Source organism: Mucilaginibacter sp. SG564 (assembly GCF_013149275.1).
Classification (GTDB): Bacteria; Bacteroidota; Bacteroidia; order Sphingobacteriales; family Sphingobacteriaceae; genus Mucilaginibacter.
This window is the reverse complement of the sequence record NZ_JABGNA010000005.1, coordinates 1-115343: the sequence shown is the minus strand read 5'-3', so window position 1 is coordinate 115343 and position 115343 is coordinate 1. Positions and strand designations below refer to the sequence as shown.

Below are 115343 nucleotides of genomic sequence, written 5' to 3'. Positions count from 1 at the left end.
TGAGATTGAAAGCATATCAACAACTGAAAGCGCAAAGGCAGGTGAAGGCCCGCATCGTAGGATGCGACGTGAGTAATCCCGAAAATATTTACCGGCAGAAATGAATTAGCGGGGTCGTTACCCGCTGCCGGTACATGGAAATCAATCCTTTTTAACTTGAAGTTATAGCGGAAGTCGCAGCTCAGCTCGGCGTACTAACCGCATCGATTAAAACTCTATCTCAATAAAAGCGAAGCTTTTAAAATGTTCGGACAGACTAAATTTGAAAGTTGGGTCAATGATGGTTTGATCACGATTAGAAAGGACGTTGATCAATCCGCACCCTGGAGAATTGACCGGCTCCAAATTGAGCCGCTCGCTAAATCTGCCGTCATTTTCAAATTTTCCTGATACAGGACTTTCCGCAGAATTAACCTTTAATTTTTAAAAATATGTCAGTAGTACTTACAGCAAAAGAGCTGAAGGATCAGGCTTCATTAGTTGATTTTTTAGCACGGCTGGGATACCAGCCGGTCAAAAAATATGGGCGCGAAAGATTATACCTCAGCATGCTGCGTGAAAACGACACCAAACCTTCGCTTAGTGTAAATGATGAATTAGGCGTGTGGTTTGATCATGGCACGCGCAAAGGAGGAAATATTGTTGATCTCGGACTTGCCATGTGGGGCAATTTGTCCTTCGGCGAGGTGATCCAAAAGATCCAGAATGTTTGTAATGTCTCCTTATCCGAGAAAAAACCACCACGTCCCCGTATCGCAGTAAAGATTCCGAATTATATTATAGTTGAAACAAAGCCGATTGGTACGCACCCGGCAATTACAGAATACTTAAAAAGTAGGCAAATCTTTGAGCAGGCTAAAGATTGGTTATTTGAGATCTATTATTACGTACAGGATCACAAGGGGGAAAGAAAACATTTTTACGCTGCCGGATGGAAAAATGAAAAGAATGCCTGGGAGGTGCGAAATAAATATTTTAAGGGTTGCCTTGGAAATAAAGCAATCAGTTTTATAGAAGGACATTCCAAAAAGGCAGTTGTGTTCGAAGGGTTTATCAATTACCTCAGCTGGAAAGCTGAGAATGAAACGGCAGACCATAGCGTTATCGTTTTAAACACAATAGCTTTATTATCGGAAGGAATTGAAAAGGCCAAGTCTTATTCCCTCCTGGACATTTATTTCGACCGTGATCAATCAGGTTTGGCAGCATCGAAAGAGTTTATAAGAGCGCTGCCTTATGCCAGCGACCGTTCAGGCGCTTTCGAGGGCTTCAATGACTACAATGATAAATTGGTAGCCACCGCTAAAGTGGTGGAACAGAAAACCAGTGAAGTCATTATTCCCAAACAGGGTGTTTTAAATCGCCGTTAGGCGGGAAAATTCGGAATTTGATATCCGGGAAAATCTTTGATTTTCCTACGGCAAGATGTCTTTTTGTCCGACAAAAAGAATCTTGCCCTCCGGGAGAACTGAAAACTTCGCGACTCGTTTTTTATGAATAAGTATAATGGCAAAAGGAAGACCTTTATTGGAAAGCGGGAAGCGAACCAAGAAAATAGACGCGCGATTTACCGAAGATGAATATAATTTGATCCTGTCCCTGGAAAAATCATTAGGGATCAGCAAAACCGAACTGTTAAGAAGGCGTGTTCTGAATAATGGTGGTTCTATCGTAATCAATGCTAAGCACTTGATTCAAAGCCTGGACGACATTTTTGCCGAAATGGGACGCATTGGAAATAATATCAACCAGTTGGCTAGACATGCCAACACGCTAAATCTTCGGGGCGCGCTTTCTCCACTTATAGCAGAACAATTTAATGTCCATTTTCAGAAGTATTTGCAGTTGCAAACTAAACTGGATATCAGCCTGCGAAAAGTAATCAGGCTCGCCGGCAAATCATAAAGCATTTTTAGGAAATACGTTATTAAGTTCTACCGCTATAAAGTTCATTACCTATAAAATTACATAGTTATAAAGAAATTTAGCTATTCCGTTACTCAGGTACGAAGCTACTTGGATGCGCAGCTATATAGGTATACATTTCCACCGATATGCAGGGACACCGATTTAAAGTTCAATGGTTACAGCGCGGTTCAGCAACAGCGGCATATCGTTATAAAGAGATACCGTTACCAGGTTATTAAGTTACTCTGCTATAAAGAAATATAGCTATTCCGGTACGCCGTTCCATAGTTACCTATATGATCGTCAAAATCCTTTCCTCATCGGCAAAGTTTAGTGGTGTAGTTTACAACACCAACAAAATTGACCGGAATAAAGGCGAATTAATGCGTGTAGCCAATTTTGGTGCGCTACAAGGACTAAGCCGGTTGCGCCCGCAGGATTACATCAATTACTTGCAAATGGTTGCTTCACAAAACATGCGTATCAAAAAACCGCAGTTTCATGCCGTGCTTTCTGCAAAAGGCCGGACTTATTCAAGTAAGGAACTGACTGAAATTGCGGTTGCCTGGCTCGATAAGATGGGTTATGGCAAGCAGCCATATCTGATTGTTTATCATAAAGACACGGATAACAATCACGTTCATGCCATCTCCGTCAGGGTAGATAAGCAAGGCAAAAAGATCAATAGCGCATATGAAAGGCTTCGCGCAATTGGTAATCTCAAAGAAGTGCTCGGCATCGAAAAAGCTCTTACCTACAACTTTAGTACAAGGGCCCAATTCTTTATGGTCATGGAAAACCTGGGCTTACCGAGCAAGGATGCCGATGAAAAAACTATAAATAGTAAGATCAATAAGTATGAGCGGCCGTTACGGCGTATTGCCGAACTGCGCGACATCTTCAGGGAACTTAAACATCGCACTGATTTAAAAGAATACTTATTAGCCAACTACCAAATTGAATTACTGTTCCACTCGGCGGAAGGAAAGCAACCCTATGGATACTCTATTATTGACCATAACCAAAAACTGGTTTTAAAGGGTAGTGAAGTATTGCCATTAAAAGAATTAAAGGCAGCAGATGTCAATCCTGAGCCTATCATTTTGATGGAAACAGTGTCCGAAGAAATTCAAACTGTAGTTGCTTCAACCATTCGCCCGGTTTGGATAGCGGATGATGTGGATGACCAACAAATACATGGTATGCGCCGCCGGAGACAGAAAAAAGCAAGAACCAACACTCGTTAAAAAATAAAATCATGACCATAATTATTGGAAACCAAAAAGGCGGCGCGGGTAAAAGTACCATGACGCTTGTGCTGGCCAACTATCTTACCTCAGCAAAAAAATGCCCTGTAACCGTTATTGACATGGATTATCAGCAGTCCATTTCACAGAAATATGAGAAGGCAAAAATATTAGAAAATAAGGAGCCTTACGAGGTGCTTTCAGCGACCCTCGAAACATTTCCGGTTCTCAAAGAAGTATTGATGAAAAACAGCAAAGACGTCGTACTGATCGATCTGCCGGGTAAGCTTGATGACGACGGTTTACTTGCAGTCTTTAATGCCGCCGACCTTTTTATCTGTCCATTCGCGTACGATGAGTTCACCTTTGAATCAACCATGCTTTTCACAGTGGTGCTGCGAAGGGTTAATCCTAAGATTAAAATGGTGTTCATTCCTAACAGGATAAAAGCGAACGCCAAGTTTGAGATCATGCAGGAGGTTAATGCGCAGCTTTGCAAGTTCGGTGTAATAACCGACGTGCTGCCTGATCGTGTCGATTTCCAGCGTACCAATACTTTCCAAACCCCAATGTCCCTATACCCGGTAATCATCCCCGTTTTTGAAAAAATTTATGCTGATCATTTATATGGAAAACATGAAATCGCTAGCTGACCAGCTGAGGCAGGAACTAACAAAGCCCACAGATAAACAAGTCAAAAAGCAACGCAAAGCAGAAAAAAAGTTTGAAGCTGCCATATTAAACGCCATTCTGGAATTTGACACCAGCCTTAACAAAAGTATGGTGCATGTCCGGTTTGACGAAAAAACCGTGCGGACGATGAATCAATTCAAGATGGCTACCAGCGTGGATGTTTCCAAATTGGTAGCCTTTGCAGTCAAACATTTGCTTGATTCTCAACCCGAAATAAAAACAATAATTAAACACTTTATTCAAAACAATGATTTATGAACTGGTTTAGATTTATTCTATGGCTTGGCGGGTTATACTCCGTCTATTATTTACTCCTGATTGCGTGGGATTTCCTCCGAATTCGACGAATTAACGTCGATAATGATACCAACGAATTGTCCTTTGGAGAAGAGGTTAACGCGGTTGCGCTTACGCCTGAATTAACAAGCGCCGACATCGCTTCTCCTATATACGCAAGCGGCGGCGTATCCCTTAAAAACATGTTTAATCTTTGCCGTGATGAAGCGGTAGAGTATATTAACCAGGTAAGCTATTGAGGAAAACCCTAATAATTCTGGCTTGTTGTTTCGCCGTCTGTTCAGTTTCCGCCCAGCCGGGAATTGCTGAAATGCAACAGGCACAGCAAGATTTAAAATCTACATTTTTCTCAGCTTTTGATTTGTCCCTTATCGTTGCCGGGCTCTTTGGCATCGTAGGCGGACTGCGTATCTATAAAAACGCGCAAATGGGTAAGGATAGATTCACCGCGGATGTCGCCGCGTGGTTTTTCGCCGCCCTTTTTATGACGCTAGCAGGAGTTTTTCTCCGCGCCATTTTTGGCATTTAAAAGCCGGCGTCTTTTCATCCCTTCTAAATTGGGTGTACCACTTAGGGCGTATTTCGTGATCTGAACGCCTGTTATTATACCTGGCCATCTTCTCCATCTGGCTTTTAAAAGATCTCCGCTTCGATATTTTTTTCTCCTTTTTAATGTTTAACAAAACAAAAAAACTGTGGGCATCAGCCATGCTGATCGCCCTGTCTGTGCCTGTATTTGCACAAAGTGGAGTTAATGGTTTAAATACCGCTACTTCAACCCTCAAAACTTATGTCGCACCGGTAACCAACATCACCCTTGTCATTGGCGGTATCGTTGGCATTGTTGGTGCGATCCGCGTGTACTCCAAATGGAACTCCGGTGATCAAGACATCAATAAAGAATTAATGGGCTGGGGCGGCAGCTGTGTCTTTCTCGTAGTTTCCGCATTGGTCATCAAAGCATTCTTCGGATTGTAAGATGGCCAGGAAATTCGCTGTTTACAAGGGGCTGCAAAAGCCCCTTGCTTTCAAAGGCTTCAAAGGCAAGTTCATTTACTGGGGCCTGGCCTCCTTACTTACCGGACTCGTTGCCGGTGCTTTGGTAATGTCATTGATCAATATGTGGCTCGGCGCATTTGTACTTATTGGCTGTATCGTCGGCGGTTTACTCTATACCGCCTCCAGGCAAAAAGGTGGGCTTCACGCCAAAAGCCGAAACATCAACATTTTAATTCTGAATCATTATGTCCGCAAAAAGCTTGTTTAACATCCCCTATGCGGGTATCGATAAAGCTGGTAATTATGACCTGCTTATCGGTTTAACGGGAGAATATTCCATAATTATCGAGATCAATAATCCCGTTATCCGCTATTCGGCTGACCCTTCGGGTTATGAAGAATACCATCACCTGCTGATTAATATCGTTAAGATACTGGGTGAAGGACATTTAATGCAAAAACATGATATTATCAGCCGGTATGCTTTTCATGCTCAAAAAGCAGAGGAATATTTGCAGCAACATTACAATGCACATTTTGAGGGCCGCGAACGCCTTCGCGTGGCTACATACCTGACGGTAACCAAGCAGGTAAAGAAAGGTGCTTTTTACAACTACGATCCGAAGGGACTTCGTGACTTTTTGCAGTCTGTAGGCAAGGTGCTCGATGTATTGCCTTCAGCAAAGGTCATGAATGAGGCGGCTATAAACCATTTGGTCCTGCAAATGCTGAGCATGAATTTTAAAAGCGGCAGCATTAATTTAAACAACCTGTCACCAACGGAAACGGAGGTTAACCTTGGCGAGCGGGCAATTCGGAGCATCAGCCTGATCAACATCGACACTATCGACTTGCCTCCTGAAGTTTCAACCCATATCGAGTTGAATGAAAGGGAAAGCACACGTGGATTCCCGATCGATTTTTTGTCTTTCCTCTTTAAAGTGCCGGGTTGCGATGCCGTAGTTTATAACCAGGTGGTAGAAATTCCCAATCAGGTAATGACGCTTCGAAAGTTGGAGCAGAAGAAAAAGCGCCACGCCGGGATTCCGGACCCTGCTAACCAGTTATGTGTTGATGATATTGATCTGCTGCTCACCGATGTTGCCCGGGAAAATCAGTTGCTGGTCAATGCGCATTATAACATCCTAATCTGCACCCAAAAAGAAGCATTGGACAAAGCCACCAATTTTGTGGAAAGCTCCCTTTTTCAGTTAGGGATCATCCCCAGTAAAAACGCTTATAACCAACTCGAACTTTTTCGGACGGCCTTGCCGGGAAATGGTGGCGAATTGAAAGTGTACGACTGGTTTCTGACCACCTGTGATGCGGCGATGTGCTTCTTTTTTAAAGAATCGCTGCCAAAAGATGAGCCTTCAGATTTTCTGCTTCGATTTACCGACAGGCAGGGAATCCCGATAGGAATCGATCCGGCTGATCTGCCGATGCGAACAGGCCGCATCAACAACCGTAACAAGTTCGTCTTAGGTCCCAGCGGTTCCGGAAAAAGCTTTTTTATGAATGCTTTGATAGAGCAGTATATGCTTTACAACATGGATGTCGTGATCGTCGATACCGGTCATTCTTACTCAGGCTTGTGTGCGTATTACAAAGGAAAATACGTCACCTACACGGATAAGTCCCCGATAACGATGAACCCGTTCAGAATGACGCATGAAGAGTATAATATCGAAAAGAAAGATTTTCTGTGCACTTTGATCGGCGTCGTCTGGAAAGGTGCCGAAGGGATTCTTACGCCGGTTGAGCGTGATGTCATTTCCAATGTTATCTCTGCTTATTACGCTACCAATTTCCCGGTAAACGGCGAGTTAAAGTTTGATACCTTCTATGATTTTGCATTGCAGAAAATCCCCGAAATAAAGCAGGAAGAAAGAATTGTTTTTGATTTCGACGAGTTTCGATACGTACTTAAGAAGTTCTATAAGGGGGGCGAATTCGCCACGATGCTCAATAAAGAAACGGACAAAAGTCTTTTTACGGAGCGGTTCATAGTCTATGAAATTGACGCAATTAAGGAGCATAAAATTTTATTTCCGCTCGTTACGCTGTCGATAATGGACGTATTTATTCAAAAAATGCGGCACCGTTCCGACCGCAGAAAAACCCTCATTGTTGAGGAGGCCTGGAAGGCAATTGCGAGCCCACTGATGGCTGGATATTTACTCTACATGTATAAAACCGTTCGCAAGTTTTGGGGTGAAGCCATTGTGGTTACCCAGGAACTTGGTGATATCATTGGCAATAGCATAGTTAAAGATAGTATCATCAATAATTCGGATACGATCTGCCTGCTGGACCAAACCAAGTTTCGTGATAACTATAATGAAATAGCCGCATTGCTTTCCATCAGTGAAATTGAGCGCCGGAAGATTTTTACCATTAATCAACTCGATAATTCAGAAAACCGCGGACGCTTTAAAGAGGTGTACATACGGCGTGGTGCTATCGGTGAGGTTTATGGTGTAGAAGTGTCTTTGCACCAGTATTTGACCTATACCACCGAAAAGCCGGAAAAATCAGCCGTAGAAAAATATATCAAAAATTTCGGTGACTACGCTGCAGGACTCGATGCTTTTGTAAGCGACTTCCATGCAAGCGGTAAAACATTACCATCATTTATTACACAAGTTAATCAATCTTAAATATGAAAAATTTCACCATAACATTGATCGGCTGTTTTCTTTTTGCGGCAGCCTGGGCACAGAAAATTGTGATTGACCCAGCCGTTTCCTCGGCTATTGCTGTAAATGCCTCGACAATCAACGGGCAGCTAAATACAACCAACAATAAGTTAGACCTGATCCAAAAAGGCCAGCTCGCCGTCACTGGTCAACTGGTCGTGGTTAATAATTTGCAGAACAAAATATATCAGGGACTTAGTCAGGTCGCGTCTGTCATCAGCAACCTTACCACCATAAAAGAAATTGCGGAATGCGGGGCCGATATTGTTACGGACGTCCAAAGCGCTGTAAAAATTGCACAATCTGATCCAGCACTATTGCTATTTGCCGAACAGGGTGCCCGCGATTTTCAAACGCGTGCGACTACATTGGCAGCTGACGTTAGTGTATTCGTATTGAAAGGCGGTACTAACAACCTGATGGATTCCGGAGAACGCGGAAAACTCCTTAACCACATAGCGACAGAAATGCGCATCCTCCGCGGAATTGCTTACGGGATGAACCGGGCTATGTACTGGGCGAAGATAGATGGCATTTTCCGCTCTCTCAACCCCTGGGCGGAATGGCAAAACCAGGATGTGCGCATAGCGAATGATGTTTTAACAAATGCTAAATACTTGAAACAATGAAACAGTTATTATTTTTTTCCTTAGCCCTTTTATTAAATATCGCAGCTTTCGGCCAGCAAAAAACATTAGACATTGTGGGTATTCATCAGCTCGTTTCAGAATCTCAATCTGAACATAAACTCCAGGTTACCGCCCGGAATGAACAGGCAACTGTCAATGCTAATGAGAAGGCTAATCTGACTTTGCTGGCTAAGATTAAAACCACTTACCGAGACTTACAACAACGTTATAATACTTTAGGTACTGTGATAAATTTGGCAGATATCGGCATTTATGCCAGTCCAATGGTTAGCCGAATTATCAGCGATCAGGCACAAATCGTACAACTGGTGCAAAAGAATCCCGCATTGATGGCCATCGGCTACCAATCCGAATTGCAATTTTCACTTCAGGCAAAAGACCTGATGGAATATGTTACGGGGCTCAGCTTATCGTTAGGTGATGTTAACCAAATGAAGGCTTCAGATCGAAAGATCCTTTTCGATTATGTCCTTTCCGAGCTAAGCAGCATCCAAAACCTTTCCGGCAATATGCTGGGCCTGATGCAATATTCAACCCTGACCTCATTATTGAAAGCTGCCAACCCCTTTCAAAATTTCGTTGATGCAGATATAAATATTGGAAAGGATATCATTCAAAACGCCAAATACCTCAAATGAAACAGTGGTTGTTTTTCCTGCTGCTATACAGCGGTATAGCTCAGGCTCAGCAATATGTAGTCGATCCCTGGCATCTTACTGCAGTTACAGAAAATGCTGTAGTCCGAAGCAGTGCTGAAGCCACACATGCCCAGTATCTTGGCAAAATCAATAACAATCTTACCGACCTCAATACGAATGTTGGCTCGGTAGTCTTGGCGCAAACGATTATTTATGAATCTCTTTCAAACGTCAACTCCGCTTTAAAAGACGGACTTGCTGTAAAGAACATGGCAGTTATCATAGCAGATATAAGCAGCTATGTGCAACAGGCGCTATCGTTGGCTAAATCCGATCCAGCGCTTTTACTGGTTGCTAGCGGCATTACATCTCAAATGCGAACAAGGGCGACCCTGCTGGTCAGCGATGTCTCAGGTTACATTCTCAAAGATGGCGATAACGTATTGGCCAACTATAATGCGAGAGACGAACTGTTCCACAAGGTTACTCAACAGCTTCAAATCCTCGATGGAATGGCATACGGTGCCTGGCGAGCTATGTTTTGGGCTAAAGAGCACGGGATTATCAGTAAGCTCAATCCATTTGCAGGCTATATCAACCAAGACAAAAACTTTGTCGCCCAGATCATTCAAAACGCTAAATATTTAAGACAATGAAAAGTATTATTTTATTGCCGCTGCTCCTTTTACATTGGGTCGGCGGATGTTTTGCGCAATCCGTTGTGCAAGACCAGAGTATCCGTTATCAGCAGGAACGAATGGTTTACCTGCAATGGGATCAAAACAAATTTACGCCAAAGGCAGGGTTCTTAAGTCTGAATCCATATTACTGGCTTACATGGGGGCTCTTTTATCCTAATTATCACAAAACGGACCAGCGGCCCCTGAGTGGTTCAGGACCGCAAACCCAGCGGCTCACTTTGGTTGGGGCCTTAAATACGACTGATAATAAATACAAGCTGCAGTCAGATACAGTAAGAAATACGGCCTTGTCGGAAATAGCAAACCAATCCGGCCTATTAAGTGATTCGGATCCATTATGGTTGCTTTATTATAAAAACCAGCTTTCGCCGGTAATCAATAACTCAGCCGCCTCCATACTTTCGGGCCTTTCCCCGCAGGTTTCTGCAAAACTTGTTTCCGAAGGTCTTTACAGTTGGTACAAAAATGAACTGGATATGCTTAAACAGCGTATTGAAGCGGCCCATTCAACTGATATGGATCGCGGTGCTCGCATTCTTGCTTACCATAGATATCTTCTGGAATACAGACGACTTTCCGGTGTGTGGGCGATCCGAACATCTTCGGCGCAATCAACCCTCACCATGGCAGCCCAACAGCAACGGCTAAAAACCAATCAGGTAGGCGTGCCGGACTGGACGCCACATGCTGATATCCAAATCGCAAACAAAGTTTTACAACATGTGCAATGAAAAAGAAACTTTCACTTATCCTACTGCTTTGCCTGTTAGCGCCGGCAGTATTCGCCCAAACTACGACAACCGATAATACTAAAACCCTTGAATTTTTACAGGGTGATGGCGTGTATGAATACGGTGTAATGGTGTTTTTAAAAGGCTTAAAAAATTCCGTATGGACTCATTTCGATCTTTTTATTACGGATGCGAAAGCTCTCTCTGCCATTTTTATGATCATCTTTTTCGCTATAAAAAGCTATGAGATGATGGTTGGCGATAAGCAATTGGAGATTATGCCATTGATGAGGCCCTTTGGCCTGGCAATGGTGATTCTCTGGTGGGGAACATTTGTCAAAGTGATTGCATTTCCAACCGACGTAGTTGCCAATCAGACAGAGCAAATGTTCAATAGTGAGCAAACTACCGTCGATAATCTTCGTCTCAATCGGGCTAACCTCATGCTGGCAGTTGCCAATTCCCTTTATACCTATCAGGCGCAAACACAAGTGGCGGAGAAAGAGAGCGACACTTGGTACGGTCAGGCTTGGGATTCGGTGACCAGCACGGTTAAGCAAGGCATAAGCACTGTAGTCTCTCCATTACTCGAATTGAAAAACAGGTTAGAAGTTGGAATGCAGTTGTTAATTACGCAAATGCTTGAATTAATCGGCATTTGGATCTTGCGGATCGCCGTCTACGTGATCTTTATGATCCAAATCATCTATTCGACAATTTTGATTATTCTCGGTCCTTTTGCGGTTGCCGTCAGTATCCTTCCGGCATTCCGCGATAGTTTCAGCACCTGGATTGCTCGATTCATTTCCGTAAATCTTTACAACGGTATTGCCTATTTAATCATGTATTTAACCGGCTTAATGCAGGAATATGCGCTCACCTCCGAAATTAGTAAATACCAGGAGCTTGTCGGAAAAGACGGTCTGAACGCCAATTTAGAGAAAATGGCCCTGTTTGCCGGTAATGGTCTACTGTCTTTCGGAACGGTGATCATCGTTTTTTTGATCGGTGCGATCTGTATGTTTACCGTGCCCAGCATTTCTACCTGGATCATATCTACATCAGGAATCAGTTCAGCCACTTCAACTTTCGGCAGAAGCGCAGGAACCGTATGGGCAGTTGTGCGCCGGGTTTCCGGTAGCTTTATTTAATCAACCCAATGTTCACGTCAGGGGCCGCTTAAAACAAGCGGCCTTTTTTATTTCCATAAATCATGATTATAAAAAACATCGAAGCCAAGATTAGGCTTGCGACGATCATCGCTGTTGGAAGCCTCGTTACTTCATTATTAGTCGTTGGGATGAACTTCCTCTATACTTATAAGATGGTTACCAACGCGCAAAAAAGTATCTATCTGCTGGATAACAACGTGCCCCTCCTTGCCCGTCAAACCGATATGCAAATGAACAGGCCGGCTGAATACCGTGCCCATATCGATCTCTTTCATTCTCTTTTTTTCTCGTTAACGCCGGATGACAATTACATGGAATATCAAATGAAAAAAGCCATGTACCTGGTGGATGAATCAGGGATGCAGCAATATAATAACCTCAAAGAGAATGGTTTCTTCAATTCAATTCTCTCATCCAGTTCCGTGCTTACACTTCAAACGGACTCCATTGTACTGGACATGCCCAAAAAGTATTTCAGGTACTATGGTAAGTTAAAAATAGACCGGCGCAGCTCAACCGTAGTTCGTTCGCTGATCACGGAAGGTTGCCTGAAAGATATTCCGCGCAGCGATAATAATCCTCATGGCGTGCTGATCACCAATTGGAAGACTCTCGAAAATAAAGATTTACAAGATGTGGAGAAAAATACATTCTAACCGCGATCCCAAGGATACGCTGTATTCGGAAATACGCAAAGAGTTCGGCACTTACTTTAACATCGCAGGTAATCATTCAAAGCGATTGCTCACGACCTACCCCAAAATCTTCTTTGGATTGATGATCGTACTGATGCTCACATCTGCCGCATTGTCGTTTACGGTCTTCCGTCATCCTGAGGCCAAAGTAACACCGGTCGCAAAAAAGGTCAACCCGGTTGGCGACGAATTTTCAAAAATCATGGAAACAGCCACGAGAATCAAAGAAGGCTTGCAGCTCAAAAAACTGATTGACAGTCTGAGCACCAGGAAGCAACTCTCATCGGCCGACAGTGTATTGCTTGAAAATGCGCTTGACAGCCTGCAACAAATTCAACATTAAAATCATGAAAATCAACTTCAAACAACCCAAGTATATCCTGCCTTTGGTGTTGCTGCCGTTTTTCTGTCTGTTTTATTATGCCTGGCAAAGCAGCTTCGATAAGCCAAAGCACGAAACAGCCCCTAAAGCAGGGCTAAATCCAAGCGTAGGTAATGTATCATCTGATATACGAAAACGGCAACTTGCTGACAAACTTGACGCCTTCAGAAATACTTACAAAGAAGCCGATGGTAATTCCGCCGTTGGTGTTATTCCAAGGGAATCAACGAGCAATGCCGCTTACAACAATGATTACTCGGACAAGCAAAAGAAAATGCTGGATTCCATTGCCGCCAGGGCAAAGTTACATGAGCTGGAAAGCACAGATATCAACCGGCAAAGGCAATTAGCCAAAATAATTAACGCCAAATCCCTGCCTGCAGAACAACCTGTTCCGGCACCTGTGCAGCGTGAAAAAGACCCAATGGAAATTTTCAAGCAACAGATGTCCTTAATGGATAGCATCAATAAAGCCAACGATCCGGCATATAAAGCAGAAAAGCAAAAAAAGGATGCTGCGGAAAAATTAGCTAAAGAAAAAGCGTCGCAGATCAGATTCACGGTAACTAAAGGCAATCAAACATCAGGAGATTTCAACACTGTTCTTCCGGATAAGCAACAGGACTTCATCAGTGCTGTGATCGATGAAAATATAACTGGTTACGCGGGTTCGCGTCTGCGGCTCAAATTATTAGAAGATGTTAAAGCCGGAGAAACCCTTATTCAAAAAGGTACTTATTTGTTTGCGCAGATCAGTGGCTTTTCGGAACAACGGGTTACGCTGTCGATTACCTCCATAATTTATGGCAGCAAAATATTACCTGTAAAATTGGAGGTGTATGACCTTGACGGTTTGCCGGGCCTGTATGTCCCGTCGTCGTCCTTCCGCGAGTTCACCAAGGATTTGGGGAGCAATACTGTTCAGGGGGTTACCATTGATGGTAGTTCAAACGGCAGCCAATTTCTGATGAGTTCAGTAGATAAGATATTCCAATCTACGTCTTCAGCCATTGCCGACCTGATCCGAAAAAACAAAGCTAAGCTAAAATACAATTCATACATCTATCTCATTGATACGGATGCTTTACAAAACGCTCAAAAAAAATATTAATATGAAAAAGCTATTGTCATACCTCTTCCTCCTGTTAGCGGCTGTCGCTCATGCTCAGGAAAAAATACCGGTAGTATACCTTCCGGAAAATCTGACCATTCATTTTATTTCGCCTGAACCTGTTCAATATGTAGACATTTCTGATAAAAGTTTAATTGGTGACCTGCCGCTAAAAAATGTCTTGCGTATCAAATTGAAAGATTCCCTTAAAGCTTTCACAGGTTCAGTGATCACCATAGCGGGAGAAAAATTCATTGCCCAATACCAGCTGTTGCCGGGCTATCCCGGAGTTCCGACAAAAATCAATATCAACCCCGCCGATACTCGTCCATTGGATATTTCCGGAATCGGGCTATCGCAAAATCAGCTTAAACTCCTTTGCCTGAAACTTTATACGACAGGCGCGGAAAAAAAACTGGATAAGATAAAGGCTTTTGGTCTCATAGGGCTGGTCAATCACATCGCCACCTTAGGAGATTACGTATTCCTGGACATCGCTTTCCGAAATAAAACAAACCTCAAATATGATATCGAAGATTTCAGCTTTAAGATTGATGATAAAAAGGTTACAAAGGCAAGCAACATTCAGTCCGTCGAAATCAGCCCCGTATTTGTGCTTTCGGGAGTGTCCTCATTCTCAAAATATTATCGCAATATCTTTGTGTTTAAGAAAATGACATTTCCAAGTAATAAGGTGCTGCATGCCGAACTTAGCGAGAAGCAGCTATCAGGACGTGTTGTTACGCTAAGCATTAATTATAAAGATTTGCTGGAAGCTGATAACATTGATTTTTAAATGCGATGGTTATACAACTTATCAAATGTCCATTGCATCGCTATACGTTTTCAGTAAAACCAATCCGGAATTGGGTTGAGCAAGTTTGTAGTGGTAACGTTTTAAACTTATTCGCAGGCAAAACCATACTTGACTTAAAAGAATGCCGGAACGACCTTGATCCCGATATGCCCGCTGATTATCACGTTGATGCACTTGCCTTTTTGAATGAATGGAAAGGTAATCAGTTTGATACGATCTTATTAGACCCACCATATGCTTACCGGAAAAGCATGGAACTGTATAAAGGCATTATCTGTAGTCCATTCCGGAAGTTAAAGGATGCAATCCCAAATTGCCTTTCACCAGGGGGGAAGGTCGTTACTTTCGGATACCATTCTATTGTTATGGGAAATAATAGAAAGTTTAAAGTCGAGCGATTGGCAATCTTCAGCCACGGAGGCGCAATACACGACACCATAGCCAGCGTAGAAGTATATTGCCCTAATTCATAATATAACTTTCACACTTAACGTAAGAGATAATAAGGTATCCTTCCGTTGCAAACATTTAATTTATGGAAGAAACCCGTGAGCAGCAGAAGTTGCATGGGTTCATGCAAACTGCTATTTATCTGTCCGTCCTGCTTGAAGTCGCCATCTTCGTTTATCGTAAAGCCCCGATCTGGGGCTTTTTTTATGCCCCATTGGATAAGATCGCTCAGGTAGTTATCTACAGCAACCTGGCTTACAGCAAGCTCACAACCCTGACATTGATGTGTTTGGTCAGCATAGGTACCTTGGCCAAGAAAGAAAAAGACCTCAACCCTAAAAAGCACATTGTTTATCCGCTCAGCTTAGGTCTTTTTCTGTTTTTCGGCAGTGCCATATTTCAAGGGCGACCGTCTTCATTGGCATTTACTTATACCTCATGGTATAACCTGTTCTACATCATTTCTTCATTCATTGGTGCTTTGATGACCAGCTTGGCGATGGATAATATCTCTAAACTGATCAAGTCAGGCCTTGGTAAAGATCAATGGAATACGGAAGCAGAAAGCTTCATGCAGCCTATGAAAAAGCTGGAAACGGCGTATTCGGTGAATATCCCCATGCTCTTTTATTACAAGGGAAAAGTCAGAAATGGCTGGATCAATATCGTCAACGTTTTCCGCGGTACCATAGTCATCGGCACTCCGGGTTCTGGTAAGTCCTTTTCGGTGGTTAACCCGTTTATTCGGCAGCTCATTGCCAAAGAGTTTACCGTCTGCCTCTATGATTTCAAGTACCCAGACCTTGGGCATATCGCTTACTATCATTACTTATTGGCTAAGCAAAGTGGGAAACTAAAGGGATTCACCTTTCATGTACTCAATCTCAACGAGGTGGAGAAAAGCAGGCGAATCAATCCCTGGCGCGCTGATTATATCCGATCATTGGCCGATGCAGCCGAAACAGCAGAGGCGCTTGTGGAAGCGCTCAAAAAAGGCGACCGGTCCGGCGGCAGCGATCAGTTCTTCACGCAATCCGCAATTAACTTTTTAGCCTCCTGCATTTATTTTTTGAGCAAGCACGCAGGCGGTAGGTTATCCAGTTTTCCGCATGTATTAGCCTTACTCAACCGTTCATATGAAGAAATATTCAATGCCCTGGTATCCGAGCAGGAGCTAAGATCGCTTTTATCGCCATTCATGAGCGCTTATAATGCGAAAGCCTTCGACCAACTGGAAGGCCAGGTCGGTACGCTTAAGATATTTATAAGCAGGCTCGCCACAAAGGAAACGTTTTGGGTGTTTTCAGGTAATGATTTCGACCTTAAGATATCAGCCAAAGAAAAGCCTGGCATTTTAGTGCTGGCTAATGATCCCAACACTCAAAATATCAATTCAGCCTGCTATTCGATCATCACCAACCGGTTAACCAAATTGATTAATACCAAGGGTAACCTGCCCTCGGCTTTAATTGTCGATGAGGTGCCAACGCTGTTTTTACATAAGGTGGAAAACCTGATCGCCACGGCCAGAAGCAATAAGGTGGCCGTACTTATGGGATTGCAGGAACTGCCACAGTTCAGTCAGCAATACGGGAAAGATACCGCAGCGACGATTACAGCGGTTGTCGGAAATGTTTTATCAGGTTCCGTAAGAAATAAAGAAACCCTGGAATGGCTTGAACGGTTATTCGGCAAATCTAAACAGCTTGGCGAGGGATTGTCCATTGACAGAAATAAAACGTCTACCTCGCTCAACGAAAAGCTGGAAGCACTGATTCCAGCCGGTAAGATCGCTTCATTAAATGCCGGAGAAATGGTCGGCGTCATAGCAGCGGATGCCCGGGAAACCTATACGGGCCAGTTCGAAACCTCCGCCGTGAACTGCCGGGTATCGCTCGATCTTAAAGAAATTGCAAAAGAGGAAAAGGGTTACAAACCCTTGCCCACTTATTACAATTTCGGCGACAAAAAAGACGAAATACTCCGCCAGAACTTTTCAAGGATCAGCTTGGAGATACAGGAAATGGTCAGCCAATTCCGTGCGGCACCGGCTCAATAATCATCAAATCTTAAAATCATGAACAATGAAAGCTTAAACGGTACGCTCGTTCTCGTGCGGCCGGACTTAACTGTAGACCCCGCTAATGGCCAGGGGAAAGTTGCCATCGTAACCTATGATCGGGAGCAATCTAAAGAGGTGTATGTAGCCTTTAACAACGGTAAAGAAGCCATTTATCCACCGGAATTTTTACTCAAGCTAAAAGACAAGAACAACATACTCCGTGACCTGATGGCTAATGGCGCGTCTATGCCGCTTGACAACTTCAAGGATCTATATAAGATTAGCCTGCTCCTGGACAGGGGAACCAATACGGCACGCTGGCAGGCTTTAGAAGTGGCCGCACATAATCCGGCAATATGGGATAAAGCCTTACAACCTGCAAAAACAGCAGAAAAACAGGTGCTCGAAAAATCTTACAGCCGGTGAAAGCCTTTTTCGCAGCCTGTATCGTTTGCCTACCGCTGAAATCAATGGTCATCACCTCACCCTATGGTTATCGCGTCCACCCGATATCGGGTAAAATAGAATACCATAATGGAGTCGACCTCAGAGCCAGGCAGGATACAGTTTACGCTGTGCTGAGCGGTGTTGTCCGCAAAGTCTGCCATACTTTCAGCCTTGGAATAGCGGTCAACCTGCAACATGGGGAAATCAATACCATTTACGGCCATTTGAGCAAAGCGTTGGTCAATCCCCAGGATTCGGTTCTTGCAGGACAGGCAATCGCGATCAGCGGTGGGACTGGACAGGTCACTGCGCCGCACCTGCACTTCAGCGTCCGCTATCAACAGCGGTATATCAACCCATTGAATTTTTTATACGAAATATTGAAAACTACAAATCATGAGTAAAAACTTTAAACCCTTGCATGAGCAAATCGCTAACAAGCTCATTGCCGAATTGAAAGAAGGCACGTCGCCGTTTCAAAAACCGTGGAATGATTCTGATGCCCCGGCATTCACCATTCCGGTAAACCCGACTACTAACAAAAACTACCGCGGCATGAACGCCTTATGGTTATCCATGCAGGGCTACCAGGACCCGCGTTGGATGACACTGAAACAGGCGGATTATGCAGGTTTCACCGTTGAAAAAGGCGCGAAAGCAACATTGATCAACTTTGTCAAAACTTCCAACATGGAAGCCATGCGTGATGTTAATGGCGATAAGATCAAGGACGAGAATGGACAGACGCAGACCCGTGTCACCACTTTAGACAAACCGATCATCACAAACGCCTGGGTGTTTAATGCAGAGCAAATCAAGGGCGTACCGCCATTGGCTGATTACCTTGCTCAAAACCGCGCAGAACAGAAATGGACACCCATTGAAAAAGCGGAAAGTTTACTGGCAGCCAGCCAGGCCAAAATTAATCACGGCGGTAATGAGGCTTATTACAATAAAACAAAAGACGTTATACAACTGCCATTCAAAGAACAATTTGATAACGAAACGAAGTATTATGCCGTCGCTCTGCATGAATTAGGACACTGGACGGGCCACGAAAGCCGCCTGAACCGCCCGATGGAAGGCCGTTTCGGTTCCGAGCAATATGCCCGCGAAGAATTGCGCGCTGAGATTGCTTCATTAATGATCGGCAGCGAGCTTCAAATCGGCCATAATTTTGGCCAGCATGCCGCATATGTGAGTAGCTGGGTGAAAATATTAAAGGATGAACCATTTGAGTTATTCCGTGCGTCTGCAGATGCACAAAAAATCTATGACTTTGTGCTCGAACTTGGTGAAAAGCGTGATTTGAAACAGGACAATGGCGCTGATCAACATGCTATCGCAGCGAAATCCGGGGGAACCAATACACTGGCTAAGGGTGACGAAATCGCCTACAATAACAACGTTTACAAAGTACTCGATCTGAAAGGTAAGACTTTCAAGATGGAGGATTTCGAAGGAAATAAGTTTAACCTAAAACAAACGGACGGTCTTTTCAAGTCGCTTCTCGGCGCAAAAAACAATCCGGCTGAACGGCAAATAGTGGTTGAGGAAGTAGTTGAAGAAGTAACCGTTACTCGTAATAAAATTGGACGATAAGATGGATGTCATACACTATAACGAAAAGATGCTTCCGATGCAAGACTTGGAAACCGTAGGCCTTGCATCAGGAGGGCAATTGCTGCTGAATGTAGCCGATTTAAAAGCCTTACTTTCAGGCCGCCGAACAGCATTGATGCAGCTGCAAAACCTGGAGGCGGAGAATATCAAAATCAAATCAATGGATGCAAAGGTTTCCCTAAAGCCGGACGCCAATGGAAAGATCAACCTGTTGATCCACCCGGTTTATAAAAAACCAGCCACGCCGTCCTTCCTGGATGATAATGAGGCGCAAAAACTTGAAAAGGGAGAAGTCGCGAATTATCTGAAAACCACCCTTGATGACCAGGGCAATAAAAAAGAGCTATTGGTGGAATATGATGCGGAAACGCGTGAGTTTATCATTTCGGATACCGAAAAGATCCTGGCACCAGATATGGTCAATCTCCAGTTTTTGACCTCAGCCCAAAAAGAAAATTACCGGAGAGGCAAAGAAGTAACCTTGCCGGATAAAACCACATTTGGGTTTTCGGCAACCGATACACATGGCATTAGGGCAAATAAATTAGCTTTGGTTGCCTCCATTCTGATAGATGGCGGGCTAACCTATGTAGTTTACAAGGGGCTGAATATGCTGTTCAACCAAAAACGGAATGAAGTGGAAGCGGCCAAGTTGAGTCCCGGCTACTACAACGCTGTTCAAGACGCGGCTGAGCAACAAAATGGTCATGTGCCAAATCAAATCAACCGTACTTACACCCGCAGTGGGTCACGCTGATGGATGCTTATTTAACAAAACTTGGCGTTCCTCCAAAAATCCAGCAATTTTTTGCTGTGGAGGAACCCATTTTTGATTTCGGCAATGAAAGGGAATATTTTAGCGAGAACGTGCATCGCGTACCAGCCAGCAATAATTTATGGATGGCGGGAGATCAGTTGGCAAGGCAGGTCGTCATTACGTTTTCCGCAATGGAGGCCATCGCTTTCCTTACACTTAATCAAACAACTTTTCAAAATTTCAACGATCTGCTTTTTATCGCAACTGGTACACGGTTAAGTAATGGGCAAATTAACTGGCTTCGAATTAACCTGAAAGGCCGTGAATTGACATTGGCATTTGGAAACGAGTTGATTGGTAGAATAACCGACATCAAGGTTGCCACAGCGATCAGGAATAAAGCCGTAAGACTAAGGTTTCAGGAAGGCAAAGTGATTGCCTGGCTGAAAGAAAAAAAAGTAACCTTTGAAGAAGATAAACTAAGCCTTTATGCATTTGAAACCGCGCTTGGAGTTCGCACAAAGATTCGAACCTGCAAACCGCTCGATCAACTAACTTTTTTAGATGAATTAAAATATGACAAATCAAGACGACATTATACTTAAGCCTTCGGTGCTTTTTGCATTTTTAAAAATATTGCCATTACTGACACTGGCGCTGATGTTTCTTTTTTTAGCCTGGAAACTGTCCCCATATTTCATCGTGTTTGGAATCGCTATGGCCGGATTTGCCTGGTACAGGCTACTGTTTATAAGAAATTGCGAATACCTCGTAGGCAAGGAGTATATCAGGATAAGCCGTGGTATATTTTTTAAGCGTATCGATCAGGTGGAAATGTACAGGGTAGAAGATTACATTATTACGCAATCTTTTCTCTTGCAAATGTTCCGGATAATGGAAATAACGCTTAAAAGTACTGATCCTGAAAATCCGGTGATATGGTTACGAGGAATCCCTTTATCTGACCTGATCGAAACGATCAGGGAGCGTGTACAGAAAGCAAGGAAAGAGAACAGAATTGTCGAACTAAATTAATTTAGGTGATGTCTCATTTTTTCAAAAATTGGAATTTTAACTTTACTTTAAAAGGTCCAATAATAATTGTCCACCGTATCAAAAAAGCAAAATAAATTTGATTTAAACTAACTTTCTTAGTAAATTTAATCGTCATTTTTAACACAATGGGAGCTATCGTACGAAATGTTTTATTGGCTTGTTTGATCTCTACTTTTGCATTTTTTGGTGCGTTGGGAGATGGCGCTACACATCATAAAGCAGACCGAAAATTAACGCCGCAGCAAATTGCCATAAAAGATGCTGAGCGAAGTAAAGAAAGTTTAACTTGTTTAGGTGTCGCAGGTTTAGCCTGGGTATTGTGCTTTTGGCGTTGCGGAGTGATCAATCGCCGGATCAACACTGAGCGTATATACCAGCAACGCTTTAATGAATACATGCGTAACTCTGCGTTTACCAGGCATTATTGATTAGACACCAAAGTGATTTAATTATTATTAATTTGCAAACTCAATATGCCGGCAATCTGCCGGTTAATTGTGATAAGGTTTAGGTTGAAAGGTCCCAGCGGCGAGCGCTCCGGGACTTTTCTGTTTTTTAACCTTTTTGTTTACGGCATATAGCTTCCAAGCTTATGGGCTTACTCTAAAATTAATCACAATTCTATACTCATTGAACTACATCCAGTTTGGTTCGAACGGGCAATTTTTGATTTCCGCCTTCTTCAGGTAAAGCCCCTAATATCGATTTGCCAGCCTCTATTTATCCTTGACCGGCGAATCGACAATAACCGGAAGAAATATAAAAAACGGACCGACAACTGGGACACCCGACCAGTAAAAAGAGGCAGATAGCTTGCCATTTATCCAATAGACTTATACTTCAATACCTTTTTTTTTATGAAAACCAGCTTATTAAATAAAGACTTGGCGCTTGATGAGCGGCAGTTTAACGAGGCAGTGACCAATGACTTTATTGGCACAAATTTTATGGACCGACTCGAATGGGCAATGCTGATGATACAGCAAAACTTTCAACAAATGCGGCTCGCGGAATACCTGCCTTCTGTAACACGCAACCACTTTGATAAAGCGTACCTGATTGCGGGTGGGGAAGACGCTTTGAACAATCAGGTAAAATTCTTCAGGCCTTTCACCGATCTGCAGGCGTCCCCGGACATATTCCCGGACCTCAATATTAAGGTCATGACATTCGAGGAAACAATCCAGCTAAATAAGATCAGGCAACTCGATATGCGAACCAAGCAAGCTTTAAGATCTAAGTTGCATTATGCCTATGAAATTTCTACTGCATTTTATAATAAAAAAACGGAGGCGTTTTATGGATTTAAAAGCGGTTACGAACTTAATAGAGGTTTTTTCGAGTTGGGTACTAAATTCGATCAAGTGGCTAAAGTTAACTTTGCAGAGCTGCCAAACCCGATCTCACTTCATCCAAATTATAGCGTGCCCAGAAATGCCATCACGATGTTGACAAAAGAACAGGTGGTTGATGTCATGCGACTGATCGCAATGTCATACCAAGTTGCAATGTCCATGTATTATGAATGGTCTATTTATATTAAGGAGTATGATAATATAGGCTTGATTGTTCCCGTCGAACCACAAATACTCTCAGAGCTGTACAAAACCTCATTGATGAAGTTTGAAAACAAGCGGCAAATGGTTCATTTTGTAAAGGAGCACTATCGCAGGAAGATCGCGTCACCAGGGGAAAATTATAGCATTTTTGTTAACCGATATCTGCGCGGGGAACATCGGTTCAACTACCGCGGATTTTATGCAGAAGTTATTCCGCCCAAATATGACCTGCTGCGCGCCAAAACAAAAAAGAAATTTGTTGACGGTTCAAAATAAGATTTACGTTTTGTCAGATAAAACCACGCCTAATTATCGCGTCGGGCAGTCGCCAATGACGCGTCCAAATTTATCAACTTATCATCATGACAATTGAAGTTATCACTAAAGACGACCTCGAGGCATTTCGTCGCGCGCTATTAAATGATATCCGCGCCTTGCTATCCAATGATAAACCTGAAACGAAGGAATGGCTAAGATGTGCCGATGTCCGAAAAATACTTAAAGTTTCGACAGGGACTGTCCAAAATCTAAGAATAACCGGAAAACTTAAGTCTCAAAAGGTAGGCGGTATTCATTTTTACAAATTATCCGACATTGAAAACATGGTCAGTGGAAAAAATAACAAATTACTATGACACCGAAAACTCCCATTATTTTATCCCTGTATAGCAAGATTGCTGCAGACGAACGAGTGAATGTTTGGCATATCAGTTTATATACATTTATACTGTTACTATGGCAAAAAAACGGTTACCAAAATCATTTAAATGTATCGCGACGACAGTTAATGGTCGGCGCTCATTTTCGAAGTAAAAGTACCTACCATAAATGTATAAGTCAGCTAAAAGACCTTGAATATATCGCGTACATGCCGACTTATGATTCTTACCAACGCAGTAGTATAGAAGTTCTTTACTAATATACATTTGGTTACTCATAGATTAAAGCCGGAAGTTCAAAATCTGCTTCCATTGTTTCTTTCTGGTCCAACTTGCTTTTCTCGAATAAATTCTCATCTAACAGGAGCATATCTTTGCTCACTTTATAGTCTTGCATCTTTGCATAATGTTGGGTCTGCTTAATATCTGCATGGCCTAACATTTTCGACACTGTCTCAATCGGAACACCGTTATTCAATGTAACCGTTGTCGCAAACGTATGTCTGGCTATGTGGAATGTCAATTCAGTTTTAATTCCACAGCATCCCGCAATCTCCTTTAGTAGGCTAGGCCAACAGCGCTTTGCCACCTTGCGGTGGTAAGTTTCTGCTAACCCGCCCCCGAACCGTACGTACATGTCTCCATGTATACGGCTCTCCATTGTCAACATAACTTTACTTGTCATAGCTTTTATGAATCTTTGCTATGTTCGCATAAAGCGTTTAATACTTGCTCTGGATCTCTCATACGTCTCACACGTTTTCCTTGGTTTGTATTAAGTTGACAACTGCTTCCCTTCGCCATGTACAGGGTGTTACCCTGCTCGGACTACTACGGAAGCTCCGTTTCCATATCGGGTATTCAGTATCTTCATACATAGCCCCTGTTTTCATGGGCATCCCGACTTAGGAAATCCCCGTTTAGTTTCGTAATGACTGTTAGCGCGACAGACTGTCGGATGCGACTTTCGTTCTTTTCTCCGCTTATTGCGGTTGTGCCGTAGCGGTGTTCTATGCTCTCAAAGGCTACCTAACGAATGAGAGAGCTACGGTGTGACAATACAACTGCCTTTCGTCACAGGGTCAACGCGCCCCACTGAACTATCGTTCAACCAGTATAGGCTTCATCCTTATGTCTGTCTTTCTCCCCAGCGCTGCACTCGCCTTTGGCAATTATAGCGGCCATGCTGTAACCGACATGCTACACTCCTCCTTGGGTTTCCCCTCCGGATAAGTCGGTCGGGAGTAGACTTAAAACCTAGTCTAGTCTCTTGCTAAAGAGACATTCATTACGCAACCTTTACGGGCGCACAATAAGTATTCATGCATTGATTGGTAAGTACCGGCAATGCCATACCTGTGTTCGAACATTTTGGGTTGTCACGATATTTGACAAGTATGTCCTGTGCTGGCAAAAGCAATGGAATTCTTGAGGGTGCGTTGGTTTTTTGTCTTCCAACAAAAAGCCAAAACTTCTTGTCTTGCCCATATCTGATGTCTGACCTTTTCAATTTTTGAACATCCACGTAGGCCAAACCGGTATAGCAAGAAAAAACGAAAATATCCCTCACTGCATCTAGTCTCTGGTTGTCGAAAACTTTCCTTTGTATTTTACTAAGTTCAGCTTCTGTTAAGGCTGTTCGTTCAACCACCTTTTTGGTCATTTTAAACCTAGCAAATGGATCAGTCGCCAACCATCCGTTTTTAACGCAAATCAGCACAATCTTTTTAAAATTCGCTAAGTATTTGACAGTTGAGTTATGATTGCACTTTCTTACTGTTTTTAACCAAAATGAATATTGAGAAATAAATTCGTAATCCAATTTTTTGATGTCCATATCTTCATCGGTACCGTACATCCATTTCATGAAGGCCTTAGTATGTCCAAGTGAGATTTCATAACGGCCAACGGTTCCTCGAGCGTAATCAATCCCTTCCAATGCCTTCATTTGTTCATTATGTTGCTTAAATATTTCCAAAATGTTTCTACGTTGGTCGTAATTGCCTGTGAGAATATCTTTTATCGCTTGAGCAGAAATGTCATTTCCAGATTCCATCAATCGCTTTTTTGCCTGGTAAACTTGCTGCTCCAGTTCATGAAGAATTCCGTTTAAGATTTTGACAGACTCCTTATTACCTATTGCCCGGCCTGTATTTGTATTCCAATTGGACGCCTCCCATTTTCTCTTTGTTGACAATTCTTTCGACTGGCCATCTACGGTAATCTTCAAATAGATGAATCTTTCATCTTTCCGATTTTGGGACTTTTTTAGAAAAAAAAGAAGTCCGAAACTTTTCTCTACCATAACACTAATTTAAAAGTTAAAGAAAAATACCAATTTGCGATTCGCCGCACAAGATGTCCGGGCCATGAACTGGTTGTATATCAGTATTTTGCAGTATTTTCATTGCGTGTTTTTTGATCTTCAAATCACGCAATGAATCACGCAATAGATTTATGCGTTTTTATGTGATTTTTAGTAGAGTGGAAAATAGAAAAAGCCCTTTAAGATACAATTAAAGGGCTTTTTGTGACTTTTGTTGACGTTATCAGCGAAGAGGAAATTTATTGAACACAAATTCAACCAAGGTCAAGAATTTTCAAATGTCTATAACCTTTAATCACTTGCCCATTCAAAATAATTCGGTAAATGAAAAACTACAGATCATCCTTAAAGCGGATTTCAATACTGCATTGATGATTTCTATAGTAGGTGGGGGAATAGGAAGTATATCTTTTAAAATAATTACTAAAATGAGCCTGGTCGGCAAATTTTGGAATGTTGGCTATTTCCTTTATGGAATAATCGGTAAAAGATAACAGATATTTGCAGTAGTAATATTCTTTTCGATTATCCATCTGTCAATTGCTTTACCGATTGAACTCTTTACGATATTATTCAGGTAATTCGAATGTAACTGTTGGGCGGCAGCATAGTCCCGGATACGAAAAATCTTTTTGACCTTTCCGTTTATCATATTTGAATGATGCTGATCAAGTTCGCTCTTAAACTTTATAACAATGATAGAAGAACGGATTTTATTTTTTGAAAGCACGGTTCGGGTTTTCCATACATTGGAAAATATAATGCCATAACCTAATTTATTGATTTAGAGATGTGTGTGTAAAATGTATAAAAAACAAAACATCGACATGTCGCTATTTAAAAATGTGATTTTTTATCTCGTTATGGCTGATTATCAATCAAGTACTTTATTGTAGTACAGAATTTCGATTTGTAAAACATTGCTCCCGCGGCATTGATTTGACCGCAGGAGCAGCAAGGTTTTATTTTTTTACGGTATATGAACTCGCGCCGACTCCGGCAAGCTTACCACCTTTGGTAACCAGATAAACATCTCGGATTGGCTTTCCTTCAAAGAAGCACTCCAGGATTTCACGTGTGCCTGCTGCATATCTTGCCTGACCTGGCAATGAGGATCCGGAAATATGCGGAGTCATGGCATTAAATGGCATCGATCTCCAGGGATGGTCTGCAGATGGCGGCTGTGGAAACCAAACATCCCCGGCATAACCAGCCAGCTGGCCACTTTCTAAAGCGCGGACTATCGCATCTCTATCACAAATTTTTGCTCTGGCCGTATTTACAATATAAGAGCCTTTCTTCATCTTTCCGATTAACGCGTCGTTAAACAAACCTTCTGTTTCCGGATGTAATGGGGCATGAATGCTCACAACATCGCAATTTACAGCCAATGACTCTACATTTTCATGATATGTAAGATCCAATTCCTTTTCTATTTCTTCCGGAAGGCGATGGCGTTCGCTGTAATGCAGCTTAACACCAAATGGCTTTAATCTTCTCAACACGCCGAGGCCAATTCTTCCCGCCGCAAGCACGCCAATATTCATCCCCTCGGCATCATAGGAACGTTCAACACAATCAGCTATATTCCAACCGCCATTCTTGGCGATTTCATGCGATGGAATAAAGTTTCTTACCAAAGCGAGAATACTCATCACCGTATGTTCCATCACACTGGTACTGTTAGACCAGGTAACTTCTGCAACCGTGATCTCATGTTCGATGGCAGATTCAAGATCAACATGGTCAGAGCCAATTCCGGCAGTGATTGCCAGCTTTAGATTTTTCGCTTTCGCAATACGTTCTTTAGTCAGATAAGCGGGCCAGAACGGCTGTGAAATTACAACATCTGCATCCGGAAGTTCTTTTTCAAATTCTGAATCCGGCCCGTCCTTATCCGTAGTTACGACAAAGGTATGTCCCAAACCTTCCAGGAATTTTCTTAAACCTAACTCCCCGGTTTTGCATCCCAAAAGCTCTCCCGGTATAAAATCAATAGCGTGGGGGTTAGGAACAGTCTGGCCGTCGGGATAATTTTTAATTGCTGGAATGTCCGCACGGGCATAAGTTTTCGGATAGCCGTTTATCGGATCAGGATAAAGTACACATAGAACTTTCATTTTTGTTAATTTTAATTGTTTATGATTATTTGAATTATTTAAAGGGTAAAGGGAGCGCCAACACCACATTGTGGCGCGTTTTGAACCGACAACCAGTTCGCTTCATTATCATTCAGGATGAGTTTAATAGAAACATTCCCCCGCAACCTGAAGGAATAATCATTATGCATTCGAGAGTTCTTCCGCTACTCTTGCCCTGTCGCTATAGCCTTTTAAACAGCGATATATCGCTATAAAAACATGACCAAAATCATATTAAGTAACTGAACTTCAATTATTTAATTAATGGCATTTGTCTTGAAATAGCATAAGGGCGAAGCAATCTTTATTGCGCTTACTAATCTGACACGGCATGAGGTAGGCATAGCTTTCTATTTCGCCACCACAGTGGTAAAAAATTAAAGCCGCAGTATAAAATGTTGAAACAGCTTGAATCAAAATTATCTTTTACTATTTGTCCCAAAATCGATGAAGCCCTTCCAGGAACAGACTTATCTTCCCGTTATGTTACTGTGAGGTCAGTTTTTCGCCTTAAGATTGATGACCTTAAAATTTCAATAAAGTGTTTAGTTGCGCTATTAATGCTGCTTTTTATAGCGCTGTCCGGCAATGCGCAGCAGAAAAACCGTCGGGATGTAATTTATCCGATTTCTCTTGACCAGGCTATCATGCTTTCAAAAAGCCAGAATAAAGATGTGCAGGCAGCCAAATTGGAAGAAACTGCGGTAAGGTCCGATCAAATTGCCACTAAAGTTCTTGCAATGCCTGATATTGAGCTACAGGGAAATTATCAGCGCTATACTAAACTTACTTTGTTTAATGATTTTCTTTATCACGCCAATTCGGTAAGTGTTTTCCCAAGCCCTAACGCAGGTATGGCGGGTGCTGTTACCACTTTTAACCTGTACGCCGGTGGCAGGCAAAAGACCGCGAATGCTGCGCAAAGTTACAAGGTTTTGCTCGCAGGCTTAAATGTTATGGATCGCGGTGGCGATGTCAGCTTACATGTTGCAACCGATTACCTTGAATTGGAAGCCTTAAATGATCAGCTACGATATATTAAAGAGCAGATTGTTAGAGCCGAAACCAGGGTTCGAAATATCAATTCTCTTTATGTAAACCAAAAGGTTACCCGTAGTGATGTACTTCGTGCACAGTTAAATTTATCGTCGGTTAATCTTGACCTTGAAAGAACGCAGAATGACATCAAAATTGCGAGTAAAAAGCTAGTCGTTCTTCTTGATCTTCCGGACAATTCTGTAATTAACCCGACTGACTCCGCCAACATGCAACGGGTCAGTCCAAAGAAAATTCATTCCTTATTTCCAGGAATTGCCGATGATTCTTACAGCGTAAGGAAAGCAGTTTTAGCAATTAAACTTCAAACGGAAGAGGTGAATGCAATCAAAAGCAACAACCGTCCTGCTATTACGTTAATCAGCACCTATTCTTTGAATTACCCGAATGCGTTGGTCTACCCACATGTAGACCAGGCCTATGCCTTGGGTTATGCAGGCCTGAATATCAGCTACAGCCTTTCGTCAATTTATAAAAATAAGCTCGCTCTCGCTGCTGCAAGGATACGGAGCGAAGAACTACTCTTACAAAAGCAATCGGCAAGCGATAGTTTCAACCAGGAGTTCAGCAGTCTCTTAATAAAATATCAGGAGGCTCTTGATCGCATAAAAGTTAATGAACAATCTATCGAACAAGCACGAGTGAATTATAGGATCGTCAACACAAAGTACCTGAATCAGCTCGCATTACTGACGGATCTGCTCGACGCGGATAATCTTCTTCAGGAAGTCCGCTATAACCTTGTTGAGGCGCAAACTAATGCGCAGCTATTTTATTTCAGACTTCTTTACCTATCCGGCAAGCTATAATTGAATACATGGAAACGAAAAATAAACACCACCGAAAACAACATCCAGGCAATATTGCCCTCGCTATTGCGGCTGCCGTTATTTTGCTTACTGTCTTATTTTATTTGATTAACTATCTCGTAGGCAAAAATTATTACATAGAAACCAACGATGCTCAGGTAGAATCTTTCATAAATCCTGTTTCAGCCCGGATCAGCGGCTATATTAAGCAGGTAAACTTCGATGAACACCAGCCCGTAGTTAAGGGCGACACATTAGTTCTGATCGATGATCGCGAATACAAAGAAAAGTTTGCCGAAGCTCAGGCCGATGTCGATGATGCAAAAGCCAGAATAGAAGTGCTTGCTGCTAGCATCCGATCCGCCGAATCAGGAACTGAGGTGAACAAAAATGATATTGAAGCTGCTAAGGCGCGACTTTACGAACAAACAAGAGATTTTGCCAGGTATAAAAACCTTGTTAAAGATGAAGCGGCTACAGGTTCAGACCTTGACCTGGCGCAATCGAAATATAACGTTTCATTAAGCGAATTTAATGCGTCCAAAAACATGCTTAAAACTAATTACGCGAAGATTAACGAGCTTAAAACCCAGCAAAAATTACTAACGGCAAACCTCGAACAAAAAAGGGCGGTTCTCGAGTTGGCCAAAATTAATCTCGTCTACACCGTCATACGTGCTCCTTACACAGGCATATTGGGACGAAAAGCAATCCTTGAAGGTCAACAGGTACAGGTCGGTCAGCCGCTGGTTTCTATTGTTAATGAAAAATATAAATGGGTAACCGCAAACTTTAAGGAAACCCAGGTTGATGGTATGTATCCGGGTCAGCCAGTGGACATAGAGGTGGATGCGATCACTAATAAAGTTTTTCATGGGCAAATAGAAGCTATTGCAGCATCCACAGGTGCAAAATTTTCCCTCTTGCCACCGGATAACGCTACCGGGAATTTTGTGAAGATCATCCAGCGGATTCCCGTGAAAATAAAGTTTACCAGTACGGATATACAGGGTATAAAAGCAGGTATGAACGTATTTGTAAAGGTCAAAAAGAAATCTAAATGAGAAACCCTGTTTATTTTAAAGATTGGATCGCCAACTGGGGATTAGGCATTCGGATACTGCTCTTTTTGATCCTGCTATCTGCGATCATGCAATTCGGCAGCTTCACCTTAAGCCAGAATTATATCATGGCTTATCTTGGTGCTCAACCCGAAGATATTTCTTTCGCTATTCAGATCACCTATGTTGGGATTCTTATAAACGTACCACTAGCGTTTCGCTTTTTACGGTATTTCGAAATGCGAAACTACCTCCTTACCAATATGATCCTGGGCATAATTCTTAACGTCTGTTGTTTGCATACCAGCGACATTTATATATTTTTCATATTACGCTTCTTTCAGGGAATTTGCATTAATGCAGTTTGTATAGGTGCGCTAATTATGATTACGGGTGTGCTTAATCCTGCAATCAGACAAGTTTTGGGCCCATCGGTATTTTTTGGTACGGTGTTTAGCAGCACCGTTTTCATCGGCATTATTGCCGCCAATGCAACCGTCAACTCACAGATCATCAATATTTACATATACACGATAATTTTCCAGGGCGTTGTTCTTGCCTTGATCCTTTGTTCGCTTCGTGCTAAGACAAGATTTAGAAAATACCCGCCTTTTCGTATTGACTGGCCGGGACTCTTGTTTTACGCGGTTGGCGGCATTTGCCTAGCATACACGCTGCTTTATGGAACAAAATATTACTGGTTTTCTGATCCTCGGATCGTCATTTCGTCCGCCCTTGTTATCCTTTCTAGCCTCATGTTCTTTGGTCGCCAGTTGTTAGCCACCCGTCCTTTGATTGACGTAACTGTTTTCAAATACAAGAACTTTATTGCCGGTCTGTTGGTATTAGGTTTGTACTACGGTATGAAAGAGAGTATAAATATTCTTTATGGCTATACTGCCTTCGTACTGAAATGGAGCCCGACTCAAACGATTAATCTTGGCCTTTGTAATATCCTTAGTCTGATCTTTTTTATGATAATAACGGCTCGGCTATTAATTAACCACAAAAAAGGAATTATTCCATTTTTACTTGTTGGGTTTTCAATGTTGCTGGCTTATCATTTTTGGGTTTATTATAACTTAACACCCGACCTCTCTTTCAGCGATCTGGTGGTACCGGTTATCTTTCAGGGGGCCGCATCAGGAATACTTTTTGTTCCCATCACTGTGTTTGTAATTACTTCTGTACCCAAATCGACAGGCGTAGCTCCGCTTTTCTTAGCAGCCAATACCAGATTTATTTCGTTGTTGAATGCCAATGCCGGATTTTATAACCTCCAGATTTATTTCAACCAGATTTACCGCGAAAGCTTAATCAATCATCTTTCTCCGGAAGATCTCAATGCCATGGACTTTTTATCCCGATTAACAAAAAGCTTTCTGACCAATGGCTTACCGGAAGTTTCTGCGCAACAGGCTGCAAATTCCTCCTTACAGTCTGTTTTGGAAACTCAAAGTCAATTATTGGCAGACAGGGCGATCTTCAGCGTGATTTCTTTAGCTATAATCGGCATTTTATTAACAATCCTTATGTTTAAAGTCCTATCAGGGATCGTTACTGCTTTGAGGAAAAATCAGACCTGACGAAAAAGATTTCTCGTTACGACATACTCCGCCGGATAATTACTATTCGTAATTATCTGGCTTGCGGTATTTGCTAAAAACAGCTTTAATAGGACAATACGAGGTAAATGCAGTAACTTCTAAGTAAAACGCCACCGGAACAATTACCGCTACCGTATGCGTGTGATAAGTCCAGTCAATCCCCGACAGCATCGGTAAAAGTATCACGCACGCCGCCCGAATAGCTATTTCTTTACCGGTAAGGTTTTCAGCTGTTTCCGGTATTGGAAACTTTTCTTCTTTTGCCGGTTCCATTTCTTCTTCCGGTAATTTTCCGCTAAGTTCGCTCACTGCCTGAACGGATACTGGCTTAAAGGTTCCCTTCCTTTTCATCTTTTTATTGTCCTCAGGGAAAGCGGGTAATTCTAATGTTTCCATAGTAATTATTGGTTTCAAAGATTATGTTGGAATTAGTTGCTAATACTCATAGCCTGCAAGTGATGCATAAAGGAATTTATCCATCACTCAAATTGCCGGGAAATCACGCTCATAACGCCGTTGAAAGAGGCGCAATCTTGATTTGCGCCATACCTGCGTTTCGATTTTAAATTCAATCATCTTCAGTATAGGAAATTACCTATAGACGTTGATTTTTACGGATGCTTCTGTAGTGAACATATGGCATGGAGCCGATTGTTTCGCATACTATCCTATTTGGATTTCGCGGCAGATCTAGCCGGGACTGCACCCGTCCGATTTTTGGCCTCATCGGGAACCGTACCGTGATAAACACGGCCATTCATAATGATATATGAAAAGACCATGCCATTGAATTAATATATTGTTATTCAGTTATTTAAACGAGTTTTATGGGGCTGGTTTTAATCGGTATATCGCTATTTAAATGCCTGTAACGATATAGCACCTGGCGCAATAAATCACCAAGAGTATTGAAATTAAAGAATTCTTTAGATGGGGCCTCTCCGTTTTAAAATCACTCATTAGATACGTGATCCATCGGTTGCTTCTGAAGAAATTGCTTCCTTATAGTTCTTGTGGATGATGTAGAAATATCCGGTGAATAAAAGGCGAAAGTCGTTGAAAACTGATACCGCAATGGCGAAATATCGACCTTGCCCAGGATAGGGTTAAGAGATATCAAAGGCAGGCAATCCTGGTGTCGTCCAGATTGCCTGCCATGTGAAATTAGTTCTTTGCAGGTGCTGCTTCCGCCCACTCTTTTCTTGTGGTTGGATGCGCATCGCCAATTCCTTCAATAATTTCTTTTTGCTTCCTTAAGGTCGTTTCTAAACCTTTTGGACCTTCCCATGGACGGCCTCCTATGTGCCATCCATCCGGATGTAGTTCTTCAATTAATACCCATACGGTTTCGCGAAAAGCCTCAGAGCCTTCGAACTTAACCATTACATCAGTCAACGCTGCTGCCAGGGCATGTTTTTCTTCAGGTGTAAAGACACCTTCTACTAGTTTTACATTTACAAACGGCATAAATTTTAAGTTTTGATTTAAACAATATTTTAGGGTTATTGGCGCCAAACCCGTTGGCACTTATGTAACAACCGTGCCATTTGAATAAGTCATTGTATTTCAGGATATTGACTTAGAAAACTCATTGGTAGATTCATTCTTATTTCGCTATTTGAAACCTGCTAACGATATGAAAATGACGAATCGGGCCTATTCATTTTTTACTTACACTACTAATTAGCGATATGCTCTTTCCTGATATTTAACCGCTTCATTTTTGAATTAAGCGTGCTGGCAGGTACACCAAGTAAATCTGCCGCTCCGGTCTTTCCATTGATTTTTCCATTACAGAATTTTAAAGCACCCATTATATGCATGCGTTCGTTTTCATCGATGGTATAAGGAATAAAGTCGCTTTCAATAATTTTGGCCACAGACTCTGCTGATCTTTGCACCGCAATTTCCTTTAATATTTCTCCATTGGTTAACAATACACTTCTTTCTATCGTGTGTTCCAACTCCCGGATATTACCAGGCCAGTCGTATTTTTTTAATTCGTAGAGGGCTTTATTTCCAAGTCCAGTGATTTTCTTGTTGTTTTTCAAAGAATACCGGTTGATGAAATGCAAGGCAAGTAGCGGGATATCATCTCTCCGTGCTCTTAATGGCGGTAATTCTATGGGAAAAATATTAAGCCGATAATAAAGATCCCGGCGGAAACGCCCATCCTCGACTTCTTTTTGAAGATCCCTGTTGGTTGCCGCAACAATCCTGACATCCACTTTGATCGTATTCTTTCCACCCACCCGTTCGATCTCTTTCTCCTGTAAGGCACGCAACAGTTTAACCTGCAATTCAAGTGGCATTTCTCCGATTTCATCTAGAAACAGTGTCCCGTGATTTGCCAGTTCGAATTTTCCAAGTCGCCTTTCCGTAGCTCCGGTAAATGCACCCTTCTCATGACCAAATAGTTCACTTTCTATCAGATTCGCAGGTAGCGCGGCACAATTGATCTTAATCATTTGCCTGGATGACCGAGGGGATTGATCATGAATTGCACGGGCGACGAGTTCCTTTCCTGTTCCTGTCTCGCCTAATATTAAAACAGTACTATCGCTTTTGACAACACGCTTAAGTAATCCGAAAACCTTTTGCATGCCATCGCTATTGCCGACGATTTCCGAACTTGGTTCTTGAGCCGCTAATTCTTCAGTCAAGAATACTTTATCGTTTTCAATCTGCACCTTATACTGAGCAATTTCACTTCGCTGCAACTCTATGATTTCATTGGAGATCAGACAGGATACAATGCTGCCGACTTGCAGGAAAATACCATTAGCAATGACTCCCTGTGCATCTGCAAACTGGCTGTCTTTATGCCAGAATAACATAACACCTACAGGATCGTTGCCCGGTCTTAAGAAATATCCCGTTATACCATTGAATCCATTTCGCTTGGTAAAACCAACAAGTTCCGGCCATTCCAATTCATCCTTAGCGTTATTAAGGTCGAAGGAAACAAGACCTGAATTTTGCAAAATGACCGGAAAGATACTCTTATTGATCGGACACGAATTCGTAAATGGAAAATCCTGATGTTCCTGCACGCCCGGGTCGAAATGACTCACATAAGGGCTTAATGTAGTCTTGTCAGCGTCTATTCTGAAAATCACAAAACCGGCGATCTCGAAAAGCTCACGAAGTTGTTCGGCTAATATCCTTGCCAATACATGTTTATCGTTTACTTCCGCCAAATGGCTGGCAAAGGCTATGAGCCTTGACTTTTCGAAATCACGGATATACGCATGATCATTCGCAATAATATTGATTTGCGCGGCGGCAATCTGGTTGGCCATCCCTTTAACGAAATCAAGTCTCGATTTTTCTACCCCGTTTTTACCCTTATAAAGCAAAAACCACAACCTTGTTGCTCCCTTTCCAACCGAAAGCTTTGCAATGACAACGTGCGTGATGCCTGATTCGTAATTCACCAGAAGGTAAGGCGGCAGGACTTGCGTGCGTTTCAGTTCGTCCAGCTCTATTAATACCGGCTCGTCCGCCTCGTAAGCCACATCAAGCACACCATCGGTAAGTGAATGCCTCATGTTTAAGATCGTGCCGAAATCAGGATGTGAGCGCGCATATGAATCCGGATCAACAAGCATGATCTTTGACGACTGGTTAACAACGTCAACATCCGCAATACAGGTATGTGTAAACTGTAAGAGGGGTTTTATATGATGATTGATAGCGCCAAGAAGCTCTACGTCACTTTTTACGGCTGAAATACTTATCGCTAATGCCAGCAACAAATCACGCTCATCTTCTCGTTTTTTAATTTCTTCTCCTGCCAGTATATTGCTAACCGCAAAGGAAAGCTGATAGCCAATTGACCTAACCAACCGGATTATATCGTTTTTGCAAGAATTTTTCCTGGCGAAATGAATAGCCAGAATCGCATTGCGGCCATCATCCAAAAGAATATTGACAATAATCTTCTCCCTGATACCACGGATCACTTCTTTTCTTAACACTTCGGACGCATCCATTTTTAAAGCAAGCTCGTCCATCCCCTGCGTAACCCATGCTTCACCATGCTGTTTAGCGTAGGCGAGGCTGATGCAACATCGATCTATCGCACTGTCTAATTTCGATCCGAATCCGGTAGTTAAAAATTGACTTTCATTTCCCTTGTTACCTGTCAGAACAATAAACAATTCTTCGAACTCCAATAGGTCGGGCAGGTTATTATGAATAGCAAGTTCCAGGTCTTCTTTTTTATGGACATTGCTAAGGTCAAAATTGAGTTGCAGCAGCTTTTCGGCTTCCAACTCTCGGGCCTGAATCAATTCATTTGCCCGTATATTATCTACAGCAATTGAAAAGGACGTGGATATGGTCTTCATCAGCTCCAGTTGCTTGCCGGACAGACCATGTTCCTCAACATGGGTTGCAATCCAAAATCCGATGGTTTTAGCACGAATCTGAAGGGAACAAATAGATACCTTCCGAACACCGCAATCAAACTTGAACTGCAGGTATTCCGGCAGTTTGCCCTTATGCTGTAATTCGAAGAGATCAAACACCAAAGGGTCCCGCGATAATAAAACCTTATTGTAAACGCCGTCCAATATCGGATAACTTCCATTCATTACCAGCTGAAAATTCGGATGGTTTCGCGCCCGCGGATCGGAATCGCGTAGAAAAGCGCTTACCGTAGTGTCATCCTCATTAATAAGTATTACCTGGCTGTAATTAAAGTTCAGCAGTTTAGCCAGCTTAAGATTAATAATATCCAATAAGTCTTTCTTGTTCCGCGCGGAGGAAAAATCGAGATTCAAAGACCTGATGATATCCTTTTCCTGATCTACTTGCTGCAACCTTTCGTTAGTTAAGATCTGGGTGATAGTTTGGGTGAGCGCGTTTGCGACAACCACCATAGCACCTTCGTTAGCCTGCCTGAAAGCGTTTTCATCTGGAAAAAATATCACCCATTTACATTCTGCATCAATTCCGCCATATAAATTGTAGATAATGGCGTTATTCGTTTTATCTTCCTCCATTGCTAAAGAAGGGTGTGCAGATGCAGTTTGATCAAACTGTTCGAATCTCACAGATTTTTTGATACCCCTTCCTTCGTGTGCGTGACGAGGCGGCCATTTTTTGACCACAAAAGCGCTGACAAAGCTATTACCGGATGCCAGGTCCTGCTCCTGTGTCAGGAAGTTCGTAATGTTATTGGTTTCATTCTCCAAAATGAGAATTGTAGAATAAGAGTATGTGAGCATGGCCTGGAGACTCCTGTCAAACAGCTCCATTAATTGCTTGCGGCTTTTGATAAAGGCCAGTTCACGGGAGAAATCAAGTAATTCAGGCGACAATCTGGTTGTAACACAATCTTCCGGAAGACTTTCCAATAAAAGGGCTAGTTCAGATCTTACCTCATCTAGCCGTGACACAGATGACAGCATGCCCTCATTAAAATATAAGCATAAAACGCCCGTCAGCTGATTTTTTAGAGCAATCGGTATATATATATAATGGGCATACGACATGGATCGCAGGTGACTTTCGGCGGGAAACACCCTACTGGCCTGTAACTTGTCGATCTGCCGTATTTCGATATTAATATTCAATGACTCAACCTCGGATTTGTGCTTTGTGGCAATAGTATGGTTGATGTCCTGAAGCGAAGAAAAAGTATAACAATTTCTGAAGGTGCCACCTTGCAGCGGACAAATCAGTAATTGTAAAAAATCTGCTTGGAGGCGGTCCAGGTAGGGGTGGATAGCAATGGACAGCAGGTCCTGTTTATCAACTCCATATACCCAGTTTTTATAAATGTGATTCATAGAATTAATTGATGGAGCGTTAAAAGAAATACGTTATGACTTCGCTTTACTGCGAGAGGACGCATCAGGCAAAGACAATGATTGTACCATTATTAACTAATTGATAGATAGGTAAATGGAAAATGATTTTCTGAAACAACCATGAAATATCATGATTTCAACAAGTGAAAACGCTAATAAGGATGAAGAGCGTTTATAAATGTTCAAAACAGACCGACTGGATTTGTGAATTTTAATTGTAATAATATGTGTTTTCAGCTTTGGGAAGCCTGTATTTTAGCAATCAATCTGTTGAATTAGTTATATTTGTATATGCACAAAGAAAGCTTATACCAGCCGTTTGAAATAGTTTATAAAAAGCTTGAAGTATGTCCTAAGTCAGCGCACAAGCATAACTTTTTTGAGCTCGTATACATTTTAAGTGGTAATGGAATACAGTGCATCAACGAAAATAATTTTGACTATACCGCCGGGCATATGTTTCTGATCACGCCCGAAGATTGCCATTCCTTTAATATCACGCAACCGACTGAATTCGTTTTTATACGCTTTAACGACATATACGTTAAATCCCAAAAGAATGTGGAAGCAAGGGACATGGAGTGGATTAAGAAGCTGGAATATATATTACATAATGCTACCCATCAGCCAGGGTGTATCCTTTGCAATGCTCCGGATAAGATACTGGTTAAGGCAATGATCGATTCCATACTCGGTGAGCTGGTTAATGAGCAGCTGTATTCGCATGAAATTATCGCCCAGATTGTAAATACCATTATCGCCGTAGTTGCACGCAACATAGGCATGATTATGCCAACCAAAGTTTGTGAAAGTACCGGAAATACGATGGTCAATATTCTTAATTATATCCAGGAAAATATTTATAACACCAATAAACTGCGCTTGGATGTTATTGCTGATCACTTTGGATTTGCAGATGGTTATTTAGGGAGATACTTCAAAAAGCATACTGGGGAAACTATACAGCAATATATCATTAATTATAAGCTTAAACTGGTCGAAACCCGTTTACAGCATAGCGACATGCGCATCAATGAAATTGTAAATGAACTTGGATTTACGGACGAAAGCCATTTAAACAGGCTTTTTAAAAAGTATAAGGGGTTAAATCCAACCGCCTACAGGAAACAGCAACAGCCATTGACTATTCAAATGGCTGGCTGATCTCATCAAGTATTATTATAACTACAGCAGGGACACCACCGCCCGGCCTTCCATTTCACCGTGCAGTATCTTGCCTATCGCGTCAGGCAGTTCTTCGAGCGAAATTTCATGGGCTAAGCTATCTATATTGTCCGGACGCCATTCTGTTCCAAGTTTTTCCCAAACGGGCAAACGATATTCCATTGGCAGTTCCACGGAATCAATACCAATCAACTTGACACCCCTCAATATAAACGGGAAGACAGTTAACGGGAGATCTCCGCCATTAACCATTCCGCAGGTAGTCACTGTACCACCATATTTAAGCGATTTGATTATGGTGGCCAACACCCGTCCACCCACTGTATCGACTGCGGCAGAAAAACGTGGCGTCAAAAGAATTTTTGCTCCTGCATCTTCTACCTCATTTCTTGGGATTATCGACGCCGCACCGATCTTTCGTAAAAACGCCTGTGCCGACTCCTTGGAACTTACGGCTATAGCTTCATAACCTAGTTTGGAAAGGATAGCTATCGTAACAGATCCTACGCCACCGGTAGCTCCTGTTACAGCTATTGGCCCGGCGTCAGGCCGGATATTTTCATGAATCAACGCCGCTACAGAAAGCCCCGCGGTAAAACCTGCGGTTCCATAGATCATTGAATGCTTTAATGTCAATCCCTGGGGTAACTTTACAACCCATTTTGCAGGTACACGGATATATTCTCCAAAACCGCCGCTGGTATTCATACCAAGATCAAAACCGGTTACCACTACCTGGTCACCAGCTTTCCATTCTTCTGTAGTAGATGACGCCACGATACCTGCTGCATCGATGCCAGGAATGTGCGGATAATTGTGTGTTACCGCCTTATTACCTGTTGATGATAAGCCGTCTTTATAGTTCAGTGAACTATAATGTACCCGGATCAACACTTCCCCGTCAGGAAGATCACTGATGTATCTTTCGGTAATCTCGTGCTGAAATCCGCCATACGGCTTTTGGCTTACAAGAAATGCCTTGAATTTCTTACTATCTGTATTCATATTTTAGCTTAAAATAGTTAATGGTTTTCGTGAATTATCAATAGCGACAAACGTGAAAGTACCACAAATTGCCTTTTCTCTTTTGAATTCATACATTTCTTCCACGACGATTTCAACCTGAACCTTTAAACTCGTATTGCCGACCTGAATTACTTTACCGATTAGTTCAATGATAGTCCCTGCTGCTATAGGTCGCTTAAACTCAATTTTATCAACGGCCACAGTCACCATTTTTTTCCTCGAAAAACGGGTTGCCGTTATAAAAGCCACCTCGTCCATAAGGTTCATAGCCGTTCCTCCGAAAAGGGTATCATAATGGTTTACTGTATTGGGAAAGACTGCTTTAAACAGGTGTGTTTCTGCATTATCGATCCTTTCTGCAATTTTAGTTTTCATAACGATCAATAAATGGTCACCACGATCTTACCAAAGATTTTCCCTCCCGACATTAGCTCGTGGATGTGAATGATATCCGTCATTTTAAACCTGTGGGCAATATTGGGTTTTAGCACCCCTAAACGCAAAAGATCCGCAATGGCAGCCATATCTTCACCGCTGGAATGCACAAACAAGAATTGGGCGTCGATACCCCGCTCTTCAGCAACCGATTTCCATTCGTCGCCAATGCCGCTTGGAATCGTAATCAGTCGGCCTTTAGGACTCAGTATATTAAACGCCTTCAGGATATTTTTCCCGCCTAAAGTATCCAATACAAAATCGATATTGTCGGTTGCATGCTCGAAGTCTGTTGTCTGAAAATCGATCAGTTCGTCCAGGCCATTCTCCTTTAAGAATGCTTCTTCCTTTCCCATAGCGGTGCCGATGACATATGCACCCAGGCTCTTAGCTATTCTTAGCGCAAAGAAACCAACACCGCCGGCTACGCCCTGAATAAGAACCCTTTCACCTTCTTTGATGTCGGCTTTATGGATAGCCTGATAAGCCATTAGCGCAGAAAGGGTTGTCGCGACCGCAGTTTCATCATCCACATTATCTGGTTTCAACGCCATCTGGGATGCAGGGGCGGCAACATATTCAGCATACGTCTTGCCATGTCCCGGAAAATTGACCAGACCAAAAACGTGGTCACCTATTTTAAAGTCAGTTACATCGTTTCCGACCGCATCTATTACACCCGAAGCGTCCCAACCGAGGATGATCGGATCATCGTTTTTGATATTATTGAATTGCCCTTTGCCCTGTAGTGTTTTGTTATCTACGGGATTGATGTCAATTGCATGGACTTTAATTAAGATTTCGTCGTCTTTAATTTGAGGTATTGGTAGCTCCGCAGTTTGCAGGCCGCCAATTTTATCGCCCTCATGTGTTAAAATGATCGCTTTCATAATGCAGTTTTTGATATTAATTGTCTGGTTTCAGGGGTATTATGTACATTTCTTTATATCCTGTTAAATCAGACCAACGGCTTTTTTGTGTTTTTATGCACAGTCAAATCCGGTCTTTACTACGTGCAATTATTGAACCCTGCAAATTGATGTGGGTATATCACTTGCAGGGTTAATATCACTTAATTGCTCGCCTGCTTCACATCCTGGCAACATCGGACAAAAAGCTTTCGACCAGTGCAGCAAGGTATATGAAGACTTGTATTTTTTAGCATTTGGATGATGCCTTTTGTTTACCATTACAATAGTTTAATTGTAATGGTTCATTTATCAGGATAAGGTCATGGATTTAAATATAATGGGATTTATACTTTTAGATAAACCAAAATTGATGCTTTGGCGAGCGTTGCCGGCCCCATGTTAAAACCCACCAGCTGGGGATTGGCTTTATCATCAAGGGGCAGGGTAGTATTCAAGGCGTGGACGGTTATAGCGTAAGGGTGAAAACCGCTTCCGGGAATTGGTACCGGACCACCGTACCCGGGCTTGCCAAAATCTGTTAAACCTGAAACTGCTCCCGCTGGTTTCAATTCCGGTGCGGTACTGCCGGCACCGCTTTTTAGTTCGGTAACGTTCGCAGGGATATTGAACATTACCCAGTGCCACCAGCCGCTACCGGTAGGCGCGGCAGGGTCATACATTGTGATCGCAAAGCTTTTTGTTCCTTCGGGGGCATTTTCCCAGGAAAGTTGAGGTGAAACGTTCTCGCCGCCCGCACCCCAATCATTAAAAAAAAATCTGGGGGTCATTTGACCGCCAAGTTCGTTACTGCTTAATGTGAAAGTTTCCATAATATTTGATTGAAAATTATTTTAAATGTGATCGGAGCATCCAGGCCATTTTTTCATGGGTTTCCATCAGCCCGGTCAGATAATCACTGGTGCCAAGGTCATGGAACTTATCCACCAATGGCGTGATCAGTCCTCTGAGATAAACGATGATACTCTCATGGTCGCCCAAAAGCTCTTTGATAAATCCGGCACTGTCATTTTTCTCGCGGAGCTGCTCGGTAAGGTGGGTCAGTTCCAGGAAACTTTTTAACGTTGCAGGAGCATAATGCCCAAGGGAACGGAGCCGCTCTGCGACACTATCCATGATATCATCAAGCTCGTTATATTGCGCTTCAAAATATAAATGCATGGTGTGAAAATCAGGGCCTTCCACATTCCAATGTGCATTCCGGGTCTTCGTATAAAGCACAAACTCATCAGCCAGCAGGCTGTTTAGTGCTTTAGACACTTCGAGCAAATCATGCTCGTTAATTCCGATATTGGGTTTCATGATATTGTTTGATAGAGATTGCTAAAAATGGTTTTTGCTTACTTCGTAGTCTGTTGTTATTTCTCGGATTTGAAACTAAAACAGGTGCTTTTTGAGCTCAGCAGCCGCGTGAAGAAATAAGGATTTGGTCTGTGGAAGATTTGACAAGGGATTCAATAAGCCAAAATCGTGAATCATACCGTTGTAGCGAATAGTGGTTACATTGACACCTGCTTCGTCCAGTTTTCTTCCATAGGCCTCACCCTCATCGCGAAGAATATCTGCGTCAGCTACTTGGATCAATGCAGGCGGAAGACCCTTAAGTTGCTCCAGCGACGCACGCAACGGCGACAAATAGATATTTGCCCGGTCTTCCGGAAGAGTGGTGTAGTTATCAAACATCCATTTCATCAGGGATGTCGTCAGAAACCTGTCCTTTCCGAAACGTTCATAAGAGTAAGTGTCAAAAGCCACATTAGTTACCGGCCACATCATTAATTGAAATTTGATAGCAGGACCGCCCTCGATCTTTGATTTCAGTGCCGTAACGGCCGTCATATTACCGCCCACACTATTTCCGACAATAGCAAGCCTAGTTCCGTCGACGCCAATTTTTTGGCCATTTTCAGCAACCCATTTTGTAGCCGCGTAAATTTCATTGACCGCTTGCGGAAACTGGGCTTCCGGCGAAGGAGTATAATTGACAAAAACACCGGCAGCGCCCGACAATACCACCAGGTCCCGAACCATTCGCTTGTGAGTGGGATAGTCGCCCAAAACCCAGCCGCCGCCGTGAAGAAATATGAATACAGGCAGCGTGCCACTAGCTCCCTCCGGTTTTACGATATTTAATTTAACACTATATCCGTCGTTGGTAATTGTTGTTTCGGATTCTTCAATACCCGAATAATCTACCTCGACCGATTTTTGCGCACCGATCAGTACTTGCCTTGCGTCTATTGGTGACAAGCTTTCCACAGCGGTGCCGCCGCTATTAAGAATAGCAAGGAAAGCTTTAGTTTCTTTTGATAGTTCAGGATCGTTGGCTACCGCCGGAATGATGATTTGATTTGTTGTTTCCATAAAATTGTAATAGATGTTGTTGGTTATTCAATTAACTTTTGAAGGGTTTTGCATTGATTTTAATTTTATAAATAAAAAGCGGTGGTTGAACTATGGAGTGCCCTTTTTGAAATGCCCCAAGCCTGTTGAGCTGTCCGACAGGTATCCATAGATAGCCATCATGGTCTATCCAAAGGGCATCACCCCAGAGAAGCCTGCTATCTTTAATGACCAGCTCGCTTTTACCGTCTGGCGATATCTTGATGATAGACGAATGGTTAACGTCCGAAACATAGAGATTACCCTCAGCATCGATACATGTTCCTCCGGTACTGGGGGTGTCAAACCATTTGGAAACGTGGGATTCCAGTTCTGCGTCATTCAATGACGAGTCGTTCAAAAACTCCAATTCAACCCTGTATAGCGGCCCCGATGCAGGCTGGAAGTAAAGATATTTGCCGTCCGGTGAAACCTCAAGCTGATCGGCGTGGATGAGCACCAGTTGCCCGTCGCCTATCCTCATAATCTTGCCTTCCGCCTTTATGGGAATCTGATCTGTCGTGCTGCTCCTGTTTTCAAGCACCCTGCGCCCTTTTCCGGTTTTTAGATCCATGATTACAAGGGCGGCTGACCCCGCGTCCGTGAGGTAAATCGTCTGATTATAAATCCTGAGGTCGTCAATAAAACTGTCGCCTTTCATTACAGGGTCAAGCGAGATCGTCCTGACTACTTGATTTGTAGTCAGGTCGATACTCACGAGCTTGGCCGCACCCGGTATTGCCTTTTCACCCATTTTGGGAGTGCCAGTGTCGACAATCCAAAGATTGCCGTCGGGCCCGATCCGGATCGAATTGGTCCGTACAAAATGACCGTCGGGCGGAATCCCGGGTTTCCAATTATTCCATGTGGTATTAGGAAAAGGTATCGCCTGGCCATTAATTAGTTCGGCAATCCGAATTCCACTTTCACCTTCTATTCTCGGATAACAAACAAATATCCGCCCCTTGTCACTTACCGTCACGCCATTCCAAACTTCGTTCGAGCTGGCAACCTGGATTAATTGCGCTGAGCTTACAGACATAAAATTCATGAGGATTAGAGTTATATAAAATACCCTTTTCATTATCCTTTACTTTATTTTTATCCGGTATACCCGGTAAGGATATTTGGTGATATTTTTGTTGTCATTGAACCAGGGCATCTGTTGTATCTGTGAACAGGAAACATACAAATACCCGTCCTTGCTGATGCTATAGCTGTCCGGCCAGCTTAATTTCTCTTTATCTTCAATCAGCGTGGTCATTTTCTTGTCCGGGGTAATTTTGACTATTCTGGAATTTTCCAGGTCGCCCATATACAGGTTGCCATCACTGTCGAATTCCATGCCGTCCGTAGTTACAAACCTGCCTACATCTTCCACTTTTGCTGCAATTTGTCCAGGCGTACTGCTGAAGTTTTGCAAAAGGGATGTAGGAACCCGGTATAGGCGATTGTCGGTAAGTGGTTTATAATAAAGCCATTGCTTGTCAGGAGTTAGCGCGATACCATCCGAATTGATTTTTACCGGCCCCTGCGCATTAGCCATTTCCTTGCCGTTCATTTTAAAATGATAGCTGGGGTCGGACAATGTTGATGGATGGCCGTGAAGCACAAATCTTGAAGCACCGGTCTTCAAATTCAGGACAACAATGCCACCATTGCTGGAACTAGACATGTAACCGAAGCCATTTTTTAAATCCAGCCTGATATCATTGATGTAGGTTTTTGGCCCTGCCACATCTTCCGGGAACTTATAAATTTTAACGATCTTGTTGGTATTCAGGTCAAACTCGATCAGTTTATTGCTTTTCTGGTAAACGTCGCTCAAGCCTATACCTGCCGGATCCACTATCCACAAGTGGTTTTCTTCGTCAGCGACTACGGCCTGAACACAAACAAATTTGTTTGTGCCGTCGTCCCCTTTCTTGAAGCTGTTCCAGGCGCTATCAGGGAATAGAACCGGTTTACCGTCTTTACCGACTTCAACAACCGAATAGCTGTGCTTATCGAGCCAATAAGGATAATTAATAAATAACCGTCCTTCCGGCGAAATGGCAACGCCGGTTAGTTGATAGGTGCTGTCTGCATATACCTCTTCAAGCGCAGGTTGTTGTGTTGCTTCCGTTTTCATGGTTGAATCTGATGAGTTTTGGCTGTTGTTATGTCCGCTCTGGGAACAAGAAACTAACAAAGTGCCAAGGGTGAATAATAATGCGGTGATGGGTAACTTTTTCATATCGTTACAATTTTGAATTTATATTACTTCTGAGAGATGCTTATAGTTTGAGCGTACCATTTCGAGAATGTCATCCATTCTGCCGCCAAGCATCATCTTTGTCATGGTCGTCATGTAGCCTTTGACCTGTTCCCACTCGATTTTCGGAGGCAGGGCCAGAGAATTAGGATTAGTCATGATATTTAACAGAACGGGACCATTGTGACCGAAGGCATCCACGATACCATTGTGCAGCTGTTCCGGATCGTTGACCGTTATGCCTTTGAAACCCATAGCTTCGGCAATCTTGGCAAATTCCGGGTTAACCATATCCGTTTCGTTGTCCGGGAGGCCCTGAACCTGCATTTCCAGCTTGACCATTCCAAGCGCGCGGTTGTTAAACACAATGATCTTAATTGGCAGCTCATACTGTTTGATCGTGGCCAGATCACCGAGGAGCATGGATAAACCTCCATCTCCACAAAATGCAATCACCTGCCGTCCCGGATAACAAAGTGATGCACCGATAGCCATCGGCATAGCGTTGGCCATCGAGCCGTGGTTAAAAGAGCCAAGGAACCTTCTGCGGCCGGTGGCGTGTACATAGCGGGCCGCCCACACACAACACATGCCCGTGTCCATCGTAAATATGGCGTCGTCTGCCGCAAGATTATTAATGGTCGTGGCAGCGAATTCCGGTTGGATCTTATCAATGGTACCGCTGTCTTTTACATAAGTGTGCAAGTGCTGCTGCACATGATCGTAAAGCTCCAGTTGTCCTTTTAAAAAGCCAGGATCAAGCTTTTGCTGAATATGCGGAAGCAGGGCAGTAAGCGTGTCCTTGATATTTCCGCACAACCCTAATTCTAACTTGGCACGTCTTCCCAGTTTCTCCGGGCTATCATCCACCTGTATGATCTTGTTACCGGTAGGCATAAACGGAACATAAGGAAAATCTGTGCCGAGCAATAACACCACGTCAGATTCATGCATACTATGGTAGGCAGACGGAAGTCCTAATAAGCCGGTCATGCCAACTTCGTTGGGATTATCGTATTGGATACCCATCTTGCCCCGGAAGGTATAGCCCACTGGAGCCATCAGCATGCGGGATAGTTCCACAACTTCATCATGTGCCTCACGTGCACCGTATCCACAGAAAATGGAAATTTTGTGGTATTTATTCAATAATTGGGCTGCTTTAGCCAATTCGCTGTCGATAGGACGAAGGATAGTAGGGGCAGGATAGTTATGCATGGATGTTGTACTCTCCAATGCAGGCAGTGGTGCAATATCACCGGGAAGACCGATCACAGCCACGCCACGATGGTGAATGGCATGCTGGATCGCTGTCTGCAACATACGCGGTGCCTGGTGTTGTGTCTGAATCACCTGATTGTAGCAGCTGCAGTCGTCAAATAATTTGATCGTGTTGGTACCTTGAAAGTAATCCGTTCCATATTCGCCGGAAGGAATTGTAGAGGCGATGGCAAGAACAGGCACCCTGGTACGGTTGGCATCGTATAAGCCGTTGATCAAATGAACATGGCCCGGCCCCGAACTGCCTGCACATACAGCCAATCCTTCCAGTTCAGCTTCCGCGGCAGCCGCATAAGCGCCAACTTCTTCATGGCGCACATGAATCCATCTGATACCACCGTTTCTTCGAACCGCGTCATTTAGCTCATTTAAACTGTCGCCGGCAACAGCATAAATTCTTTTTACGCCGTTTTCGATCAGCATTTCAACAATCTGATCGGCAATCTTCTTACTCATTTTCTTAAGGTTTTAAAATGTCTTTCAATTATTAATGTCCGAGATATTGATCTGTTCCATCCAGCCAGTCCTTTCTGGAAGGCGCGAAAAAGTCAATATCGTAGGTGTCATCTTCCAGGGCTTCAAAGGTGTGCCACGCATTAGACGGTATTACAATAGCTTGCCCGGCTGAAACGATATGTTCCGTCCCTTCAATTATTACCTTACAGCTACCTTTTGTTATAATGGAGAACTGCTCATTTTCATGGCGGTGTAACGGTACTATGGCCCCTTTTTTGTAAATAAATATGCCTAGGTTACCCTGCTCGCCAAAAAGCATTTGCCGGGTGAGTTTTTCACTGATTACCTCAACAGGTAAATCTGCTAGTGTGACATGTTTAACTTCTTGGGTCATGATCAAGTACAGTTAGGGTTACCGGGATATTCCCACGAGTGGCTTTTGAATAAGGACAGATCTCATGGGCTTTGTTAAGCAGTTCCGTCGCCATGTCCAGAGTCACTGATGGTATGAAAACTTTCAGTTCTACGGCAAGCGATAATGCGTTTGCATCTCCCAGCATCAAAGCAATATTCGCCTGCGTAACGGGCGATTCGGTGGTATCCAGCTTTGCATTACGCATGATGTGCAGAACAGCACTGTCAAAACAGGCTGCATAGCCGGTGGCAAAAAACACTTCCGGCGTCAGGTGCTCATCATCGGGGCCGCCGAGGGCTTTAGGGTAACGCACATCGGCATTAATCAAATCATGGGCGGATGTTACATGCCCGTTTCTTCCGCCGGTGGCAAATGCATACGTATTATATATTGTTTTCATACTTGAAAAATTCGATGGTTATTGTAGCGAGAAATTCTTCCTGGTTCGTAGTTCTTATTACCTCCCCAGGAATCGGGCATCTACTTTTTATTGAAATAAGTGTCTGTGCCTTTTATCCAATCTTCTCGCTTTGGCGAAAAGAAGTCCATATCGATTGTGCCATCTTCCAGTGACTCAAATAAGTGGGGTATATTGGAAGGGATGAAGATGCCTTCACCTGCTTTAACAATATATTCCTTACCCTGAATGGTCACCTTTACACTCCCTTTTAATATGATGGTGTATTGTTCATTAACGTGGTGGTGAAGCGGAACTACTGCGCCTTTAGCAAAGGTAAAATAACCGATGGTCGCATTTTTGCCTGAAAAAAGTCCCCTGGTGATTTTTCCGTTTAATTGCTTGGTTGGTAGTTTTTCAAGAACGAAATGTTGAACAGTTGTTTGCGCGTGAACTACGGTAACAGTGACCAACGACAATATCAGCAATTTGAATTTTAAAGTTTTCATATGTTTTGGTTTAAATATTGACTTTCACAAAGTTGGTAGGCGTAGCTCTGCAAAATCTGTACGTTTAAGCGATAATTATGTAAATATCTTCCCGTTAAGTTGTTGATTATGTGGCTTAAATGAATGAATTGACACAATCAGAGCGCAAAAAAAGGGCTGACTGAAACAGTCAAACCCTTCTCTCATTCATAGGTAGGAACTAGCTCTTGGGGCCTTTGACAGCCGCACTAATAATGTACTCCGCCACCTCTTTCGGATGGGCCAGGAAAGCCACATGTGATGATTTCAATTCAATGAAAGGAACCTTTGCCCTCTCGTACATATTGCGTTGAATTACCGGGTTGATACTTTTGTCATTGGACGTTAGAATTGCGTAGCTGGCTTTTGTTTTCCACGCTGCAATACTTACTTTATCGCCAAACGCCGAAGCCTTGATCGGTTGCTGGTCGTCAGCCATAAAATCTGCTTCTGTCTGGCTAAGTTCCGCGCAAAAACCTGCATGAAATTTTGCTTTGTCGTAATAAACATAGCCTTTTTCGTCTGGCGGTAATAGACCACTTTCTGGTGCAGCTGGCGCTGAGGAAACCCACTGGAATGAATTCTCACCCTCGGCTGGCATAAAAGCCGCAATATAAACCAAAGCAGCAACCTTGGGATGCAGGCCGGCCTGAGTGATTACGGTACCAGACCAGGAATGGCCGACAAGGACAGCAGGGCCGTCCAGCTTATCCAGCGCGATGTTAAGGGCCGCCACATCATCACTTAAAGAGGTCAGCGGTAATTGCGGCAACACAACGTGATAACCTTTGGCTGTCAAAATGCGGTAAACCTTTTCCCAGCCGGCACGATCAGCAAAAGCTCCGTGAACAAGTACCACGTTCTTGATCCCAGAAGGAACTTGGGCCGCCGCAGGTTTCGGCTGGATGACAGTAAACAAAATTAGCGCAAGCGCTACAATAGGGGCAGTTAATTTGTTTTTCATTTTAATTGTTAATTATGGTTTTTGGATGTTTTTTCTGAAGGTTTTATAATGTCAGGACGATCTTACCAACGGTATGACCTGTTTCCAGCAAAGCGTGGGCTTTGGCCATATCCTCAAAAGCAAAAACGGTGTCAAGGTGAGGAATTACGATTTTTTGCTCCAGGAGTTTCGCAATTTGTTCCATGTCCTTACCATCGGAGTACACTAATTCAAAGTGGGCTGTGATATTTCTTGATTTGGCAATTCTTGCAGCTTCCTCACTGATATAGGTTGGAATGCTGATCAAACGACCACCATCTTTGATCACCTCCAGTGAACGGATGATATTTTCACCCCCCACGGTATCAAAGACAAAATCTATATTACTTGTAACTTCTTCGAATTTTTGGCTCTTGTAATCTATATGCTCATCGGCTCCAAGGGTCATCACGAACTCTTTGTTAGCCGCAGACGAGGTTGTAATCACATAAGCGCCGAGGTGTTTTGCAATTTGAACGCCAAAGTGTCCCACGCCGCCCGATCCTGCGTGAACCAGTACACGGCTGCCCTTTTTAATTTTAGCATGATGTACCAGCACCTGGTAGGCTGTCAGTGCTGCAAGAGTTGCCGCAGCCGCTTCTTCATGCGAAATTGTAGAAGGCTTTAGTGCCAACTGCGATGCAGGGACATTTACGTAAGTTGAATAGGCTTTTCCGTATCCCGGAAAGTTTATCATTCCGAAAACGTCGTCACCTACTTTAAATTTTTCAGAATCGGAGGTTACCACCCTTCCTGATATATCCCATCCTAAAATGATCGGCATAAGGTCTTTCAGACGCCCGGCAATACCAGATCCCGCTCTTGTTTTAACATCAACGGGATTGATGCTTACTGCCTTCACTTCTACCAATACTTCTTCGTTACCCGCTACAGGTGTTTCTACATCAGTCAGCGTAAGCACAGAAGGTGCTCCGAACTCTTTAATTATGATCGCTTTCATTTTTTATTTAATGTTTGATTTACTTTACAAATGTCCTGATGTTGCGGTCCTGCTTTTCTGTACAAAGCAGACAAAATCATGTAAAATCGTTCCATTGGATTGTTGATTCAACGCGTTTTGAATTGCAGCACCGGCTATCTGCTATAAGAAATATCTTTTGATCAGCCGGTTTTCCATAAGTTTCGGAAACCATCTTACTTGACCTAAAGCCTGGTACTTTTGGGACGCTGCCCGCCATCTGCTTATGAACGAACGGCATTTTGTTCGGAGCTTGAAATTGTTAAATTGAACGGAAGCGTTTTCAGATATGGGCTCCCAAAAAATAACGCCGGCGGCCGTAATGCAAACCAGCCTTGTTACCAGAAAAATAATGAGCTCGGCCATTTGACAGTTTATTTTATTTCTTATGCTTTGTTCGCGATCTATATAAAGCGTTTCGATTTCAATTTATCATCATCAGTATGAGAATAACTCATAGACGCTGATTTTTACGGATGCCTCTGTATTACATATAGCACTTATCCGATTGTTTCGTTTACTACCCTATTTGGGATTCACGGCAGATCTATGCCGGGGCTGCACCCGTCCGATTTGAGTCAATTCGAGAACTGTACCGCCTGGTTCTACGGCCATTTATAAAGAAGCAGATAAATGTCCCCTGCCTCAGGTTTGAAACTACCTTTTCAGGTTCCCTCATCAGGATCACTTTCGCCGGACGTTTCTATCAGCAGATCGCATGGAATATCGACCAGCCTGGACAGAATGCCTTTAACACCACTATCGGTTTCAACCGCAAGGATGTAGAGCGGGTCATGCTTCGGACTCATTCGGATGTCAATAATTATTTTCACCCGGACGTCTGACAGACAAAAAATCATATCAGCCTTGCTCCAAATCAAATGATGCGTTCCGATCAGATAAAAATCATTTTCGAAGCCGGCCTCGTGCAGTTTAATGATTGCCTTGGTCAGCGCCTTTCGATGGTATTTTTCCTGATGTTCATTCACCTCTGTGCTTCTCAGCTTTGAATTATTTTATTAATTCGTGCTCTACTATTGAAAACATCATGCCAATGAAATAAGTTATTGATATTCAATTGATTGAATAATTTTTTTATCTGGAAATCATATCGGAATATCGCTATTTAAGGGAGTGCAACGATATAGCAATTGGAATTGGACAGGGCCATATAAAATAAAAATGGCCACCCTTTTAGAGGCGGCCATTCCACAAGAAAACAACACAAATTAATCTAAATCAACAACTACTTTTCCGTTTTTTGCACCGGCTTCTACCTCCTGATATGCCTCCATCGCGGACTCAAGCTGATATACCGATTTTGAAACTACCGGCTTTATTTTGCCAGCCTCGATTAAAGCTGTTGCCTGGCGCATGATCTCTCCCTGATGCGCCCTGCCAATACCGGAAATCAGTGGATAAAGCGTAAACACGCCTGAGTAAGTAGCGCCGCGGAAGGAAAGAGGTGCAAGACTATGTGTGCCCCAGCCGAGGATACTGACTACGTGCCCGGTATATCGCTTTACAGCTTTAAAGGAATCATCCAGGGTTTTGCCGCCGACATTATCCAAAATAATATCGAAGCCTTGCCCGCCTGTATATTCATCTACATAACTCTCCGGATCAGATTCGGTATATTCTATTGGAATTGCCCCGTAGCCTTTTATTTGTTCAAAGTGGTGTTTCCTGACCGTAGCGTAAACCTCAGCACCTTTTGCTTTTGCAATCTGCGCCGCGATATGACCAACCCCGCCAGCACCTCCGTGTATCAAAATCTTCTGGCCCTCATGAATATTTGCCCTGTCGACAATGGCTTCACAGGCAGTGATGAAAATTAGTGGTACTGCAGCGGCGTCGTGGAAGGAAAGGTTCTTTGGTTTTAACGCCAGAAAATTTTCATCGGCTGCAACGTATTCAGCAAGTGATCCCTGATTTCCCGCAATTCCCCCGATCATTCCGTACACCTCGTCGCCGGCTTTGAACCTTGTTACGCCTTCACCAACAGCCTCCACAATACCGCTGACATCAATACCCAATACGGCAGGCAATTTTGTTTGAGCGTGCCCTGCCTGCCCCGCCATTATTTTAATATCCAAGGGGTTTAAACCACTTGATTTTATTTTTATCAATACTTCGCCTTTAGCCGCAACAGGTTTGTCCAGCTCTTGCAGGTCAAGCCCTGCACCGTAGTTATTTAAAATTAATGCTTTCATTTTTATGTCTTATTACAATACAAATTTCGGCAGCCAGGTGCCTTGAAGTCATGTATTTTAAAGACATAATTTTGTACAAATTTGACGCCGTACGAAATAGGATTGGTTGGAGTCAGATGCTATTGAGAGCTGCTGAACCCCTTTGTAATGCCGAGACGGCCCATACGGGACTTTAATGTAGAAGGGTTAATGTTGAGCAATTTCGCGGCACCCCCGTCACCGTAGATCTTTCCATCACATCTTTCTATTGCCTTCAGGATGTGATCCCGTTCATTCTGATCAATTGTCTTCATAGCAGTATCGGGGATGTCAGGATTTGCAGATTGTTCCGCAAAACCCGGAACCGAGACCAAACCTCCATGGCTTAAAAGCACACCGCGCTCGATGATGTTTTCCAACTCCCGGACGTTACCCGGCCATGTATACTTTTTTAGCTGCTCCATAAAAACAGGGTCAACGCCTGCGATAACCTTGCCTTGCTTCGCGGAAAAATACCGGGTGAAATAGTCCGCTAGTAGTGATATATCGTTGCCCCGCTCCCGGAGAGGCGGCATAGTAATTGGAAAGACGTTAAGCCGGTAATAGAGGTCGATCCTGAATCGGCCCTGGCTGACTTCTTTCAACAGGTCTTTATTAGTTGCGGCGATGATCCTTAAATTGACCTTTTTTCGTTTGCCGGCAATAGGCTCAACCTCTTTCTCCTGAATAACACGCAGGAATTTCATTTGAAGTTCTGCGGTTAACTCGCCGATCTCGTCCAGGAAAATCGTGCCACCGTCTGCTTGCTCGAACTTACCGATCCTTTTATCAATTGCGCCGGTAAAAGCTCCTTTTTCATGGCCAAAAAGTTCTGACTCAATCAAGCTTGCCGGTAAGGCCGCACAATTGACAACAACAAGGGGCTTATCGCGCCTCGGAGATAACTGGTGAATCAATTTAGCCAGAAGTTCCTTGCCCGTCCCGCTTTCCCCGTTGATCAATACGGTAGTTTCAGCCGGTCCCACGATATTGGCGCTCCCGATTACTTCTTGGATCTTCTTGTTTTCACCAATAAAACCAGGCGTTGGTCCTATTATTTCATGTGTAATCGTAATTCCGTTATGCTTCGTGATCTTTGAGGCAAATTTTTGTTTCTCGCGATGCACATACAGTGCAATCTCAAGCATAACAAGTACTTCTTTCTTGCGAAAAGGCTTCAATAAAAAACCATAAGGCATCGTATTTTTAGCAGCTTGGATCAGATTTTTTTCAGAGTTGCCCGACAGGTAAACGAATGGGATGTTCTTATCCGCAAGAATTTTGGCCAGGTCAATTCCGGTAAGCTCCCCACTTAAGTAAATATCCACCAACACGATATCTGGCTGTGTGTAAGAAAGCATATTGACGGCTTCTGAAACAGACTTTACAGCCGGAAGAACCTCATAACCGCCGCTTTTCAAAGCCATACTTATATTGTACGCTTCGATATACTTGTCTTCGACGATCATGATTTTATGTTTCATACTGCTTCCAATGGATAATGAGGCAATTGAATTATCCTTTCAAAACTAACATTTATTTCCGTGCCCTTACTGCCATCAATCGTAATCTCACCATCCATTTCATCAACTAGCCCCCTCATAATTGCTGTTCCCATATGTGGTTCCGACGTATTAATTTTCAAAGGAAAGCCCATGCCATTGTCGGTAATGTTAAGGTGAATACGGTCTTCGGTAGCTCGAAGCGACACCCAGATTATTCCGTTTCTACCATCTGCAAAGGCATACCGCATGGCATTTGTAAGCCCTTCATTTAAAATTAACCCCAGCGAAATAGCCCGCGAAGCTAACAATTCCATAGGTTGAATATCTGTAACAATCCGGATGTTTTGAGGTTCACCGAAGCCTTCTTTCAGGTAGGCAATCAACTCCGTCATGTACACTGACATATCTATCAGATCAGCCATGTCGTTCGTGTAAAGCTTTTTATGGATGAGTGTAACCGCAAATATCCTGTGCTGGCTGGTTTCAATTGCTTCCAGGGCATCATCTTTCAGATTCTGCGCCTGCGCTTCCAGCAAACTCAATATAGTATGAAGGTTATTTTTTACTCGGTGATTCACCTCCTTCAAAAGCCAGTCCTTTTCCCGAAGTACCTGCTCCAGTAAGTCATTCTTTTTCATGATAGTCTCCGCCTGCTCCGAAATCTTAAGGCTTTGCGTAGTTTTCTGACGGTAAAAATAGAATATGGTGACAATGATAAATGCCGCCGTCAGAAGCCCGACAATCATTATTGTAGTTATAAATTTATTATGGCTGATCCTTAAGCTTTGTACCGCATTCTGCTGACCTAATAGTTTTATATGATCGCTGGCTTTGCGTATTTCGACTTCCTTTAATGCATTTTCGTATTTTGCTTCTAACTCCCGGATATGCTTGTTAGTAGCGGCCCGTAATTCCGCATTGTCAATATCCTTGAATTTTGACATATCCTTCAAAGCGGCCTTATAATGTCCTGTAGCCGAATCTGCCATGAACATTTCGAAACGAAGCTGCTTCGTCTCAGCACTGCTGTACATCACTGCAGGAAAGTTTAAGGACTCGTAAAGATATTTTCTTGCAACATCGTAATTTTCCAGTTCAAGATATAGGTGCCCTACATCACGTGTGGCCCTGAAAGTTGAACTATGATTAGCACGCGCAATCCTGTAAGCATTATTGAAAAAAAAGGCCGCGCTGTCATACATCTTCTTTTCCCGGTAAGTATGACCCAACATCGACATATACAGCAATCGCTCATCAAGTGACTGCGGCGGATATTTTTTCATTGTTGCATGAATGTAGGCTAAGGATCTATCGTTATCGCCCATCTTTCTCATTGCATGGGAAATAACCAATGGTAGAAAAGGATCGGAAACGCTTACAAGTCCCGGAAATTTCTGATAGTAGTCTATTGCGGTAAATGCATACGGCATGGATTCACTGAACATATCATTCTCAGCGATGATTATCGAATGAAATAAATTGACATCACCGGCGGCAGCTGAATCTTTAGTTGCCTGGACGCTTTTCAAAGCCGCGAGCGAGTAGTTCACTGCTTCATTTTGCTTTCCGGTATTCGTGAGGAAATAAGCATATTGCGAGTATACATAATGCATGTATGGATAACGAAGCGCTTTATAGGATTTTATGACGTTCAAAAACTCCGTACCCGCACTCGGGTTTCTTAAACTTCCATGAATTTGCGCAATTATCCTTCGCGTCAAAAGTGTCTTATAAATATTATTTGAGGTTTCGCTAATCCTTAGGGCCTCTTCCGCATAGGTCAAGGCGGCGCGGTAATCATAGGCTTTATCATCGTCAAAACGCCACCAATAATGATGGGCGAGCAATAACAATGCATTCGTCCTGGTAGTATCGTTCAACCGCGGCAGTAGAGTTGCTGCACGTGCCAGCGGGCCTAGGTCGGCATTGGCCAAAGCAGCCATGTACAAGGCATCATTATACACCCTTTGATTTCCATGCTTTTGCGCCAATATTGCTGCCTTCATCGCACTATTTAAAGCCTCGGTTAAATCGGCAATCTTTTTTTGCGGCCTGTTATAAAGGATATTTGCTTCCTGTAATTGCAGGACTGCGCGCTGTGCATCGCTTTTAGTGGTTTTTAGCGATATTTCGATGGGAATTAAATGATCTGCCCTTACAGGAATCGGAACAGGAAAATTTTGCGCTTTACAGACAAGGCTAAAAAAAACTAACAGGCACATCACGACCCAATGGCGAAAATTCAAGACACCACACATCAACGACCAACTATTTGCCAACAGCATTAAAACTATAATTACGAAATAAAGTACATGTTTTTCCTAAACTATTTAACCCGGCCATGCAAACTCCGGGATGCGTTTAAGCATTAAAGATAAAAATATGATGTGATAAAAAAAAGCAGTGTTAGTTCCGGTTTGATCCTTTTTTATCCAGGCCGTTTGATGTCGCTGACTTGATAAAATCGCTTCATAAGTCCAAATTCTTTACGTAAAAGAGGCGATTTAATCGGTTCATATGTTAATACGTCCTTACCATTTTTTGTGACGATAATTTTAAATGGTTGCTTTAACATTTGAGTCAGGTGGTATACCGCTAAAAATTCAGCAAGGTTTTCATGCCAGCTGCTGGTGCTGTATAAAGAAACAAAAGGTATTTGTTGAAGACCCTGATATACCTCGGCAGCCTGTGAAGTCCTGAATAGCGAACCTCCCTTTCTGAAGCGGTTCTTAAGCACCAGCGAATTGGGTACGGGACAAATAATGGTCGTGATGTTATTCCACCTGTGTTTTTTAAAGGCTTTTGTAAAAGCGTTATATCGTAATTTTCCAGCAATGGAATCTCCTCCAATAATGTGCATTGAACCATCAACAACATGTGTCCCTTCATGCAATAAAACGTAGGTCAGCGCACTTAGCGTTCCCCCATTTACGGAAACAGAATACGTTGAATCTCCTTTTTGATAGCAGGTTCTTTCCTTTTCAGTAAGCCACTCGGAGATATTCTGGTGAAGGATCGCAGCTCGAAAAGTAATATGATATAACTTAGACGTTCCGTTTTCAGCGATTGGGGAAGTGAGGGCGGTGTTAGGCATATTATCTAAAAAGCTAATGCTCTTCAGGTGTTCTTGTAATACCCATCGATGAAACGGCGGCAATGCCGCAAAAGCGGCAGCAATAACTTCCTTTTCCTCCTTTGTTAGCCTATGTTCAGTAGGTGACATTCCCGCCTCCCTGAATTGATTTAGAATTTCCGGGGGTGTTACTGAGATCCGGGATAAATAAGTGGTATCGGCGTCAAATCCATATTGCCCCTTCGTGACGCCAGTTGCGTTTTGTTTTTCTTTTTGACAGAAACCCGATAGCGGTGCAACGACCAAAATTCCAACAATCAGGCCTTTAAAGATTTGTTTATAAGAATGCATTGAATACGTGTTGTTATTTTTAATTAAAGGATTGGCGGTAAACATTTGGCGAAACCGCTGTCTTTTTTTTGAATAGTTTGTTAAACGATTGTGGGTAGTCAAAGCCAAGCTGGTAAGCGATCTCAGCAACGGTCAAATCGCTTACTGCCAAAAGTTCTTTTGCTTTCTCGATCATTTTAGCCTGGATGAACTGCTGGGTGTTTTGGCCAGTTAGCGAACCGAGCATATCGCTGAGGTATCTCGGGGAAACATTCAGTGCATCTGCCAGGTTCTGTACTGAAGGCATTCCCTGAATCAATGCATCTTTTCTCTGGAAAATTTCTTCAAGCAAATCATTGAGCTTTGTAAGCTTATCATTGCTTACGACTTTTCGGGTAATGAACTGCCGGCTATAAAAGCGGTTGCTGTAATTCAAGAGTTGGTCCAGTTGCGCGATAATGATATCCTGGCTGAAACTATCTATCGGACTGGACAACTCATATTTAATACTTTCAAAAATACCCGAAACAATCGTCTTCTCCTGGTCAGATAAGCATAGTGCTTCATTCACCGAATATGAAAAAAAGCCATAGTCCTTAATGGTTTTAGACAAGGGAGTATTCCTGATAAAGTCTGGATGTACATGCAGGGAATAGCCACTGTAATCGGTATCCTTATCCATTACCGATGAAATTAGTTGTAATGGCGCAAAAAAACTCATGCCACCGGCGTCAAAATCAAAATAATGCTGCCCGTATTTGAACTTCCCCCTGAAATTAAATTTAAATGAGATCTTATACATGTTCAATACCAGGGAAGATGGCGGTGAACTGATGTCCCGCGTCACCTCCGCATAATTAACAAGACTGATCAACGGATGCTGCGGACCGGGTAAACCCAGCGCGCGGTGCATTTCTGATATTGAATTAAAAAGATGAGGGGCATTATGTCTCATAGTGAATAAAAAAATAAAGTTAGCATTTAAAAACGAGCCTGTGTTGCACCGTATCTACAGTCCAGGTCACAGTTTGCTGATCGATCATCGCATGGATAATGGAATCTCCATGTTCTGAAAGCAGTCTGTGCATGGCTGTGGTGCCCTCTTCCTTACTATCCCAAATCAACATATCAAACACAACCCCGTCACTTTGCTGCCAAATACGACGCGAACGAAATCCCGGCTGTTCGCAAAGCCATTTATCGATTACTTTATTAGCATCGATAAATTGCTGGCAGGTATATCCTGCCAGCTTAAAAGAGGTTATTTCAACAGCTTCCATAATTAAAAATCCTGCACTGTTGGTCTTAAAAATATTTCGTTCACATCTACATCTGCAGGTTGGTCAATAGCATACGCAACCGCGCGGGCTATCGCATCCGGCTTAATCCCGATCTGAGCAAGGAAAGACATCCCTTGTTTTGCTTCCTCATCGGCAATGTGACCGGCAAGTTCGGTAAGAATCGCGCCTGGCGAAATGATGGTCGTCCGGATGTTGTAAGCTTTAACTTCCTGTCTTAATCCTTCAGTAAGCGCGCCGACAGCAAACTTCGTTGCAGAATATACAGCACTTGTTGGCGCTGTTTTATGCCCTGCTACTGAGGACACGTTGATGAAATGGCCGCTCCCCTGTTCTTTGAAAAAAGGAATGGCAGCCCCGATGCCATAAAGCACGCCTTTAAGATTCGTATCGATCATTTGCTCCCACTCGTCATAGCGGCGATTTTCTAATCGCGATAGCGGCATTACACCGGCATTGTTGAATACCACGTCAATTTTTCCAAACGCACTAATGGTATTCAGAATGAACTGGTCAACCTCATGGCGCTTTGTGACATCCACCGCAAAGGCGACAGCTTTACCGCCGGCTGCTTTGATTTCCTCCACGAGTTGATTTAGTTTCTCTACCCGCCGTGCTCCAAGGCTTACGGAAGCACCTAATTTAGCCAAATGCTTAGCTGTTTCTTCTCCTATGCCGCTGCTGGCACCAGTAATTACTATTACTTTTCCTGTGATGTTGTTGCTCATTTTTTATGATTTTAATTGCTTATTTGTTTACCACAAAGTTGCCGCAATCATGTTCAGGCCAATAATCCAGATTGGTATAACCTGTGTCCATATATGTGGAACGGGCAGTTATGTTTCGGCAGTTGGATATGCATATTTTATCAGCCAATATAAATGCCGAGCTTTGCCTTTACCCATTCGATGATAATTGATAATTCACATGGATCAAATAAACTTGTTGAACGACCTGCTACCAAATAGCGGATTGCCGCCCCAACTGGTCGACTACCGCCCTGGCGTATTTTCCTTATCGGAAAGCGAAGAGTTAATGGATAAGCTGATTAATGAGGTAAAGTGGGAACAGAAATCCCAGCTGATGTATGGCAAGGAGGTCACTACCCCAAGACTCACTGCCTGGTTTGGCGATCCTTCCGTCGATTATTCGCTTAGTGAAAAAAATCTTAAACCTGCAATCTGGACACCGGAACTATTATTAATCAGGGAGCGAATCGAGCCGCTATCGGGTGATAAATTCGATAGCGTGTTGCTCAATTATTACCGTGATGGGAATGATTCAGTAAGTTGGCACACAGACAATGACGGTGTGCCCGGAAAGAACTGGGTAGTCGCGTCGGTGAGTTTTGGCCAGCAAAGACATTTCGACTTTCGAAGGCGGGATGATCACGCTATTAAGTATTCTGTTCTTCTCGAATCAGGATCTTATCTGCTGATGAAAGCCGGTTTTCAAGAAAAGTGGCAGCACCGTGTTCCGAAGGAAAAAGGTATTATGAGGCCAAGAATAAATCTGACATTTCGCAAGCTGACGCGCTGATTGTTTTTTACCTGCTCTGCTTAGGTTCATGCCGGGATGAGCTGTTGTTCGGCAACTACCTCATCATAGGCCTGGTTGAACCTGTCCTGGTAATCCGGTGCAACGTACACATTAATAAAATCAACGATATTGTCGTTAATATATCGCCCCCAAAGCGTAAATTCTTTTTCGAGTGATTTACGTTCCAACAACTCCCGGCAGGTAACTTTAAACAGGTATTGTAACCCCGCATCATTGTGCACGCCCAATTCAAATCCCGCAATATCGACCTCAATACGCTTTTTGAAAGCCTTCCATACATCCAGCCTTTCGGCAACCAGTAGATTCCTGTTCAATTTATATCTATCCCTGCTGACGTTACCCCGTTCAGCGTTTGGCCCGTGCCCACTGATATTTGCGTATAGGTCAAATGTTAAAAAGTCCTCCGGATGATCAATTTCAGGATTTAGCAATATGGGTAATTCAGCCGACAATGGTTGAGCATGAGCCTTCGTCTGGCTTCGATCTAGGCTTATTTGTCCACGTGGCCCTCGTAAAATCGGGTTAATTGCCACGGCTCTTACACCCCTGATTGGAAAATGGTTCCCCTTAGCATCCTTACCGTTGCACTTTGGGCATGCCAGCAATAAATTGGTCCATTCTAAACCCAGCCAATAATAACCCGGCAGCTCTATATTATCATTAACACCCGCTTCAACTTTTGCCTTGGGACGGTAATGCTCTACCTGCAATGTTAAGCCATGTTCCAGTTGGGATTCACAATAATTGCATTTGGGCCTGTCACCTGGCTGCAATTGTAGTTTATGTATGGAACATGCACGAAGCAATTCAATTATAGGGGTATCCGGATAGTAGGTCGCATTATATTCTTTTCCGTCTAAATTAATTACGGCCCTTTCAATCTGTCTCAATGCACCTCCCACCAGTAAACGCGCAGGCGGATTTTCACGGTCTTTTAACGGAAGAAAAATCATGTATCCTGCCTCCTGATCAAAGTCCTCTCCCTTATTTTCGTTTCAAGTATATTATAAAACACCGCTTCATTATAATCATCCTCTGTATTCAATTTTTCACCATATACGTGACTGTCACTGATTAGGTCGTCAAAGCGGAACAAGGGTGAAGTTAGCAGTGCGTTGGGCAGTAAGCTGGTAATGTCAATCTTCAAATGTTCCGCACATATTCGATCTGCCTCATCTTTATATACATTGATAAAGACAGAGTTCCTTGGTGCCCCAAGCATAGGAATAGGGCTATCGGTAGTTACGATAAGCTGAATATTTGGGAAAGTATCTGCAAGCTGAATAACGATTTCCCGCCGCAATTTAGGATGCCGGTGCAGGTCAATTTCATCGATCAGGACAATGCCTACAAAATCTGCAAGATCGGCCACGTCCTGTTGCTTTTCACTAAATGGCAGCAACATATCAAGGATGAGGGCGGCGAAATTGCGGGTACCTGATGGCAACTTCTGGAAGGGCGTCCATTCTCTTTTTAATCCAGACTTTTCATTTCCCTGTTTATAAAAAACCTCATGCCCCTTATCTAGCGGCCGAATTTCTACTTCATGGACATTAGGCAAAATTTCAGAAGGTTTGCGGCAATATTTTCCAGGAAATTATCAAGTGCAGGCTGATATTCTTTCGGCCTTACACCCAAAACATATTCACCACTGATATCTCTCAATATTCCTATTGGGTTAACCAACCCATAGGTGGTTTGATGGCTGATATGCGCCTCATCGCTTTTTTTAAGATGTTTATCCAGGCTGCCCTGCGTTAGTAACCTCACTGGTCCGTAAACAGCCAGTCCTTTGGCCAACAATTCGCCATCCTTATAATTATCGCTACTCTTAACCGTCGTGCGTGAAATACGGTTTAAATTGTCGAGTCCGATTTCTATTTCAAAATCATCATAATCCACGGCAACAGGTTCGTCATGATCGTTGTTACTGGTCAGCCCTGTGGCAAGCGCGCGAAGAATCGAAGTTTTCCCTGATCCGTTTTCACCGGTTATTAAAATCCATTTACATCCGGCAGGGATATCTTTAATGCTTACTTTGTTAACCGGCCCAAACCTGATCTGAAATTCTCTTAAATAACCAGTTTTCCTTTTTTGGTCAGCTCTTTCTGCCCGGTATCTTTTTATTATGTTCCATTGCTTGTCAAATACGGTTGGTTTGATGAAATCAACCGGGTCGGTGTACGCTAAGGTATCGGGGTAGAAAACCGTGTTATCCCTGATGGCATTATCAATTATTACTTTATCATTAGCGAGAAAGGACTCAAGGGAGGCAATGTAATCTTTATTTTTGAAGTTCCGGTAATATTTTCGGTATGAACCTGGTTGGGAATAGGATCGATCCCTAAATTCTCCAGCAGGCTGTAATTAAAGAATTGAGTTTTCGATATGTCTTTTGAATTAAATTCGAGTGTAGTATTTCCGTCAACATTAATAGCGAAGGCTACCCGCGGCATACATGTCAGGTGATCGTTTCCGCTCCAAAAAGAAACTGCCAGGTAATTTTGATCACCCAAAAACCAATAACCTTTTTCGAGCCTCGATTTACGGTTTAAAGATCAGAGCGTGAACAGGAAATTCCGGTCACGATTATGATATGTTGCCAGTAGCTTATAAACATCTTCGTCGATTTGTTCAATGTTCATTAAATATAAGGTTAGGTATTAATGAAAAGCTAAAATAGTATTTAATATGCTTTTGCTAAAATTGTAATAATACCGTTTAACCTATTTATCCCTTTTACCTCTGATCACACCCTGCTTTATATTAAACTCTTATGTATTTCCGAGCCCTCATATGGGTTTTCCAATCCAGCATGGTTTCAATCAACCTGTGTCTGGCAAGAATATTTTTCGGGTCATTCAGTAGGAACCCTATGTTCCGGTCAACTGCCTCTTTAACGTTATGCTGGGATGTTCGAAAAATGCTCAAAATTTCAACGGCAACCGTTCAGAATTTGAGAGTCTCCGGGAAACTGAAATCTAAAAAAGTAGGCGGTATCCATTTTTATAAGCTTGCTGATATCGAAAATATGATCAGTGACAAATCCTAAACTATGAAAGCTGAATTCTCAACTCTTTTAAGGCTGTATAATAAAATAGCTGATGACCGCCGCTTAAACGTCTGGCACATCAGCTTATTTATCTGCATATTGATGCTATGGCAAAAAGCGGCTATTCGGATCAAATAAAGGTATCCAGAAAACAATTAATGACCGCAGTTCACATTGGCAGCATAACGACCTACCACCGCTGTATAAACCGATTAAAAGAGCTTCATTATATCGTTTATTTGCCGACCTATGATTCTTACCAGGGAACCATTGTTAAGGTAGTGCTTTAAACTATCCTATTCAGAAAATGGCTGACCCGGTTTCTGCACCTTCTTCAATTTCTTTATTTAGCTTATCTAATAAATTCTCTTCTAATAAGAGCATATCCTTGCTCACCTTGTAATCTTGCATTTTTGCGTAATGTTGGGTCTGCTTTATATCGGTGTGGCCCAACATTTTTGAAACAGACTCAATCGGAACCCCATTATTTAATGTAACGGTAGTTGCAAAAGTATGGCGGGCTATATGAAATGTAAGTTCACACTTGATCCCGCAACATCCGGCAATTTCCTTCAGATAGGAATTCATACGTTGGTTTGTCAGCACCGGTAACGCCATCCCCGTATTTGAGCATTTCGGATCATCCCGATATTTCATAAGTATTTTTTGTGCCGGAACAAGTAGTGGTATTCGAGACAGTGTACTTGTTTTTTGCCTGACTACAAACAGCCAGAATTTTTTGTCCTCCCCATATCTGATATCGGATCTCTTTAATTTTTGCACATCGACATATGCAAGTCCGGTGTAGCAGCTAAACACAAAGATATCTCTTACTGCGTCCAGCCTTTCCGTTTCAAATTCCTTTAATTCCAGCCTCCGCAGTTCCGATTCTGACAGCGCGGTTCGTTCAACCTTTTTCTTTGTCATTTTGAAATTGGAAAAAGGATCCGCAGGCAGCCATCTGTTTTTTACACAAATCAGTACGATCTTTTTGAAATTTGCCAGGTACTTCACCGTCGAATTATGGTTGCATTTTCTAACAGTTTTGAGCCAAAATGAATACTGGGTTATAAACTCGTGATCTAATTCTCTGATGTCTTTATCTTCATCCGAGCTATACAACCATTTCATAAATGCTTTTGTATGCCCATAAGAAATCTCGTATCTCCCTATAGTCCCCCGCGCATAATCAATACCCTCCAGTTCTTTCATTTGATCGTTGTGATGCCTGAAGATTTCCAGGATCATTCTTTTCTTATCATAATTACCCGTCAAGACATCTTTTATTCCCTGTGCGGAAACTTGTTTATTAGATTCGATTAAGAATCGTTTAGCCTGGTAAACCTGGTGCTCTAATGCGTCAAGAAAAGTGTTTAATTCTTTTATCGACTCCTTGTTGCCGATAGCTCGGCCTGAATGCGAACTCCACTTCGAGGATTCGCATTTGCGTTTAGTTGACAGCTCTTTTGCCTTTCCATCAACGGTGATTTTCAGGTAAATAAACCTGACGTCGCCACTTGAATTTTTGGGCTGTTTCAAAAAGAAAAGTAACCCAAAGCTTTTTTCTACCATAAAATACATCATTTAAAAGTTAACAAATTTACTTTTGCGTTATCTGTAAAACAAGATGTACGTGCCTTGAACATGCTCTAATACAGGATATTACAACGTTTTCATTGCGTCTTTTTTTAATCTGAAAAGACGCTACGAATGACGCAATAGAGTTATGCGCTTTTATGTGATTTTTAGTAGGGTTGAAAATAGAAAAAGCCCTTTAATATACAATTAAAGGGCTTTTTGTGACTTTTGTTAACGTTATCAGCGGAGAGGGAGGGATTCGAACCCTCGATACACTTTTGGCGTATACACACTTTCCAGGCGTGCTCTTTCGACCACTCAGACACCTCTCCGGGGCATTTGGGATTGCAAAGGTAAAATAATATTGCATTCAAAGGCAATAAAAAAAGCGAAGTCCTCTTTACAGAGGGCCCCGCCTTCACGAAAACTTTAACTCAACTTATAAAATATGGCATTTAACATATAGAGTGTAAATAACATGTTTGGTTTAATTTGAGTAAAAAATATATAGCTATAATGCAGATAAATAATTTTAGCTTATGTTTGCTCCATATTGCCGTATGGTAGTTTTACACGTAAAAAAGCTTGTTTAGTTTAAATGCTGAGCATCAACAACATTAAAAAACCTATTGCTGCCGATATTGATGTGTTTGAGGAGAAGTTCAAAGCTTCTATGCAAAGCTCGGTACCTTTGCTCGACAGGATAACCCATTATATTGTTAAGCGTAAAGGAAAGCAGATCAGACCAATGTTTGTGTTTTTTGCCGCCAGCATTTGCGGAGGCATCAACGAGTCAACCCATCGCGGGGCCGCTTTGGTTGAACTACTACATACAGCCTCCCTGGTACATGATGATGTGGTTGATAACTCATATCAGCGTCGCGGATTTTTTTCTATCAATGCTTTATGGAAAAATAAAATTGCCGTTTTAGTAGGCGATTACCTGCTTTCAAAAGGGCTGTTGTTGTCTATCGATAATAATGATTTTCATTTACTTCGTATCGTATCAGATGCGGTAAAACAAATGAGCGAAGGTGAATTGATGCAGATTGAAAAGGTACGCCGCATGGATATTGGCGAGCCGGTTTACTACGAGGTGATCCGCCAAAAAACGGCATCACTTATCGCTTCATGTTGCGCCTGTGGGGCCGCATCAGCCGGAGCCTCTGATGAGGTGGTAGAGAAAATGCGCTTGTTTGGCGAAAAAATAGGCATCGCTTTCCAGATCAAGGACGATATGTTTGATTTTGGTACCGACGATGTAGGTAAACCTTTGGGCATCGATATCAAGGAAAAAAAGGTTACCCTGCCATTGATCTATTCTCTCGCTAATGCCACTGATTCTGAAAAGAAAAGGATCATCAACTTGGTTAAGAATCATAATGACGATCCCGCAAAGATTGCCCAGATTGTTAAGTTTGTGAACGATACCGGCGGCCTGCAATATGCCGAAATCCAGATGAAAAAATACCAGGACGAGGCTTTTGAAATCCTCAATACTTTCCCCGATAGTGATTCGCACCGTGGATTGGAGCAACTGGTAAGGTTCACTACCGAGCGTAACAAGTAAGCATCTTATCATATTCATCATTACCGGGTTATACTTTTAACTTTGGTTTGGCTGTACTATCTTTATTCATCAATTAAAACACGTTTTATGATGGATGCAGCAAATAAACCAGGTGTGCCCACGCTTTTTGAATGGGCCGGCGGTACAAAAGTGTTCGAAAATCTTTTTGATAAATTCTATGATAAGGTATTGGCCGATGATCTGCTGGAGCCTGTATTTAAGCACATGAGCCCGCAGCACCGCCTACATGTGGCCCATTTTGTTGCCGAAGTTTTAGGCGGCCCTAAAACTTATAGCGAACAGGAGGGCAGTCATTTTATCATGATCAGCAAACATCTCCAAAAGTACCTGACCGAAGCACACCGTAAACGGTGGATAGAATTGCTGCTGCAAACTGCCGACGAATATGCATTGCCCGATGACCCTGAATTTCGTTCGGCCTTTATGGCTTACCTGGAATGGGGAACCCGTATCGCGGTCATTAATTCCAAAACCAATGAGGTTACGGAACCAACTGATAGTCCAATGCCGGAATGGGGTTGGGGTGTGGCTGGCGGCCCTTACATTCCCTGAATTGTCATCACGATTTAAAAAAGAACGTTGTTTATTGTACTGCTTAAGCCAGGCCTTAACTTCTCCTTAAACTTATTAACTTCGTAAATGCAATCTATATTCCTCAGCTTCCCCAAGATCACGTTTTTTGATATCCTTGATGTGGTTTTGGTGGCTTTTATCATATACCAGCTGTATAACCTCATCCGGGGTACTATAGCAGCCAATATCTTCATCGGCTTCGCGGTAATATTTGCACTTAACTTTGTGGTGAATGCCCTGCACATGAAACTGCTTACCGCTATTTTAGGCAAGTTTGTGGATGTGGGTATTATAGCCGTCATCGTGGTATTTCAGCAGGAAGTAAGGCGCTTTTTGCTGCTGGTGGGCAAAAATGCCTCACTGCAGCGAAATAAGGCCTGGTGGCAATACTTCTTTGGTAAGACCGAGGCTGAGAAAAATAACTATGCCCGCATAAAACCTATTATTGATGCCTGCAAAAGCATGAAGCAAACCCGTACCGGTGCTTTGATCGTATTTGCCAAATATTATGACGAGCAGTTTTACCAAAACAGCTGCGAGGTAATGGATGCAAAGATATCCAAACGCCTGCTGGAGAGCATCTTTCAGAAAACCAGCCCGCTGCATGATGGGGCTGTGGTGATATCTGAAAATAAAATTAAATCGGCCAGCTGTATTTTACCCCTTACCGAAAAAACAGACCTACCCGCGCAATTTGGCCTGCGTCATCGGGCAGGTATTGGCGTAACCGAAGCTAACGAGGCCACTGCCATTATCATATCCGAAGAAACCGGCGAATTATCCTACGCCAAGCAAGGCCGTGTTAAAATGAATATCAGCTTTGCTGAACTGGAAAAAGTGCTGAACAAAGATTTTTAACCCGCTGATAATTACGGACGAATAGTTTTTATTGCTGAATCTGGTTTCGCTTCGCCGAGCCGTTTGATCAACATGGTATAACGCATGTTAGGTTCATCTGTTTTCACAACCGGCATTTTATCGGTCGGCTGTAGTTTTATAACCGGCATGTGATCGGTTATTTCAGCTGCGATTACATTATTTAGGGTTTGCATATTCTGCAAAGGCTGAAGTACGTTGGGTATAACCGGGGTTGATTTTAATATACCATCATCAGGTTTTACCTTAAAATACTGATAGATAGAATTATCAAGTTTTTTACCAGGTGAGGGTGTGGTCAACTGTTGTGCTTTTAACTGTGTAATACCACCAATCATGAGTACAAATAGCCAAATTGATTTCATACGATAAAAAGGTTTACATAAATATAAGGCTATATCAGGATACTTAAATGTTAAAAAATGTTATTTAACATTTGATGTTGAACCGGATATACTTTTTAAACCTCCGATTTTAACAAATTTCGGTTCAAAAAAGGATTAAAAATGCGTCAAAACCGCTCAAAAAAACCTCATTTTAACACTTTTTAACAAATTTTAACGCGATTTTGGGCACTTTTTAAAACTTTAAAAAGTATTAGGCTGCTGATTGTCAAATAACTGAATGTCAATCGATTGGTTTTTGGTCTTGTTTTGACCATAACTAAACAGCCCGGATGTCTGCTAAAAGACACCCGGGCTGTTGATTGATATAAATATACGAAAATTTGTGCGGAGATCAAAGTGTCTGGATCGATTGTTATACTCAGCGGAGCGAAGGATCTATTCTGCCTTTGAAATGTTCAGCAATAGACGCTTTGTTCCACAGCATGACAATTGGATATTTTCTTCACTCTCTTCCCACCACAGCTGAGAGAGGGCGTATAGCGAAGCGAAGGTTGGGGAGGAGTCGTGCGTCCAAGAATTTGATTTTACACTAAGGCTAAGGAAAATGATAGATTTTATTACTTTTGTGAAAATTTAAAACCAATGAGCGAACTCATTAAAAAACAAGTAACTGATGCAAAGGCTTTAATGGACAAAGCCATTGACCACGCCGATAGTGAATTAAATAAGATACGTGCAGGTAAAGCAAACCCATCTTTATTGGATGATATTATGGTTGATTACTACGGTAACCCAACCCCATTAAGCCAGGTAGGTAACGTTAATACGCCCGATGCACGTACCATTATTGTACAACCCTGGGAAAAATCATTACTGGGAGCTATTGAAAAAGCTATTAAAGAGGCAAATCTTGGTTTTAATCCGCAAAACGATGGTGTGATCATCCGCATCAATGTGCCACCACTGACCGAGGAGCGTCGCCGCGACCTGGTTAAAAAGGCCAAAGGTGAAGCCGAAACTGGTAAGATCGCGATCCGCAACATCCGTAAAGATGCTAACGAAAAGATCAAAAAGTTAAAATCAGAAGGTGTTTCTGAAGATGAGATCAAAACCGGCGAGGCTGAAATTCAGAAGCTTACCGATGCTTATATTGTAAAGATCGACCAGCTTTCTGAAGCTAAAGAAAAAGATATCATGACGGTTTAAATATTAACCTTATGTCAAATTAAAAGGGAATGAGCTACTTAGCCATTCCCTTTTTTTATTTTTGGAGAGTTAGTACCAAACTAGTATCAAGTAGCTGGTATCAAGTATCAAGACCACGATCTGTTAAGTTCAGATACTAAGGTTAAGAAAATCTTGATACTTGATACTAGCTACTTGATACTAACTACTAACATAAAACATGAATATACTACTTTCGTATTTAAAAAAACACCGCTGGATAGTTGTATTGGCACTTTTCCTGGCGGCCATGAATATTGGCTTTTCATTGCTTGACCCGTGGATAACCGGACGCATTGTTGACCGGGTTATCGAAAAACGCAACACCCTTCAATACCAGGAATACCTGCACCAGGTGTTGATACTCATTGGCGCGGCTATTGGTGTGGCCATGGTATCGCGTATAGCTAAAAACTTTCAGGATTATTTTACCAATATCATCACCCAAAAAGTGGGTGCCGAAATGTATGCCGACGGGCTGAAACATTCGCTCGAATTACCTTACCAGGTATTTGAAGATCAGCGCAGCGGCGAAACTCTGGGCATTTTACAAAAGGTAAGGCTCGATTGCGAAAAGTTTATCACCTCGTTTATCTCTATCCTTTTTGTATCGCTCATCGGGATGGTATTTGTTATCGTGTACTCGGTAAGCGTAAGTTACCAGGTAACATTGGTATATTTTGCCGCTATACCCATTATCACTTTTGTGAGTATGGCCATGAGCCGGAAAATAAAAACCATCCAGAAAAAGATTGTATCAGAAACTACGGCTCTGGCTGGTTCAACTACCGAGTCGCTAAGAAACATCGAACTGGTAAAAAGTCTGGGTTTGGCTAAACAGGAAATCGCCCGCTTAAATAAAACTACTTACAGAATACTCGACCTGGAGCTTAAAAAAGTAAAATACGTGCGCAGCATGAGCTTTGTGCAGGGTACTACGGTAAACCTGGTGCGGAGCGTAATGGTAGTAGTGTTATTGCTGCTTATTTTTAAACAAACCATTTCGCCGGGGCAGTATTTTAGCTTTTTGTTTTATTCCTTCTTCCTGTTTAACCCGCTGCAGGAGTTGGGCAACGTGATATTATCATGGCGCGAGGCCGAAGTTTCCCTGGGTAATTTTAAGGGGATATTGAGTACCCCTATTGATAAAAAACCCGAGAAACCAGTGTTGCTGGAAAAAGTAAATACCTTAACTTTTAAAGATGTTACTTTTAAACATTTAACCGCCAACCGCAACGCCCTTAACCACATCAGCTTTGAAACCAATACCGGCGAAACCATCGCTTTTGTTGGTCCGTCGGGCTCGGGTAAAACTACCCTGGTAAAACTATTGGTTGGCTTGTATCAGCCTTTGGATGGCGATGTTTTATACAACAATATTTTAAGCCGTGATATTGATTTGGATCAGCTGCGCGAAAAAATTGGTTTTGTAACCCAGGATACCCAACTATTCTCGGGTACCATACGCGAAAACCTGTTGTTTGTACGCCCCGATGCTACCGACGAGGAATGTATGAATGTGCTGCAGCGTGCGGCCTGCCAAACGCTGCTGGCGCGTGCCGATAAAGGCCTGAGCACCGTAATTGGCGAGGGTGGGGTAAAAGTATCCGGTGGCGAAAAACAGCGCCTCTCGATAGCCCGTGCATTGTTGCGCCGGCCAGATATCCTGGTGTTTGATGAGGCTACATCCTCATTGGATTCGATCACCGAAGAAGAGATCACAGAAACTATCCGCAATGTGTCCGAGTTGGAAAATCACATTACCATCCTGATCGCTCACCGCTTGTCGACCATTATGCATGCCGATTGCATTTATGTGCTGGAGAAAGGCCGCATTATTGAATCGGGCAAGCATCATGATCTGTTAAGCCAGAAAGGTCTTTACTATGCCATGTGGCGCCAGCAGATTGGGGAGAAGGATACGGTTGAAGAAATAGAGGTGAAGTAATAGCATATATTTTTAATTTGCCATCCTGAACGCAGTGAAGGATCTGGTCGTGAACATGCATGGCGAAGGTGTTTTCCAACGCGTCATTGCGAGCGTAGCGTGGCAATCCCAAACTATACAGGGCCGCATTACAGGGCGTATACCCGCTCTTGGCCGCGGGGGGGCCTAGTTACTTTTCCTTGATGAAGAGTAACCAAAAATCAAGTCAGCAGAAATGCTTCTTTGCCGCACATGGCCTTTGCCCTGCAAAACGGACAGGACCACGGGCTGCAATTATTTTGCCCGACTTTGTTCGCTCCAGCCCCGCGCTTCAGCAAAAACTTGCTAATGCCCTTGCCATCGCACGGGCCTACATCGTTCTGCCCGCTTTCGCCCGAAGCTTATCTGCTGATGGGAAAAAGAAAAAAGCTATGGCATTGCGAGGAGGAAAAATAGAAAAACTGTCAGCTCGAACGAGGTACGAGGAGAGATCTTATACACGGGATAAGTTCAACTAGGCGTTATCATCCTGAACGTAGTGAAGGATCTGGTCGTGAACATGCATGACAAAAGATTTTCCCACCACGTCATTGCGAGCGCAGCGTGGCAATCTTCCAATTAGCAGGTCCGCTCTGTAAGTAGGGGATTGCCACGCTGCGCTCGCAATGACGCTTTTATTATATGTTATAACCCCATCTGGGCTTTAAATATTCTTATCCTCAATCATCCGGAAGAAATCGTCGCGGTAAGTATCGCCTACGGGGATGATCTTGTCGCCTATCTGGATGCGGCTTCGTTCGATGCTGTCGATCTTGTTGAGGGCCACAATGTATGATTTGTGTACGCGAATAAAATGCCTTTCGGGCAGGGCATCCTCCATTTTCTTCATGCCCTGCAGGGTAATGATACGCTCGGCAGTGGTGAATATGGAGATGTAATCTTTTAGTCCTTCAATAAATAAAATATCGTGCAGGTAAACCTTTTGGATCTTATGTTCGGTTTTAACGAAGATGAAATCGGTTGAAAAATCATCTACTTGTACCGGTTCAGCCTGTTGCACGGTTTTAACTACCGGCTGTATAATGCTTTGCGCTTTTTGAACCGATTTAAAAAAACGGTCGAGCGCTATGGGTTTAAGCAGGTAATCAACCACATCCAGCTCATAACCCTCCAGCGCATATTGCGGATAGGCGGTGGTGAGGATCACTTTGGCTTTGCCGTTGGCGATCTTTAAAAATTGGATGCCGGTAAGCTCGGGCATCTGCACATCTAAAAACACCAGGTCGACACTGCCACCCTGTACTATGGTTAGCGCTTCGATAGGGTTGGTAGTGGCTTTTACCAATTGCAGGAAAGGCATTTTGGAAATATAATCTTCCAAAATATGCAGCGCTAAAGGCTCATCATCAACTACCAGGCATCGGATCATGTTGTAAAAATAAGTGTTCTAATGATTTATCGTTAATTTTTTTATTTCCGGTTAATAACGGAGCAAGACCTGGTTATAGTACGATGGATAGCTCGCAGGTATAAGTGTCAACTTCATCCCTGATGTTTAGCGTATGTTTGTAGGGGTAAAGCAGGTTGAGCCGTCTTTGTACGTTGTTTAAACCAATACCACCCACAGTATCGCGGTTATGGGTGTGTTTTTTGTTTTGTATATAAAAATGAAGCTTGCTCTCCTCTACATTGATGAGTAGTTTAATGGGCGATGTTACATCACTGGCCACACCATGTTTAAATGCGTTCTCGATAAAAGCGATCAATAACAGGGGTACAATTTGCTGATTGGTTACTTCGCCCATCACCTTAAAATCGATAAAAGCTTTGTTGCCGAACCGTATTTTTTGCAGGTCGATGTAATTATGCAGGTATTGAAGCTCCTTGCTCAGGTCAACCTTGTTGTCATTACACTCATACAACATGTAGCGCATAATTTCTGATAGTTTCAGGATAGCCTCAGGTGTGGTTTCCGATCGCTGGTAAGCCAGCGAATAAATGCTGTTGAGTGAGTTAAATAAAAAGTGCGGATTGATCTGCGATTTTAAAAAGGCCAGTTCGGCGCTCAGTCGCTGATTTTCCAGATCGTGCTGTATCCGTTCATTCAGGAACCAGTCGGTAGTAAATTTGAGCACGGTACTTAAAAAAATGAATATTAAGCTGGTGAAAATGGTGCTTAAAAAGTAGGAGGGAAAGGTGATCACTTCGCCTTTCATACGTACCAGCACATATTGTTTAAACAGAAGCCCTACACCGTATTTAGCAAAGCCGTAAGCGATGATGGTAATGATAACAAACAAGGCATAGGCCCAGTAGCGTTTTTTATCTAAAAATCTGGGGATATAAACCAGGAAGTTAATATAAAACAGGCTGATGTTGATAGCCGGGTATAGCAGAAACAGGATGAGGAGCTCCTGGTTGCTTAGTTTGGTATTGCTGCGGGCCAGGGATAAAAATAGCGATATGATGCCGAGCCAAAAAAGCAGGTGCCAGAATATTTGCCAGCCTTTCCTTATTACACGTGTTTGTTTATCTGACGACATTTTTTTAGAGTCTGATCAGAAGCAAGAATCAAGAGACAAGAGCCAAGACAGTAATATAATCATTTGATTGCAGCTTGTCTTGATTCTTGTCTCTTGATTCTTGCCTCTTAACTATCGTCTAATTTAATATTTTGATGGTGATAAGCTGCTATAATTATATATAGTATTTCATTTTATCGATGAACGGGCATTTAAAATCGATGAACGGGTTAATACGGCTAATTGACCGTTCATCTATAAACTCCGACCGTTGGTCTAATACTTTTTAGCAGGTAAAATAAAAGATATTCCTTTGTTGTATCAAAACACTCACGATGAAAACGCTTATCAAAAACTCGAATCCTTTTATCATGTTACTGATACCAGTAATGTTTGCCCTAATATTAGGTGTAAGCTATCAGTTTGAACAAAAGAAGGAGTCGGCAATTGTTGGGGCATCCGTTCATGCCACATCATTGTTTTACAAAGGTGTACACCTTGTTAAAACTGTTTGCACAGTAGCCAAGGATAATCATGTATGGTAATTCGTACTGAAGGGTTATCCTTCAACTTCGGCAGTCAGCAGGTTGTGAAATCATTAAACCTGCAGGTACCCGAAGGAAGTATATATGGTTTTCTTGGCCCAAACGGCGCCGGGAAAACCACTACTATCAAACTCCTGTTAAATCTGCTCAAAACTCAACACGGCAGTATCCACATTTTCGGACAGGAACTCCAAAAAAATCGCATCAGCATATTATCCCAGATCGGGGCGCTTATTGAGCAGCCGGCTATTTATCAGCACCTGAGCGGCAAAGAAAATTTACTGAACAGGGCTTTACTATTACAAGTTCCAGTTAAGCGGGTCGACGAAATGCTCGATCTGGTGCACCTGAGCAATGCCGCTAATAAAAAAGCAGGTCAGTATTCCTTAGGGATGAAACAACGCCTGGGCATAGCTTTGGCCCTGCTTACTGATCCTAAATTAATGATACTGGATGAACCCACCAATGGCCTGGATCCGAACGGTATCATCGAGATACGAGAGTTGTTATTGAAACTGGTTAACCAGCATCGTAAAACGGTGTTTATATCGAGCCATTTACTGGCCGAGGTTGAACGTATGGCTACGCATGTAGGCATTATTGATGGTGGTCAGTTATTATTCCAGGGCAGTATAACGGAGCTGGAAGCCTTGAGCCAACCCTTAATACGTATCGAGACCGATAATAGCGTAGACGCGGCCAACTTGTTGAAACGCAAAAATTACCCGGTTGCAGATGTAACGGATGATTATGTATATGTGCCCTATATCTCAAAAGAGCAAATGGGCGATATTAATGCGCTGCTTATTCAAAATGAATATACTGTATTCAGCATAGGCAAGCAGCAAAAAGACCTGGAAAAATTGTTTTTATCTATCACCCAAAACGCCTGATCGCTATGAAGTGGTTTATTTTATCATTCCGGTCAGAATTTTTTAAGAGTCGTAAAACGTTAGGATTTTGGGCTGCTATATTATTGCCCCTGTTGATTTGCCTGCTGCTGTTTGTGGGTTTTTACACCAAAAGCGAACGTTTGGCAGGTATGCCTCCTGCAATATTATGGATACAGTTTGCAGGTGCAATTCTGGCTGTAATGGGCTCGTTGCTTTTACCCATGTTTGTTATTTTTATTGCCTATTCGGTAAATAGTATTGAACATAAGGCCGATACCTGGAAAAGCTTATTTAGCTTGCCCATTTCGCGCCTGAGTGTATATGCGGCCAAATATTTTTATGCCCTGTTCCTCATATTTTTGTGCCTGGCGCTTTTTGTATTATTTACCATAGGATTTGGCAATTTGCTCAGTTTGGTAAAGCCCGAGCTACGTTTTGACAATTATCATATGGAAGATGTGCTGGCCAAGCTGTACTTTAAGCTTTTCTTGTCGTCGTTGGGTATATTGTCCATCCAATTTCTACTCAGCCTGTTGTGGTCCGATTTTTTAAAGCCAATGGGGGTTGGTTTTGTGGCCACCATTATAGGCGTTATAACCGCGTCAAAAGACTGGGAGTATTGTTACCTGTTTCCCTATTCGCATCCCATGCTGGCTCTAAAACTGGTGCCGCGTAATATCAACAAAGGCGAAACGCCCCAAATAATCATCGATCTTTTTACAAAAGACATTTTTGTAGGTATTACCATTTCCGTGCTTATTTTTATTAGCGGGTATTTTATTGTACTTAAAAAGAGTGTAAAGTAAAGTTTAACGCCGATGTTTCAAATTGGTGGTTAATAAAGTAAATTAAAATTCCCTATCACCGGTTTCGCTGGTTGGTAATTTTAATTTACTGGTAAACCTGTTTAAGTTAAAACTAAGGTTGATCAGGAGTACATCTGTTTCAGAGATATAATTTGTTGTTGTATAAAAATCTCGACCGGCGGTAGTAATACGCTGTTTGTTTGCGCCCAGTATTCCCATGTTCATGTTTTGCCATAGTAGTGATGCGGATAGGCGCCCTTTCATGAATGTTTTTTTTACAGAGGTATTTGGCACAAAAAATTGTCCATCTTCTCCCTGGGCTGTTGGCCTTTTTGAAAGGTAGTTTATATTGGCCTGAAGGCTAAGCGTTTTACTAAGTTGAAAATTGGTATTTCCATTAACCGAATAAGCCCATTTGGTATTGGAGATGATAAAAGGTTCATTTAAAATAGCAATGTTACCATGTATTTTATAATTGTAGAGGTTGCCACTCAGATAAATGCTCCACCACTTAAACGGCGATAAATTCATTCCCGCTTCCAGCCCGAATAGCCTGGCGCTTCCGGCATTGGTATACACCCGGTTTAGTATAGTATCGGCATACACGCTGTTAAGCCGTTGTACAGGGTTTTTAATGTGCTGATAATAAAGGGTAGTAAAGAAGGACCCATTGGTAAAATTCCGATTCATACCCAATTCGGCCAGGTCAATAAATTCCGGCAACAAGTCAGGGTCGCCCTGTTCCAGCGTTTCAGAGTGTTCACGCTCTGGTATGGGATTTAACTCCAAATTGCTGTTACGCTGCACCCTTTTGCTATAACCCGCTTTAAGGTTCCAGCCTTCGTTGAGATGATACAGTAAACTGGCCGAAGGAAACAAATTGGATAGATTGAGAATATGCGGATTGGGGTCATATGACAGGTTAACTGTACGCGCAGCATATTCGTAGCGCAAGCCACCCACATACTCCAGCTGCTGTACCTTGCCGGAGTATTGACTATAAAATGAATTGATATCATTTTTAGCATGTGTACTCCCACTAAATTTGTCCAGATCGGGCTGCGAAGTTGCCGGTGTTACAAAATAATCAAAAATGCCGCCCTGAATATCATGCCTGAACTGGTAACCGCTTTCCAATTTCCCTTTACCGATATTCACGCTATAATCCAGTTTTAAGCGATATGCGTTGATAGGCCTTTTGTAAGGATTGTTTACATATTGAATTGTGTCTGTTGTATTCGGAAATTTTAAATTTCGATTTTGAGTTGCCCCGTACAAATTATCGTGCTCATAAAGTAAGCCAGCCGTCAGGGCCGACTTATTAGTAAAAGTGTGGGTATAATCAACATTACCTAAATTAAAGGTGCCTTCTTTAGTTTGCAGGTTTGAGTTATAATAGGTTGTACTTTTAATAAGCGCATTGGTATTTAGATCTGAGGTGGTATTATTATATAATAAATCAGCCAGGCGTGCCTGGTATCTTTTACCACTATAAAGTCCCACTGATATTACATTGTTTGGGTCGGCGGTATAACTTACAGATGCCCTCCCTGCATAATTATGCCTGTCAAAACTTCTTTCACCGTTGGATGGGAAACGGGTAATGGTATTGTTAGTGAAATTTTTTGTATAAACATTCCCTTCCCGGTAACCTGCGTTATCATTTCGGGTATAATTACCTCCTACAGAAATATCCCACTTGTTTTTCTTATAATTAATGGTAGCGTCGGCTCCAAAGCGTTTAGGTTTTTTTAAGTTGCCATAGCTGACTGTGCCGGGCAGGCCACCCTGGGAATTGGCTACCAGTGTAAAACCATCTGCCGTTCCTTTTTTAGTAATAATATTGATGATACCACCCCTGCCATCCGGGTCGTATTTGGCGGATGGCGCGGTGATCAGTTCTATATTATCGATAGTATTGGCAGGTAACTGGGTTAGCACCGTTTGCGCATCGGCCAAAACAGGTTTACCATTAATCAGCACCATAAAACCAGATGATCCCCGCACACTAATATCTCCCTCTGAATTGACCGCTACCGATGGAAGATTTTTCAATACGTCTATAGCTGAGCCGCCTTTGGCCGATTCAAACTGCCCGGCTTTATAACTTTGCTTATCAATTTTATTTAATGCTGTTATTTTTTGACCCGAAATAGCAACCTCACTAAGCATCTTGCCCGATGGGCTTATCTGAATATTGCCTAAATCTAATTGCTGGCTATCCGCAATATTAATTTCTTTGATGTATTTGGTTTCATAACCTACGAAGATTATTTTTATATAATAGTAGCCTCCTGGTATTTTTGTGAAACGAAACTCACCGTTGGTGCCTGTAACTTGCCCGTAAACCAGCGTAGAATCGGTTGTTCTGAATAGGGCAACACTCGCATATTCTGCCGGAGATTTGCTTTTGACATCTGTTACCTTACCTTTAATATTGGCATTTTGTGCGAATGAACTTATATAAGAAAAGAGAAAAATAAGACAGCCAAGAGGTAAACGTATTTTCATGATAACATGCAGATTGCAATTGTAAAAATAGAACTTACAGTATGCTGGTCACGGTATAAAACCTGCCATCTGCGGTATAATTAAATGACTCTTTTGGCCGATGAAAGTGCCAGATCCCGGTACAAGCCAGGAGTTAAGTTGGTGTTTAGTTTAAAAAATTTTACAAAATGCGACGTATCGGAAAAGTCGAGACTGGCCGCAATTTCCTTGATGGATAACGAAGTGTTTGAAAGTAAGGTTTTTGATTCTAACAGGATACGCTCATTTAACAACATGGATGGTGTTTTACCTGAGGCATTCCTGCATATTAAATTTAACCGGGATGCTGATACTTTAAGCAGATCGGCATAATCCTGTACCTTTTTTATCCGCTGATAATTTTCATTGATCAGGCTTTTAAATTGATAGTAAACAGCGTTAAAAGTTATTTCTGTTTGGATAAAGGTACCTGACGGTTTCGGGATCTTTAACAGGATGAGTTGTAAATAAGTCTTTAATATAGTTAGTGAAGCATTAGATTGATAATCCTGATAAAACCGTTTTACTAATTCAAAAAGGGTACCGCCATCTGCCAGGCTAATGTGAGCGGGTAACTGATAAACAACCTCTAAACCCTCGCTATTTAATAATTCCTCCCTGAACAGAATTACAAAACCTTTGGGTATTCTTGAAAAATCCCAGCAATGTGTTTGTCCTGGTTTTAAAAAAAATATATCGGGCGGATTAACATCAAAAGTTTGGTCATCAATAGTATGAAATCCCGAGCCCTGAGTTAATATGATCAACTCGAAGTAATTAGCATGTTTGTGCGGTACGGTGGGTTTGATCACCTCCTTAAACGGACTGATTTTTAAAACCTCGTCGGTTTTAATTTTCGATTTAACAGGTATACCATTCATCATCGATCACTAAGTTATGGTATATCTATATATAAACAAGCAACCGACGTTATTGTAAGAAGGTAGGGGGAGTCAATAAAAATGATATAAAACAAAGAAGGCTCCGGGTTATCCGGAGCCTTCGCAATAATATTTAATTGATATTATTTTTGTTTGAATTGAACGCGACGGTTTAATACGCGGCCTTCTTCAGTTGAGTTATCAGCAATTGGGTTGGTTTCACCGTAACCTTTTACTTTAACTTTTTTAGCATCAACACCAGAGTTAACTAAGTAAGTTTTTACTGAGTTAGCACGGTCTTTTGATAAAGATAAGTTGTGAGCAGCAGTACCTTCAGATGAAGCGAAACCGTCTACTTCAACAGATTTACCAGATGAACGCAGGTCAGCTGAAGTTGCATCTAACACTGGGTAAGATGAAGTTCTTAATACTGAGCTGTCAAATTCAAACTGAATGTTTGAGTAAGCAGTAGCAGCAGGAGCTGGAGCAACAGTATCTTTAGGGAATACGATAACGCAACCTGAACCGTCAACTACGCTGCCAGCAGCAGTACCTGGGCATTTGTCAAATTGATCAGCAACACCGTCACCGTCAGAATCTTTTTTCAGATCATTAACAGCGTTTTCAACGTTGGTAACACGGCCTTTCAAAGCTTCAACTTCCTGACGTAATGCAGCATCGTACAATTCGTCATACATTAAAGCTACTGGGTTAACCCACTCTAAGCTTGGTTTTGATTTTGAACCTAAAGTGAACTCTAAGCCAGCATAACCGTAGCTGTATTTATCTTTTGTAGGATAAGCCCTGTTAACACCGTCAAAGTTATCACCATCAACAAATGTTTCGGTGTAACCTAAGTTTAATGCAACAACATCACTTAATCTGAATTTAACACCTGCACCAACTGGGATGATCAGTTCTTTAACATATTTGCTTGTTCCTGAACCATCAGAGTTACCTGCGTGACCGTCAAAATCAACTACAGTACCGTTTTTGTAAGTAACTTTAGGAGTGTATAAAGCTAAACCACCACCGGCTGTAACGAAGAAGTTAACTGAGTTTTTGCGTCTTAAGAAGTCGATAGTTGCAACGTTTACAACACCGCTTAAAGTACCTGACCAGAATTTGGTTTGGAAAGACTGAGCAGCGTAAGCTCCGCTTGTACCAGGTGCTTTAGTGTTATCACCTTCTACTTTACCACCATGCAAATCCAATTGTAAACCAAAAGAGTGTGCTAATTGCTCTCTGAATGAGATACCGTAGCCTAATTGAATTTTATTGTGTGTAAAGTCATTTGAACCACCAGTTGCAACTGAAGGAGCGGTAGCGCCAACGTTTACACCGATGCTAAACTTTTTGTACTGACCTAAACCACCAAATACCTTGGGGGTAGTAGTTTCAGACGACGTTGTAGTTGCTGTAGTGGTTTTAGTAGAATCCGTTTGTGCATTTACGATTCCAACAACCATCAAAGAAGCAAATGACAATGCGACTGTTTTCTTTAATGTAGAATAATTCATAGTTTTTAAGATTAAACGATTTTAATTGTGATTTTTTTCAAATTTAGTAATTATGTTTGAAACCCTGACCAAACATTGTTCCAAAAATTGTAATAGTTATACAAATAAAGAAAAAAAAAAGATAATCAGCAGATAAATATGAAATATCCCGCAATCGATAATAGTTTATTTATTAATAATAGAAAAAATTTCGTTTCGAGAACAAAACCTAACTCCTTGGCTATTTTTCATGCCAGTGATGAATTCCCCAGGAGCGGCGATCAAACTTTTCAATTTAAGCAAAATTCTGATTTTTTTTATCTGACAGGCATCGACCAGGAACAAAGTATCCTGCTTTTATTTCCCGATTGTCCTAATAAAGCATACAAAGAAGTACTTTTTTTAAGACAAACCAACGAGCATATTGCCATCTGGGAAGGGCATAAATATACTAAGGAAGAAGCAAAAGCTGCATCCGGTATCGAAACTATTTATTGGCTCAGCGAGTATGAAACTATTTTGCAGAATATTATTTATTATGCAGAGTATATTTATATCAATACCAATGAAAATGAGCGGTATAGTCATAGCGTGCCCTACCGCGATCTGCGGATGCTTGAAGCTTTAAAAGCAAAATATCCCCTGCACAAATATGAACGGGCGGCAGTGATCATGCGCGATCTGCGTGTTATCAAATCGCCGGTTGAAATAGAGCTCACCCAAAAGGCATGTGACATTACCAATGACGCTTTTGTACGTGTGTTGAAATTTTTAAAACCCGGTGTTACCGAATATGAGATAGAAGCCGAAATTACACATGAATTTTTACGGCAACGGGCTACTGGAAATGCTTATCACCCTATTCTGGCTTCGGGTAAAAATGCCGTTGTGTTGCATTATACCGATAATAACCAGATTTGTAACGATGGTGATGTGATACTTTTTGACTTTGGTGCCGAGTATGCTAATTATAACGCCGATATGAGTCGTTCTGTGCCTGTAAACGGTCGTTTTAGCGACCGGCAGCGTGCTGTTTATGATGCTGTTTTAAGGGTAATGCGTGAGGCTACTAAAATGATTGTTGCCGGCACCAACTGGAACGAATATCATGAAGAGGTTGGTAAAATAACAACCAGCGAATTAATAGGCTTGGGGCTGCTGGATAAGCACGATGTAGCCAAGCAAGACCCCAACACGCCCCTTTATAAAAAGTATTTTATGCATGGCACCTCACATCATTTAGGTTTGGATGTGCATGATTTTGCAAGCCGTTACAAGCCATTTGAGGTAGGCAATATACTCACCTGCGAACCGGGAATATATATACCCGAAGAAGGTTTAGGTATCAGGATTGAGAACAATATTTTAATTACCCAGGATGGTAACCGCGATTTGATGGCCAACATCCCGGTAGAGGCCGCCCACATTGAAGAAATCATGAATACTTGAAGGTGATTTTGACAATTATTTTACAATGAAAGTAATTTAATCACATCTTTCAATTGTTATTGAATTGTTAATTCATCATAAACTATACATAAGTATCTACAAAACTATACAGATTGAATTTTTCATCTTTCAAAAGCTTTAGCATAAGGTTGCTAAAGCTTTTTTAATTAATGGGCTATATTAATTTTTGCCAGGTGCATTTGTATGGTTCTTCGCCAGATTGCAGTCTATCGGTATTGGAAAGAGCTGGTCTTTATAAAAATTGCCATTTCGATAAAGCATGCGAAGGGTATGAACGTGGTTGCGAAAGAGAAACTATATTTGAAACGAAGTGTGAAATCTTCTGCTGTACAAATGGCCGCGATTACACGAATGTCTGGGTAAGTGCACTAATATCTAATAATTCACCAAAACCGTATATTTGTTTTTTCAACGCCACCTGGAAATTTTTTAGAGGCGGTTTACAACTTTAAATTAAGATACCCGCATTTGAAACCCACCATTCTGATTACTTTCGATTCGTTAAAACGCGCCACATCGGGCATGTTTTTTTTTGAAAGAAGTTTAGGAGATGAGATCCTGAAGCAGAACAATGGCCGGTTTGCCATATTTGGCTATCTGCACAAAAAATCTATTTATTGGTTTCAGCAGCTTGCCGGTACTATTTTAATGTCGCCTTTGCATAAGGTGTTTTTTCCGGCATATAAACAATTTAAGCTGGTGCATTTTACCAATCAGTATTGTAAGTTGCGACCTACCCGGGTAAAAGCAAAAAAAGTACTTACTATTCATGACATGAACCCCGTTCATGAAAAAACACGTTCGCCGGCACGTTATAAAAAATACCTTGATCGCCTGGGCGGTTATATAGATAGCTGCGACAGGATAGTGACCATCTCAAATTTTGTGGCCGGTGACATTGTTAAATATTATCCGCAGGCGGCTGGTAAGCTTACCGTTATTTATAACGGAGCCGATAAGCTTGTTTTGCCACTACATCATCAACCGCCATATAAACCTGCACGTAAATTTATATTTACCATTGGTAGTCTCGCACCCAAAAAAAACTTTCATGTTTTACCGGCCCTGTTGCACAATAATAATCTGGAGCTGATTGTTGCCGGTAAAATAACCGACTATCAGCAGCGAATAATAGATGAGGCTAAGCAATATAATTGTGCAGACAGGGTAAAACTGATCGGTCTGATCAGCGACGAGGATAAAGCCTGGTATTACAAAAATTGCGAAGCTTTTGCATTTCCATCCATAGCCGAAGGTTTTGGGTTGCCCGTTATTGAAGCCATGCATTTTGGTAAACCGGTATTTTTATCAAAGTATACCTCCCTGCCAGAAATTGGCGGCGATGCAGCCTGGTACTTTGATAACTTTGAACCCGAAACCATGCGGTCAACTTTTGCCCGGGGTATGGACGAGTACACAGCGAATAACATGGCCGAAAGCATCAAACAACACGCGGCTAAATTTAATTGGGAAAAAACAGCCCGTCAATATCTTGATCTGTATACCGAATGCCTGGGCATGTAACCACTAAATATGGGTTAAACTCCCAAATTGTATTGTTGTATTTTTGCACACTTATACCCGTTATTTTAATAAAGTATAGATGCCAATAATTGATAATAAAGAGATAAAGCATGTTTTAATAAGCAGGATTGACGCCATTGGCGATGTGGTACTGCAGCTGCCCACCTGTATTTATTTAAAGCAATTATATCCCGATGTGATCATCAGTTTCCTGGGACGAAGCTATACCCAACCCATTATAGAGGCATGCAAGGCCGTTGATAATTTTATGAATTATGATGACCTTAAGCCTTTATCAAAAAAAGAAATAGCTGCGCTATTTAAAGAAAAAAATATTGATGCCATTGTGCATGAATTTCCTAAAAGCCAGATTGCCGAGGCCGCGAAAAAGGCGGGCATCAAAATAAGGATAGGCGCAACCAGTAAAATTCATCATCTTTTTAACTGCAATAAACTGATCAGGTTAAACCGGGCAGAATCAAATTTGCACGAAGCACAGCAGGATATTTATATGTGCGGGCCTCTTGGGGTTACCCATATCCCAACCATTGGTACTATTGCCCGTTATTACAAGGATAACTTTAAGCCTTTGGTGGCTTTGCCGGCTCAATTTAAAAATTTGCTAACGGATGATAAATTTAATCTGATTGTTCACTCTAAATCAGGTGGTAACGGACGCGAGTGGGATATGGATAACTTTACTGCCTTAATTAATGGTTTGCCTCTGGATAAATTCCGCGTTTTTATAACAGGATCGTTCAAGGAGCATCAGCTATTTAAAACATGGATACCGCAATTACCGCCTTCGGTAATTGATTTGAGCGGGAAAATGGATCTTGACGAATTTATAGCCTTTATTTATCATGCCGATGGTTTGCTGGCATCAGGCACCGGTCCGCTGCACGTGGCCGCCGCTTCGGGAATCTATACATTGGGTTTATTCCCCGTTTCCAAATCTATCAATGCTACGAGGTGGGCGCCATTGGGTATACGGGCCGAACACCTGGAAAGCGATTCTGACGATTTGAGCAGTATTTCTGTTGATATGGTTAAAGAGAAAATTGAAGGCTGGCTGCAATAAAATGAGGCTAATAACCTTTAATAAACTATTGTTCTATTTTTGCCTTATTGATATATGCTATATAAAAGTTAAATGCCCGTAATCGATAACAAAAAAATAACCCATATTTTAATAAACCGGCTTGATGCCATGGGCGATGTTGTACTGCAACTACCTACCTGCATCTATTTAAAACAACTGTATCCCGATGTCATCATCAGCTTTCTGGGCCGCAGTTATACCAAGCCGGTGATAGATGCCTGCAGGGCCGTTGATCATTTTATCAATTATGATGACTTAAAAGCTTTATCGGTTAATGAAATAGCTGCTGTTTTTAAAGAAAAAGCCATAGACGCCATTGTGCATGAATTCCCCCAAAGAGAAATTGCCGAAGCCGCGAAAAAGGCCGGAGTCAAAATAAGAATAGGCGTAACCAGCAGAAATTATCATTTTTTTACCTGTAATAAATTAGTGAGACTAAGCCGCCGAAGATCCGATCTGCACGAGGCGCAACAGGATATTTACCTGTGCAAACCGCTTGGTGTTACGCATGTGCCCACATTAGGCACGCTGTCAAATTTGTTCAAAGGCAATTTTAAACCCACAGTAGCTTTGCCGGCACAAATTAAAGATCAGTTGAAGGATGATAAATTCAACCTGATCATCCATGCCAAATCAAACGGTAATGGTAAGGAGTGGGATCTGGATAATTTTACTGCGTTAATCAAACTTTTACCTGCGAATAAGTTCCGCGTTTTTATAACCGGGTCGCAAAAAGAACATGAGCTTTTTAAAACGTGGATCCCTCAGTTACCGGCATCTGTAATTGATGTAAGCGGAAAGCTAACCCTTGAGGAGCTCATTGCGTTCATCTATCATGCCGATGGCTTGCTTGCATCCGGAACCGGCCCACTGCATGTTGCCGCTGCTTCAGGAATACATACTCTGGGTTTATTCCCCATTACCATAGGTATCCATGCTACCCGCTGGGCGCCGTTAGGTGTAAGGGCCGAGCATATTGAAAGCGACTCTGATGATCTGAGCAGCATTACCGTTGATATGGTTTTTGAACGGATAAGTAGCTGGCTTAAGTAATAAATAATAATAACATAAGAACCCGGGCGTTTTACCCTGTAATAATACTGTACCCATAATAGCTGCCATTTACTTAATTTTGCAGCTTAGCTTTTTAAATGAAAACATATTTCAGACTTCTGTCTTTTGCAAAGCCTATCGGGAAATTTGCTTTTCCATATTTTATTTTAACGTTATTTTCGGTAATATTTAACACGCTTAATCTTGCGTTGCTGGCTCCATTATTAAAAACAATTTTTAACCCGGCTACTGCCGAGGTGGTAAACAAGCCTGCCAATTGGTGGGACCCTTTAAAGGATTTTAATTATTTTGCTTACACCGCCAATCAGCATTATGGTGCCCTGGGCGCTTTAAAATTCGTTTGTGCTGCTATTGTTGTATCGGTGCTGCTAAGCAATTTATTCAGGTATTTTTCGCAGCGGATTATGGAAAACCTGCGAATCTATACACTGCTTAATCTCAGAAAAACTGTTTTTAATAACGTAATGAACCTGCACCTGGGCTATTTTAGTAATGAACGCAAGGGGGATATACTTTCAAAAATATCAGCCGATGTACAAGTAGTGCAGTTTTCGGTTACCGGTACATTGCAGGTTGCGTTTAAAGAGCCTTTTCAACTATTAACCTACCTGGTGTTTTTATTTGTTATATCGGTTAAATTAACTTTGTTTTCCATGCTGATCATTCCCGTTTCGGCATTTGTTATATCAAGAATAGTTAAGCGGCTTAAAGAGCAAGCTACGGAGTCGCAGCAAACTTACGGTAATATGATCAGTAACCTTGATGAAGCTTTATCGGGGATAAAGATCATTAAAGCATTTAATGCGGTTTCATTTATAAAAAACAGGTTTGATCATGAGAACAGGCAATATTCAAGAATAACCCGTTCAATGGCCAAAAGACAACAAATGGCCTCGCCAGTATCTGAGTTTTTAGGCGTTTTAATGGTGTCTGGCATTGTATTGTATGGTGGCTCACTAATTATTAATCATACCGGTACCTTATCTGCCGATAATTTTATCGTGTACATTGCCATGTTTTCGCAGATAATGAGGCCTGCTAAAGCCATATCTGACTCTTTCAGTAACATACATTCCGGCATAGCTGCAGGCGAGCGGGTGTTGGCCCTTATTGATGAAAAGCCATTGATAACAGATGCTCCCGATGCTGTGGCAATAACTGATTTTACCAAAAGTGTACGATTTGAAAATGTATCTTTTGCTTATAAAAATAAAGTTACGGCAGATGAAAGCGATACTGAACCCGATAAGTATGTCCTGAAAAATCTTAATCTGGAAATACCTAAAGGTAAAACAGTAGCCCTGGTAGGTCCGTCTGGTGGTGGTAAATCAACACTGATGGATCTGTTGCCCCGGTTTAGCGAACCGCAGTTGGGCACTATTTATATTGACGATAAAGATATAAAATCGGTTACTTCTGAGTCATTACGTGCTTTGATGGGTATTGTAAATCAGGAGTCGATATTATTTAACGATACTATATTTAACAATATAGCCTTTGGAAAAACCGGGGTTAGCCAGGAACAGGTTGAAGCAGCAGCACGTATTGCCAATGCGCATAACTTTATCATGGAAACGGATAAAGGTTACCAAACCAATACCGGCGACAGGGGAACAAAATTGTCAGGAGGGCAAAGACAAAGGATCTGTATAGCAAGGGCCGTACTGAATAACCCGCCAATTATGCTGCTTGATGAAGCTACCTCCGCCCTGGATACCGAATCTGAAAAACTGGTTCAGGAAGCGTTAAACAATCTGATGAAAAACCGTACCTCGCTCATTATAGCACACCGCCTGAGTACTATTCAAAACGCCGATCTGATCATTGTGCTGGATAACGGAAAGGTGGCAGAACAAGGCACACATCAAGAGCTAATTAACAATAATGGTGTGTACAAACGTTTAATAGATATGCAAACTTTTAATGCCGATTAATAAATAGAAATTGTTTGGCCGGGTTTTGAAATAACTGAAATGGTAAAAAAAAGAAGTTTTATAAGTACTTATTGGCTTAAATATACCGACAGGGCCGGTTATAAAAATTATAAGTGGGAGTTGCATAATTATAAAAATGTTGAAACTACCAATTTTTTAATCGGGGATGAACGATTGAATAATCCTGCAAAGATAAGGGCTGTTGCAGCTGGTAACCATCAGCTTAACCTTAATCATAGTGGCAATGCCGGCGATATTATTTATGCACTGCCAACTATTAAAAAACTGGCCGAAACCGTAAAGGTCCCCATAAATTTATACTTGAGGCTTGGGCAGCCACTATTGCTTTCGGACAGAACTACCCACCCTCTGGGTAATGTAAGGCTCAATGATAAAATGATGGCCATGCTGGCTCCTTTAATCAGTTCGCAGTCATACATCAGTCGGTTTGAAGTGCTTACGGATCAGAAAATAGATATTGACCTGGATTACTTCAGGGCCGGGCACGTACCGATGGATAGGTGTAACATAGCCCATTGGTGTTCATATATAACCGGGGTAAATCCTGAATTATGGAAAAAATGGCTTGATGTGGAACCGGATACATCGTTTGCAGACTGTGTAATTATTGCACGGAGCGAAAGATACAGGAGCCAGGGAGTTGATTATAAGTTCTTAGAAAACTACAAAGGCTTAAAATTTATAGGAGTCGAATCGGAGTATAACGACATCAAAAAGCAGGTTCCTAATATAGAGTGGGTGCAGGTAGATGATTTTTTACAGCTGGCCCGGATAATTGCAGGCTGTAAATTTTTTATCGGTAATCAATCGTTCCCATTTTCAATTGCCGAAGCATTAAAAGTCCCGCGCATTTTAGAAGCTTGTTTTGATGTTATCAACGTTGTTCCGGAAGGTGAAAATGGTTATGATTTTCTTTTTCAGGATCATTTTGAATCATTGGTACAGAAGCTTTATCATAAAAACCAGGAATTATGAGTGCGCTGAAGAAAGTTGCCATTATAGTCCCTTTTTATCAAAATACGATATCTGATTTAGAAAAAATTGCGCTAACTCAGCTACAAAATGTTTTGGCTAATTATCCCCGCATCATTATAAAGCCTCACTCGCTTGTTTTACCCGATGTGGTTAACCAGTATAATTTTACAGCTATTGAAACCTTTGACGACAGCTATTTTAAAAGTATTGATGGCTATAACGCTTTAATGCTTTCTGATACTTTTTACAAACGTTTTTTAGATTATGAGTTTATTCTGATTCACCAATTGGATGCCTTTGTATTTAAGGATGAACTGGCATATTGGTGCAGCCAGTCAATTGATTATATAGGTGCTCCATGGATACCACCAGGTGATTACCCGGATTTTATTAAAGCCATCAAGTCAAAAATTCAATTTCATTATCATGCCCGGTTTAATATTCAGAAAAACGGACTTCCATCATCAATGCAATATGAATACAGAGTTGGTAACGGAGGATTTTCATTACGGAGAGTAAAAAAGTTTTACGATCTGAGTATCAGCATGCGCGATAGGATGTCGGTTTATTTAACACGTAGTGAGCACGAATTTCATGAAGATATTTTTTGGAGTGTGGAGGTTAACAGGAAACGGAAAATATTAAACATACCATCATATAAAACGGGGTTAAAGTTTTCGTTTGAACTTGCTCCAGAGCGTGCCTTGAGGTTAAATAAGAACCAGTTACCCTTTGGATGCCATGCCTGGGATAAAAACCTCGATTTTTGGCGTCAAATATTTAAAAAACTAGGTTACCATATATAAAAACTGAATAATTTATTCTTTAAATATAAGCATACATCTAATGAAAGAACTCCCGCTTGTATCCATTGCGCTTTGTACGTACAATGGCGCCAGATTTTTAGAGCAGCAATTAGATACACTTATTAATCAAACCTATACCAATATTGAAATTATTGCTGTAGATGACTGCTCCACTGATCATACCTATCAGATACTTGCTGGTTATGCATCAAAATATCCCAACCTCCATTTGTATAAAAACAAAACCAATTTAGGTTTGATTAAAAATTTTGAGCTTGCTTTGGATTGTTGTAAGGGCGAATTGATAGCATTTTGTGATCAGGACGATCTGTGGGATCTTAAAAAGATTGAATTGCAGGTAGCCGCTATAGGTAATAACCTGATGTTGTATCACGATTCTGAACTTATTAATGAGCAGAATGAGTCACTAAATGTAAAAATGACCGATCTGTTTAACTTTTACCGGGGCGATGAGCCGGAAGTATTTTTGTTTAGTAATTGTGTATCCGGGCATTCGATGCTTTTTAAAAAGGAGCTGATTGATGAGGTGCGTCCCTTAAAAAAAGATACTTATCATGATTGGTGGATTGCCTATGTGGCCACTAATTTAGGTACTATTGACTATTTGCCGCAATGCCTGGTTAAATACCGTCAGCACGATGATAGTGATACCGATTTGTTATATAGAAAAGACGATAAGAAAGATAAACACAGGCACAAAACCATCGAACAGCTTTTTAAACGCCAGAGTAAGTGGTTACAGTATTGCGCTTCTTATCCTAAAAATAAAAGACCTCAGTTTGTTAATACATTATTGCGGCTGTATGTAAACAGACCCAATAATTACCTGGCTATTCAACTTTTCTTTTTAATGAAAAAGCACGTCGATATTTTATATTACATCCCCAAATGGGATAACTACCGGAAAAACAGGGAGGTGAAGAAAATGATATGGGGGTATAAGCTTAAGAACTTTTGGTACACTTATTTTAGGCCCAACAGCAAAAAAATACTCCGCGTTGATTTAGATGAAAAAAGCTATTGAACAGCTGCTTTTGGGATTCATGTATTTCCAAAAAAACTATTTTAAACAGCCTTAATATAACTTATAATTGTAATTTATTGGCAAATGTACAGTTGTCGGGATATTTATAACGCATTGGTTTATAATCATATGTGTTGTATTTAAATTAATATTTAAATGATTAAAAAAATTCTTGGGTTAGAATCTTATAAGCATAAAGTTGCTATTTGTTGTATAGCCAAACATGAAGACCCTTATTTTGCAGAATGGATAGACTATCATTTACAAATTGGTGTAAGCCATTTTTATGTTTATGATAATGAATCAAAAATCCCGGTTACTGAAAGCTTGCGTGATTATATAGAAAAAGGCATTGTGACCGTTGAGCCGGTTGCCGGTAAAGCAAAGCAAATGCCTAGCTATCAATTATGTTTAAAGCGCTATGGCCCCGAATGCCAATGGTTAGCTTTTATTGATGTTGATGAATTTATTGTGCCGAAAACGCTAACCGGAAATCTGCCCGATTTTTTAGAAAATTATAAAAAATACGGAGGGCTTGGTATTTATTGGTTGATGTTTGGTTCCAATGGTCATTTAGAAAAGCCCCAGGGGAGCCAGCTTGAAAGCTATGTTAGAAGGTCGCTTAAAACAGATAGCGTGAATGGCCATATTAAAAGTATTGTTCAACCCCGATATGTTAAACGGGTGGAGACTCCACATCATTTCAAATATAAATTCGGGAAATATTGTGTAAACGAAAATGGTAAACGTATTGAAGGCCCTATCTCTTTACATACTTCTAATAAAATACAAATGAACCATTACTTCTTACGTTCGTTAGCCGAATTTAAGTTGAAAATAGCAAGGGGCAGGGCAGACAATAACGAGATCAGAAGTTTAAATGAATTTTACATTGAGGATGAAAAATGTAATTTTATTGTTGATGAAAATATAAAAGAGCTCAAGATAATAATGGATAAGAATAACCAGTAGCGGTTTTACTTTTATGCTTATTGATCCGTGTACTTTTTATAAGTAAATTAAAAAGGTTCCTCATTTATATATGTATATATGAGGAACCTTTTTAAGGTTACAATAAACTTTTTATTGAAATTTAAACCCTAAGCCAATTTGCCAAACCTGGTTGCGGAAATCGGGCAGATCGGCTTCATTGGAAGCGTTACGGGCAAGGTCAATATTGTAACGGCCCCTGATCTCTACATTACGGTTAATATCAAAACTAACACCTACTACACCGGCCACATAGCTCTGGTCGCCCTGGTGGCCGTCATAACGGGTTTCTACATTGGTGCCAAAATCACGGTAAGTGTCCCTTTGCGAAGTTAAAAAGGTAAGCTGAGGGCCAATTAAGAAATTAAACCCGGGTACAATTTTGAATTTAGCCAGTAAGGGAACGTCGATATAGTTGGTACGTTCGGTAAAATGGGCGTTTTCAAGATCAGCACTAAAGCCTTTTTGCGAAAATAGTACTTCAGGGGCGAACGAAAAATAATTGGTAACCGGAACATCCAGTGTAAGCCCGACATTGAAGGCTGCTATTGTACTGGAGCTGAAGCGTGAATCATAAGCATCAAGCGAGTTGGCCAGGTTTAAGCCGGCGGTAAAACCTACTTTGATCTGATTTTCGTTATACGGCCTGTGTTGTTGATGCCTTACATAACGGCGTGGCTGGCGTGGCCCGTAATAAGTTTGTGCGCTCGCTGCACCAGCTGCAAATAGGCATATTGCAAAAAAGATAAATTTTTTCATTTTTATTTGTTTTTAACGGTAGCGGAGCAAATTGCAGGTATTTTATTTTTAGTTCGGGCCTGCAATCGTTCCTTGATTATTTTTGATTTATACTACATAGAGTAAAAATTAACGCAAAGGTTTATTTTTAGTTTCCAATAATTCGCGAGTAGTACCAGAACTTTATATTTCTTCATGAAATCTTCAAAAAACCCGGCACTCCATAAACATTACCTGATACAATTTGTACTACATTTGACCATGCCAAAATTGAATAACGGTATTTGCTGTACCTTAATTATAGCACTTAATTTTATTGCAGTTAACGCTTTTGCACAAAAAACGAGCTATGTACAAAGCTTAAACACGCAAAACCGCTGGGTTGATTCGGTTTATAATAAACTAAGCCGCAAGCAAAGAGTAGCGCAGTTGCTTTTTGTACGCGCGCATACCAACAAAGGCAAAGCTTACGAAGATTCTGTTGCCCGGGTGATCAAAGACGAGCAGGTAGGCGGCCTGGTGTTTTTTCAGGGCGGCCCCGGCAGGCAGGCTTTACTGGTTAACAAATATCAAAAGCTGGCACAGGTACCTTTGCTCATTTCTATGGATGGCGAGTGGGGCCTGGGCATGCGCCTGGATTCGACCATATCATATCCCTACCAGATGACACTGGGCGCCATACAGGACAATAATCTGATCTATAAAATGGGTCAGCAGGTAGCTTATGATTTTAAGCGACTGGGTATCCAGATCAACTTTGGGCCCGATATGGATATCAACAACAACCCCAATAACCCGGTGATCAATTATCGTTCGTTTGGCGATAATATGTATAATGTGGCCAAAAAGGGGGTTGCTTACTTTAAGGGGATGCAGGATGCCGGTTTACTAACCACGGCCAAACATTTTCCGGGGCATGGCGATACCAATGTCGATTCGCATTTTGATTTGCCTTTGTTGCCCTACAGCCGAGCCCGTTTGGATTCGCTCGAAGAGTATCCTTTCCGCGAGGCTATTAACGCCGGTATCAGCGGCATTATGATAGCACATATGAATATCCCGGCACTTGATAATACTAAAAATTTGCCTTCAACACTATCACGCCCCATTGTTACCGGTATTTTGAAAGATTCCCTTCAGTTTAAAGGTTTGGTGGTATCCGACGCGATGGAGATGAAAGGGGTTACCAAATATTTTCCGAACGGCGAGGCCGATGTAAGGGCTTTTTTAGCTGGCATTGATATTATTGAACTATCGGAAAATTCAGATCGTGCCATTAAGCTTATCCGCAGGGCCGTACGTAAAGGATTGATCAGCGCTGATGAATTTCAAACTAAAGTGAAGAAAGTGCTGGCGGCCAAATATTGGGCAGGTTTGAACCGCAGGCCACAGGTTTCGCCGGTAAATTTAAGTGAAGACCTTAACCGCCAGGCAGCTAAAGATCTTGTGCAGCAATTGAGCGATGCCTCGGTGACTTTATTAAAAGGTAATTCGGCCGCGCTGAAACTGAACCCATTTTTGAAAACAGCCATCGTAAGTATTGGGGTTGATGCACCTACCGTTTTTCAGCAGGAAATGGCCAAGAGCTTCCCTAACTGCCGTATATTTATGGTGGCCAAAAATGCCCCGGCTATTGAGGTGCGCAATATCATGAACTGGCTAAAACAGTATAACCAGGTAATTGTGGGCATACATGATACCCGCCTGCGCCCACAAAGTAAACTGGATTACAGCAGCGATGTACGCGGTATGGTAAGCGACCTTGCCGTACGCAAAGGAACCATCATGAGTGTTTTTGCCAATGCTTATACCATAGCAGGATTACCCGGCATCGAAAAAAGTAACGCGCTGTTGGTGTGTTATCAAATGAGCCCCGAACTGCAAAAATCAGCAGCTAAAGTAATTGCGGGCACGTTAAAGCCAACGGGTAAATTGCCGGTGAGTGTTAACACCTCTTTCCCAACAGGGACAGGGCTTGGTTTACAGTAAGGATACAGGCTTTAAGCTAGATTTTTATCGGTCAGGATCTTTTTTCGGGTCAGCAGATTTAGCAGGTATTTACCTTCGGCTTCATCCATATTTTCGCCAAAGCGAATGGTTTTCATGCCATAATCAAATGCAATGGTGCCGGTACGCCCGTTGAGCGACTTTAATGTATTATACCTGGCAAAATTAGTGTTTATCTGATCGTCCTGTACCCGGAAGCTGGTGCATGAGTTAAGATCATAAAATGTAGTTTTACTTAAGGGATCGCCCTGTCTTTTCAGGATCAGTATGCCCTTACCAATTTCAATACACTCCTTACCCAGTAATAGCCAGTAAATTGTTTTAAGTGCAAACAGGCCACCCAGTGTCCATCCGGCGAGCCAAACTATGCTAAACAGATCAGTTCCTCTGTTTGTTGAATTCAGTAATTCTTTGATGACCGATGTTTCGCCAAAAAACCAGCCACACAGCCATACACATAGGAAAAGGATAATAAATAAATTCTTTTTTGCGGGTATCGTGATTCTTACGTAGTCAAAATTATCCTCGATAATTGCTCTGCCCTGGTACGGTAATTCCATCTTTAAATGTCTGGCTTAAAGATGCTATTAATTATGATGTTTGCAAATTATATTAATACAGCCTCACCCCAACCCTCTTCAAGGGAGAGGGCTTAAAAGAGTTTTTTTAAAGTCTCCTCTTTGAGGGAGGTCCGATAGCTATCGGATTAGAGGGGGCTATTTCCTATCTTTACTAAACAATATGCAATCAAATCTTCATCAATATAACAATAAATTTCAGGCGGCTTTGGCCGGGTTAAATCCCGAGCAATTGGCTGCCGTTAACAAAATGGATGGGCCGGTGCTGGTAGTAGCCGGGCCGGGTACAGGTAAAACGCAGATATTGGCCGCCCGTATAGGTAAAATATTAACCGATACCGATGCCCTGCCCAACGAAATTCTGTGCCTTACCTATACCGATGCGGGTGCGGTGGCTATGCGCAAACGCCTGTTTGAGTTCATCGGTCCCGATGCTTACCGCATCAATATATATACCTTTCATGCTTTTTGTAATGAGATCATCCAGGAAAACCTGGAATATTTTGGTAAGCTGAACCTGGAATCATTGTCCGATCTGGAATCGGCGATGTTATTCCGCGAACTGGTTGATGAGTTTGGCAACGATCATTTGCTCAAACGCTTTACCGGCGATATTTACTACGATACCAAGCGCCTCAAAGATCTGTTCTCGACCATGAAACGGGAAAACTGGGACATCGATCTGATTACTAGGGCTGTTCAGGAATACCTTGATGATATTCCCAACCGCGAGGAATTTGTATACAAACGGGCCAATGCCAAAACAGGCATCAAAGTTGGCGATCCTAAACAAAAAGATATTGATGCCGCTCATGAAACTATGAACAAATTGCTGGCAGCCGTAGGCGAATACAAAAACTACGATGCCAAAATGAAAGCCCGCGGCCGGTATGATTATGATGATATGATCATCTGGGTGCTCAGGGCTTTCCGCGATAATGAAGAGATTCTGCGTAAATACCAGGAGCGCTACCAGTATATTTTGGTCGATGAATTTCAGGATACCAGCGGTTCACAAAACGAGCTGTTGCGGTTTTTGTTGAGTTATTGGGACGTACCCAACGTATTTGTGGTGGGCGATGATGACCAGTCGATCTTTAAGTTCCAGGGCGCCAACATGAAAAACATCCTGGATTTTGCTACCGATTATGTAGATACCCTGCACACCGTAGTGCTTAAACATAATTACAGGTCCAATCAGCATATACTGGATATCTCCAGAGCCCTTATCAACAATAACTTTGAAAGATTGACTAGTCAGCTCAAGCTGGATAAAGATCTGCGTGCCTCGCACGGGCGTTTTGCCGAGCTAACTGTAGAGCCCGTGATCAACGAATATGAAAATCCCGACCAGGAGCTGGTAGATGTATCGGCACAGATCAAAGCGTTGATCGATAAAGGTGTACCTCCGGGCGAGGTGGCGGTGATCTATCGCAACCACAGCCAGGTAGAAGAAATGATCAAATATCTGGACGTCCAGAAGATAGCTGTAAATACCAAGCGCAAGATCGATGTTCTGACCCAGCCTTTTGGCGAAAAGATCATCAACATCCTGCGTTACCTGGCTATGGAGCTCGATTCGTCATACAGCGGCGACGAGTTGCTGTTCGAAATTATGCACTATGATTTCTTTAACATCGCCCCCATCGAAATTGCCAAGGCCAGCATCGCGGTTGCTAAAGAGAATTATGGCGCGGTAACAGGTAATAAGCCCAAAACCTCTATCCGTAGATACGTAAGCGAACTGCGGCCACCAGCACAAACCGATCTTTTTACGCCGGATAAATTTACCGCGATGAAGTATCTCATTAATGATATTGATGAGTTGCTACAATCGGCGGTGAGCAAAACTTTGCAGGCGCTTTTTCAGGATGTGATAGCCAAAATGGGTATCCTGCGGTACATTATGCAGCAAACGGACAAAGGCGGGCACATGCAAATGCTCACCAGTTTTTTTGATTTCCTGAAAGATGAAAGTCGCAAGAATCCCGAAATTAAACTCGATGAACTTATAGCCACCATCGAGCTGATGAAGAAGAACGGCATTAGGCTTGATCTGAACCAGGTGATCTTTTCTGATAATGGGGTTAATTTTTTAACCGCTCACGGCTCCAAAGGACTGGAATTTGAACATGTGTTTTTTATAGGCTGCGATAAACGTACCTGGGATGGCAAAGGCCGTAATACCGGTTTCAGTTACCCCGATACCTTAACCCAGGCTGCATCTGACGATATTGCACAAAAAGAAGAAGGCCGCCGCTTGTTTTATGTGGCTATAACCCGGGCCAAGCAGCACCTGTATATCTCCTATGCCAATAAGGATAAAAAAGCCAAAGACCAGGAAGCAAGTCAGTTTGTAGGCGAGATACTGGCCAGCACCGACTTACAGGTACATTATCCAAAAGTGACTGAAGAAGCCATGCTGGGCTTTTACGTGACCCAGTTTAGCGAGGCCGAAAAACCAAAAGTGGAGCTACTGGATAAAAACTACATCAACATGCTGCTGCAAAACTATACGCTGTCTGTAACGCACCTGAGCAGTTACCTGGATTGCCCGCTGCGGTTCTATTTCCAGTGTCTGATCAGGGTGCCATCTGGCAAAAGTCCGTCGGCTACATTTGGGCAGGCAGTACACTGGGCGTTGAATAAAACGTATAAATTATTGAAAGATAATGATAATGAGTTTTTGTCGACCGAGCAGTTTATGAACGAGTTTCGCTGGTACATGGCCCGCAATAAAGATTCATTTACCAAGGATGAATATAAATTGCGTGTAGCCTACGGCGAAAAAATATTACCGGCCTACTACGAAAAGAATGTTGACAGTTGGAATAAGGTTGCCATCACCGAGCGCACCATCAAAAATATCGAAATAGGGGGTGTGCCTATCAAAGGTAATCTGGATAAAATGGAGTTTGATGGCAAGCACGTAACCGTAGTGGATTATAAAACGGGTAAGCTTAAAAATGCCAAGGATAAGCTGCTAAGGCCCACCAATGATTTCCCCAATGGCGGCGATTACTGGCGTCAGGGTGTGTTTTACAAAATACTGGTCGACCATGACCGCACCAATGATTGGGAAGTAGTAAGCACGGTATTTGATTTTGTGGAACCTGTAAGCGAAGGCGAATATCACAGTGAAAAATTTGTGATCACCCCGGATGATATGGACATAGTGACCGGACAGATCAAAGATACCTATGCCAAAATAATGGCCCACGATTTTAATACCGGCTGCGGCAAAAAAGAATGCGACTGGTGCCATTTTGTAAAAAGCAATTTTAAGCAGGTAGACGAAATGTTACAAACCGCAAGCGAGGAGGAAGAGGAATAATAGGTAAATTTAGAGGCGCGGGCCTTGTGCGATTCCCTCCCAACGGGAGGGGCAGGGAGGGGTTTATTGGTGATGCATGTCGCACAAACCCCTCCCTGCCATAACACAACCCATCGCACCCCTCCCGTGGGGAGGGAATTGAAGCTGCCAAATAGAATAAACAATACAAAAACTACATGAAACACCTAAAACTATTTATCCTTCTCTTATTAACCCTCCCGGCCGCAGCCCAAACCATCATCAAACCTGATTCGGGCATTAAACAAATGGTGGATGAGGTATCTTCCAAAAATATAGAGGCGACTATTCGCAAACTGGTGACTTTTAAAAGCCGACATACCTTGAGTGATACTACCAGCAAAACAACTGGCAGCGGCGCAGCACGCAACTGGATCAAGGCCGAAATGGAAAAATATGCTGCGGCTTCCGGCGGACGCATGACCGTTCAGTTCGATACGTTTACCCAGCCAAAAGGTACACGAATTGATCAGCCCGTGAAATTGAAAAATGTACTGGCCATATTAAAGGGAACGGATCCAACGGATACCCGGGTATATATTGTATCGGGCCATTATGATTCGCGCATTAATGATGTGATGGACGCCAATGGCGTTGAGCCGGGCGCTAATGACGATGCCTCGGGAACTGCCCTGTCTATGGAGCTGGCCCGGGTGATGGCTAAACGATCGTTCCCGGCTACTATTATTTTTGCTGCTGTAGTTGGTGAGGAGCAAGGCTTGTATGGATCGGCCAACCTGGCCAAACGCGCCAAAGCAGAGAATTGGAACGTAGATGCCATGCTGAATAACGATATTGTAGGCAACACCCATGGCATGGAAACCGACCTGAAAGATAATCGTAGCGTGCGTGTTTTTAGCGATGGCATACCCACTAATGCTACTGATAAACAGGTAGCCGCCCTGAAATCATTAGGCGGTGAAAATGATAGTCCCTCACGTGAACTGGCCCGTTATGCCAAAGAAACCGGAGAGCGCTATGTTGACCAGCTGGATGTAAAACTCATTTATAGGCGCGACCGGTACCTGCGCGGCGGCGATCACCTGCCTTTCCTGGAGCAGGGTTTTACCGCCGTTCGCTTCACTGAAATGAACGAAGATTTTAATCGTCAGCATCAAAACATCCGTGCCGAAAACGGTGTGGATTATGGTGACCTACCCGATTTTGTAGATTTTAACTATGTGCAAAAAGTGACCCGCATGAATCTGTCGGTTCTGGCTAACCTGGCATTGGCCCCCGCCCGTCCGCAAAATGTAGGCATCATCACCACCGATCTTACCAATAAAACCAAACTAACCTGGGAGGCCCCGGCTACCGGCAAAAAACCGGCAGGCTACTATGTACTCATGCGCGAAACCACCAGTGCCTTTTGGGAACGCAAATTTTATGTAACCGATACCACCGCTACGCTAGCCTATTCAAAAGATAATTACTTTTTCGCCGTGCAAGCTGTTGATGCCGAAGGGCACGAGAGTTTGCCGGTATTTCCGAAACCGGTGAGGTAAGCCTTACCCCAACCCTCTCCAAAGGATAATGGTCTATAAGTAAGTGGAAGAAATAGATAATGGTAAAGAAATGGGGCTGTCACCCTGAGCCCCGTCGAAGGGTAGAGCGCAGAGGCCTGCTCACCATGCTTCGACGAGGCTCAGCATGACATCCTTTTTTAATATGCAAATCAAAAGCCCTCTCCTGAAGGAGAGGGTTGGGTGAGGCAAATTTTTATTAGTTTTGTGATATGTATTTTTTCAGAAAGAAAGATCCTAACAGGCCCACAAACATTAATCTGCGCATTATGCACTTTATCAATGCGCTGGCTATTCTTATGTTTTTGGCTGGGATCATCTACAAGCTGATACAAGTGCTCATATTCAAAAAATGATGACAATAATAAACACCAATAACGCGCCGGCTCCTATAGGGCCTTATAGCCAGGCTACCGCAGCCGGAAATTTTGTATTTGTATCGGGCCAGATACCCCTTAACCCGGTTACCGGCGAATTGGTAACTACCGGTATTACCGATGAGGCGGTGATGGTGATGGAAAACATCAAAGCCATTTTAATTGAGGCTGGTATCGGTTTTGAGAACATTGTAAAAACCAGCATATTTTTAACCGATCTGGGCAATTTTGGCCAGGTGAACGAGGTATACGGAAAATATTTTACCGCCAATTTCCCGGCCCGCGAAACGGTACAGGTATCTGCATTACCCAAGGGTGTCAATGTAGAAATCTCGGTGATTGCTGTAAAGTAAGAGCCTCACCCCAGCCCTCTCCAAAGGAGAGGGAGTCAAAAATTAAATAATACGCATATAAAAGTCCTCTCCTTTGGAGAGGATTTAGGTGAGGCTTAACCTCTTATCTATGGATCCTTTTCAAACACCGCTTGTATATCTGAAAGGAGTGGGCCAGTCCCGCGCCGAGGTGTTGAAAAAGGAATTGGCGCTCGCCAACTTCGAGGATCTTCTGCGGCATTTCCCGTTCCGGTATATCGACCGTACCCGTTTTTACAAAATCAAAGATATTCAGGCCGACTTACCTTATGTGCAAGTGCTGGCCCGCATTGTAAACAAACAGGTGGTTGGTGAAAAGCATACCAAGCGTCTGGTAGTTATGGCTAAAGACGATACCGGTTTGCTGGAACTGGTATGGTTCAAGGGGATCAACTGGATCGAAAAAACGATCGTTCCAGGACAAGTTTATGTTGTTTTTGGTAAGCCTGGTTTTTTTAACGGACAGGCCCAGATGGCTCATCCCGAAATGGAGGTGTACTCGCCGGGTGCGCAACGACAGGGTAATGCCAGCTTGCAACCGGTATATAACTCCACTGAAAAGCTCAAGCAGTTTCAGCTGGACAGTAAGGGCATCCAGAAGATCACCTCCACCTTGCTGGAGCTGCATGCCCGCGATATTCGCGAGAATTTGCCGCTATACATCATTCAAAAATTCAAACTCATCAGCAGGGCCGAGGCTTACCGCAATATCCATTTCCCGGCAGATGCGCGTTTGCTGAACGAAGCTATTTTGCGTTTAAAGTTCGAAGAACTGTTTTTGTTGCAGCTTAAATTATTGCGCAATAAGCTGCTGCATACTCAAAAATTCAAAGGCAATGTTTTTGGTACAGTAGGACATTATTTTAATGATTTCTATCATCATAAATTGCCTTTTGAGCTTACTGCTCCACAAAAAAGAGTACTCAAAGAGATCCGGCAGGATACCCAGCGTGGCATACAGATGAACCGCTTGCTGCAAGGTGACGTGGGCAGTGGTAAAACCGTGGTAGCCCTCATGAGCATGCTGATAGCGGTTGATAACGGCTTCCAAACCTGTATTATGGCGCCTACTGAAATTTTGGCCACGCAGCATTATCAAACCGTAAAAAATTTGGTTGGCGACGATTTTATTGAAGTGGCACTGCTTACCGGCTCCACCAAACAAAAAGATCGTAAAATATTACACGAAAGACTGGAAAGCGGCGATCTCAAAATACTCATCGGCACGCACGCGCTCATCGAGGATAAGGTACAGTTCAAAAACCTGGGCTTTGTGGTGATTGATGAGCAGCACCGTTTTGGCGTAGAGCAAAGGGCCAAGCTATGGCGCAAAAATATAATACCGCCACATGTACTGGTGATGACCGCCACGCCTATTCCGCGTACCTTGGCCATGACCTTATATGGCGATCTTGATGTATCGGTGATTGACGAATTACCGGCTGGCCGTAAACCTATCCAAACGCTTCATTTTTATGAAAATCAGCGCCTGCGGGTATTTGGTTTTATGAAAAGGGAGATAGCCCTGGGCCGGCAGATTTACGTAGTATACCCGCTGATACAGGAAAGTGAAAAACTCGATCTGAAAAATCTGGAGGATGGCATCGAGGTCATGTCGCGAGAGTTTCCGCTGCCCGATTATCGTGTAAGTATTGTACACGGCAAAATGAAGCCGGTAGACAAGGAATTTGAAATGCAGCGTTTTATCAAAGGCCAAACACAGATCATGGTGGCTACTACGGTTATTGAGGTGGGTGTTAACGTACCCAATGCTTCAGTGATGATCATTGAAAATGCGGAGCGCTTTGGTCTTTCGCAACTGCACCAGCTGCGTGGAAGGGTAGGGCGCGGAGCCGAGCAGTCCTATTGTATTTTGATGAGCAGCCATAAGTTGAGCCACGATGGCAAGATCAGGCTGGATACGATGGTGAAAACCAATAATGGGTTTGAAATTTCCGAGATCGACCTGCAGCTGCGCGGGCCCGGCAACCTGGAAGGTACCCAGCAAAGCGGTGTGCTCGACTTGAAAGTAGCAAACCTGGCCACAGACCAGGAACTGCTGATCAAAGTGCGTAAAACCGTTGAACAGATCTTTGAAAAAGATCCGCAACTGGCCCTTCCCGAAAACCAAGTGCTGCACCACGCCTTCGAAACAAAAAACGCGGGATTGAGCTGGGATAAGATCTCGTGATATAGCGAGGATAACTTGCGCTCGTTTGCAACCTCAAGTGTTGGGAAGAAGAAAAAGTTGTCATTTCGAACGAGGTACGAGGAGAAATCTTATACGGCGAGATAAGCAAATCGTATAAAATTTCTCTTCGCCCTCCTGCCCAGACCTCAGCTTCTGCTCATCGAAATGACAACGTTTGGTATAAATTTATGTCTTCCCAACACTTAAGGTTTGCAACGAGTGCTTAACCTGGGTTTGCGTTTAAAAAGCAATGGCGATGCAAACGCCGCGCCACATTAAGCACTCGTTGCAAACGAGCGCAATGGCGGAAGAGTAAAAAAGAAAAGAGTCGTGCGAATCCCCCCTTGAGAGGTACTCCGTAGGAGTAAAAGCTTTGTAGTAACCAGCGAATAAGTATTTAGCATGCCGTAGGTATGCAACTTGAGTGTAGTACCTACGGCACTGGTTTTGAAACTGTGATTTTTCTACAAAGCTTTGACCCCGATGGGGTTTGGAAATGTAACCGCAGAATGATATTCCGTATACTCCTTTTTCCTGTAAAATATTACATTTGTTAAAACTGATCTTAATATCACATGAAGAAACTTTCCCTATCCCTGGCTGTGCTTTTTACAGCTTCTCTGCTCCACGCGCAGGACTCCTTAACTATCCGCAAAATTTATGACGAGGCCCTGGTAAACGGCAAGGCTTATGAAAACCTGCGTTACCTGTGTAAAAACATCGGTGGCCGTTTAAGCGGATCGGCCAATGCGCAAAAAGCGGTGGAGTGGAGCAAGAAATTGATGGAAAGTTATGGCTTTGATAAAGTTTATCTGCAGGAGGTAATGGTACCCCATTGGGTTCGTGGTGAAAAGGAAACCGCGTTTATTATTGATGGTAAAACCCGTATACCAGTGCCCATTGCTGCCTTAGGTATGACGGTGGCCACCCCGGCAGCAGGTATCACTGCAAATGTGATTGAAGTACACAGTTTAAAAGAGTTGGAAACTTTGGGCGAAAACGTGATCAAAGGGAAAATCGTTTTTTTTAACCGCGCGTTCGATCCCCGCTTTATCGAAACCGGGCATGCTTATGGTATGGCTGGCGATCAGCGTTTTATGGGCCCTGCTGTAGCGGCCAAATATGGCGCTGTTGGGGTTATTGTAAGGTCGCTAACTGAAAGTATCGATGATTATCCTCATACCGGCGCTACTTTGTCTGGTCCGGGTACGCAGCAGATCCCTGCAGCAGCCATATCAACCAAGGCAGCCAATAAATTGAGCAATATGCTGCGTTTACGCAAGCTACCGCTAATAAAATTTTACTTTAAACAAAGTTGTCAGTTGCTACCCGATGTACTATCCTACAACGTGATCGGCGAGTTAACCGGCACCGAAAATCCTAATAAATTTATCAGCGTGGGTGGTCACCTGGATTCATGGGACCTGGCCGAAGGGGCTCATGACGACGGCACAGGTGTAATGCAATCGGCCGAGGTGCTGCGCCTGTTTAAAGCGACAGGTTACCGCCCTAAAAACTCCATACGCGCCGTATTTTTCATGAACGAGGAGAATGGCCATAAAGGTGGCACCAAATACGCCGAACTGGCTGCGCAGAATAAAGAACAGCATATTGCGGCCATAGAAACTGACGAAGGTGGTTTTACACCACGTGGGTTTAGTTTCGACGGGGTATCCAAAGATTTTATTAAAAACATCAACGATAAGTATAAAGCTATACTGGAACCCTACGAGGTTGATAAACTAACCATTGGCGGTAGTGGTACGGATATTGAACCGATGAAAGAAAAACTGCCGGGCGTAGTACTGATCGGCTACCGCCCCGATTCTCAGCGTTATTTTGATATTCACCACACGCCAAATGACGTATTTGAAAACGTGAACAAACGCGAACTGGAATTGGGCGCCGCTGGAATGGCCGCGTTTATTTACCTGATAGATCAGCATGGGTTGTAGATGTGCAAATGTGCGGATATGTAGATGTGCAGATTTCAAATATGCAGATGTGCGAATTCCGGATGTGCAGATGGTTTGAGTGATCAAATAGTGTAAGAGTTTTGTAGAGACGCATCACATGCGCCTCTTTTTTTCCCGCCGCCTGTGTCCTCACAGGCGGCTTTTTATTGCGGCTCGCGTTAAGGATAGTAGCGGATACCGGCCTTGTGGCTAAGGCCCCGCGCAGTATGAGCGGATAGCCTGACCCGACGGCAGGAGGGGAACGCCCCGGGAAATAAACCCCGCGAGTCTGAGCCTGTCAAAGACTCGTGCGCAAAGACCCACCCATCATGCTTCGACGGAGCTCAGCATGAGATCCCCACCAATAATTACCCTTATTTGTCCAATAAAAAATAGGTCATCGTATTGAATATTCCCAGAATGGTATTGTAAATTTGCAGTACATCTAAAACAACACAGTGGCCGAAGAAGGAGATAGTAAACCCCAGAAAACAGATTCCTTTGCAGCATTGCGATACAAAGATTTCAGATCTTACATTGGCATGCGCTTTTGTTTCACCCTCGCGTACCAAATGCAAACCGTTGTACTTGGTTTCTACATTTATCAGTTAACACATAGCAAAATGGCGCTGGCCTATATTGGTTTGAGCGAGGCCATACCAGCGGTAGGTATAGCGCTTTACGGCGGCTATATTGCCGATAAGTATGAGAAGCGTAAAATGCTGCTTATATTATTCGCAGGCGTATTTTTATCGTCACTGGTGATATTTATAGCCACACTCCGGAGCATGGCTCCGCATTTGAGCATCACCATGATCCTGGTAATTATTTATGCCATGATATTTTGTAATGGCTTGGCGAGAGCTTTTTATGGGCCGGCCACATTTACTATTTACGCGCAAAGTATCCCCAAATCCTTATACCCTAACGGGAGTACCTGGAGCAGTTCAAGCTGGCAAATAGCTTCCATTGTAGGGCCGCTCATGGGTGGGTTTATATATGGTTTTGCCGGTCATATTATTCCGGGATTGGCAGGCATTACGGCAACCATGGGTTTAACGCTATTTTTTATGCTGATATCACTTGTTTTGGTGTATATGCTGCGTTCTTATCCGCCGGTGTTTGTGAAAAAGGAAGATATATGGATAAGCCTGCGGGCGGGGCTACAATTTGTATTTACCAATAAGATCATGTTTTATGCCATGAGTCTTGATCTTTTCTCGGTGTTTTTTGGTGGTGTAGTGGCCTTGTTGCCCGTTTACGCCTTGGATATATTAAAGGTTGGTTCCGAAGGGTTGGGTATTATGCGTATGGCTTCGTCATTTGGCGCGGCGCTTACCATGATCATCATGATCCGTTTTTCGCCCATGAATAAACCGTGGCGTAACCTGCTGATAGCCGTGGCCGGGTTTGGCTTATGTATTATTGGTTTTGGCTTGTCGACCATATTTTATGTATCGCTGGTATTCTTGTTTTTGCAGGGGGCTTTTGATAGCGTAAGTGTGATCATCCGGGGCACATTAATGCAATTGCTAACACCCGATCATATGCGCGGCCGGGTTTCGGCAGTAAATTCCATGTTCATAGGCTCATCTAACGAGATCGGTGATTTTGAATCGGGTGTGGCAGCCAGGTTACTGGGTACCATACCGGCCGTGCTTTTTGGAGGTACCATGACCATGCTTATTGTTGGCTTAACTTTTCTGAAAACCAAAAAACTCATTCCGCTATCGCTCAGTGAAATACATCCGCCGGAAGTGGAGGTGAAAACTGAAGTGTAAGACCTCACCCGGCCCTCTCCAAAGGAGAGGGTTCTGAAATTTATAGTTTAAGTCCTTTTCTTTAAGTAAGATTGAAGTATGGCTTTCTGAAGTTAAATCTGTGATGTAACAGATATGTGTCGGCCGCGTCTTAGTTATTATCAATTGAACTTTATAACTTAGATTTTTTAGGACTGACATTTAAAAAACAATTTATGAGAATCACAAAATGGGCTTTGGCGGCTATCCCTGTCGCCATATTAGCGTCATGCGGCCAAAAAAAGGAATCGTCATCGACAGATGATGTTCCAAAACGCACCGTATTTTTTGATAAAACCGGTATGGATACCACGGTAAAACCTGGCGACAATTTTTATTTGTACGCCAGCGGCGCCTGGGTAAAGAAAACTGAGATCCCGGCGTCGCAACGTGGCTGGGGGTCGTTTTATACCCTGTATGACGATAATCAGAAAAATCTGCACAAAATACTGGAGGAAATTACCAAACAGGATAACCCTGCAGGCAGCAAGGAGCAAAAGGTGGCCGATCTGTATACCAGTGGTATGGATACTGTAGGTATCGAAAAGCTGGGTTATGAACCCGTAAAACCTGTACTGGCAAAAATTGCCGCGGTAAAGGATTATAAAGGGCTGGTAAGCCTGGCTGCCGATAGCTACAAAGAAGGCGGCGGTTTTTTGCTGGGATTTTATGTATCGCCTGATGATCGTATCAGTAATCAGAACATTGCCCATTTTGACCAGGCTGGCTTGGGCTTGCCTAACCGCGATTATTATTTCAACAGCGATTCGGCTACGGTTAAAATACGTGCTGCGTATGTAAAATATATAACTAAGTTATTCACCCTAACCGGTGTTGACGGAGCTACAGCTACCAAAAAGGCCGAGGGTATTTTAAAACTGGAAACGCTGATAGCCAAATCGCACCTGACACCAACCGAACTGCGCGACCCCGTGAAGAATTACAACAAGTTCGCCGTTGCCGATTTGCAAAAACAGATTCCGGACATTGATCTGAAAGATGCTTTTAAACGGATGGAGCTAAATACGGATACCGTTTTGGTGGGTCAGCCGGCTTATTTTAAAGCATTGGATGGTCTGTTAAAATCTGAACCAATTGAGGTTTGGAAAGATAAAGCCACTTTTACGGCTTTGGATAATGCCTCCACCGCATTAAGTAAAGCTTTCAGAGATGCCAACTTTGAATTTAACGGTAAAACCCTGAGTGGTAAAAAACAAGAACAGGAGCGCTGGAAAACCGTTATTGAAACGGTTGATGGTGGTATAGGAGAGCTGCTGGGACAGCTTTACGTAGAGAAATATTTTACGCCGGATGCCAAACAGCGCATGCTTGCCCTGGTAAACAACCTGCAAGCGGTATATAAAGACCGCATTGAAAAGCTGGATTGGATGAGCCCCGAAACCAAGGCTAAAGCCCTGGCTAAACTGGCCGCTTTTACCAAGAAGATCGGTTACCCGGATAAATGGAAAACTTATGATGATGTACAGATCAGCAAGGATGCTTATTACAAAAACCAGGAATCCATTGCCCGTCACCACTATAACGAGATGATTAAAAAGGCAGGCAAACCGGTTGACAAAACCGAATGGGGTATGACTCCTCCAACGGTTAACGCTTATTATAACCCTACCTTTAACGAGATTGTTTTCCCGGCGGGTATTTTACAGTTTCCTTTCTTTGATAAGAATGCTGATGATGCCATTAACTATGGTGCTATAGGCGCGGTTATCGGTCACGAAATGACGCATGGTTTTGACGATCAGGGTCGCCAGTATGATAAAGATGGTAACCTGAAAGACTGGTGGACAAAAGCCGATGCCGACAAATTTAAAAGCCGTGTAGGCCTGATGATTGAGCAGTACAACAAATTTACGGTATTGAACAATCTGCACGTAAACGGCAGCCTTACCCAAGGCGAAAACCTGGCCGATATTGGTGGTTTGGCTATCGCTTACGAAGCATTCAAGAGAACAGAACAGGGTAAAGGTGACGCCAAGATCGATGGCTTTACACCAGATCAGCGTTTCTTCCTGTCGTTTGCCCAGGTATGGCGCATCAAAACCCGCGACGAAACCATGCGTATGCGTATCAGTGTCGATCCGCATTCGCCAGAAATGTATCGTGTGAATGGGCCGCTGTCAAACACCCCGGCATTTTACAAAGCATTTGACATCAAACCCGGCGACAAACTTTATCGCCCCGAAAATGAGCGTGTAAAAGTTTGGTAAGATATAATAATTGCCTGCGAGAATACGGGCGATAAAAAATAAAAAAAGCCACCTGATTTTGGGTGGCTTTTTTATTTATGGTAACTCGTTGGCCGGTAATTGATTGTGATTATGTGTGATATTATTATGATTATATTATTGTTAAATAATGTAATTTATGTCTTTATAGATAGTGTTATTATTGTATGTTTGCGCCAAAATCAAATATTAAATTTTATCACTTTTTATGAAAAAAATTTTATTCTTAATCCCTTTAGTGGGTATGCTATGGTCATGCTCTAAACAAAGCCAGGTTAAACCGGGGCAGGCCGAATCTCCATCCACACCAAACAAATTACAAACCAAATCAGCTGTAGATCATGTATGGGACGTATTGGGTTTTGGTTATGATGTAACCGGCGAATACGGAAACTCAAGCGCAACAACATTCCAGGTAATTGATATTGCCAAGCTTAAGGCTGCTGATGCATCGCGGGTTGTAACGCAATTGAATACTACCAGGAACGCGGTATTCTCTTACGGCGAAAACGCGCAGGCTTACTCTTCAGACCTGTCGGCCCATTTAACTGCTACAACAGGTTTTGCAGTATTTAAAGGTTCTATTACAGCAGCTTACTCTAATTCAAACTCTTTTAGCTCCAAATATATTTATGGTAGCTATAGCTTGTTAATGCAACAGAAAGAATTGAAATTTAACGCTACTCCTGCTTTATTGCAAAGCTATTTAATGCCAAGCTTTGTGCAGGACGCCGCCGCGCTTACGCCTCAGCAATTGGTAGCCCAATACGGTGCATTTGTACTTTCGGACATTATGCTGGGTGCAAAACTGGAAGTTACTTATCAATCAGAAACTAAATCTTCTGACCGCAAAAGTGCTGCTTCTGCCGGTTTAGATGAAAAAATAAGCTTATTATTTTCATTAAAAACGGATATCAACACCAACCACGCACAAAGCAGCTCCAACTACAATCAGTACTTACATTATATCACTCATGGCGGCGATCCTACTAAAGAAATTGTTGGTACAGTAGCCTTTAACCAGGTGGTACCGGTAATTGATTACAGCGCATGGCAAAACAGCACCAACTTTGACAATGCTGAACTGATTGACATTAAAAAAGATGGATTAATACCTATTTACGCATTAATTGCCGATCCGGCTAAATCCGCAGCTGTTAAAGCTTATGTTGACCAATATTTAAAAGATCACCAGGTTAATATTACTCCTGCGCCGCCATCACTGCCCGAAGGACAATTTACTCGTAACGACAATACCGGCCAGGTGTATATTGTAATGGACGGCGCGCTGCGCTATATCCCAAATCAGGACGTACTTAACGGCTTATTTGAGTTTAATACCTCACTGATGGTTCATTACAGCGCTGCCGACTTAAGTAAATATGCCATGGGCGAAACTATATCGCCAGATAACGGCATTATTAATGATACCCAAACCGGTAAAGTATACTTCAGGGAGCGTTCTTACATTCGCTACATTCCTAATCTGCAAGTTAAGGCCCTTTACCACTTTAACTTTAAACCTTTAAGAAACGTAAACGGCATAAGCGCTTACGTTGTTGGTCCGGATATGTAATTAATTGTATTGATAATATAGACGTATCATCATGCGTCTTATAAAAAAATGCCACCTGGTTTCGGGTGGCATTTTTTATTTATTGGTAACGTTATGCCGAACTTGTTTCAGCATCCCTCGAGCAAAGTAAGCAGCGAGCAAGCTAACTGTCCTGTGGGATCCTGAAACAAGTTCAGGATGACTTTGCTTTTTGCTTTCAGCCTTAGGCTTTCTGCTTTAAGCCAATACGCTTTCCACCCAGGCTTTGCCCCAGTTATCCAGTTCATCGGCAGTCCATAACGTTGGATAAAATATGCGTTTCTGGAAACGGGGAGGCAGGTATTTTTGCCAGTTGGTTCCACCGGTGGCTTTGATCTCCTCGGGTTCACGGTTCAGATAACGTACCGCCGATTTATAGTGAGATAACGGCCAGTTGATATTTACGTTTACATCCAACTGTTTAAGCTCCTGCTTTAGTTCGGGCGGCAATTGTCCGGCGGTTTCAAACTGGCGAGCCAGAGCGTTAAAATTATGGTTAACACTGGCTTTGCCTAACTCAATAAATGTTTTGGAATATTTTTTCTCGAACTGTTTTAGGGTAAGTGTTTTTTTGCCGGTAGATAATTCGGTAGCGCCAAATTTCCAGTACAGGTACTCAAACTGGTCTTCGATAGTGGCCGTACTCAGTTCCTGGCGTTTATCCTTGTCAACCAGGTTGATAAAGTCGGTGGCATATATCTCGATCATGCGGTACTGGCCCGACTGGAATCCGCTGGCCGGCAGCAATGACATCCGGAATTGCAGGAACTGTTCCTTCTCCATCCCGTCGACCATGATCTCGAAGGATTGAGTCAAGGCGCCGAAATACCGGTTGATGCGCTTTAATCGTGCTGTAAAAAACTCCACCGTAAGTGGTTGTGCTTCGGCAATTTGCCGGCATTCATGCAGGGCCAGTTTAAAATACAATTCGGTAATCTGGTGATACATGATAAATATCTCCTCGTCGGGAAATGGTGTTTTAGGACTTTGCAGGCTCAGGAGCGTATCCAGGTGGATATAATCCCAGTAGGTTAAAAAATCGGCGTGTAGTAAACCATCGAGATAGGAGGTCATGTCCTGCCCCATGGCTTCATATTTTTCCTGCAAACGTGCCAGGCGATCTTCAATTTCTGGATGGAAATGCATCATCAAAGGTAATAAAAATGAGATACCGGCAAATTGATATGATATCTGTAAAAAACGGAAACATTTTTAAAATGTAAATGTCTTTATAGGTGTCTGGATTAGAATTTTCAGAATTTAAGGATTTTCAGAATTGTACTTCATGATTCTGTTCATTTTAAAATTCTGTAAATTCTGATCAAAAACATTAACCCTCATGAAGATCAGTAAAATACTAATAGGTATTGACGATAGCGCTTATGCGCGCAATGCCGCCGCTTATGGCTTTGATATGGCCCGTGATTATAAAGCCTCCGTGGGGTTGGTACACATCATCGAGCCAATTGCAATACCCTCAACACCTGCTGATAATTTAACAGGGATACCCATGGATAGCACATTCGGCATCCAGGAGGTGGAATTAAGTGAGGTGCAAACTAATCAGACAGAAGCGCTTATAAACAGCACCATCAAAGAGTTTGGCGATGGACTGGAGATAACAGCTTTTAAACAATACGGCTCCCGCGCTGAGGGGATCATTGATTGCTGCAAAGAGTTTAATGCCGATATGATTATAATAGGCACACACAAACGCTCGGGCTTTGACCGCCTGCTCATTGGCAGTGTAGCCGAGCACGTGGTACGTCATTCGGCAGTTCCTGTGCTTGTGGTACCCTTTGCGGAATAGTTAGGGTTCTTGTGGCCGGAATCAGTCATTAAAAGTGTTTCCCGAACCTCGCAACACGATCCTCGATCCTAATAAAGTAACCTGAATTTAATAGTATGTTCAATAGCTTTTAGCTCGTTGAGTACCTGCGGATCATAGCCGGTATTAACATCGGTAATTACATAACCTATCTGGGGGTTGGTCACCAAAAATTCGCCTACTATATTGATATTGTGGCGGGCAAATACTTCGTTGATCTTGGCCAGTATACCCGGTATATTTTTGTGGATGTGTATTAGTCGGTGAGCATTGTTGACCCGTGGCGGTTGCAGATCGGGGAAGTTACAGCTGGTATGTGTTTTGCCCTCGTTCATAAAAGCCATTACCCGGCGGGGTATAAAATCGTTATTGTGAGGATTATGCTTCGGATCATCAAAAATGATGATACCGCTTTCGGTGGCCGCATCCGCCAACTTACGGTTGCATTTACCAAAAATACCGATAACTTTTAATCTGCCCGCGTTCTGAACCTGCTCGGGAGTAGGCTGATTAGCTTGGTCGCAAAACAAAACACCGGCTTCTTCCAGGTATTTTTCTTCAACGCTTTCGCGGTGGCGCAGGTTGTAACCCTCTTTTTTCATCTGCGCCAGCGCGTCATCATCCACATTACCAACAATGAGGCATTTGATGCGGTTTTTAGGGTACGATATGGCGCGTGGTAATTTATTGAGGTATAAAAACTCGTCGAAGCTGGGCGTTATATGATCTGCTTTTTCGGCTACCGATTTACGCTCGATATTCTCGGTAAAGGCGAAGAATTTTTTGATCATGCCCGACTCCTTCAGCTGGAAATCGGAATAGCCATCGCCAATGCCATAAATATCACCGGGTAGTTGCAGTTCTTTCAGTAATTTAACCTTGCCGCCTTCCTGAGATAGGGGATTTTCGCGGTCGTAACCGATGATCTTGCCATCTTCGTCAAATACAAAAGTATTGGCGTAGATGTTTTCTTTTTTGATATGGTATTCGGTAACTACCGGGGTAATAAATTCTTTGAAACCACCTGATACAATGAGTACTTCATCCTGGTGATTTTTAAAGAAAATAGTATTGCGCGAAAATGAAGTGGATACTTTTTTCTTAAGATGACTGATCAGCTGCTTTAAATGATCGCGGTTGGCCTCTAACAGTTTAACCCGGTTTTCGAGACTCTGCGTGAAGGATAACCTGCCTTCCATCGAAGCGTTGGTGAGGTCTTCTATCTGCTGATAAATAGCTTCCCGGTTTGGGTGGTTTTTGAGGGAAATGCGGGCCAGTTCGTCAAGGGCCTCAACCTGTGTAAACGTGCTGTCGAAATCAATAATAAAGTACTGCTCCATCTTGGGTGCAAATGTGCGAAAAAAAATGCTGATGATGTAAGGTAATAATATATTGATTCTATAGAATTAATATACCCTGCCAGGTAGAATCGTCTTCGATATAAAAATAATTATGTCATTGCTGTATTTCTATGAAACACGCAAAAGGTTTTGATAAGGTATTTGGTTTTTAATGACAGCAAAGATTCGGTGTATGATTTTGTTTCTTACGGCATTTAAGACAGACATTTTATTTTTCCCACC

At 42.5% G+C, this 115343-nt stretch carries 107 protein-coding genes, 1 tRNA gene and 1 pseudogene; 65 read left to right on the top strand and 44 right to left on the bottom strand.

All coding sequences use genetic code 11. The features are described 5' to 3' along the window. Nucleotides 1-431: 431 nt before the first annotated feature. The 30 genes from FHW89_RS12820 (at nt 432) to FHW89_RS12675 (ending at nt 23329) form a co-directional block, all read left to right on the top strand. Entirely contained in the window at nt 432-1370 is a 939-nt protein-coding gene (locus FHW89_RS12820) for a toprim domain-containing protein (protein ID WP_172335439.1), read from the top strand. 136 nt (nt 1371-1506) lie between these two features. Further along, a complete protein-coding gene (gene mobC, locus FHW89_RS12815) occupies nt 1507-1905 on the top strand; it encodes a plasmid mobilization relaxosome protein MobC (protein WP_172335438.1) in 399 nt (132 codons plus the stop codon). A gap of 299 nt (nt 1906-2204) precedes the next feature. Beyond that, nucleotides 2205-3155, top strand: coding sequence for a relaxase/mobilization nuclease domain-containing protein (locus tag FHW89_RS12810; RefSeq protein ID WP_172335437.1), 951 nt, complete (start codon nt 2205-2207; stop codon nt 3153-3155). An 11-nt stretch (nt 3156-3166) separates the two neighbouring features. Further along, complete coding sequence (locus FHW89_RS12805; protein WP_172335436.1) at nt 3167-3808, top strand: ParA family protein; 642 nt, start codon at nt 3167-3169, stop codon at nt 3806-3808. Further along, on the top strand, nt 3783-4106 hold the full coding sequence (locus FHW89_RS12800; protein WP_172335435.1) for a hypothetical protein: 324 nt from the start codon (nt 3783-3785) through the stop codon (nt 4104-4106). The genes FHW89_RS12805 and FHW89_RS12800 overlap by 26 nt, the downstream gene beginning before the upstream one ends. Nucleotides 4107-4222: 116 nt before the next feature. Beyond that, complete coding sequence (locus tag FHW89_RS12795) at nt 4223-4384, top strand: hypothetical protein (protein WP_172335434.1); 162 nt, start codon at nt 4223-4225, stop codon at nt 4382-4384. Then, on the top strand, nt 4381-4674 hold the full coding sequence (locus FHW89_RS12790; RefSeq protein ID WP_253952229.1) for a DUF4134 family protein: 294 nt from the start codon (nt 4381-4383) through the stop codon (nt 4672-4674). The genes FHW89_RS12795 and FHW89_RS12790 overlap by 4 nt, the downstream gene beginning before the upstream one ends. A gap of 143 nt (nt 4675-4817) precedes the next feature. Beyond that, entirely contained in the window at nt 4818-5123 is a 306-nt protein-coding gene (locus FHW89_RS12785; RefSeq protein WP_172335433.1) for a DUF4134 domain-containing protein, read from the top strand. 1 nt (nt 5124) lies between these two features. Further along, a complete protein-coding gene (locus FHW89_RS12780) occupies nt 5125-5412 on the top strand; it encodes a plasmid transfer protein (protein WP_172335432.1) in 288 nt (95 codons plus the stop codon). Further along, entirely contained in the window at nt 5390-7804 is a 2415-nt protein-coding gene (locus FHW89_RS12775; protein WP_172335431.1) for a TraG family conjugative transposon ATPase, read from the top strand. The genes FHW89_RS12780 and FHW89_RS12775 overlap by 23 nt, the downstream gene beginning before the upstream one ends. Before the next feature lie 2 nt (nt 7805-7806). Continuing rightward, a complete protein-coding gene (locus FHW89_RS12770) occupies nt 7807-8472 on the top strand; it encodes a hypothetical protein (protein ID WP_172335430.1) in 666 nt (221 codons plus the stop codon). Further along, nucleotides 8469-9131: a hypothetical protein gene (locus FHW89_RS12765; RefSeq protein WP_172335429.1), complete on the top strand. Its 663-nt coding sequence runs from the start codon at nt 8469-8471 to the stop codon at nt 9129-9131. Before FHW89_RS12770 ends, FHW89_RS12765 begins: the two co-directional genes overlap by 4 nt. Next, nucleotides 9128-9787 carry a hypothetical protein gene (locus FHW89_RS12760; RefSeq protein ID WP_172335428.1) on the top strand — a complete coding sequence of 220 codons (660 nt, stop codon included), beginning with the start codon at nt 9128-9130 and terminating at the stop codon, nt 9785-9787. Before FHW89_RS12765 ends, FHW89_RS12760 begins: the two co-directional genes overlap by 4 nt. Continuing rightward, complete coding sequence (locus FHW89_RS12755) at nt 9784-10563, top strand: hypothetical protein (RefSeq protein WP_172335427.1); 780 nt, start codon at nt 9784-9786, stop codon at nt 10561-10563. The genes FHW89_RS12760 and FHW89_RS12755 overlap by 4 nt, the downstream gene beginning before the upstream one ends. After that, nucleotides 10560-11714, top strand: a complete 1155-nt coding sequence (locus tag FHW89_RS12750; RefSeq protein WP_172335426.1) for a plasmid transfer protein — start codon at nt 10560-10562, stop codon at nt 11712-11714. Before FHW89_RS12755 ends, FHW89_RS12750 begins: the two co-directional genes overlap by 4 nt. Nucleotides 11715-11776: 62 nt before the next feature. After that, complete coding sequence (gene traK, locus FHW89_RS12745) at nt 11777-12391, top strand: conjugative transposon protein TraK (protein WP_172335425.1); 615 nt, start codon at nt 11777-11779, stop codon at nt 12389-12391. Then, complete coding sequence (locus tag FHW89_RS12740; RefSeq protein ID WP_172335424.1) at nt 12369-12773, top strand: hypothetical protein; 405 nt, start codon at nt 12369-12371, stop codon at nt 12771-12773. Before traK ends, FHW89_RS12740 begins: the two co-directional genes overlap by 23 nt. Before the next feature lie 4 nt (nt 12774-12777). Further along, a complete protein-coding gene (gene traM / locus FHW89_RS12735; protein WP_172335423.1) occupies nt 12778-13923 on the top strand; it encodes a conjugative transposon protein TraM in 1146 nt (381 codons plus the stop codon). Between the two features lies 1 nt (nt 13924). Continuing rightward, a complete protein-coding gene (locus tag FHW89_RS12730; RefSeq protein ID WP_172335422.1) occupies nt 13925-14719 on the top strand; it encodes a DUF4138 domain-containing protein in 795 nt (264 codons plus the stop codon). Between the two features lie 5 nt (nt 14720-14724). Then, nucleotides 14725-15213: a hypothetical protein gene (locus FHW89_RS12725; protein WP_216650561.1), complete on the top strand. Its 489-nt coding sequence runs from the start codon at nt 14725-14727 to the stop codon at nt 15211-15213. Between the two features lie 62 nt (nt 15214-15275). Continuing rightward, on the top strand, nt 15276-17249 hold the full coding sequence (locus tag FHW89_RS12720) for a type IV secretion system DNA-binding domain-containing protein (RefSeq protein WP_172335421.1): 1974 nt from the start codon (nt 15276-15278) through the stop codon (nt 17247-17249). A gap of 18 nt (nt 17250-17267) precedes the next feature. Beyond that, nucleotides 17268-17678 (top strand): hypothetical protein, encoded by a 411-nt coding sequence (locus tag FHW89_RS12715; protein ID WP_172335420.1) that lies wholly within the window; start codon nt 17268-17270, stop codon nt 17676-17678. Next, a complete protein-coding gene (locus FHW89_RS12710) occupies nt 17675-18103 on the top strand; it encodes a M23 family metallopeptidase (protein WP_371742449.1) in 429 nt (142 codons plus the stop codon). Before FHW89_RS12715 ends, FHW89_RS12710 begins: the two co-directional genes overlap by 4 nt. After that, nucleotides 18096-19301 (top strand): ArdC family protein, encoded by a 1206-nt coding sequence (locus FHW89_RS12705; protein WP_172335419.1) that lies wholly within the window; start codon nt 18096-18098, stop codon nt 19299-19301. The genes FHW89_RS12710 and FHW89_RS12705 overlap by 8 nt, the downstream gene beginning before the upstream one ends. A gap of 1 nt (nt 19302) precedes the next feature. Continuing rightward, nucleotides 19303-20079, top strand: coding sequence for a DUF4099 domain-containing protein (locus tag FHW89_RS12700; protein ID WP_172335418.1), 777 nt, complete (start codon nt 19303-19305; stop codon nt 20077-20079). Then, a complete protein-coding gene (locus FHW89_RS12695; protein WP_172335417.1) occupies nt 20079-20684 on the top strand; it encodes a hypothetical protein in 606 nt (201 codons plus the stop codon). Before FHW89_RS12700 ends, FHW89_RS12695 begins: the two co-directional genes overlap by 1 nt. Further along, complete coding sequence (locus FHW89_RS12690) at nt 20656-21114, top strand: PH domain-containing protein (protein WP_172335416.1); 459 nt, start codon at nt 20656-20658, stop codon at nt 21112-21114. Before FHW89_RS12695 ends, FHW89_RS12690 begins: the two co-directional genes overlap by 29 nt. A gap of 146 nt (nt 21115-21260) precedes the next feature. Further along, nucleotides 21261-21563 carry a hypothetical protein gene (locus tag FHW89_RS12685; RefSeq protein WP_172335415.1) on the top strand — a complete coding sequence of 101 codons (303 nt, stop codon included), beginning with the start codon at nt 21261-21263 and terminating at the stop codon, nt 21561-21563. Between the two features lie 429 nt (nt 21564-21992). Continuing rightward, entirely contained in the window at nt 21993-22970 is a 978-nt protein-coding gene (locus FHW89_RS12680) for a hypothetical protein (RefSeq protein ID WP_172335414.1), read from the top strand. A gap of 86 nt (nt 22971-23056) precedes the next feature. Further along, on the top strand, nt 23057-23329 hold the full coding sequence (locus FHW89_RS12675; RefSeq protein WP_172335413.1) for a helix-turn-helix domain-containing protein: 273 nt from the start codon (nt 23057-23059) through the stop codon (nt 23327-23329). Between the two features lie 295 nt (nt 23330-23624). On the opposite strand, the pseudogene FHW89_RS12670 reads toward FHW89_RS12675, so the two are convergent. From FHW89_RS12670 to FHW89_RS12655, 4 genes and pseudogenes are all read right to left on the bottom strand, one after another. After that, nucleotides 23625-23915: pseudogene (locus FHW89_RS12670) on the bottom strand (tyrosine-type recombinase/integrase); the annotation flags it as partial. Between the two features lie 726 nt (nt 23916-24641). Beyond that, complete coding sequence (locus FHW89_RS12665; RefSeq protein WP_172335411.1) at nt 24642-25658, bottom strand: site-specific integrase; 1017 nt, start codon at nt 25656-25658, stop codon at nt 24642-24644. A gap of 353 nt (nt 25659-26011) precedes the next feature. Next, the gene (locus FHW89_RS12660) at nt 26012-26212 is read right to left on the bottom strand and encodes a helix-turn-helix domain-containing protein (protein ID WP_172335410.1); all 201 of its coding nucleotides are present in this window, start codon (nt 26210-26212) and stop codon (nt 26012-26014) included. Nucleotides 26213-26641: 429 nt separating this feature from the next. Next, entirely contained in the window at nt 26642-27799 is a 1158-nt protein-coding gene (locus FHW89_RS12655) for an NAD-dependent formate dehydrogenase (RefSeq protein ID WP_172335409.1), read from the bottom strand. A gap of 416 nt (nt 27800-28215) precedes the next feature. Between FHW89_RS12655 and FHW89_RS12650 the strand changes: the two genes are divergently transcribed. Genes FHW89_RS12650 through FHW89_RS12640 form a run of 3 tightly spaced genes read left to right on the top strand, consistent with a single transcriptional unit; the run spans nt 28216 to nt 32332 of the window. After that, entirely contained in the window at nt 28216-29685 is a 1470-nt protein-coding gene (locus FHW89_RS12650) for a TolC family protein (RefSeq protein ID WP_172335408.1), read from the top strand. Between the two features lie 8 nt (nt 29686-29693). Then, the gene (locus FHW89_RS12645) at nt 29694-30749 is read left to right on the top strand and encodes an HlyD family secretion protein (protein WP_172335407.1); all 1056 of its coding nucleotides are present in this window, start codon (nt 29694-29696) and stop codon (nt 30747-30749) included. Beyond that, on the top strand, nt 30746-32332 hold the full coding sequence (locus tag FHW89_RS12640; RefSeq protein WP_172335406.1) for an MFS transporter: 1587 nt from the start codon (nt 30746-30748) through the stop codon (nt 32330-32332). Before FHW89_RS12645 ends, FHW89_RS12640 begins: the two co-directional genes overlap by 4 nt. A 42-nt stretch (nt 32333-32374) precedes the next feature. Here FHW89_RS12640 and FHW89_RS12635 read toward each other — a convergent pair whose 3' ends face one another. From FHW89_RS12635 to FHW89_RS28640, 3 genes are all read right to left on the bottom strand, one after another. Beyond that, nucleotides 32375-32749 carry a hypothetical protein gene (locus tag FHW89_RS12635; protein ID WP_172335405.1) on the bottom strand — a complete coding sequence of 125 codons (375 nt, stop codon included), beginning with the start codon at nt 32747-32749 and terminating at the stop codon, nt 32375-32377. A 768-nt stretch (nt 32750-33517) separates the two neighbouring features. After that, complete coding sequence (locus FHW89_RS12630) at nt 33518-33820, bottom strand: 4-oxalocrotonate tautomerase family protein (protein ID WP_172335404.1); 303 nt, start codon at nt 33818-33820, stop codon at nt 33518-33520. Between the two features lie 212 nt (nt 33821-34032). Continuing rightward, a complete protein-coding gene (locus tag FHW89_RS28640; protein ID WP_216650560.1) occupies nt 34033-38151 on the bottom strand; it encodes a sigma-54 dependent transcriptional regulator in 4119 nt (1372 codons plus the stop codon). Between the two features lie 312 nt (nt 38152-38463). On the opposite strand from FHW89_RS28640, the gene FHW89_RS12620 reads away from it, so the two are divergent. Next, a complete protein-coding gene (locus FHW89_RS12620) occupies nt 38464-39336 on the top strand; it encodes an AraC family transcriptional regulator (RefSeq protein WP_172335403.1) in 873 nt (290 codons plus the stop codon). A gap of 21 nt (nt 39337-39357) precedes the next feature. Here FHW89_RS12620 and FHW89_RS12615 read toward each other — a convergent pair whose 3' ends face one another. The 22 genes from FHW89_RS12615 to FHW89_RS12510 form a co-directional block, all read right to left on the bottom strand. After that, nucleotides 39358-40362: a YhdH/YhfP family quinone oxidoreductase gene (locus tag FHW89_RS12615; protein ID WP_172335402.1), complete on the bottom strand. Its 1005-nt coding sequence runs from the start codon at nt 40360-40362 to the stop codon at nt 39358-39360. A 3-nt stretch (nt 40363-40365) separates the two neighbouring features. After that, entirely contained in the window at nt 40366-40758 is a 393-nt protein-coding gene (locus tag FHW89_RS12610; protein ID WP_172335401.1) for an acyl-CoA thioesterase, read from the bottom strand. Between the two features lie 5 nt (nt 40759-40763). Continuing rightward, nucleotides 40764-41708, bottom strand: a complete 945-nt coding sequence (locus FHW89_RS12605; protein WP_172335400.1) for an NADP-dependent oxidoreductase — start codon at nt 41706-41708, stop codon at nt 40764-40766. A gap of 365 nt (nt 41709-42073) precedes the next feature. Then, entirely contained in the window at nt 42074-42559 is a 486-nt protein-coding gene (locus tag FHW89_RS12600) for a YbhB/YbcL family Raf kinase inhibitor-like protein (RefSeq protein ID WP_172335399.1), read from the bottom strand. A gap of 16 nt (nt 42560-42575) precedes the next feature. After that, complete coding sequence (locus FHW89_RS12595; protein ID WP_172335398.1) at nt 42576-43049, bottom strand: Dps family protein; 474 nt, start codon at nt 43047-43049, stop codon at nt 42576-42578. A gap of 75 nt (nt 43050-43124) precedes the next feature. Continuing rightward, a complete protein-coding gene (locus FHW89_RS12590) occupies nt 43125-44111 on the bottom strand; it encodes an alpha/beta hydrolase (protein WP_172335397.1) in 987 nt (328 codons plus the stop codon). Nucleotides 44112-44142: 31 nt separating this feature from the next. After that, entirely contained in the window at nt 44143-45180 is a 1038-nt protein-coding gene (locus tag FHW89_RS12585; RefSeq protein WP_216650559.1) for an L-dopachrome tautomerase-related protein, read from the bottom strand. 39 nt (nt 45181-45219) lie between these two features. After that, the gene (locus FHW89_RS12580) at nt 45220-46365 is read right to left on the bottom strand and encodes an L-dopachrome tautomerase-related protein (RefSeq protein ID WP_216650558.1); all 1146 of its coding nucleotides are present in this window, start codon (nt 46363-46365) and stop codon (nt 45220-45222) included. 18 nt (nt 46366-46383) lie between these two features. Beyond that, nucleotides 46384-48120: a thiamine pyrophosphate-dependent enzyme gene (locus FHW89_RS12575; protein ID WP_172335395.1), complete on the bottom strand. Its 1737-nt coding sequence runs from the start codon at nt 48118-48120 to the stop codon at nt 46384-46386. Nucleotides 48121-48151: 31 nt separating this feature from the next. Next, complete coding sequence (locus FHW89_RS12570) at nt 48152-48514, bottom strand: cupin domain-containing protein (protein WP_172335394.1); 363 nt, start codon at nt 48512-48514, stop codon at nt 48152-48154. Continuing rightward, the gene (locus FHW89_RS12565; protein WP_172335393.1) at nt 48498-48935 is read right to left on the bottom strand and encodes an Ohr family peroxiredoxin; all 438 of its coding nucleotides are present in this window, start codon (nt 48933-48935) and stop codon (nt 48498-48500) included. Before FHW89_RS12565 ends, FHW89_RS12570 begins: the two co-directional genes overlap by 17 nt. An 80-nt stretch (nt 48936-49015) precedes the next feature. Further along, nucleotides 49016-49441 (bottom strand): cupin domain-containing protein, encoded by a 426-nt coding sequence (locus tag FHW89_RS12560; protein WP_172335392.1) that lies wholly within the window; start codon nt 49439-49441, stop codon nt 49016-49018. A 199-nt stretch (nt 49442-49640) separates the two neighbouring features. Then, nucleotides 49641-50423: an alpha/beta hydrolase gene (locus FHW89_RS12555; RefSeq protein WP_172335391.1), complete on the bottom strand. Its 783-nt coding sequence runs from the start codon at nt 50421-50423 to the stop codon at nt 49641-49643. 43 nt (nt 50424-50466) lie between these two features. Next, on the bottom strand, nt 50467-51402 hold the full coding sequence (locus tag FHW89_RS12550) for an NADP-dependent oxidoreductase (protein ID WP_172335390.1): 936 nt from the start codon (nt 51400-51402) through the stop codon (nt 50467-50469). Nucleotides 51403-52085: 683 nt separating this feature from the next. Further along, nucleotides 52086-52409, bottom strand: coding sequence for a hypothetical protein (locus tag FHW89_RS12545; protein WP_172335389.1), 324 nt, complete (start codon nt 52407-52409; stop codon nt 52086-52088). Between the two features lie 240 nt (nt 52410-52649). Further along, nucleotides 52650-53633 (bottom strand): zinc-dependent alcohol dehydrogenase family protein, encoded by a 984-nt coding sequence (locus FHW89_RS12540; RefSeq protein ID WP_172335388.1) that lies wholly within the window; start codon nt 53631-53633, stop codon nt 52650-52652. A 119-nt stretch (nt 53634-53752) separates the two neighbouring features. Further along, nucleotides 53753-55135: a sigma-54 dependent transcriptional regulator gene (locus tag FHW89_RS12535; RefSeq protein WP_172335387.1), complete on the bottom strand. Its 1383-nt coding sequence runs from the start codon at nt 55133-55135 to the stop codon at nt 53753-53755. After that, on the bottom strand, nt 55132-57441 hold the full coding sequence (locus FHW89_RS12530; protein WP_172335386.1) for a sensor histidine kinase: 2310 nt from the start codon (nt 57439-57441) through the stop codon (nt 55132-55134). Before FHW89_RS12530 ends, FHW89_RS12535 begins: the two co-directional genes overlap by 4 nt. 143 nt (nt 57442-57584) lie before the next feature. Further along, nucleotides 57585-58625 (bottom strand): hypothetical protein, encoded by a 1041-nt coding sequence (locus FHW89_RS12525; protein WP_172335385.1) that lies wholly within the window; start codon nt 58623-58625, stop codon nt 57585-57587. After that, a complete protein-coding gene (locus FHW89_RS12520) occupies nt 58600-59472 on the bottom strand; it encodes an AraC family transcriptional regulator (RefSeq protein WP_253952228.1) in 873 nt (290 codons plus the stop codon). Before FHW89_RS12520 ends, FHW89_RS12525 begins: the two co-directional genes overlap by 26 nt. 61 nt (nt 59473-59533) lie before the next feature. After that, nucleotides 59534-59839 (bottom strand): hypothetical protein, encoded by a 306-nt coding sequence (locus FHW89_RS12515; protein WP_172335383.1) that lies wholly within the window; start codon nt 59837-59839, stop codon nt 59534-59536. A 2-nt stretch (nt 59840-59841) separates the two neighbouring features. Continuing rightward, nucleotides 59842-60585: an SDR family oxidoreductase gene (locus tag FHW89_RS12510; protein ID WP_172335382.1), complete on the bottom strand. Its 744-nt coding sequence runs from the start codon at nt 60583-60585 to the stop codon at nt 59842-59844. Nucleotides 60586-60784: 199 nt separating this feature from the next. Between FHW89_RS12510 and FHW89_RS12505 the strand changes: the two genes are divergently transcribed. Continuing rightward, nucleotides 60785-61396, top strand: a complete 612-nt coding sequence (locus FHW89_RS12505) for an alpha-ketoglutarate-dependent dioxygenase AlkB (RefSeq protein ID WP_172335381.1) — start codon at nt 60785-60787, stop codon at nt 61394-61396. 26 nt (nt 61397-61422) lie between these two features. Here the strand turns inward: FHW89_RS12505 and FHW89_RS12500 are convergent, their stop codons facing one another. Genes FHW89_RS12500 through FHW89_RS12490 form a run of 3 tightly spaced genes read right to left on the bottom strand, consistent with a single transcriptional unit; the run spans nt 61423 to nt 63478 of the window. After that, complete coding sequence (locus tag FHW89_RS12500) at nt 61423-62370, bottom strand: HNH endonuclease (protein ID WP_172335380.1); 948 nt, start codon at nt 62368-62370, stop codon at nt 61423-61425. Then, complete coding sequence (locus FHW89_RS12495) at nt 62367-62978, bottom strand: AAA family ATPase (protein ID WP_172335379.1); 612 nt, start codon at nt 62976-62978, stop codon at nt 62367-62369. The genes FHW89_RS12500 and FHW89_RS12495 overlap by 4 nt, the downstream gene beginning before the upstream one ends. Next, nucleotides 62957-63478: an AAA family ATPase gene (locus tag FHW89_RS12490; protein ID WP_371742455.1), complete on the bottom strand. Its 522-nt coding sequence runs from the start codon at nt 63476-63478 to the stop codon at nt 62957-62959. The genes FHW89_RS12495 and FHW89_RS12490 overlap by 22 nt, the downstream gene beginning before the upstream one ends. A gap of 994 nt (nt 63479-64472) precedes the next feature. Here FHW89_RS12490 and FHW89_RS28980 point away from each other — a divergent pair. After that, a complete protein-coding gene (locus tag FHW89_RS28980; RefSeq protein WP_256367787.1) occupies nt 64473-64607 on the top strand; it encodes a hypothetical protein in 135 nt (44 codons plus the stop codon). 162 nt (nt 64608-64769) lie between these two features. On the opposite strand, the gene FHW89_RS12485 is transcribed toward FHW89_RS28980, so the two are convergent. Both FHW89_RS12485 and FHW89_RS12480 read right to left on the bottom strand, forming a co-directional pair. Beyond that, nucleotides 64770-66041, bottom strand: coding sequence for a site-specific integrase (locus FHW89_RS12485; RefSeq protein ID WP_172335378.1), 1272 nt, complete (start codon nt 66039-66041; stop codon nt 64770-64772). A 250-nt stretch (nt 66042-66291) separates the two neighbouring features. Then, a tRNA-Ser gene (locus FHW89_RS12480) sits at nt 66292-66379 on the bottom strand. A 266-nt stretch (nt 66380-66645) separates the two neighbouring features. Between FHW89_RS12480 and FHW89_RS12475 the strand changes: the two genes are divergently transcribed. The 3 genes from FHW89_RS12475 to cdaA all read left to right on the top strand — a co-directional run bounded on the left by FHW89_RS12475 (nt 66646) and on the right by cdaA (nt 69069). Further along, complete coding sequence (locus FHW89_RS12475; protein ID WP_172335377.1) at nt 66646-67617, top strand: polyprenyl synthetase family protein; 972 nt, start codon at nt 66646-66648, stop codon at nt 67615-67617. Between the two features lie 87 nt (nt 67618-67704). Next, on the top strand, nt 67705-68190 hold the full coding sequence (locus FHW89_RS12470) for a group II truncated hemoglobin (protein WP_253952227.1): 486 nt from the start codon (nt 67705-67707) through the stop codon (nt 68188-68190). An 87-nt stretch (nt 68191-68277) separates the two neighbouring features. Continuing rightward, nucleotides 68278-69069 (top strand): diadenylate cyclase CdaA, encoded by a 792-nt coding sequence (gene cdaA / locus FHW89_RS12465; protein WP_172335376.1) that lies wholly within the window; start codon nt 68278-68280, stop codon nt 69067-69069. An 11-nt stretch (nt 69070-69080) separates the two neighbouring features. Here the strand turns inward: cdaA and FHW89_RS12460 are convergent, their stop codons facing one another. After that, nucleotides 69081-69452: a hypothetical protein gene (locus FHW89_RS12460; protein ID WP_172335375.1), complete on the bottom strand. Its 372-nt coding sequence runs from the start codon at nt 69450-69452 to the stop codon at nt 69081-69083. Between the two features lie 624 nt (nt 69453-70076). Between FHW89_RS12460 and frr the strand changes: the two genes are divergently transcribed. From frr to FHW89_RS12445, 3 genes are all read left to right on the top strand, one after another. After that, a complete protein-coding gene (gene frr, locus FHW89_RS12455) occupies nt 70077-70640 on the top strand; it encodes a ribosome recycling factor (RefSeq protein ID WP_172335374.1) in 564 nt (187 codons plus the stop codon). 199 nt (nt 70641-70839) lie between these two features. Further along, nucleotides 70840-72606 carry an ABC transporter ATP-binding protein gene (locus tag FHW89_RS12450; protein WP_172335373.1) on the top strand — a complete coding sequence of 589 codons (1767 nt, stop codon included), beginning with the start codon at nt 70840-70842 and terminating at the stop codon, nt 72604-72606. Nucleotides 72607-72788: 182 nt separating this feature from the next. After that, on the top strand, nt 72789-73103 hold the full coding sequence (locus FHW89_RS12445; RefSeq protein WP_172335372.1) for a hypothetical protein: 315 nt from the start codon (nt 72789-72791) through the stop codon (nt 73101-73103). A gap of 185 nt (nt 73104-73288) precedes the next feature. Here FHW89_RS12445 and FHW89_RS12440 read toward each other — a convergent pair whose 3' ends face one another. Next, on the bottom strand, nt 73289-74014 hold the full coding sequence (locus FHW89_RS12440; RefSeq protein WP_172335371.1) for a LytTR family DNA-binding domain-containing protein: 726 nt from the start codon (nt 74012-74014) through the stop codon (nt 73289-73291). A 73-nt stretch (nt 74015-74087) separates the two neighbouring features. Continuing rightward, nucleotides 74088-75128, bottom strand: coding sequence for a sensor histidine kinase (locus tag FHW89_RS12435; RefSeq protein ID WP_172335370.1), 1041 nt, complete (start codon nt 75126-75128; stop codon nt 74088-74090). 314 nt (nt 75129-75442) lie between these two features. Between FHW89_RS12435 and FHW89_RS12430 the strand changes: the two genes are divergently transcribed. The 3 genes from FHW89_RS12430 to FHW89_RS12420 are packed head-to-tail and all read left to right on the top strand — an operon-like array spanning nt 75443 to nt 77351. Then, a complete protein-coding gene (locus FHW89_RS12430; protein WP_172335369.1) occupies nt 75443-75652 on the top strand; it encodes a hypothetical protein in 210 nt (69 codons plus the stop codon). Then, nucleotides 75646-76545 (top strand): ABC transporter ATP-binding protein, encoded by a 900-nt coding sequence (locus FHW89_RS12425; RefSeq protein WP_172335368.1) that lies wholly within the window; start codon nt 75646-75648, stop codon nt 76543-76545. Before FHW89_RS12430 ends, FHW89_RS12425 begins: the two co-directional genes overlap by 7 nt. A 5-nt stretch (nt 76546-76550) precedes the next feature. Beyond that, nucleotides 76551-77351: an ABC transporter permease gene (locus FHW89_RS12420; RefSeq protein WP_172335367.1), complete on the top strand. Its 801-nt coding sequence runs from the start codon at nt 76551-76553 to the stop codon at nt 77349-77351. Nucleotides 77352-77393: 42 nt separating this feature from the next. Here the strand turns inward: FHW89_RS12420 and FHW89_RS12415 are convergent, their stop codons facing one another. From FHW89_RS12415 to FHW89_RS12405, 3 genes are all read right to left on the bottom strand, one after another. Continuing rightward, a complete protein-coding gene (locus FHW89_RS12415; RefSeq protein WP_172335366.1) occupies nt 77394-79862 on the bottom strand; it encodes a TonB-dependent receptor domain-containing protein in 2469 nt (822 codons plus the stop codon). Nucleotides 79863-79942: 80 nt separating this feature from the next. Continuing rightward, entirely contained in the window at nt 79943-80764 is an 822-nt protein-coding gene (locus FHW89_RS12410; RefSeq protein WP_172335365.1) for an AraC family transcriptional regulator, read from the bottom strand. A gap of 140 nt (nt 80765-80904) precedes the next feature. After that, on the bottom strand, nt 80905-82281 hold the full coding sequence (locus tag FHW89_RS12405; protein ID WP_172335364.1) for an OmpA family protein: 1377 nt from the start codon (nt 82279-82281) through the stop codon (nt 80905-80907). 138 nt (nt 82282-82419) lie between these two features. On the opposite strand from FHW89_RS12405, the gene FHW89_RS12400 reads away from it, so the two are divergent. The 9 genes from FHW89_RS12400 to FHW89_RS12360 all read left to right on the top strand — a co-directional run bounded on the left by FHW89_RS12400 (nt 82420) and on the right by FHW89_RS12360 (nt 93183). Then, complete coding sequence (locus FHW89_RS12400) at nt 82420-83709, top strand: aminopeptidase P family protein (RefSeq protein WP_172335363.1); 1290 nt, start codon at nt 82420-82422, stop codon at nt 83707-83709. 489 nt (nt 83710-84198) lie between these two features. Continuing rightward, nucleotides 84199-85254, top strand: coding sequence for a glycosyltransferase family 1 protein (locus FHW89_RS12395; RefSeq protein WP_172335362.1), 1056 nt, complete (start codon nt 84199-84201; stop codon nt 85252-85254). Nucleotides 85255-85333: 79 nt separating this feature from the next. Then, nucleotides 85334-86335 (top strand): glycosyltransferase family 9 protein, encoded by a 1002-nt coding sequence (locus FHW89_RS12390; RefSeq protein WP_172335361.1) that lies wholly within the window; start codon nt 85334-85336, stop codon nt 86333-86335. 72 nt (nt 86336-86407) lie between these two features. Next, nucleotides 86408-87409: a glycosyltransferase family 9 protein gene (locus tag FHW89_RS12385; protein ID WP_172335360.1), complete on the top strand. Its 1002-nt coding sequence runs from the start codon at nt 86408-86410 to the stop codon at nt 87407-87409. A gap of 98 nt (nt 87410-87507) precedes the next feature. After that, nucleotides 87508-89364 (top strand): ABC transporter ATP-binding protein, encoded by a 1857-nt coding sequence (locus FHW89_RS12380; protein ID WP_172335359.1) that lies wholly within the window; start codon nt 87508-87510, stop codon nt 89362-89364. 39 nt (nt 89365-89403) lie between these two features. Further along, nucleotides 89404-90360, top strand: coding sequence for a hypothetical protein (locus tag FHW89_RS12375; protein ID WP_172335358.1), 957 nt, complete (start codon nt 89404-89406; stop codon nt 90358-90360). Beyond that, a complete protein-coding gene (locus FHW89_RS12370; RefSeq protein ID WP_172335357.1) occupies nt 90357-91166 on the top strand; it encodes a DUF5672 family protein in 810 nt (269 codons plus the stop codon). The genes FHW89_RS12375 and FHW89_RS12370 overlap by 4 nt, the downstream gene beginning before the upstream one ends. 40 nt (nt 91167-91206) lie before the next feature. Next, entirely contained in the window at nt 91207-92211 is a 1005-nt protein-coding gene (locus FHW89_RS12365; protein ID WP_172335356.1) for a glycosyltransferase family 2 protein, read from the top strand. Between the two features lie 156 nt (nt 92212-92367). Next, a complete protein-coding gene (locus tag FHW89_RS12360; protein ID WP_172335355.1) occupies nt 92368-93183 on the top strand; it encodes a glycosyltransferase family 92 protein in 816 nt (271 codons plus the stop codon). Nucleotides 93184-93294: 111 nt separating this feature from the next. Here FHW89_RS12360 and FHW89_RS12355 read toward each other — a convergent pair whose 3' ends face one another. Further along, a complete protein-coding gene (locus FHW89_RS12355) occupies nt 93295-93960 on the bottom strand; it encodes a porin family protein (protein ID WP_172335354.1) in 666 nt (221 codons plus the stop codon). Nucleotides 93961-94134: 174 nt separating this feature from the next. On the opposite strand from FHW89_RS12355, the gene FHW89_RS12350 reads away from it, so the two are divergent. Further along, the gene (locus FHW89_RS12350; RefSeq protein ID WP_253952225.1) at nt 94135-95928 is read left to right on the top strand and encodes a glycoside hydrolase family 3 protein; all 1794 of its coding nucleotides are present in this window, start codon (nt 94135-94137) and stop codon (nt 95926-95928) included. An 11-nt stretch (nt 95929-95939) separates the two neighbouring features. Here FHW89_RS12350 and FHW89_RS12345 read toward each other — a convergent pair whose 3' ends face one another. Continuing rightward, entirely contained in the window at nt 95940-96506 is a 567-nt protein-coding gene (locus FHW89_RS12345; RefSeq protein WP_172335353.1) for a hypothetical protein, read from the bottom strand. Nucleotides 96507-96687: 181 nt separating this feature from the next. On the opposite strand from FHW89_RS12345, the gene FHW89_RS12340 reads away from it, so the two are divergent. The 9 genes from FHW89_RS12340 (at nt 96688) to FHW89_RS12305 (ending at nt 111914) form a co-directional block, all read left to right on the top strand. Then, nucleotides 96688-99858: an ATP-dependent DNA helicase gene (locus tag FHW89_RS12340; RefSeq protein WP_172335352.1), complete on the top strand. Its 3171-nt coding sequence runs from the start codon at nt 96688-96690 to the stop codon at nt 99856-99858. 176 nt (nt 99859-100034) lie between these two features. Beyond that, nucleotides 100035-101381 carry a M28 family metallopeptidase gene (locus FHW89_RS12335; RefSeq protein ID WP_172335351.1) on the top strand — a complete coding sequence of 449 codons (1347 nt, stop codon included), beginning with the start codon at nt 100035-100037 and terminating at the stop codon, nt 101379-101381. Between the two features lie 230 nt (nt 101382-101611). Next, nucleotides 101612-101755 (top strand): DUF6728 family protein, encoded by a 144-nt coding sequence (locus tag FHW89_RS29130; RefSeq protein ID WP_371742448.1) that lies wholly within the window; start codon nt 101612-101614, stop codon nt 101753-101755. Next, nucleotides 101752-102129: a RidA family protein gene (locus tag FHW89_RS12330; RefSeq protein ID WP_172335350.1), complete on the top strand. Its 378-nt coding sequence runs from the start codon at nt 101752-101754 to the stop codon at nt 102127-102129. The genes FHW89_RS29130 and FHW89_RS12330 overlap by 4 nt, the downstream gene beginning before the upstream one ends. A 109-nt stretch (nt 102130-102238) precedes the next feature. Further along, nucleotides 102239-104338, top strand: coding sequence for an ATP-dependent DNA helicase RecG (gene recG, locus FHW89_RS12325; protein WP_172335349.1), 2100 nt, complete (start codon nt 102239-102241; stop codon nt 104336-104338). A 575-nt stretch (nt 104339-104913) separates the two neighbouring features. Then, on the top strand, nt 104914-106293 hold the full coding sequence (locus tag FHW89_RS12320) for a M20/M25/M40 family metallo-hydrolase (RefSeq protein ID WP_172335348.1): 1380 nt from the start codon (nt 104914-104916) through the stop codon (nt 106291-106293). A 458-nt stretch (nt 106294-106751) separates the two neighbouring features. After that, complete coding sequence (locus FHW89_RS12315; RefSeq protein WP_371742447.1) at nt 106752-108074, top strand: MFS transporter; 1323 nt, start codon at nt 106752-106754, stop codon at nt 108072-108074. Between the two features lie 194 nt (nt 108075-108268). Beyond that, entirely contained in the window at nt 108269-110320 is a 2052-nt protein-coding gene (locus FHW89_RS12310) for a M13 family metallopeptidase (RefSeq protein ID WP_172335347.1), read from the top strand. A gap of 226 nt (nt 110321-110546) precedes the next feature. After that, nucleotides 110547-111914 carry an MAC/perforin domain-containing protein gene (locus FHW89_RS12305; RefSeq protein ID WP_172335346.1) on the top strand — a complete coding sequence of 456 codons (1368 nt, stop codon included), beginning with the start codon at nt 110547-110549 and terminating at the stop codon, nt 111912-111914. 216 nt (nt 111915-112130) lie between these two features. Here FHW89_RS12305 and FHW89_RS12300 read toward each other — a convergent pair whose 3' ends face one another. Then, nucleotides 112131-113081: a tryptophan 2,3-dioxygenase family protein gene (locus FHW89_RS12300; RefSeq protein ID WP_253952224.1), complete on the bottom strand. Its 951-nt coding sequence runs from the start codon at nt 113079-113081 to the stop codon at nt 112131-112133. A gap of 190 nt (nt 113082-113271) precedes the next feature. Between FHW89_RS12300 and FHW89_RS12295 the strand changes: the two genes are divergently transcribed. Beyond that, on the top strand, nt 113272-113742 hold the full coding sequence (locus FHW89_RS12295) for a universal stress protein (protein ID WP_172335345.1): 471 nt from the start codon (nt 113272-113274) through the stop codon (nt 113740-113742). 68 nt (nt 113743-113810) lie between these two features. On the opposite strand, the gene FHW89_RS12290 is transcribed toward FHW89_RS12295, so the two are convergent. Continuing rightward, the gene (locus FHW89_RS12290) at nt 113811-115100 is read right to left on the bottom strand and encodes an HAD-IB family phosphatase (protein WP_172335344.1); all 1290 of its coding nucleotides are present in this window, start codon (nt 115098-115100) and stop codon (nt 113811-113813) included. Between the last annotated feature and the right edge of the window lie 243 nt (nt 115101-115343).

Excerpts from the sequence above, each read along its gene's own strand:
- FHW89_RS12520 (WP_253952228.1), bottom strand. The coding sequence starts at position 59,472 with ATGCACCGCGCGCTGGGTTTACCCGGTCCGCAGCATCCGTTGATCAGT.
- FHW89_RS12715 (WP_172335420.1), top strand. The coding sequence starts at position 17,268 with ATGAACAATGAAAGCTTAAACGGTACGCTCGTTCTCGTGCGGCCGGAC.
- FHW89_RS12295 (WP_172335345.1), top strand. The coding sequence starts at position 113,272 with ATGAAGATCAGTAAAATACTAATAGGTATTGACGATAGCGCTTATGCG.
- FHW89_RS12575 (WP_172335395.1), bottom strand. The coding sequence starts at position 48,120 with ATGAGTAAGAAGATTGCCGATCAGATTGTTGAAATGCTGATCGAAAAC.
- FHW89_RS12775 (WP_172335431.1), top strand. The coding sequence starts at position 5,390 with ATGTCCGCAAAAAGCTTGTTTAACATCCCCTATGCGGGTATCGATAAA.
- FHW89_RS12420 (WP_172335367.1), top strand. The coding sequence starts at position 76,551 with ATGAAGTGGTTTATTTTATCATTCCGGTCAGAATTTTTTAAGAGTCGT.
- FHW89_RS12630 (WP_172335404.1), bottom strand. The coding sequence starts at position 33,820 with ATGCCGTTTGTAAATGTAAAACTAGTAGAAGGTGTCTTTACACCTGAA.
- FHW89_RS12610 (WP_172335401.1), bottom strand. The coding sequence starts at position 40,758 with ATGAAAACTAAAATTGCAGAAAGGATCGATAATGCAGAAACACACCTG.
- FHW89_RS12475 (WP_172335377.1), top strand. The coding sequence starts at position 66,646 with ATGCTGAGCATCAACAACATTAAAAAACCTATTGCTGCCGATATTGAT.
- FHW89_RS12510 (WP_172335382.1), bottom strand. The coding sequence starts at position 60,585 with ATGAGCAACAACATCACAGGAAAAGTAATAGTAATTACTGGTGCCAGC.
- FHW89_RS12660 (WP_172335410.1), bottom strand. The coding sequence starts at position 26,212 with ATGGATAATCGAAAAGAATATTACTACTGCAAATATCTGTTATCTTTT.
- FHW89_RS12350 (WP_253952225.1), top strand. The coding sequence starts at position 94,135 with ATGAAATCTTCAAAAAACCCGGCACTCCATAAACATTACCTGATACAA.
- FHW89_RS12695 (WP_172335417.1), top strand. The coding sequence starts at position 20,079 with ATGGATGCTTATTTAACAAAACTTGGCGTTCCTCCAAAAATCCAGCAA.
- FHW89_RS12340 (WP_172335352.1), top strand. The coding sequence starts at position 96,688 with ATGCAATCAAATCTTCATCAATATAACAATAAATTTCAGGCGGCTTTG.
- FHW89_RS12680 (WP_172335414.1), top strand. The coding sequence starts at position 21,993 with ATGAAAACCAGCTTATTAAATAAAGACTTGGCGCTTGATGAGCGGCAG.
- FHW89_RS12740 (WP_172335424.1), top strand. The coding sequence starts at position 12,369 with ATGTGGAGAAAAATACATTCTAACCGCGATCCCAAGGATACGCTGTAT.
- FHW89_RS12590 (WP_172335397.1), bottom strand. The coding sequence starts at position 44,111 with ATGGAAACAACAAATCAAATCATCATTCCGGCGGTAGCCAACGATCCT.
- FHW89_RS12415 (WP_172335366.1), bottom strand. The coding sequence starts at position 79,862 with ATGAAAATACGTTTACCTCTTGGCTGTCTTATTTTTCTCTTTTCTTAT.
- FHW89_RS12730 (WP_172335422.1), top strand. The coding sequence starts at position 13,925 with ATGAAAAAGCTATTGTCATACCTCTTCCTCCTGTTAGCGGCTGTCGCT.
- FHW89_RS12640 (WP_172335406.1), top strand. The coding sequence starts at position 30,746 with ATGAGAAACCCTGTTTATTTTAAAGATTGGATCGCCAACTGGGGATTA.
- FHW89_RS12450 (WP_172335373.1), top strand. The coding sequence starts at position 70,840 with ATGAATATACTACTTTCGTATTTAAAAAAACACCGCTGGATAGTTGTA.
- FHW89_RS12375 (WP_172335358.1), top strand. The coding sequence starts at position 89,404 with ATGGTAAAAAAAAGAAGTTTTATAAGTACTTATTGGCTTAAATATACC.
- FHW89_RS12365 (WP_172335356.1), top strand. The coding sequence starts at position 91,207 with ATGAAAGAACTCCCGCTTGTATCCATTGCGCTTTGTACGTACAATGGC.
- FHW89_RS12430 (WP_172335369.1), top strand. The coding sequence starts at position 75,443 with ATGAAAACGCTTATCAAAAACTCGAATCCTTTTATCATGTTACTGATA.
- FHW89_RS12345 (WP_172335353.1), bottom strand. The coding sequence starts at position 96,506 with ATGGAATTACCGTACCAGGGCAGAGCAATTATCGAGGATAATTTTGAC.
- traM (WP_172335423.1), top strand. The coding sequence starts at position 12,778 with ATGAAAATCAACTTCAAACAACCCAAGTATATCCTGCCTTTGGTGTTG.
- FHW89_RS12800 (WP_172335435.1), top strand. The coding sequence starts at position 3,783 with ATGGAAAACATGAAATCGCTAGCTGACCAGCTGAGGCAGGAACTAACA.
- FHW89_RS12550 (WP_172335390.1), bottom strand. The coding sequence starts at position 51,402 with ATGAAAGCGATCATAATTAAAGAGTTCGGAGCACCTTCTGTGCTTACG.
- FHW89_RS12355 (WP_172335354.1), bottom strand. The coding sequence starts at position 93,960 with ATGAAAAAATTTATCTTTTTTGCAATATGCCTATTTGCAGCTGGTGCA.
- FHW89_RS12330 (WP_172335350.1), top strand. The coding sequence starts at position 101,752 with ATGATGACAATAATAAACACCAATAACGCGCCGGCTCCTATAGGGCCT.
- FHW89_RS12675 (WP_172335413.1), top strand. The coding sequence starts at position 23,057 with ATGACAATTGAAGTTATCACTAAAGACGACCTCGAGGCATTTCGTCGC.
- FHW89_RS12650 (WP_172335408.1), top strand. The coding sequence starts at position 28,216 with ATGTTGAAACAGCTTGAATCAAAATTATCTTTTACTATTTGTCCCAAA.
- FHW89_RS12320 (WP_172335348.1), top strand. The coding sequence starts at position 104,914 with ATGAAGAAACTTTCCCTATCCCTGGCTGTGCTTTTTACAGCTTCTCTG.
- FHW89_RS28980 (WP_256367787.1), top strand. The coding sequence starts at position 64,473 with ATGAAAGCTGAATTCTCAACTCTTTTAAGGCTGTATAATAAAATAGCT.
- FHW89_RS12535 (WP_172335387.1), bottom strand. The coding sequence starts at position 55,135 with ATGAAACATAAAATCATGATCGTCGAAGACAAGTATATCGAAGCGTAC.
- FHW89_RS12580 (WP_216650558.1), bottom strand. The coding sequence starts at position 46,365 with ATGAAAAAGTTACCCATCACCGCATTATTATTCACCCTTGGCACTTTG.
- FHW89_RS12600 (WP_172335399.1), bottom strand. The coding sequence starts at position 42,559 with ATGGAAACTTTCACATTAAGCAGTAACGAACTTGGCGGTCAAATGACC.
- FHW89_RS12335 (WP_172335351.1), top strand. The coding sequence starts at position 100,035 with ATGAAACACCTAAAACTATTTATCCTTCTCTTATTAACCCTCCCGGCC.
- FHW89_RS12485 (WP_172335378.1), bottom strand. The coding sequence starts at position 66,041 with ATGGTAGAAAAAAGCTTTGGGTTACTTTTCTTTTTGAAACAGCCCAAA.
- FHW89_RS12570 (WP_172335394.1), bottom strand. The coding sequence starts at position 48,514 with ATGACCCAAGAAGTTAAACATGTCACACTAGCAGATTTACCTGTTGAG.
- FHW89_RS12390 (WP_172335361.1), top strand. The coding sequence starts at position 85,334 with ATGCCAATAATTGATAATAAAGAGATAAAGCATGTTTTAATAAGCAGG.
- FHW89_RS12820 (WP_172335439.1), top strand. The coding sequence starts at position 432 with ATGTCAGTAGTACTTACAGCAAAAGAGCTGAAGGATCAGGCTTCATTA.
- FHW89_RS12540 (WP_172335388.1), bottom strand. The coding sequence starts at position 53,633 with ATGAAAGCATTAATTTTAAATAACTACGGTGCAGGGCTTGACCTGCAA.
- FHW89_RS12760 (WP_172335428.1), top strand. The coding sequence starts at position 9,128 with ATGAAACAGTGGTTGTTTTTCCTGCTGCTATACAGCGGTATAGCTCAG.
- FHW89_RS12620 (WP_172335403.1), top strand. The coding sequence starts at position 38,464 with ATGCACAAAGAAAGCTTATACCAGCCGTTTGAAATAGTTTATAAAAAG.
- FHW89_RS12785 (WP_172335433.1), top strand. The coding sequence starts at position 4,818 with ATGTTTAACAAAACAAAAAAACTGTGGGCATCAGCCATGCTGATCGCC.
- FHW89_RS12780 (WP_172335432.1), top strand. The coding sequence starts at position 5,125 with ATGGCCAGGAAATTCGCTGTTTACAAGGGGCTGCAAAAGCCCCTTGCT.
- FHW89_RS28640 (WP_216650560.1), bottom strand. The coding sequence starts at position 38,151 with ATGAATCACATTTATAAAAACTGGGTATATGGAGTTGATAAACAGGAC.
- FHW89_RS12565 (WP_172335393.1), bottom strand. The coding sequence starts at position 48,935 with ATGAAAACAATATATAATACGTATGCATTTGCCACCGGCGGAAGAAAC.
- FHW89_RS12605 (WP_172335400.1), bottom strand. The coding sequence starts at position 41,708 with ATGAAAGCGATCATTTTAACACATGAGGGCGATAAAATTGGCGGCCTG.
- FHW89_RS12445 (WP_172335372.1), top strand. The coding sequence starts at position 72,789 with ATGAAGAGTAACCAAAAATCAAGTCAGCAGAAATGCTTCTTTGCCGCA.
- FHW89_RS12595 (WP_172335398.1), bottom strand. The coding sequence starts at position 43,049 with ATGAAACCCAATATCGGAATTAACGAGCATGATTTGCTCGAAGTGTCT.
- FHW89_RS12555 (WP_172335391.1), bottom strand. The coding sequence starts at position 50,423 with ATGAAAAACAAATTAACTGCCCCTATTGTAGCGCTTGCGCTAATTTTG.
- mobC (WP_172335438.1), top strand. The coding sequence starts at position 1,507 with ATGGCAAAAGGAAGACCTTTATTGGAAAGCGGGAAGCGAACCAAGAAA.
- FHW89_RS12525 (WP_172335385.1), bottom strand. The coding sequence starts at position 58,625 with ATGTTTACCGCCAATCCTTTAATTAAAAATAACAACACGTATTCAATG.
- frr (WP_172335374.1), top strand. The coding sequence starts at position 70,077 with ATGAGCGAACTCATTAAAAAACAAGTAACTGATGCAAAGGCTTTAATG.
- FHW89_RS12665 (WP_172335411.1), bottom strand. The coding sequence starts at position 25,658 with ATGGTAGAGAAAAGTTTCGGACTTCTTTTTTTTCTAAAAAAGTCCCAA.
- FHW89_RS12810 (WP_172335437.1), top strand. The coding sequence starts at position 2,205 with ATGATCGTCAAAATCCTTTCCTCATCGGCAAAGTTTAGTGGTGTAGTT.
- FHW89_RS12380 (WP_172335359.1), top strand. The coding sequence starts at position 87,508 with ATGAAAACATATTTCAGACTTCTGTCTTTTGCAAAGCCTATCGGGAAA.
- FHW89_RS12385 (WP_172335360.1), top strand. The coding sequence starts at position 86,408 with ATGCCCGTAATCGATAACAAAAAAATAACCCATATTTTAATAAACCGG.
- FHW89_RS12530 (WP_172335386.1), bottom strand. The coding sequence starts at position 57,441 with ATGCTGTTGGCAAATAGTTGGTCGTTGATGTGTGGTGTCTTGAATTTT.
- FHW89_RS12770 (WP_172335430.1), top strand. The coding sequence starts at position 7,807 with ATGAAAAATTTCACCATAACATTGATCGGCTGTTTTCTTTTTGCGGCA.
- FHW89_RS29130 (WP_371742448.1), top strand. The coding sequence starts at position 101,612 with ATGTATTTTTTCAGAAAGAAAGATCCTAACAGGCCCACAAACATTAAT.
- FHW89_RS12805 (WP_172335436.1), top strand. The coding sequence starts at position 3,167 with ATGACCATAATTATTGGAAACCAAAAAGGCGGCGCGGGTAAAAGTACC.
- FHW89_RS12500 (WP_172335380.1), bottom strand. The coding sequence starts at position 62,370 with ATGATTTTTCTTCCGTTAAAAGACCGTGAAAATCCGCCTGCGCGTTTA.
- FHW89_RS12705 (WP_172335419.1), top strand. The coding sequence starts at position 18,096 with ATGAGTAAAAACTTTAAACCCTTGCATGAGCAAATCGCTAACAAGCTC.
- FHW89_RS12410 (WP_172335365.1), bottom strand. The coding sequence starts at position 80,764 with ATGATGAATGGTATACCTGTTAAATCGAAAATTAAAACCGACGAGGTT.
- FHW89_RS12690 (WP_172335416.1), top strand. The coding sequence starts at position 20,656 with ATGACAAATCAAGACGACATTATACTTAAGCCTTCGGTGCTTTTTGCA.
- FHW89_RS12360 (WP_172335355.1), top strand. The coding sequence starts at position 92,368 with ATGATTAAAAAAATTCTTGGGTTAGAATCTTATAAGCATAAAGTTGCT.
- FHW89_RS12400 (WP_172335363.1), top strand. The coding sequence starts at position 82,420 with ATGAAATATCCCGCAATCGATAATAGTTTATTTATTAATAATAGAAAA.
- FHW89_RS12305 (WP_172335346.1), top strand. The coding sequence starts at position 110,547 with ATGAAAAAAATTTTATTCTTAATCCCTTTAGTGGGTATGCTATGGTCA.
- FHW89_RS12470 (WP_253952227.1), top strand. The coding sequence starts at position 67,705 with ATGATGGATGCAGCAAATAAACCAGGTGTGCCCACGCTTTTTGAATGG.
- FHW89_RS12310 (WP_172335347.1), top strand. The coding sequence starts at position 108,269 with ATGAGAATCACAAAATGGGCTTTGGCGGCTATCCCTGTCGCCATATTA.
- FHW89_RS12645 (WP_172335407.1), top strand. The coding sequence starts at position 29,694 with ATGGAAACGAAAAATAAACACCACCGAAAACAACATCCAGGCAATATT.
- FHW89_RS12290 (WP_172335344.1), bottom strand. The coding sequence starts at position 115,100 with ATGGAGCAGTACTTTATTATTGATTTCGACAGCACGTTTACACAGGTT.
- cdaA (WP_172335376.1), top strand. The coding sequence starts at position 68,278 with ATGCAATCTATATTCCTCAGCTTCCCCAAGATCACGTTTTTTGATATC.
- FHW89_RS12750 (WP_172335426.1), top strand. The coding sequence starts at position 10,560 with ATGAAAAAGAAACTTTCACTTATCCTACTGCTTTGCCTGTTAGCGCCG.
- FHW89_RS12765 (WP_172335429.1), top strand. The coding sequence starts at position 8,469 with ATGAAACAGTTATTATTTTTTTCCTTAGCCCTTTTATTAAATATCGCA.
- FHW89_RS12460 (WP_172335375.1), bottom strand. The coding sequence starts at position 69,452 with ATGAAATCAATTTGGCTATTTGTACTCATGATTGGTGGTATTACACAG.
- FHW89_RS12635 (WP_172335405.1), bottom strand. The coding sequence starts at position 32,749 with ATGGAAACATTAGAATTACCCGCTTTCCCTGAGGACAATAAAAAGATG.
- FHW89_RS12725 (WP_216650561.1), top strand. The coding sequence starts at position 14,725 with ATGGTTATACAACTTATCAAATGTCCATTGCATCGCTATACGTTTTCA.
- FHW89_RS12440 (WP_172335371.1), bottom strand. The coding sequence starts at position 74,014 with ATGATCCGATGCCTGGTAGTTGATGATGAGCCTTTAGCGCTGCATATT.
- traK (WP_172335425.1), top strand. The coding sequence starts at position 11,777 with ATGATTATAAAAAACATCGAAGCCAAGATTAGGCTTGCGACGATCATC.
- FHW89_RS12435 (WP_172335370.1), bottom strand. The coding sequence starts at position 75,128 with ATGTCGTCAGATAAACAAACACGTGTAATAAGGAAAGGCTGGCAAATA.
- FHW89_RS12515 (WP_172335383.1), bottom strand. The coding sequence starts at position 59,839 with ATGGAAGCTGTTGAAATAACCTCTTTTAAGCTGGCAGGATATACCTGC.
- FHW89_RS12585 (WP_216650559.1), bottom strand. The coding sequence starts at position 45,180 with ATGAATTTTATGTCTGTAAGCTCAGCGCAATTAATCCAGGTTGCCAGC.
- FHW89_RS12405 (WP_172335364.1), bottom strand. The coding sequence starts at position 82,281 with ATGAATTATTCTACATTAAAGAAAACAGTCGCATTGTCATTTGCTTCT.
- FHW89_RS12370 (WP_172335357.1), top strand. The coding sequence starts at position 90,357 with ATGAGTGCGCTGAAGAAAGTTGCCATTATAGTCCCTTTTTATCAAAAT.
- FHW89_RS12755 (WP_172335427.1), top strand. The coding sequence starts at position 9,784 with ATGAAAAGTATTATTTTATTGCCGCTGCTCCTTTTACATTGGGTCGGC.
- FHW89_RS12300 (WP_253952224.1), bottom strand. The coding sequence starts at position 113,081 with ATGATGCATTTCCATCCAGAAATTGAAGATCGCCTGGCACGTTTGCAG.
- FHW89_RS12425 (WP_172335368.1), top strand. The coding sequence starts at position 75,646 with ATGGTAATTCGTACTGAAGGGTTATCCTTCAACTTCGGCAGTCAGCAG.
- FHW89_RS12505 (WP_172335381.1), top strand. The coding sequence starts at position 60,785 with ATGGATCAAATAAACTTGTTGAACGACCTGCTACCAAATAGCGGATTG.
- FHW89_RS12685 (WP_172335415.1), top strand. The coding sequence starts at position 21,261 with ATGGGAGCTATCGTACGAAATGTTTTATTGGCTTGTTTGATCTCTACT.
- FHW89_RS12615 (WP_172335402.1), bottom strand. The coding sequence starts at position 40,362 with ATGAATACAGATAGTAAGAAATTCAAGGCATTTCTTGTAAGCCAAAAG.
- FHW89_RS12560 (WP_172335392.1), bottom strand. The coding sequence starts at position 49,441 with ATGAAAACTTTAAAATTCAAATTGCTGATATTGTCGTTGGTCACTGTT.
- FHW89_RS12720 (WP_172335421.1), top strand. The coding sequence starts at position 15,276 with ATGGAAGAAACCCGTGAGCAGCAGAAGTTGCATGGGTTCATGCAAACT.
- FHW89_RS12700 (WP_172335418.1), top strand. The coding sequence starts at position 19,303 with ATGGATGTCATACACTATAACGAAAAGATGCTTCCGATGCAAGACTTG.
- recG (WP_172335349.1), top strand. The coding sequence starts at position 102,239 with ATGGATCCTTTTCAAACACCGCTTGTATATCTGAAAGGAGTGGGCCAG.
- FHW89_RS12655 (WP_172335409.1), bottom strand. The coding sequence starts at position 27,799 with ATGAAAGTTCTATGTGTACTTTATCCTGATCCGATAAACGGCTATCCG.